118 protein-coding genes (2 of these 118 running past the window's edge) are annotated in these 110709 nt (G+C 62.3%); 60 read left to right on the forward strand and 58 right to left on the reverse strand.

What is annotated here, in order from left to right; translation table 11 throughout:
• The 15 genes from K3557_RS14155 to K3557_RS14225 form a co-directional block, all read left to right on the forward strand.
• Positions 1-809 carry the 3' portion of a 2Fe-2S iron-sulfur cluster-binding protein gene (locus tag K3557_RS14155; protein ID WP_259994638.1) on the forward strand. The gene continues 265 nt to the left of window position 1, outside the view, so the window shows 809 of its 1074 coding nt (coding positions 266-1074); its start codon lies beyond the left edge, outside the window; it ends in the stop codon at positions 807-809.
• A gap of 24 nt (positions 810-833) precedes the next feature.
• A complete protein-coding gene (locus tag K3557_RS14160; protein WP_259994639.1) occupies positions 834-1595 on the forward strand; it encodes a Phenylacetic acid catabolic protein in 762 nt (253 codons plus the stop codon).
• Between the two features lie 342 nt (positions 1596-1937).
• The gene (locus tag K3557_RS14165) at positions 1938-2801 is read left to right on the forward strand and encodes a branched-chain amino acid aminotransferase (RefSeq protein WP_259994640.1); all 864 of its coding nucleotides are present in this window, start codon (positions 1938-1940) and stop codon (positions 2799-2801) included.
• Positions 2802-3117: 316 nt separating this feature from the next.
• On the forward strand, positions 3118-3573 hold the full coding sequence (locus K3557_RS14170; RefSeq protein WP_259990268.1) for a universal stress protein: 456 nt from the start codon (positions 3118-3120) through the stop codon (positions 3571-3573).
• Between the two features lie 23 nt (positions 3574-3596).
• On the forward strand, positions 3597-4196 hold the full coding sequence (locus K3557_RS14175) for a 2-hydroxychromene-2-carboxylate isomerase (protein ID WP_259994641.1): 600 nt from the start codon (positions 3597-3599) through the stop codon (positions 4194-4196).
• A 69-nt stretch (positions 4197-4265) separates the two neighbouring features.
• Positions 4266-4832, forward strand: coding sequence for a NifU family protein (locus K3557_RS14180; protein ID WP_259990264.1), 567 nt, complete (start codon positions 4266-4268; stop codon positions 4830-4832).
• 21 nt (positions 4833-4853) lie between these two features.
• Positions 4854-5450: a tRNA (adenosine(37)-N6)-threonylcarbamoyltransferase complex dimerization subunit type 1 TsaB gene (tsaB, locus tag K3557_RS14185; protein ID WP_259994642.1), complete on the forward strand. Its 597-nt coding sequence runs from the start codon at positions 4854-4856 to the stop codon at positions 5448-5450.
• Positions 5443-5868: a ribosomal protein S18-alanine N-acetyltransferase gene (rimI, locus tag K3557_RS14190; RefSeq protein WP_259994643.1), complete on the forward strand. Its 426-nt coding sequence runs from the start codon at positions 5443-5445 to the stop codon at positions 5866-5868. The genes tsaB and rimI overlap by 8 nt, the downstream gene beginning before the upstream one ends.
• Positions 5869-6023: 155 nt before the next feature.
• Positions 6024-7019, forward strand: coding sequence for a BMP family protein (locus K3557_RS14195; RefSeq protein ID WP_259990258.1), 996 nt, complete (start codon positions 6024-6026; stop codon positions 7017-7019).
• 17 nt (positions 7020-7036) lie between these two features.
• Positions 7037-7390 (forward strand): nuclear transport factor 2 family protein, encoded by a 354-nt coding sequence (locus K3557_RS14200; RefSeq protein WP_259990256.1) that lies wholly within the window; start codon positions 7037-7039, stop codon positions 7388-7390.
• A complete protein-coding gene (locus K3557_RS14205; protein WP_259994644.1) occupies positions 7387-8916 on the forward strand; it encodes an ABC transporter ATP-binding protein in 1530 nt (509 codons plus the stop codon). The genes K3557_RS14200 and K3557_RS14205 overlap by 4 nt, the downstream gene beginning before the upstream one ends.
• The gene (locus tag K3557_RS14210) at positions 8917-10011 is read left to right on the forward strand and encodes an ABC transporter permease (protein WP_259990252.1); all 1095 of its coding nucleotides are present in this window, start codon (positions 8917-8919) and stop codon (positions 10009-10011) included.
• Positions 10011-10976: an ABC transporter permease gene (locus tag K3557_RS14215; RefSeq protein WP_259994645.1), complete on the forward strand. Its 966-nt coding sequence runs from the start codon at positions 10011-10013 to the stop codon at positions 10974-10976. Before K3557_RS14210 ends, K3557_RS14215 begins: the two co-directional genes overlap by 1 nt.
• Before the next feature lie 286 nt (positions 10977-11262).
• Positions 11263-12186, forward strand: a complete 924-nt coding sequence (locus tag K3557_RS14220; RefSeq protein WP_259994646.1) for a sulfite exporter TauE/SafE family protein — start codon at positions 11263-11265, stop codon at positions 12184-12186.
• A gap of 2 nt (positions 12187-12188) precedes the next feature.
• Positions 12189-12974, forward strand: a complete 786-nt coding sequence (locus K3557_RS14225) for a TIGR02186 family protein (RefSeq protein ID WP_259994647.1) — start codon at positions 12189-12191, stop codon at positions 12972-12974.
• A gap of 178 nt (positions 12975-13152) precedes the next feature.
• Here the strand turns inward: K3557_RS14225 and K3557_RS14230 are convergent, their stop codons facing one another.
• The 7 genes from K3557_RS14230 to K3557_RS14260 form a co-directional block, all read right to left on the reverse strand.
• Positions 13153-13890: an SDR family oxidoreductase gene (locus K3557_RS14230; RefSeq protein ID WP_259994648.1), complete on the reverse strand. Its 738-nt coding sequence runs from the start codon at positions 13888-13890 to the stop codon at positions 13153-13155.
• Positions 13887-15425, reverse strand: coding sequence for an ATP-dependent RecD-like DNA helicase (locus K3557_RS14235; protein WP_259994649.1), 1539 nt, complete (start codon positions 15423-15425; stop codon positions 13887-13889). The genes K3557_RS14230 and K3557_RS14235 overlap by 4 nt, the downstream gene beginning before the upstream one ends.
• Before the next feature lie 63 nt (positions 15426-15488).
• Positions 15489-16130: an acyl-homoserine-lactone synthase gene (locus K3557_RS14240; RefSeq protein ID WP_259994650.1), complete on the reverse strand. Its 642-nt coding sequence runs from the start codon at positions 16128-16130 to the stop codon at positions 15489-15491.
• A gap of 93 nt (positions 16131-16223) precedes the next feature.
• Positions 16224-16943, reverse strand: a complete 720-nt coding sequence (locus K3557_RS14245; RefSeq protein ID WP_259990241.1) for a LuxR family transcriptional regulator — start codon at positions 16941-16943, stop codon at positions 16224-16226.
• Positions 16944-17297: 354 nt separating this feature from the next.
• Positions 17298-18584 (reverse strand): crotonyl-CoA carboxylase/reductase, encoded by a 1287-nt coding sequence (gene ccrA / locus K3557_RS14250; protein WP_027256384.1) that lies wholly within the window; start codon positions 18582-18584, stop codon positions 17298-17300.
• Positions 18585-18696: 112 nt separating this feature from the next.
• Complete coding sequence (locus K3557_RS14255) at positions 18697-20127, reverse strand: 1-acyl-sn-glycerol-3-phosphate acyltransferase (RefSeq protein WP_259994651.1); 1431 nt, start codon at positions 20125-20127, stop codon at positions 18697-18699.
• Between the two features lie 81 nt (positions 20128-20208).
• On the reverse strand, positions 20209-21297 hold the full coding sequence (locus K3557_RS14260; RefSeq protein WP_259994652.1) for an acyltransferase: 1089 nt from the start codon (positions 21295-21297) through the stop codon (positions 20209-20211).
• A 205-nt stretch (positions 21298-21502) separates the two neighbouring features.
• Here K3557_RS14260 and K3557_RS14265 point away from each other — a divergent pair, with 205 nt between their 5' ends.
• From K3557_RS14265 to deoD, 3 genes are all read left to right on the forward strand, one after another.
• Positions 21503-23470 carry a protein meaA gene (locus K3557_RS14265; protein ID WP_259990234.1) on the forward strand — a complete coding sequence of 656 codons (1968 nt, stop codon included), beginning with the start codon at positions 21503-21505 and terminating at the stop codon, positions 23468-23470.
• Between the two features lie 117 nt (positions 23471-23587).
• A complete protein-coding gene (locus tag K3557_RS14270; protein WP_259990232.1) occupies positions 23588-23905 on the forward strand; it encodes an H-NS histone family protein in 318 nt (105 codons plus the stop codon).
• A gap of 21 nt (positions 23906-23926) precedes the next feature.
• Entirely contained in the window at positions 23927-24631 is a 705-nt protein-coding gene (gene deoD, locus K3557_RS14275; RefSeq protein ID WP_259994653.1) for a purine-nucleoside phosphorylase, read from the forward strand.
• A gap of 243 nt (positions 24632-24874) precedes the next feature.
• On the opposite strand, the gene K3557_RS14280 is transcribed toward deoD, so the two are convergent.
• The 11 genes from K3557_RS14280 to K3557_RS14330 all read right to left on the reverse strand — a co-directional run bounded on the left by K3557_RS14280 (position 24875) and on the right by K3557_RS14330 (position 33512).
• Positions 24875-25729 (reverse strand): DUF1989 domain-containing protein, encoded by an 855-nt coding sequence (locus tag K3557_RS14280; protein WP_259994654.1) that lies wholly within the window; start codon positions 25727-25729, stop codon positions 24875-24877.
• Positions 25730-25828: 99 nt separating this feature from the next.
• Positions 25829-27004: a type III PLP-dependent enzyme gene (locus K3557_RS14285; RefSeq protein ID WP_409201183.1), complete on the reverse strand. Its 1176-nt coding sequence runs from the start codon at positions 27002-27004 to the stop codon at positions 25829-25831.
• A gap of 488 nt (positions 27005-27492) precedes the next feature.
• The gene (locus K3557_RS14290) at positions 27493-27669 is read right to left on the reverse strand and encodes a hypothetical protein (protein WP_259994656.1); all 177 of its coding nucleotides are present in this window, start codon (positions 27667-27669) and stop codon (positions 27493-27495) included.
• Positions 27670-27774: 105 nt separating this feature from the next.
• The gene (locus K3557_RS14295) at positions 27775-28485 is read right to left on the reverse strand and encodes a ZIP family metal transporter (protein WP_259994657.1); all 711 of its coding nucleotides are present in this window, start codon (positions 28483-28485) and stop codon (positions 27775-27777) included.
• Positions 28486-28530: 45 nt separating this feature from the next.
• Entirely contained in the window at positions 28531-28800 is a 270-nt protein-coding gene (locus tag K3557_RS14300) for a hypothetical protein (protein WP_237455276.1), read from the reverse strand.
• A 119-nt stretch (positions 28801-28919) separates the two neighbouring features.
• Positions 28920-29699: a succinate dehydrogenase iron-sulfur subunit gene (locus K3557_RS14305; protein WP_129369894.1), complete on the reverse strand. Its 780-nt coding sequence runs from the start codon at positions 29697-29699 to the stop codon at positions 28920-28922.
• A 27-nt stretch (positions 29700-29726) separates the two neighbouring features.
• Positions 29727-30020, reverse strand: coding sequence for a hypothetical protein (locus K3557_RS14310; protein ID WP_259994658.1), 294 nt, complete (start codon positions 30018-30020; stop codon positions 29727-29729).
• Positions 30020-31825, reverse strand: coding sequence for a succinate dehydrogenase flavoprotein subunit (gene sdhA / locus K3557_RS14315; protein ID WP_259990213.1), 1806 nt, complete (start codon positions 31823-31825; stop codon positions 30020-30022). The genes K3557_RS14310 and sdhA overlap by 1 nt, the downstream gene beginning before the upstream one ends.
• 18 nt (positions 31826-31843) lie before the next feature.
• Complete coding sequence (sdhD, locus tag K3557_RS14320; RefSeq protein WP_259994659.1) at positions 31844-32215, reverse strand: succinate dehydrogenase, hydrophobic membrane anchor protein; 372 nt, start codon at positions 32213-32215, stop codon at positions 31844-31846.
• A 17-nt stretch (positions 32216-32232) separates the two neighbouring features.
• Positions 32233-32616 carry a succinate dehydrogenase, cytochrome b556 subunit gene (sdhC, locus tag K3557_RS14325; protein ID WP_259994660.1) on the reverse strand — a complete coding sequence of 128 codons (384 nt, stop codon included), beginning with the start codon at positions 32614-32616 and terminating at the stop codon, positions 32233-32235.
• Positions 32617-32810: 194 nt separating this feature from the next.
• Positions 32811-33512 (reverse strand): DUF1194 domain-containing protein, encoded by a 702-nt coding sequence (locus K3557_RS14330; RefSeq protein WP_259990208.1) that lies wholly within the window; start codon positions 33510-33512, stop codon positions 32811-32813.
• 126 nt (positions 33513-33638) lie between these two features.
• On the opposite strand from K3557_RS14330, the gene K3557_RS14335 reads away from it, so the two are divergent.
• Complete coding sequence (locus tag K3557_RS14335; RefSeq protein WP_259994662.1) at positions 33639-33794, forward strand: hypothetical protein; 156 nt, start codon at positions 33639-33641, stop codon at positions 33792-33794.
• A 22-nt stretch (positions 33795-33816) separates the two neighbouring features.
• On the opposite strand, the gene K3557_RS14340 is transcribed toward K3557_RS14335, so the two are convergent.
• The 3 genes from K3557_RS14340 to K3557_RS14350 are packed head-to-tail and all read right to left on the reverse strand — an operon-like array spanning position 33817 to position 36856.
• Positions 33817-35331, reverse strand: coding sequence for a tripartite tricarboxylate transporter permease (locus tag K3557_RS14340; protein WP_259994663.1), 1515 nt, complete (start codon positions 35329-35331; stop codon positions 33817-33819).
• Position 35332: 1 nt separating this feature from the next.
• A complete protein-coding gene (locus K3557_RS14345; RefSeq protein WP_259994664.1) occupies positions 35333-35815 on the reverse strand; it encodes a tripartite tricarboxylate transporter TctB family protein in 483 nt (160 codons plus the stop codon).
• 54 nt (positions 35816-35869) lie between these two features.
• Positions 35870-36856 (reverse strand): tripartite tricarboxylate transporter substrate binding protein, encoded by a 987-nt coding sequence (locus tag K3557_RS14350; RefSeq protein WP_259994665.1) that lies wholly within the window; start codon positions 36854-36856, stop codon positions 35870-35872.
• Positions 36857-36962: 106 nt separating this feature from the next.
• Between K3557_RS14350 and K3557_RS14355 the strand changes: the two genes are divergently transcribed.
• The 3 genes from K3557_RS14355 to K3557_RS14365 are packed head-to-tail and all read left to right on the forward strand — an operon-like array spanning position 36963 to position 39974.
• The gene (locus K3557_RS14355; RefSeq protein WP_259990201.1) at positions 36963-37628 is read left to right on the forward strand and encodes a response regulator transcription factor; all 666 of its coding nucleotides are present in this window, start codon (positions 36963-36965) and stop codon (positions 37626-37628) included.
• Positions 37621-38988 carry a sensor histidine kinase gene (locus tag K3557_RS14360; protein WP_259994666.1) on the forward strand — a complete coding sequence of 456 codons (1368 nt, stop codon included), beginning with the start codon at positions 37621-37623 and terminating at the stop codon, positions 38986-38988. The genes K3557_RS14355 and K3557_RS14360 overlap by 8 nt, the downstream gene beginning before the upstream one ends.
• Positions 38967-39974, forward strand: a complete 1008-nt coding sequence (locus K3557_RS14365) for an ABC transporter substrate-binding protein (protein ID WP_259994667.1) — start codon at positions 38967-38969, stop codon at positions 39972-39974. The genes K3557_RS14360 and K3557_RS14365 overlap by 22 nt, the downstream gene beginning before the upstream one ends.
• A gap of 747 nt (positions 39975-40721) precedes the next feature.
• On the opposite strand, the gene K3557_RS14370 is transcribed toward K3557_RS14365, so the two are convergent.
• From K3557_RS14370 to K3557_RS14385, 4 genes are read right to left on the reverse strand one after another with little or no spacing between them, the layout of a single operon-like run.
• Positions 40722-41768, reverse strand: coding sequence for a MaoC family dehydratase (locus tag K3557_RS14370; protein WP_259994668.1), 1047 nt, complete (start codon positions 41766-41768; stop codon positions 40722-40724).
• On the reverse strand, positions 41768-41971 hold the full coding sequence (locus tag K3557_RS14375; protein WP_259994669.1) for a DUF1737 domain-containing protein: 204 nt from the start codon (positions 41969-41971) through the stop codon (positions 41768-41770). Before K3557_RS14375 ends, K3557_RS14370 begins: the two co-directional genes overlap by 1 nt.
• A gap of 22 nt (positions 41972-41993) precedes the next feature.
• The gene (locus K3557_RS14380; RefSeq protein WP_259994670.1) at positions 41994-42542 is read right to left on the reverse strand and encodes an NnrU family protein; all 549 of its coding nucleotides are present in this window, start codon (positions 42540-42542) and stop codon (positions 41994-41996) included.
• Positions 42543-42576: 34 nt separating this feature from the next.
• Positions 42577-43431, reverse strand: coding sequence for a CoA ester lyase (locus tag K3557_RS14385; RefSeq protein WP_259990190.1), 855 nt, complete (start codon positions 43429-43431; stop codon positions 42577-42579).
• Between the two features lie 349 nt (positions 43432-43780).
• Between K3557_RS14385 and K3557_RS14390 the strand changes: the two genes are divergently transcribed.
• On the forward strand, positions 43781-44095 hold the full coding sequence (locus K3557_RS14390) for a hypothetical protein (protein WP_259994671.1): 315 nt from the start codon (positions 43781-43783) through the stop codon (positions 44093-44095).
• A gap of 80 nt (positions 44096-44175) precedes the next feature.
• On the opposite strand, the gene K3557_RS14395 is transcribed toward K3557_RS14390, so the two are convergent.
• Positions 44176-44931: a sulfite exporter TauE/SafE family protein gene (locus tag K3557_RS14395; RefSeq protein WP_259994672.1), complete on the reverse strand. Its 756-nt coding sequence runs from the start codon at positions 44929-44931 to the stop codon at positions 44176-44178.
• 157 nt (positions 44932-45088) lie between these two features.
• Here K3557_RS14395 and mdh point away from each other — a divergent pair, with 157 nt between their 5' ends.
• The 13 genes from mdh (at position 45089) to K3557_RS14460 (ending at position 58442) form a co-directional block, all read left to right on the forward strand.
• Positions 45089-46051 (forward strand): malate dehydrogenase, encoded by a 963-nt coding sequence (mdh, locus tag K3557_RS14400; RefSeq protein WP_129369877.1) that lies wholly within the window; start codon positions 45089-45091, stop codon positions 46049-46051.
• Positions 46052-46353: 302 nt separating this feature from the next.
• Complete coding sequence (sucC, locus tag K3557_RS14405) at positions 46354-47547, forward strand: ADP-forming succinate--CoA ligase subunit beta (RefSeq protein WP_259990182.1); 1194 nt, start codon at positions 46354-46356, stop codon at positions 47545-47547.
• Positions 47548-47551: 4 nt separating this feature from the next.
• Positions 47552-48103, forward strand: coding sequence for a hypothetical protein (locus K3557_RS14410; RefSeq protein WP_259994673.1), 552 nt, complete (start codon positions 47552-47554; stop codon positions 48101-48103).
• A 77-nt stretch (positions 48104-48180) separates the two neighbouring features.
• The gene (locus tag K3557_RS14415; protein WP_259994674.1) at positions 48181-49008 is read left to right on the forward strand and encodes a glycosyltransferase family 25 protein; all 828 of its coding nucleotides are present in this window, start codon (positions 48181-48183) and stop codon (positions 49006-49008) included.
• A gap of 13 nt (positions 49009-49021) precedes the next feature.
• On the forward strand, positions 49022-49906 hold the full coding sequence (gene sucD, locus K3557_RS14420; RefSeq protein ID WP_259990176.1) for a succinate--CoA ligase subunit alpha: 885 nt from the start codon (positions 49022-49024) through the stop codon (positions 49904-49906).
• 109 nt (positions 49907-50015) lie between these two features.
• Positions 50016-50477: a DUF805 domain-containing protein gene (locus K3557_RS14425; RefSeq protein WP_259994675.1), complete on the forward strand. Its 462-nt coding sequence runs from the start codon at positions 50016-50018 to the stop codon at positions 50475-50477.
• Entirely contained in the window at positions 50474-53425 is a 2952-nt protein-coding gene (locus K3557_RS14430) for a 2-oxoglutarate dehydrogenase E1 component (RefSeq protein ID WP_259994676.1), read from the forward strand. The genes K3557_RS14425 and K3557_RS14430 overlap by 4 nt, the downstream gene beginning before the upstream one ends.
• 12 nt (positions 53426-53437) lie before the next feature.
• On the forward strand, positions 53438-54961 hold the full coding sequence (gene odhB / locus K3557_RS14435; RefSeq protein ID WP_259994677.1) for a 2-oxoglutarate dehydrogenase complex dihydrolipoyllysine-residue succinyltransferase: 1524 nt from the start codon (positions 53438-53440) through the stop codon (positions 54959-54961).
• Positions 54962-55021: 60 nt separating this feature from the next.
• Positions 55022-55651: a hypothetical protein gene (locus K3557_RS14440; protein WP_259994678.1), complete on the forward strand. Its 630-nt coding sequence runs from the start codon at positions 55022-55024 to the stop codon at positions 55649-55651.
• A gap of 72 nt (positions 55652-55723) precedes the next feature.
• The gene (locus tag K3557_RS14445; protein ID WP_259994679.1) at positions 55724-56116 is read left to right on the forward strand and encodes an MAPEG family protein; all 393 of its coding nucleotides are present in this window, start codon (positions 55724-55726) and stop codon (positions 56114-56116) included.
• Between the two features lie 166 nt (positions 56117-56282).
• Positions 56283-56552: a hypothetical protein gene (locus tag K3557_RS14450; RefSeq protein ID WP_259990166.1), complete on the forward strand. Its 270-nt coding sequence runs from the start codon at positions 56283-56285 to the stop codon at positions 56550-56552.
• 70 nt (positions 56553-56622) lie between these two features.
• Positions 56623-58014: a dihydrolipoyl dehydrogenase gene (gene lpdA / locus K3557_RS14455; RefSeq protein WP_259994680.1), complete on the forward strand. Its 1392-nt coding sequence runs from the start codon at positions 56623-56625 to the stop codon at positions 58012-58014.
• Between the two features lie 119 nt (positions 58015-58133).
• Positions 58134-58442 carry an EthD family reductase gene (locus K3557_RS14460; protein WP_259994681.1) on the forward strand — a complete coding sequence of 103 codons (309 nt, stop codon included), beginning with the start codon at positions 58134-58136 and terminating at the stop codon, positions 58440-58442.
• 100 nt (positions 58443-58542) lie between these two features.
• Here the strand turns inward: K3557_RS14460 and K3557_RS14465 are convergent, their stop codons facing one another.
• From K3557_RS14465 to K3557_RS14475, 3 genes are read right to left on the reverse strand one after another with little or no spacing between them, the layout of a single operon-like run.
• The gene (locus K3557_RS14465) at positions 58543-59292 is read right to left on the reverse strand and encodes a 1-acyl-sn-glycerol-3-phosphate acyltransferase (RefSeq protein ID WP_259994682.1); all 750 of its coding nucleotides are present in this window, start codon (positions 59290-59292) and stop codon (positions 58543-58545) included.
• Positions 59289-60188 carry an ABC transporter permease gene (locus K3557_RS14470; protein WP_259994683.1) on the reverse strand — a complete coding sequence of 300 codons (900 nt, stop codon included), beginning with the start codon at positions 60186-60188 and terminating at the stop codon, positions 59289-59291. Before K3557_RS14470 ends, K3557_RS14465 begins: the two co-directional genes overlap by 4 nt.
• On the reverse strand, positions 60185-60862 hold the full coding sequence (locus tag K3557_RS14475) for a cell division ATP-binding protein FtsE (protein WP_259990158.1): 678 nt from the start codon (positions 60860-60862) through the stop codon (positions 60185-60187). Before K3557_RS14475 ends, K3557_RS14470 begins: the two co-directional genes overlap by 4 nt.
• A 217-nt stretch (positions 60863-61079) precedes the next feature.
• Here K3557_RS14475 and K3557_RS14480 point away from each other — a divergent pair, with 217 nt between their 5' ends.
• The gene (locus K3557_RS14480; RefSeq protein ID WP_259994684.1) at positions 61080-62057 is read left to right on the forward strand and encodes a zinc-ribbon domain-containing protein; all 978 of its coding nucleotides are present in this window, start codon (positions 61080-61082) and stop codon (positions 62055-62057) included.
• A 77-nt stretch (positions 62058-62134) separates the two neighbouring features.
• Here K3557_RS14480 and K3557_RS14485 read toward each other — a convergent pair whose 3' ends face one another.
• The 4 genes from K3557_RS14485 to argH all read right to left on the reverse strand — a co-directional run bounded on the left by K3557_RS14485 (position 62135) and on the right by argH (position 68491).
• On the reverse strand, positions 62135-64753 hold the full coding sequence (locus K3557_RS14485) for a TIGR02302 family protein (RefSeq protein WP_259994685.1): 2619 nt from the start codon (positions 64751-64753) through the stop codon (positions 62135-62137).
• 37 nt (positions 64754-64790) lie between these two features.
• Complete coding sequence (lysA, locus tag K3557_RS14490) at positions 64791-66056, reverse strand: diaminopimelate decarboxylase (RefSeq protein ID WP_259994686.1); 1266 nt, start codon at positions 66054-66056, stop codon at positions 64791-64793.
• Between the two features lie 827 nt (positions 66057-66883).
• Positions 66884-67060 carry a hypothetical protein gene (locus K3557_RS14495; RefSeq protein WP_259990152.1) on the reverse strand — a complete coding sequence of 59 codons (177 nt, stop codon included), beginning with the start codon at positions 67058-67060 and terminating at the stop codon, positions 66884-66886.
• A gap of 36 nt (positions 67061-67096) precedes the next feature.
• Entirely contained in the window at positions 67097-68491 is a 1395-nt protein-coding gene (argH, locus tag K3557_RS14500) for an argininosuccinate lyase (RefSeq protein WP_259994687.1), read from the reverse strand.
• Positions 68492-68513: 22 nt separating this feature from the next.
• On the opposite strand from argH, the gene K3557_RS14505 reads away from it, so the two are divergent.
• The 8 genes from K3557_RS14505 to phbB all read left to right on the forward strand — a co-directional run bounded on the left by K3557_RS14505 (position 68514) and on the right by phbB (position 75215).
• Positions 68514-69077, forward strand: a complete 564-nt coding sequence (locus K3557_RS14505; RefSeq protein ID WP_259994688.1) for a TlpA disulfide reductase family protein — start codon at positions 68514-68516, stop codon at positions 69075-69077.
• 60 nt (positions 69078-69137) lie between these two features.
• Positions 69138-69767, forward strand: a complete 630-nt coding sequence (locus tag K3557_RS14510) for a hypothetical protein (RefSeq protein WP_259994689.1) — start codon at positions 69138-69140, stop codon at positions 69765-69767.
• 89 nt (positions 69768-69856) lie between these two features.
• Positions 69857-70198 (forward strand): hypothetical protein, encoded by a 342-nt coding sequence (locus K3557_RS14515; RefSeq protein ID WP_259994690.1) that lies wholly within the window; start codon positions 69857-69859, stop codon positions 70196-70198.
• Between the two features lie 120 nt (positions 70199-70318).
• Entirely contained in the window at positions 70319-70717 is a 399-nt protein-coding gene (locus K3557_RS14520) for a hypothetical protein (protein WP_259994691.1), read from the forward strand.
• The gene (locus K3557_RS14525) at positions 70714-71646 is read left to right on the forward strand and encodes a sterol desaturase family protein (protein ID WP_259994692.1); all 933 of its coding nucleotides are present in this window, start codon (positions 70714-70716) and stop codon (positions 71644-71646) included. Before K3557_RS14520 ends, K3557_RS14525 begins: the two co-directional genes overlap by 4 nt.
• Positions 71647-71774: 128 nt before the next feature.
• On the forward strand, positions 71775-72614 hold the full coding sequence (locus K3557_RS14530; RefSeq protein WP_259990138.1) for an EAL domain-containing protein: 840 nt from the start codon (positions 71775-71777) through the stop codon (positions 72612-72614).
• 514 nt (positions 72615-73128) lie between these two features.
• Positions 73129-74304 carry an acetyl-CoA C-acetyltransferase gene (locus K3557_RS14535; RefSeq protein ID WP_129369853.1) on the forward strand — a complete coding sequence of 392 codons (1176 nt, stop codon included), beginning with the start codon at positions 73129-73131 and terminating at the stop codon, positions 74302-74304.
• 188 nt (positions 74305-74492) lie between these two features.
• Positions 74493-75215, forward strand: coding sequence for an acetoacetyl-CoA reductase (gene phbB / locus K3557_RS14540; RefSeq protein ID WP_259990136.1), 723 nt, complete (start codon positions 74493-74495; stop codon positions 75213-75215).
• A gap of 91 nt (positions 75216-75306) precedes the next feature.
• Here phbB and K3557_RS14545 read toward each other — a convergent pair whose 3' ends face one another.
• Entirely contained in the window at positions 75307-75468 is a 162-nt protein-coding gene (locus K3557_RS14545) for a hypothetical protein (protein WP_259990134.1), read from the reverse strand.
• Between the two features lie 112 nt (positions 75469-75580).
• Here K3557_RS14545 and K3557_RS14550 point away from each other — a divergent pair, with 112 nt between their 5' ends.
• Complete coding sequence (locus K3557_RS14550; RefSeq protein ID WP_259994693.1) at positions 75581-76528, forward strand: transcriptional regulator GcvA; 948 nt, start codon at positions 75581-75583, stop codon at positions 76526-76528.
• Positions 76525-77388: a DMT family transporter gene (locus tag K3557_RS14555; RefSeq protein ID WP_259994694.1), complete on the forward strand. Its 864-nt coding sequence runs from the start codon at positions 76525-76527 to the stop codon at positions 77386-77388. The genes K3557_RS14550 and K3557_RS14555 overlap by 4 nt, the downstream gene beginning before the upstream one ends.
• 94 nt (positions 77389-77482) lie before the next feature.
• On the opposite strand, the gene K3557_RS14560 is transcribed toward K3557_RS14555, so the two are convergent.
• From K3557_RS14560 to K3557_RS14570, 3 genes are all read right to left on the reverse strand, one after another.
• Positions 77483-77656, reverse strand: a complete 174-nt coding sequence (locus K3557_RS14560) for a YdcH family protein (RefSeq protein WP_259990128.1) — start codon at positions 77654-77656, stop codon at positions 77483-77485.
• Positions 77657-77891: 235 nt separating this feature from the next.
• Positions 77892-78659, reverse strand: coding sequence for a tRNA1(Val) (adenine(37)-N6)-methyltransferase (locus K3557_RS14565; protein WP_259994695.1), 768 nt, complete (start codon positions 78657-78659; stop codon positions 77892-77894).
• The gene (locus K3557_RS14570) at positions 78656-78871 is read right to left on the reverse strand and encodes a DUF2007 domain-containing protein (RefSeq protein WP_134830625.1); all 216 of its coding nucleotides are present in this window, start codon (positions 78869-78871) and stop codon (positions 78656-78658) included. Before K3557_RS14570 ends, K3557_RS14565 begins: the two co-directional genes overlap by 4 nt.
• A gap of 57 nt (positions 78872-78928) precedes the next feature.
• On the opposite strand from K3557_RS14570, the gene K3557_RS14575 reads away from it, so the two are divergent.
• Positions 78929-79927 (forward strand): polyprenyl synthetase family protein, encoded by a 999-nt coding sequence (locus K3557_RS14575; protein ID WP_259994696.1) that lies wholly within the window; start codon positions 78929-78931, stop codon positions 79925-79927.
• A gap of 184 nt (positions 79928-80111) precedes the next feature.
• Here the strand turns inward: K3557_RS14575 and K3557_RS14580 are convergent, their stop codons facing one another.
• From K3557_RS14580 to soxR, 4 genes are all read right to left on the reverse strand, one after another.
• Entirely contained in the window at positions 80112-80933 is an 822-nt protein-coding gene (locus K3557_RS14580; RefSeq protein WP_259994697.1) for a 4-(cytidine 5'-diphospho)-2-C-methyl-D-erythritol kinase, read from the reverse strand.
• Positions 80923-82635, reverse strand: a complete 1713-nt coding sequence (locus tag K3557_RS14585) for a tetratricopeptide repeat protein (protein ID WP_259994698.1) — start codon at positions 82633-82635, stop codon at positions 80923-80925. Before K3557_RS14585 ends, K3557_RS14580 begins: the two co-directional genes overlap by 11 nt.
• A 136-nt stretch (positions 82636-82771) precedes the next feature.
• A complete protein-coding gene (locus K3557_RS14590; RefSeq protein ID WP_259994699.1) occupies positions 82772-84421 on the reverse strand; it encodes an electron transfer flavoprotein-ubiquinone oxidoreductase in 1650 nt (549 codons plus the stop codon).
• Positions 84422-84614: 193 nt separating this feature from the next.
• Positions 84615-85070 carry a redox-sensitive transcriptional activator SoxR gene (gene soxR, locus K3557_RS14595; RefSeq protein WP_259990117.1) on the reverse strand — a complete coding sequence of 152 codons (456 nt, stop codon included), beginning with the start codon at positions 85068-85070 and terminating at the stop codon, positions 84615-84617.
• 96 nt (positions 85071-85166) lie between these two features.
• Between soxR and K3557_RS14600 the strand changes: the two genes are divergently transcribed.
• The 3 genes from K3557_RS14600 to K3557_RS14610 all read left to right on the forward strand — a co-directional run bounded on the left by K3557_RS14600 (position 85167) and on the right by K3557_RS14610 (position 87320).
• The gene (locus tag K3557_RS14600; protein ID WP_259990114.1) at positions 85167-85547 is read left to right on the forward strand and encodes a VOC family protein; all 381 of its coding nucleotides are present in this window, start codon (positions 85167-85169) and stop codon (positions 85545-85547) included.
• Between the two features lie 249 nt (positions 85548-85796).
• Positions 85797-86267: a transcription elongation factor GreA gene (gene greA / locus K3557_RS14605; protein WP_134830630.1), complete on the forward strand. Its 471-nt coding sequence runs from the start codon at positions 85797-85799 to the stop codon at positions 86265-86267.
• A 21-nt stretch (positions 86268-86288) separates the two neighbouring features.
• Complete coding sequence (locus K3557_RS14610) at positions 86289-87320, forward strand: hypothetical protein (protein ID WP_259990112.1); 1032 nt, start codon at positions 86289-86291, stop codon at positions 87318-87320.
• Positions 87321-87471: 151 nt separating this feature from the next.
• Here the strand turns inward: K3557_RS14610 and glp are convergent, their stop codons facing one another.
• From glp to K3557_RS14635, 5 genes are read right to left on the reverse strand one after another with little or no spacing between them, the layout of a single operon-like run.
• Positions 87472-89604 (reverse strand): gephyrin-like molybdotransferase Glp, encoded by a 2133-nt coding sequence (gene glp, locus K3557_RS14615; protein WP_259994700.1) that lies wholly within the window; start codon positions 89602-89604, stop codon positions 87472-87474.
• Positions 89601-90092, reverse strand: coding sequence for a molybdopterin-guanine dinucleotide biosynthesis protein B (gene mobB, locus K3557_RS14620; RefSeq protein WP_259994701.1), 492 nt, complete (start codon positions 90090-90092; stop codon positions 89601-89603). The genes glp and mobB overlap by 4 nt, the downstream gene beginning before the upstream one ends.
• Positions 90089-90727: a molybdenum cofactor guanylyltransferase MobA gene (mobA, locus tag K3557_RS14625; RefSeq protein WP_259994702.1), complete on the reverse strand. Its 639-nt coding sequence runs from the start codon at positions 90725-90727 to the stop codon at positions 90089-90091. The genes mobB and mobA overlap by 4 nt, the downstream gene beginning before the upstream one ends.
• Positions 90724-91224: a hypothetical protein gene (locus K3557_RS14630; protein ID WP_259994703.1), complete on the reverse strand. Its 501-nt coding sequence runs from the start codon at positions 91222-91224 to the stop codon at positions 90724-90726. The genes mobA and K3557_RS14630 overlap by 4 nt, the downstream gene beginning before the upstream one ends.
• Positions 91225-91258: 34 nt before the next feature.
• The gene (locus K3557_RS14635; RefSeq protein WP_259999645.1) at positions 91259-92134 is read right to left on the reverse strand and encodes a formate dehydrogenase accessory sulfurtransferase FdhD; all 876 of its coding nucleotides are present in this window, start codon (positions 92132-92134) and stop codon (positions 91259-91261) included.
• Between the two features lie 64 nt (positions 92135-92198).
• On the opposite strand from K3557_RS14635, the gene K3557_RS14640 reads away from it, so the two are divergent.
• Positions 92199-92927 (forward strand): AzlC family ABC transporter permease, encoded by a 729-nt coding sequence (locus K3557_RS14640; RefSeq protein WP_259994704.1) that lies wholly within the window; start codon positions 92199-92201, stop codon positions 92925-92927.
• Positions 92924-93253: an AzlD domain-containing protein gene (locus tag K3557_RS14645; RefSeq protein ID WP_259994705.1), complete on the forward strand. Its 330-nt coding sequence runs from the start codon at positions 92924-92926 to the stop codon at positions 93251-93253. The genes K3557_RS14640 and K3557_RS14645 overlap by 4 nt, the downstream gene beginning before the upstream one ends.
• Positions 93254-93292: 39 nt before the next feature.
• Here K3557_RS14645 and K3557_RS14650 read toward each other — a convergent pair whose 3' ends face one another.
• The 5 genes from K3557_RS14650 to K3557_RS14670 all read right to left on the reverse strand — a co-directional run bounded on the left by K3557_RS14650 (position 93293) and on the right by K3557_RS14670 (position 97489).
• The gene (locus tag K3557_RS14650; RefSeq protein ID WP_259994706.1) at positions 93293-93910 is read right to left on the reverse strand and encodes a hypothetical protein; all 618 of its coding nucleotides are present in this window, start codon (positions 93908-93910) and stop codon (positions 93293-93295) included.
• Between the two features lie 23 nt (positions 93911-93933).
• The gene (locus tag K3557_RS14655) at positions 93934-94068 is read right to left on the reverse strand and encodes an aa3-type cytochrome c oxidase subunit IV (RefSeq protein WP_129369833.1); all 135 of its coding nucleotides are present in this window, start codon (positions 94066-94068) and stop codon (positions 93934-93936) included.
• Between the two features lie 187 nt (positions 94069-94255).
• Positions 94256-94708 carry a DUF6173 family protein gene (locus tag K3557_RS14660; protein WP_259990095.1) on the reverse strand — a complete coding sequence of 151 codons (453 nt, stop codon included), beginning with the start codon at positions 94706-94708 and terminating at the stop codon, positions 94256-94258.
• A gap of 27 nt (positions 94709-94735) precedes the next feature.
• Positions 94736-95782: an MBL fold metallo-hydrolase gene (locus tag K3557_RS14665; RefSeq protein WP_259994707.1), complete on the reverse strand. Its 1047-nt coding sequence runs from the start codon at positions 95780-95782 to the stop codon at positions 94736-94738.
• Positions 95783-95785: 3 nt separating this feature from the next.
• The gene (locus K3557_RS14670) at positions 95786-97489 is read right to left on the reverse strand and encodes an acyl-CoA dehydrogenase (protein ID WP_259994708.1); all 1704 of its coding nucleotides are present in this window, start codon (positions 97487-97489) and stop codon (positions 95786-95788) included.
• 142 nt (positions 97490-97631) lie between these two features.
• On the opposite strand from K3557_RS14670, the gene K3557_RS14675 reads away from it, so the two are divergent.
• Positions 97632-98582, forward strand: a complete 951-nt coding sequence (locus tag K3557_RS14675; protein ID WP_259994709.1) for an L-threonylcarbamoyladenylate synthase — start codon at positions 97632-97634, stop codon at positions 98580-98582.
• A 369-nt stretch (positions 98583-98951) separates the two neighbouring features.
• On the opposite strand, the gene K3557_RS14680 is transcribed toward K3557_RS14675, so the two are convergent.
• Positions 98952-99509, reverse strand: coding sequence for a YqgE/AlgH family protein (locus K3557_RS14680; protein ID WP_237455318.1), 558 nt, complete (start codon positions 99507-99509; stop codon positions 98952-98954).
• A gap of 188 nt (positions 99510-99697) precedes the next feature.
• Between K3557_RS14680 and K3557_RS14685 the strand changes: the two genes are divergently transcribed.
• Both K3557_RS14685 and K3557_RS14690 read left to right on the forward strand, forming a co-directional pair.
• Positions 99698-100510, forward strand: a complete 813-nt coding sequence (locus tag K3557_RS14685; RefSeq protein WP_259994711.1) for a protein-disulfide reductase DsbD domain-containing protein — start codon at positions 99698-99700, stop codon at positions 100508-100510.
• Positions 100507-100968 carry an NUDIX hydrolase gene (locus K3557_RS14690; protein WP_259990083.1) on the forward strand — a complete coding sequence of 154 codons (462 nt, stop codon included), beginning with the start codon at positions 100507-100509 and terminating at the stop codon, positions 100966-100968. The genes K3557_RS14685 and K3557_RS14690 overlap by 4 nt, the downstream gene beginning before the upstream one ends.
• On the opposite strand, the gene K3557_RS14695 is transcribed toward K3557_RS14690, so the two are convergent.
• The 6 genes from K3557_RS14695 to K3557_RS14720 all read right to left on the reverse strand — a co-directional run bounded on the left by K3557_RS14695 (position 100938) and on the right by K3557_RS14720 (position 108461).
• Entirely contained in the window at positions 100938-104333 is a 3396-nt protein-coding gene (locus K3557_RS14695) for an efflux RND transporter permease subunit (protein WP_259994712.1), read from the reverse strand. The genes K3557_RS14690 and K3557_RS14695 overlap by 31 nt on opposite strands.
• A 5-nt stretch (positions 104334-104338) precedes the next feature.
• On the reverse strand, positions 104339-105793 hold the full coding sequence (locus K3557_RS14700; RefSeq protein ID WP_259994713.1) for an efflux RND transporter periplasmic adaptor subunit: 1455 nt from the start codon (positions 105791-105793) through the stop codon (positions 104339-104341).
• Positions 105794-105920: 127 nt separating this feature from the next.
• A complete protein-coding gene (gene moaB / locus K3557_RS14705) occupies positions 105921-106463 on the reverse strand; it encodes a molybdenum cofactor biosynthesis protein B (RefSeq protein WP_259990077.1) in 543 nt (180 codons plus the stop codon).
• A 1-nt stretch (position 106464) separates the two neighbouring features.
• A complete protein-coding gene (locus K3557_RS14710; protein ID WP_259994714.1) occupies positions 106465-107085 on the reverse strand; it encodes a LysE family translocator in 621 nt (206 codons plus the stop codon).
• The gene (locus tag K3557_RS14715; RefSeq protein ID WP_259994715.1) at positions 107082-107681 is read right to left on the reverse strand and encodes a metallophosphoesterase family protein; all 600 of its coding nucleotides are present in this window, start codon (positions 107679-107681) and stop codon (positions 107082-107084) included. Before K3557_RS14715 ends, K3557_RS14710 begins: the two co-directional genes overlap by 4 nt.
• 15 nt (positions 107682-107696) lie before the next feature.
• Positions 107697-108461: a uracil-DNA glycosylase family protein gene (locus K3557_RS14720; protein ID WP_259994716.1), complete on the reverse strand. Its 765-nt coding sequence runs from the start codon at positions 108459-108461 to the stop codon at positions 107697-107699.
• A gap of 206 nt (positions 108462-108667) precedes the next feature.
• Between K3557_RS14720 and K3557_RS14725 the strand changes: the two genes are divergently transcribed.
• The 4 genes in view from K3557_RS14725 to pyrC are tightly spaced (at most 4 nt apart) and all read left to right on the forward strand, a layout consistent with a single transcriptional unit that may run on beyond the window.
• Entirely contained in the window at positions 108668-109618 is a 951-nt protein-coding gene (locus K3557_RS14725) for an aspartate carbamoyltransferase catalytic subunit (RefSeq protein WP_259990069.1), read from the forward strand.
• Between the two features lie 4 nt (positions 109619-109622).
• Positions 109623-110156, forward strand: a complete 534-nt coding sequence (locus K3557_RS14730) for a hypothetical protein (protein ID WP_259994717.1) — start codon at positions 109623-109625, stop codon at positions 110154-110156.
• Positions 110156-110539 (forward strand): hypothetical protein, encoded by a 384-nt coding sequence (locus K3557_RS14735; protein WP_259994718.1) that lies wholly within the window; start codon positions 110156-110158, stop codon positions 110537-110539. The genes K3557_RS14730 and K3557_RS14735 overlap by 1 nt, the downstream gene beginning before the upstream one ends.
• A protein-coding gene (pyrC, locus tag K3557_RS14740) for a dihydroorotase (RefSeq protein ID WP_259990064.1) crosses the window boundary here: on the forward strand, positions 110536-110709 show its beginning. The gene runs 1137 nt beyond the window's last position; 174 of the gene's 1311 nt are visible here — the first part of the coding sequence; the start codon lies at positions 110536-110538; its stop codon lies beyond the right edge, outside the window. Before K3557_RS14735 ends, pyrC begins: the two co-directional genes overlap by 4 nt.

The raw sequence follows: 110709 nt of genomic DNA on the forward strand, positions 1-110709 counted from the left end.
AGGCCGGCGACACCCTGCAGGCGATGGCGCCGATGGGCAGTTTCTTCACCCCGCTTAATGAGGCGGCCGAGAAGCACTACCTGGGCTTTGCCGGCGGTTCCGGCATTACCCCGGTACTGTCGATCCTCAAGACCACGCTGGCGGCAGAGCCGAACGCCTCCTTCACACTGGTCTACGCCAACAAGGGCGTGAACACGATCATGTTCCGCGAGGAGCTGGAGGATCTCAAGAACCTCTACATGGGCCGCTTCAACGTGATCCATGTGCTGGAATCGGACGCGCAGGAAATCGACCTGTTCACCGGTCTGGTGACCGAGGAGAAATGCGCCCAGCTGTTTGAGCGTTGGATAGATATCAAATCGGTCGGCACCGCCTTCATCTGCGGCCCGGAACCGATGATGCTGGGCATCGCCGCCGCGCTGCGCACTGCCGGTCTGGACGACAGCCAGATCAAGTTTGAGCTGTTCGCTTCTGCCCAGCCGGGCCGCGCCAAACGCAAGGCCGCCGCAAGTGATGCTGCCAGCAGCGCCAATCAGACCAAGGCTGCGATCACCTTGGACGGCGCCACCCAGACCATCGAGATGGGCAAGGACATGACCCTGCTGGATGCAGCGTTGGAGAACGCAATGGATGCGCCCTATGCCTGCAAGGCCGGCGTTTGCTCCACCTGCCGCTGCAAGGTGCTGGAGGGTGAAGTCGAGATGGTCGCCAACCATGCGTTGGAGGATTACGAGGTAGAGAAGGGCTATGTGCTGTCCTGCCAGGCCTACCCGGTCACTGACAACGTCGTGGTCGATTACGACCAGTAACGCCTGCCCAAGGGAGAACGGATCATGACTGATGACATGAGTATTGAGAACTACTTGGCTCAGGGCGGCGTGCTCAGCAACCCTTCCAACGTGCCGCCGCGCTACCGCGCCGAACTGATGAAGATGATGGCAACCTTTGTTGACAGCGAATTGGCGGGCGCTGCCGGCTTTGCCGACATCATCAACGAAGGTCCGGGCATCAAGGCGCGCATCGCCGCGGCCAAGATCGTGCTGGAGAAAAGCGACAGCGCCGAAAAAGTCCTGCGCATCATGGGTGACTTCGGCGCGGATATTGAGCGTTATGCCGACCACCACCCCTGGACCGCCCGGCTGGAACGCGGCGCGGATATCGGCCAGAGCCGGACCAAGCACGATATGCGGCTGGCCGTGTTCAACTACCCGCTGGAAGGCTGGGCGGATGCGGTGATGATGAACCTCTTGATGGGCCGTGCGGTGGCACTGCAGCTGGAGGAGATGTCCCATGTCTCCTACCAGCCGCTGGCCGAAGCCTTCCGCGCTATTCTGCCCGTCGAGGCACACCATGCTGAACTGGCCGAAGAGGGCCTGATGGTGCTGGTGGAGGCGCAAGGTACTGATGCCCTGCAGGAGCTGGCAGATTACTGGTGGCCGCGGGTCGCCGCAAGCTTTGGCCAGGAAGCGTCGGAGAAGTTCGAAGGGCTCAAGGCCATGGGTTTGCGCCGCACCCCGAATGCCGGGCTGAAAGCCCGATGGCAGCAGGACGCTGGGGCCATTCTTGGCAAGACCGGGCTGAAACCGGCTGCGTAGCAAACCGGAGCCAGGCACTGCCGTCCAGGCCTGCGCGCATCAAGATGCGCTTGCCCGGTTGGGCCGGGCGCGCCTTGCGGCGCGCAGGACCCTGCCGCCAGCACACGCAAGAGTTGATCAGGTCAGCATTACTGTCCGAATGTTTCGCGCGCGAAACAAATGGGCAGCAATACTGACCTACAAGACGCCACGTCAGATCCGCGACGCCCGCCGCATAAAGCACTGAAAAACATGATACTTGCGCATCTCAAGGCCGCTTTTCCACCCGTCTGGAACGCAAGCCCGTCTGGACGGCCGCAGCAACTCTGCCTAGGTTTCGCCACGTAAAGCGAGGGCAATGAAATGGCAGCGGGCAGCACTATCCGGACCTATTTTGACGGCAAATGGCATGACGGCAACCTGGCGGTGATGCGGGCCGCGGATCATGCGATGTGGCTGGGATCTTCGGTGTTTGACGGCGCCCGGTTCTTTGACGGGGTGACCCCGGATCTGGACCTGCACTGTGCCCGCACCAATGCTTCGGCCCAAGCGCTGATGATGACGCCTACGCTTTCGGCAGAGCAGATGGTGGAGGTAGTCCGCGAAGGGTTGGAGGGGTTTGCAGCTGGTGCTGCGGTCTATATCCGGCCCATGTACTGGGCGGCCGACGGGGATGAAACCCTGATCGCCCCCAAGGCGGACAGCACCTGCTTTGCGGTCAGTCTGGAGGAAATCCCGATGGCGCCGGAAGCTGCTGCGGCAACGCTCACCCGCACCCGCTTCCGCCGTCCCGTCCTGGAAAACGCGGTGGTGAATGCCAAGGCCGGCTGCCTGTACCCCAACAACGCCCGGATGCTGCGGGAGGCACGCAGCAAAGGGTTCTCCAATGCGCTGGCGCTGGATGCGATGGGCAATGTGGCGGAAACCGCGACCAGCAATGTCTTCATGGTGCGCGATGGCGAGGTGTTCACTCCGATCCCAAACGGTACGTTTCTGGCCGGCATCACCCGCGCCCGCCACATCGGCCACATGCGCGCAGACGGTATCAAGGTACATGAGTGCGTGCTAGGCTATCAGGACTTCGAAGAGGCCGACGAGGTCTTTCTCTCCGGCAATATGAGCAAGATCACCCCAGTCACCGCCTTTGACGCGTGCCAGTATCAGGCCGGTCCCGTAGCCAAGCTGGTGCGCGATATGTACTGGGACTGGGCGTCCGGCCAGCGGTAACGTTCTGCGCGCACAGCGCTGCCGGCCAAGGCTCCTGTCCGCCTGCGGCCTTTTTTTGCAAAAGCCCGCGATGCGGTTGGGCATTGCACCGTGCCTGCGCACGGTGCCGCGCCGCGCATCTGCGCGGCGCCCGGCCCAATGCCGCCAAGGGGGTTCCGGCACAGCCGGAAACTCCTGCGGGAGCGGGAGCGCCCCCTCAAGCCTGACTGGCGGCATGCCTAGAGCCAGATGAACGCAACGGCCAGGCAGCTGTGGCTCTATTGCCTGATGCGCCCGCTTGGTTCATGATCCGCGGCGGAACAACGAGAGAGCGAAGATGCGCAAATTCCTAGTGGTCCTGGATGACAGCCGCGAATGCCTGAACGCGATGCGCTTTGCCGCGATGCGGGCGGCGCATACCGGTGCGGGCGTGACCATCCTGTCAGTCATCCCGCCCGACGAGTTTAACCACTGGATCGGTGTCGGCGAAGTGATGCGGGAAGAGGCGCGCGAGCGGATCCACGCCCATTTTGAGGTCTTTGCCAAATGGATGCGCGACCGCCAAGGCGTCGACCCCGATCTGGTGATCCGCGAAGGCGAACCGGTGCCCGAAATTCTGAAGTACATTGAGGACGACGCGGAAATCGGCGTGCTGGTACTGGGTGCCGGCACCGGGCGCAAAGGACCGGGACCGCTGGTCACTCAGCTGACAAAAACATCCGGCGCGCTGCCGGTGCCGATCACCATCGTGCCCGGCGATCTGTCGAAAGAAAAGCTGGAAGCCATTACCTAACAGTTTTTTGGGGGGCAAAGCCAATGGAACGCAGTGTCACTTTCTGGTTCGAATTTGCCTCCACCTACTCCTATCTCAGCGCGATGAGGATCAGCAGCGCCGCCAAAGCGCGCGGCATTGCTGTTATCTGGAAGCCGTTTCTGCTGGGTCCTATCTTCGCCGCCCAGGGCTGGGACACGTCGCCGTTCAACCTCTACCCGGCCAAAGGGCGCTATATGTGGCGCGACATGCAGCGGATCTGCGCAGCCCGCGGTCTGCCTTTTTGCCGCCCCGATCCCTTTCCGCAAAACGGGCTGATGGCCGCACGGCTGGCGCTGGCCGCATCGGAGCAAGACCGGACCGAAGCTTTTGCACAGGCCGTGTATCTGGCCCAGTTCGGCGACGGGGCCGATATCTCCGCTGAACCCGTTCTGCTGGACTGTTTGCACAAAGCTGGACTGGATGCGGACCTGCTGGACCGCGCGCAATCGCCTGAAATCAAATCGGCACTGCGCGCACAGACCGAGGCGGCCAGCTCCGCAGGCATTTTCGGCGCGCCCAGCTTCACCAGCGGCACAGAACTGTTCTGGGGCGACGACCGGCTGGAACAGGCTTTGGATCACGCCGCAGCCCGAACGATTTAGAATAGTTCCAAATCTTGACTTGGCGGGCCGCAGGGCGCATATCGGGGGCACGCTTAACGGAGACCCGACATGTTCATTCAGACTGAATCCACGCCCAACCCGGCGACGCTGAAATTCCTGCCGGGCCAGACCGTTCTGGAAGCAGGCACCGCTGATTTCCCCAGTGCTGATGCCGCAGGCAAATCGCCGCTGGCCTCGCGTATCTTTGCGGTAGACGGCGTGACCGGTGTGTTTTTCGGTAATGACTTTGTGACCGTGACCAAGGCGGACAGCGTTGAGTGGGACCACATCAAGCCCGCCATCCTGGGCGCGGTGATGGAGCATTTCCAATCCGGCCAGCCGGTGATGGCGGACGGCTCTGCCGATCCGGCCTCGGGCCATGCCGAACATTCCGGCGAAGACGCAGAGATCGTCAACCAGATCAAGGAGCTGCTGGACAGCCGCGTGCGCCCGGCGGTGGCCCAGGACGGCGGCGACATCACCTTCCACGGCTTTGACCGCGGTGTGGTCTATCTGCATATGCAGGGCGCCTGCGCCGGCTGCCCGTCTTCGACCCTGACCCTGAAGATGGGTATCGAGAACCTGCTGCGCCATTACATCCCGGAAGTCACCGAGGTGCGCCCGGTTGCTGTCTGACTGGCTGCGAAAGGACAAACCATGACGTCCGAACCGCTGGTTCTGGGATTTGACACATCGGCCGCGCATTGTGCGGCCGCTTTGCTGCGCGGCGACGCGGTGCTGGCCTCCCGGCTTGAGGAAATGACCCGCGGCCAGGCTGAGCGGCTGATGCTGCTGCTGGAGGAGGTGCTGGCCGAAGGCGGTGCCACCTGGCAGGATCTGGATGCGATTGGTGTTGGCATCGGCCCCGGCAATTTCACCGGCATCCGCATCGCCGTTTCCGCCGCCCGCGGGCTGGCGCTGGGACTGGAGGTGCCGGCGGTGGGCGTCGACGGGTTTGAGGCCCGCAACGTCGAGGGCACCCTGCCCGCCGTGCCCGCCCCGCGCGATCAGGTCTATGCCGCCTTGCCCGGCGAGGCACCGCGTCTGATGCCGCGCCATGAGGCCGAGAAAGCCGCCCGCGGTGCCGGGCTGACCTTTGCGCCCGAGGCAAGCCCGGCGGGGATTGCCGAAGCTGTTGCACATATTGCCGCTGCACGGTTCCGCACCGTGACTGAGCCGCCTGCACCGCTGTACCTGCGCGCTGCAGATGCGGCGCCTTCCAGTGATGTTCCGCCTGCGCTGATTGATGAGTGAACCGCTGACACCAAAGAAGATGGCCGCGACCCATGCCGCGGCCTTTACCCGGTCCCGCCCCTGGAACGCGGCAGAGTTTGCCGCACTGCTGGACAGCCCGCTGGTTTTCGCCGCCGGCGATGCCCGCTGTTTTGCCCTGGTGCGGGTAATTGCCGATGAGGCGGAACTGCTGACAATTGCCACCGATCCTGCGCATCAGCGCCAGGGATTGGCGCGACGCTGCATGGCCGAGTGGGAAACAGCCGTCCGGGATCGCGGTACCGCCGAAGCCTTCCTGGAGGTGGCCGAGGACAATGCCCCAGCGCAGGCACTGTACCGGGCCGGCGGATTCGCGGAGTGCGGCCGCCGGAAGGGCTACTACCCCCGCCAGGGTGCCGCCGCAGCGGACGCGATCCTGATGCGGAAAGCGTTACCTTAGGCCAGTTGCGCGGATTCCGCACCATTTGGTCAAAAAGCGGTTGACCCCCTCCCCGACCTGCAGGCTAAATTGCCGCACCCTTTAAGGCCTGAACGGGGCCGGGCAGCGGAAAACCCCCGCTGCATCCAACAATAATGACAGTGGGAGTTAACCTGATGACCCTGATGAAATCGCTGATGGGCGCAGCCGCGTCGCTGGCCCTGACCGCAGGCGCCGCGCTGGCCGAGCCTGCGCTGATCTTCGACCTGGGCGGCAAGTTCGACAAAAGCTTTAACGAGGCGGCCCATGGCGGCGCCCAGCGCTGGGCCGATGAGACCGGCGGAAACTACCGCGAGATCGAGCTGCAGTCCGAAGCCCAGCGCGAGCAGGCGCTGCGCCGCTTTGCCGAGGCCGGCGCCAACCCGATTGTGATGGTCGGCTTTGCCTTTGCCGATGCCCTGGGCCAGGTGGCTGCGGATTATCCTGACACCAAATTCACCATCATCGACATGGTGGTTGAAGGCGACAACGTGCGCTCGGTTGTTTTCAACGAGCACGAAGGCTCCTATCTGGTTGGCATGATGGCGGCGATGGCGTCGAAATCGAACACGGTCGGCTTTATCGGCGGCATGGACATTCCGCTGATCCGCAAATTCGCCTGCGGCTATGCCGAAGGGGTCAAGGCGGCCAATCCGGACGCCAACGTGATCTCCAACATGACGGGTACCACGCCGGCGGCCTGGAACGACCCGGTGAAGGGATCCGAGCTGACCAAGGCGCAGATCAGCCAGGGCGCTGACGTGGTCTATGCCGCGGCAGGCGGCACTGGCGTCGGCGTGCTGCAGACCGCAGCTGACGAAGGTATCCTGTCGATCGGCGTGGACAGCAACCAGAACCACCTGCATCCGGGCAAGGTGCTGACCTCGATGACCAAAAAGGTCGGTAACGCCGTGTTTGAAGCCTTCACTGATGGCACGGACATGGAGACCGGCTTCTCTGTCATGGGCCTGGCCAACGGCGGTGTCGGCTATGCCATGGACGAGCACAACGCCTCCCTGGTCTCTGCCGAGATGCAGTCCGCCGTGGATGAAGCTGCCGCCAAAATCGCCTCGGGCGAGATCAAGGTGCACGATTACATGTCGGATGACAGCTGCCCCGCGCTGAGCTTCTAAAGAGAAAGCCCCAGGCCATGACGGATTCACTTCACACTCTGTTTGCGGCCTGGGGCGACCCAACGCCTGAAGGCCGCGCTGCAAAAACGGACGCGGCCATCGGGCCTCGTTTTTACTACTCCGATCCCAACTCTCCCGCCCCCATCGAAGGCCGTGATGCCTATCTGGAATATGTCGCGCAGTTCAGCGCGATGATGCCCGGTGGCGCGGCCAAGGTAGTTGCCGTCTCGGAACACCATGGCCACGTGCGCGCCACGGTGGATTTCGAAAAGGACGGCCAGCGCATGGTGCGCGGCCAGTATTTTGCCGATCTTGAAGACGGCAAGGTGGTGCGGCTGATCGGATTTACAGGCATGGGAGAGCCCGATTGACCGCCCCCGCCATTGAACTCAAAGGTATCTCCAAGGCCTTTGGCCCGGTCCAGGCGAACAAGGACATCTCGATCAGCGTCGCCCCCGGCACCATTCACGGGATCATCGGGGAAAACGGTGCGGGAAAATCAACGCTGATGTCGATCCTCTATGGTTTCTACAAGGCCGACAAAGGCGAGGTCTGGATCAAGGGCCAGCGCACTGCAATTCCCGACAGCCAGGCGGCGATTGCTGCCGGCATCGGCATGGTGTTCCAGCATTTCAAACTGGTGGAGAACTTCACCGTGCTGGAAAACATCGTGCTGGGCGCCGAGGACAGCGGCATGCTGATGCCTTCGCTGCGCCGCGCCCGCAAGGAGCTGAAGGCGCTGGAGGCAGAGTATGAGCTGTTTGTGGACCCCGACGCCCGCATTGACGAGATCGGTGTCGGCATGCAGCAGCGGGTTGAGATACTCAAGGCACTGTACCGCAAGGCCGAGATCCTGATCCTGGACGAACCGACCGGCGTGCTGACGCCCTCCGAGGCCGACCAGCTGTTCCGTATCCTCGACCGGCTGCGCGCCGAAGGCAAAACCATCATCCTGATCACCCACAAGCTGCGGGAGATCATGGAGTATACCGACACCGTTTCGGTGATGCGGCGCGGCCAGATGACCGCCACCGTCAAAACGGCGGAGACCAGCCCCGAACATCTGGCCGAGCTGATGGTCGGCCGCAAGGTGCTGTTGCGGGTGGACAAGGTGCCGGCCCAACCGGGTGCGCCGATCCTGGAGATTGAAAACCTGCGGGTGGTGGATGAGGCCGGCGTTGAACGCGTCAAGGGGATTAACCTGACCGTGCGCGCAGGCGAGATTGTCGGCATCGCAGGCGTGGCTGGCAATGGCCAGTCAGAGCTGCTGGAGGTTCTGGGCGGCATGCGCGCAGGCAGCGGCAGCATCAAACTGCATGGCAGCCCCTTGCCGCTGCGCGGCCAGGGCGCGGATGCCCGTGCGCGGCGGGACGCCCATATCGGTCATGTGCCGGAGGACCGCCAGCGCGAGGGCCTCATCATGGACTTCCACGCCTGGGAGAACGTGGCCTTTGGCTATCACCGCGATCCGGCTTACAGGAACGGTTTGCTGATGGATAACACCGCCCTGCGGGCGGATACCGAAGCCAAGATGGAGAAGTTCGACGTGCGCCCGCCGGATCCCTGGCTGGCCGCCAAAAGCTTTTCCGGCGGCAACCAGCAGAAAATCGTCGTCGCGCGCGAGATTGAGCGCAACCCCGAGCTGTTGCTGATCGGCCAGCCGACCCGCGGCGTCGATATCGGCGCCATCGAGTTCATTCACAAACAGATCGTCGAGCTGCGCGATCAAGGCAAGGCGATCCTGCTGGTCTCGGTCGAGCTGGAGGAAATCCTGTCGCTGGCGGACCGGGTTGCGGTGATGTTCGACGGCGTGATCATGGGGGAACGCCCCGCCGATCAGACCGACGAGAAAGAGCTGGGCCTGTTGATGGCCGGTGTCGCGGGGGAGGCCGCGTAAATGGAAAAGATGCCGAAATGGGCCGATGTGGTCCTGATCCCGCTGATCAGTCTTTTGCTGGCCGCGATCCTGTCAGCCCTGGTGATCCTCGGGATCGGCGAAGACCCGGTCGCCGCGGTCAAGCTGATGGTCGATGGCGCCCTGGGCTCGACCTATGGCTGGGGCTACACACTGTATTATGCCACAAATTTCATGTTCACAGGCCTTGCCGTGGCGGTTGCTGCCCATGCGGGCCTGTTCAACATCGGCGGCGAGGGCCAGGCGATGCTGGGCGGGCTTGGCGTGGCGCTGGTCTGCCTGCTGATCCCCTGGCCGCATTGGTCGCTGGCGCTGGTTTTTGCCGCCTTGGGCGCCGGGATTTTCGGCGCTGCCTGGGCTGCAATCCCTGCCTACCTGCAGGCCAAACGCGGCAGCCATATCGTAATCACCACCATCATGTTCAACTTCATCGCCGCGGCGGTGCTGAACTATGTGCTGGTCAACGTGCTGCGCCCCCAAGGCTCGATGGACCCGGCCACCGCGCGGTTTCCCGAAGCTGTGCATCTGCCCTCATTACATGAGCTGCTGGCCCCGGTCGGCATCAGTTTTTCCAAATCGGCGCCGGCCAATGTCAGCCTGCTGGTTGCTGTCGGCGCCTGCCTGTTTATCTGGCTGCTGATCTGGCGCACTCCGTTGGGCTATGAAATCCGCTCGCTTGGCAAATCAGAACCCGGTGCGCGTTATGCCGGCATCTCCTCGGTCCGGACTGTCATGATCGCGATGCTGATCTCCGGCGCAATGGCCGGCATGATGGCGGTCAACAACGTGATGGGCGAGGCCGAACGGCTGGTGCTGAACGCCACCGAAGGCGCCGGTTTCATCGGCATTGCGGTGGCACTGATGGGCCGCAACCATCCGTTCGGCGTATTCCTGGCGGCGATCCTGTTCGGGTTCCTGTATCAGGGCGGCGCCGAGCTGGCGCTCTGGACCTCAATCCCGCGCGAGCTGATTGTGGTGATCCAGGCCTTGGTGATCCTGTTCACCGGCGCGCTGGACAACATGGTGCGGATGCCGCTTGAAAAGATCTTTCTGGCGGTGCGGAAGGGGCGGAGCTGATGGATTTCCTGACGATCATCCAACTGCTGGACTCCACCGTCCGTCTGGCGACGCCGCTGCTGCTGGCCTGTCTCGCGGGCCTCTTTTCCGAACGCGCGGGCATCTTCGACATCGGCCTGGAAGGCAAGATGCTGATGGCGGCCTTCTTTTCCGCCGCTGTCGCTGCCGTCACCGGCAATGTCTGGATGGGACTGCTCGCCGGGATCGGATCTTCGCTGGTGCTGGCGGGCCTGCACGGGGTGGCGTCGATCACCTTCCGCGGCAATCAGCTGATTTCCGGCGTGGCGATCAACTTTCTCGCGGCAGGCATGACCGTGCTGATCGCGCAGGACTGGTTCCAGCAAGGCGGCCGCACACCTTCGCTGATCAGCGGCGGCCGGTTTGGCCCGGTCTCCTTGCCGTTTGCCGACAGCCTGTCCGGCGTGCCGGGACTGGGGCCGGTTTATTCCGAGCTGCTGTCTGGCCATTCGATCCTGGTCTACATCGCCTTTCTGGCGGTGCCTGCCACTTGGTGGGTGCTGTTCCGCACCCGCTTTGGCCTGCGCTTGCGTGCGGTGGGGGAAAACCCGGCGGCGGTGGATACTGCCGGCGTCTCGGTTGTCGGCCTGCGTTACGCGGCAGTAATGATCTGCGGCCTGTTGTGCGGCATTGCCGGTGCTTATCTGGCCACCGCGTTGCAGGCAGGCTTTGTCAAGGACATGACAGCGGGCCGCGGGTTCATCGCGCTGGCGGCGCTGATCTTTGCCAAGTGGCGGCCCTGGCACGCGATGGGCGCCTGCCTGCTATTCGGCCTTTTGCAGGCCGTCGCGCTGCGGTTCCAGAACATCGAACTGGGCGGCATCACCATTCCGGTGCAGGCGATGGACGCACTGCCTTACGTGCTGACGGTGGTGATTCTTGCAGGTTTTGTCGGCAAGGCCATTCCGCCCCGCGCTGGCGGCGAGCCTTACGTCAAAGAGCGTTAAGCCCTGCGTCTGCCCTGCTGAAACACCTGGCCCCGCGCCGGGTGTTTCCCTTTCTGCCCATCAGAGGCGTCACAGCAGACCCCTGTTGCAGCGCACGCAGTGCGGTGCCCGGCCCAAGGCCGCCAAGGGGATGGCGCAGCCATCTCCTGCGGGCGCGGGAGCGTCCCGCCTGTCCCCGTGCCGCAAACCCAGCGATAAGTCCAGTTTGATGCGTCAAATCAGTCCTGCACGCTGCAGAGCGGCATAGATCATTGATTTCTGAACGAACTGCGGTTTAACAAGGACCATGCAGATATACCTTCCCATAGCTGAGGTCTCGGTCAATGCCTTCCTTCTCCTGGGCCTCGGGGGAATGGTCGGGGTTCTCTCGGGCATGTTCGGAGTCGGCGGCGGCTTTCTGATGACGCCGCTGTTGTTTTTCATCGGCATCCCGCCGGCCGTGGCGGTGGCTACGGAAGCAAACCAGATTGTCGCCTCGTCCTTTTCCGGCGTGCTGGCGCATTTCCGAAGGCGCACGGTCGATATCAAGATGGGACTTGTGCTGCAGGCCGGCGGCCTGATGGGCGCGGCGCTTGGGGTGGTGGTGTTCAACTACCTCAAGGCGCTTGGCCAAGTTGATCTGCTGGTCAAGCTTTGTTATGTCGTCTTCCTGGGTGTGGTCGGCGGGTTGATGTTCATCGAAAGCCTGAACGCCATCCGCAAATCCAAGAAAGCGGGCGGCGCGGCCCCTGCAGCACGGCGCCAGCGCAGCTGGGTGCATGCCCTGCCGTTCAAGATGCGGTTCCGCACCTCGGGCCTGTACATTTCAGTGATCCCGCCGGTGCTGGTCGGCATTTGCGTCGGTATTCTGGCCGCCATCATGGGTGTCGGCGGCGGTTTCATCATGGTGCCTGCGATGATCTACATCCTTGGCATGCCGACCAAAGTGGTCGTCGGAACCTCGCTGTTCCAGATCATCACGGTCACCGCTTTCACTACCATGCTGCATGCCACCACCAACTATACGGTGGACATCGTTCTGGCAGTGCTGCTGCTGGTCGGCGGCGTGATCGGCGCCCAGATCGGCACCCGCATCGGTGTCTATCTCAAGGCCGAACAGCTGCGGATCCTGCTGGCGCTGATGGTGATCATCGTCTGCGCCAAGCTGGGGCTTGAGCTGCTGCTGCAACCGGCTGAGTTGTACTCGCTCGGCGCTGCGGGAGGCCACTGATCATGCGCAAACTGATCATCTCCACCCTCACAGCTGCCGCCCTGCTACTGCTGCCGCAGTCAGCGGCCCAGGCCGCCAAGGAAGAAGTTGTTCTGGGCCTCAGCCAGGACCGGGTGGCGATCACCGCCACTTTCGATGGTTCGGAGATTCTGATCTTCGGCGCGGTGAAACGCGAAACCCCGATCCCGTCGGAGGATCCGCTGGAAGTGATCGTCACAGTGTCCGGCCCTGCCCCGGCGGTGATGGTGCGCCGCAAGGAAAAGAAGCTGGGCATCTGGGTCAATGTGGACAGCGTGCTGGTCGACTCGGCCCCGGCGTTTTATGCGGTGGCCACCAGCGCACCGTTTGACCAGGTTCTGACGGATACCGAAGATCTGCGTTTCCGGGTGTCCATCGAACGGGCTATCCGTTCGGTCGGTGCGGCGATGCACATCCGCGGCGCCCAATCCTTTGCTGACGCGGTGGTGCGCATCCGCGAGGACAACGGGCTCTACTCGCTGCGGGAAAACACTGTCGCAGTGGATGAGCAGACCCTGTTCCGCACCGCTATCGAGATGCCGGCGGACCTGACTGAGGGCGACTACCAGACCCGCATCTTTCTGACCCGCGGCGGCGAGGTTGTCTCCAGTTACGAGACCACAATCGATGTGCGCAAAGTGGGGCTGGAACGGTTCCTGTTTTCGATGTCCCGCGAGCAGCCGTTTCTTTATGGCCTGATGGCACTGGCCATTGCAATTGCCTCCGGCTGGGGCGCCTCAGCCGCTTTCAGCCTGCTTCGGAACCGGTAAAAGGGGCGCTGCCCCTCTTGGCCTCGCGGCCAATTCACCCCGGAGTACTTGGGAAAGATGAAACCCCCTGTTTCTCCTTTGCGAAAATACTCCCGCCGGAGGCACGCTGCGCGCCAGCGCAGCGCCACGCCCAACGGGAGCGGCGCATATCTAATGCGCCGGTGACGGGCGGGAGAGTTCAGCCGCGGCCGATATAGGGCATCTTGGTCGCCATCACCGTCATGAACTGAACATTTGCCTCTAGCGGCAAATTCGCCATATGCAGCACTGAGTTTGCTGCATCCTTCACCGCAAATGTATGCATCGGTTCTGCACCAGGGTTGGCGTCGGCATGACGCTGGCTCAGGTCTTCGACCATCGGGGTCCGGGTGTTGCCGATGTCGATCTGTCCGCAGGCAATATCAAAAGGGCGCCCATCCAGCGACAGGCTTTTGGTGAGGCCGGTGATCGCTGCCTTGGTGGCCGCATAAGGGGCCGAATGGGGCCGCGGCACATGGGCGGCGATTGAGCCGTTGTTGATGATCCGGCCGCCCTGCGGCGATTGCTGCCGCATCTGGCGGAAGGCCGCACGGGCCGTCAGGTACATGCCGGTGAGGTTCACATTGACGGAGGCAAACCAATCTTCCAACGGGATTTCATCAATGGTGCCGGACGGGGTGAAAATGCCTGCGTTGTTGAACAGAACATCCAGCCGCCCCGCCGCCATGGCAAAGCTGTTCACCGCCTGATCCACAGCCGCCGGGTCAGTGACATCGGCAGGCAGCACATGGGCGCCTGAGTGGCCCTGCGCCACCTCCTGCAGCTTGTCCGCCCGCCGTGCAATCAGACCAGCCTGCCAGCCTTCGGCGAGGAACAATTCTGCCACGGCGCGGCCGATGCCTGAGCTGGCGCCGGTGATCAGGATGGATTTGCTCATGCCGGGGTATTCTCCTGCGTTTCCAGCGTCAGCGCGGCGGCTGGCACCGCCTTCAGGTCATCCACCTGCAATGGGCCCGACGGTTTGGCCAATCGGTTGCGCACCACCCAGATCAGCCGCTCCTGCGCCCGGGTGATCGCCACATAGGCGAGGCGCTTCCACAGCGGCTGGCCTGCTTCGACCCGGCCCATGCGGGCGGCGGCATAGATATCCGGAGCAAACACCTGAGTGGTGTCCCATTGCGAGCCTTGCGCCTTGTGTATGGTCACCGCCGCCCCATGCAGGAAAGTGGCGCCCATGCGGGCGGCGTAGGGAATGAACGGCTCTTCCTCATCCGGCATTTCGATTTTCACGATAGAGGCCGCAGAGACCTGCGGATCCTCGGCCCCCATCACATGCAAGCGGGAGAATCCGGGTTTACGGCCGGCGCCGAGAAAGATCACCTGGGCGCCCTTGATCAGCCCGCGTGCCTCCAGGTCCAAGCGTTTCTTGCGGTGTTTCATCGGCAGTTCGATACCGTCGCAGATCAATGGCTCTCCGGCGATCAGCGCATCCTCCGGAGCGCCGTGGACATTCCGGAAGGCATTGATCAGCCGGATTCTTGTATTGTTGCGCCAAACCAGCACCGGTGAGCGCGCCATCAGGTCAACCTCAACCCGCTGGCCCCAAACCACACGGTCGTCGCGCTGGGCGGTGTCTTCGATCATCCGCTCAAAATCCTCGAACCGCAGCTCCGGGTCGGCCAATGCGTGGGCAAGATCCAGGATCGGATTGCCAGCCTCTTGCCGGTGGATGCGGTTCAGGATCAGGCGCTGCGGCTCCGGCAGGGTATCAAACACCATTGAGCCTGACTGATTGACCGGGGCCAGCTGCGCCGGGTCGCCAAACAGCACCAGATTGGGGAAAATCTCCTTCAGGTCCTCGAACTGGCGGTCGTCCAGCATCGAGGCTTCGTCAACAAAGCCGATGTCCAGCGGCTCTTCACGCCGTTTCCAGCCGGTGATGAAGTCCGAACCGCGCAGGCCCGCGGCGGCCAGGGCGCCGGGGATTGATTTATTTTTCTCAAAGAACGCAGCCGCGCGGGCCAGGGCTTCCTCGGTCAGCCCTTCAATCTCGGGCTTGTCCCCCTGCCCCGCCAGCCATTCGGCGATGCGTTCGTATTCCGGGTCATAGACCGGTGTGTAAAGAATGCGGTGAATTGTGGTGGCCGGCACGCCGCGCAGGCGCAGCACGCTGGCAGCCTTGTTGGTTGGCGCCAGAATCGCCAGGGTGCGGCGGTCGTCGCTCTTCTTGCGGCTTTCATAGTCGCCCGAGACAACCTCGACCCCGGCCTGCTCCAGCGCCTTGTACAATTCGGCCAGCAGCAGCGTCTTGCCCGAACCTGCCTTGCCGATCACTGCCATCACCCCGGCGTCGCCGCGGGGCGGGTGCAGCAACCCGTCATCAAGATCCACCCCTGCCTTGCGCAGGAGCTCGGTCACGCTGTCAAAAGCGGTGGCCTGGTCGTCGGAGAACTGTACGGGCAGAGCTGTCATTGCGCGACCCTACAGCCGCGGGACCGGGTCCGCCAGAGGATCCGGCCCCGGATTTCGACTCAATCAGCCGGTGAGAGCCATGGGCACTGCCGCACCGGCACTGCCAAAGGACCGATCGAACCAGAGCTGCGACAGATCGGGGGCAATCCCGGCCTTGGAGGCAACGTTCAGATAGACCTCAGGCGTGTATTCCCACAAGCCGAGGCAGATCCGTTCACGGCCTTCGCCCTGGGTGCCGATGATGTCCGGGCTGAAGCCGAGGCTGCGGTAGATCCGCACCATGCGCCGGTCAAAGACCCCGGCGAAATGCGCGACGGAAAAATTGCGCATGATCTCGACCCCGCCCAGGGTCAGCGCCCCCGCCACATTGCCGCCCGCGTCGCGGGACAGGCAGAAACGGGTGCATTCCCAGATCAGCGGGCTGCAGATCGGCACCCCGCCGGCCAGGTCAAGAAAGACGTCATTGACCATCACCGGGCCAGTGGTCGGAAGAAACCGCATCGAGCCGCCATGGCTGCCATCCGGCATTTCCCAGATCACATAGAGCGGATCCAGCTGGTCGTAGCGGTCGCGCTCCTCACCCTTGCAGTCCACCTGCACCTCCCAGCCCAGCCGGGCCTGGAATTGATCCGCACGGTCGCGGAACATAGAGTGTGCAAGGTCTGCATGGTTGTGAAGATCATGGCCGTAGATATAGCGAAGCATTGATTAGTCCCCTTCTGGTAGATCAGTGGGGACAGATTACGCCTGCATAATGCAATTTCAGAGTGTATTTACAATGGCCGTCACACTCTGACGTTAAACCACAATAAAACCGAGTGTCATGGCCCGGGCAATGGCGTGCGTCGTATTGATTGCACCAAGCTTGAACCGGGCACTTTCAATATAAACACGCAGCGTGTGCTCAGAGATTGACAGGGTTTTTGCCACCTGTGCACGGCTGTAACCGATGGCCAGCAATGTCAGTGCGTCCACTTCACGCGGCGACAGCGGCTGAGCCTGCTCCGGGCTGCGGCTCGGCTCGAACTCAAGCGCCTTCCGGTTGAAATAATGTGCCATCAGGATCATATCGCGGCTGCAGCGTTCTGTGAGCTTTTCCCAGGTCTCGTCGTCGCAATTATGGCTGACGGTAAACACCGCAAATTGCCCGTTCGGCCCGCGGATCGGAATGGAGTAACCCTGATTGCCGACCCCATGCTCCAGCGCGTCTTTCAGGAATTCGCGAGCCGGTTTCGGCGACCAGTCCAGCCGCTTCCAGTCAACCGGGTGGAACCGCTGATAGCAGCCGGCCACCACCGGATCGACCCGCACATAGGCCATTTCCTGGTAGCGCTCGACCCAAGCCTGCGGATAGGTGCCGAAATGGTAGTGGTCACCGGCGCTGTCGACCCAATGATACATGGCATGATCAACCCCGAACACGCCGCGCACCTGGTCAATAATCGATTGCAGCCCGTCAAGGGTCTTGGTGGCGTCAAGCGCCTCCAGAATGCGGTCCAACTCTGCCTTATGTGCCATTGCCGTATACCAGTTCAGTCCAGAGCCTGCCCGATCCGGCTTTTCACAACCAGCAAGGCTGTCTCGGGGTTCGTTGCAGACAACTGTTGTTCTTTTGCAGTGCGGGGCTTTGTGCGGTCAATGACAACCTCAAGGGTTTGGGCAGTTTACTGCTGCAAGGCATCCGATTGCGCGGGAATTGCGCCGGGAGCGCAACACCAACAACTTAATTACGCGGCCGCCGAACCGCGCCTCCCCAGAAATAGGGAGGGCGCAGCGGTTAACTTCCTGAAAAAGATAAAATTACAAAAAAACCCGCGAAGCACAGATGTGATTCGCGGGGAGATTTCAGTCCATCTTGGACGCGCCGGCAAATCAGCCTTTGGCGTCGAGCACATCCTGAAGGGTGCGCAGGCCGGTCTTTGGCGCCTGAACCAGTACCGACATGTTGCCGGGCAGATGCTCGTTGCGCCGCATCTTCATATGCGCCTCCGGCAGATCGTTCCAGGTAAAGACTTCGGACATGCAGGGATCCAGGCGGCGCTCGACCATCAGTTTGTTTGCAGACGCGGCCTGCTTGAGATGGGCAAAATGCGAGCCCTGCAAACGTTTCTGATGCATCCACATGTAGCGCACGTCAAAGGTCAGGTTATAGCCGGTGGTGCCCGCGCAGATCACAACCATGCCACCCTTTTTGCAGACGAAAGTCGAGACAGGAAAAGTGCTCTCGCCGGGATGTTCGAACACCATGTCGACGTTTACGCCTTTGCCGGTGATGTCCCAGATCGCTTTGCCGAATTTACGCGCTTCCTTGAACCAGGCAGCGTATTCGGGGGTGTTCACCGTGGGCATTTGGCCCCAGCAGTTGAAGTCCTTGCGGTTCAGAACGCCCTTGGCGCCCAGGCCCATGACAAAGTCGCGCTTGCTTTCATCCGAGATCACACCGATGGCGTTGGCGCCGGCCGTGTTGATCAGCTGGATCGCATAGGACCCCAGGCCGCCCGAAGCGCCCCAGACCAGCACGTTCTGACCCGGCTTCAGGTCATGCGGCTCGTGGCCGAACAGCATCCGGTAGGCGGTGGCCAGCGTCAGCGTGTAGCAGGCGCTTTCTTCCCAGGTCAGGTGCTTGGGGCGCGGCATCAGCTGCTGGGCCTGCACGTTGGTGAACTGAGCAAACGAACCATCCGGGGTCTCATAACCCCAGATCCGCTGGCTGGTCGAGAACATCGGATCGCCGCCGTTGCATTCCTCGTCGTCGCCGTCGTCCTGGTTGCAGTGGATCACCACCTCGTCGCCGACTTTCCAGCGGGTGACTTTGGAACCAACGGCCCAAACGATGCCGGCAGCATCGGAGCCGGCAATGTGATAAGGCGCCTTGTGGCCGTCAAAGGGCGAGATCGGCGTGCCGAGGGAGGCCCAGACGCCATTGTAGTTCACGCCCGCCGCCATCACCAGAACCAGCACTTCGTTGCTGTCCAGCTCGGGCACGTCGACCACTTCCTGCTCCATCGCAGTGTTCGGCTCGCCGTGGCGCTCCTTGCGGATCGCCCATGCGTACATCTTCTTGGGCACATATCCCATCGGGGGCATTTCGCCCATCTCATAGAGATCTTTCTCGGGCGCCTCGTACGACATGACGTCAGTCTGGGTATCCAATGCCATGATGGCCTCCTTTGCATCCTATCAATTGCCGCGGTGCAGAATCGCAGCGGTTACCTGAGGGATAGGATTGAGAAGGTAATATTGCAACCTCTTTTGGCAAGTATGGGTAATTTTATGACCCTGCAGATGCAGCATTGTCCTTGGCAGGTGCAGAAAAACCATCGCCGCCATCCGCGTTCGAGCCGTTTCGAGGCAACAGGTGGCGGATGGAATTGGCATAGAAGGCCAGCAGATCGCGCCGCGCCGCAACCGGGCTGAACCGCCCGTTGTCCTCGGTGACAAGACCGCGCCGCACCAGCTGCCGCAGCCCTGCGTCCGCGGCATAGCCCAGGTTTTCCCGCGGCATGTGGACATGGGCCAGCGGCATCGCCGCAATCAGATCCGCCAGCTGATGCTCAACGGCGGCACGGCTGAGGGGGCCGTGCCGCTGCAGGATGGCGGCAATCAGCGGAACCGGCAGAACCGGAACAATGGCGCTGATCCGTGCCATCAGCTCACGACCCAGCGGCTTGGTCATGTCCCCTTGCCGCCCGGCGCCAAACGCGGCCAGGCTGAGGGGGCGGCCAAAGTTCACTCCGGCATAGCCCGAACGGTGGTAACGCCCGGTCATCCACAGCCACAACAGCCGCAGCAGCCGCAGCGCCACCAGGCCGATCCGGGCCCGGAACCTGCGGTCGCCATCCTTGGCAGCAGAGGTCAGGATCCTGTCTTCCAGCACCCGGTCGTAATTCAACGCCACCGGCACAAAGACCACATCGCGCCCCTCCGGGTCATAGCCTTCGACAATATACTTCAGCAGGCCCAGCTTGGGCGCAGCAATGGCACCGTCCAGGCTAAGGCCCCCTTCGGGGAACATCGCCTGGGTGGATCCGCCGCGGGTTGCCAGCCGCACATAGGAGGCCAGCACCTTGCGGTAGAGATCATTGCGCGAACGGCGGCGGATGAAATAGGCGCCCATCGCCCGGATCAGACGTGACAGCGGCCAGACCCGCGCCCATTCCCCCACCGCATAAGACAGCGCCGTGCGATCCGCCGCCAGATAAGTGACCAGCACATAGTCCATGTTCGAACGGTGGTTCATCACAAAGACCACCGTTGCATTCGGGTCGATGGCGCGCAGCGCCGCCTCGTCCTGATGGCCCAGCCGCACCCTGTAGACCGCATTGGACAACAGCCGCGCCGCGCGGATGGCGAGGCCGAAATAGGCAAAAGCGGAAAATCCGGGCACGATCTCGCGGGCATAGCGGCGCACCTGTTCAAACGCCACGTTTTCGGGGATGCCTTCTGCGGCCGCGTGATCCGCTGCTGCCTGGGCCACCTGCGGATCATGGATCAGCCGCTGGATCATGTCGTGGCGCCGGGCCAGCTTGAATGGCTCAATCGGGCGTTCAAGCCGCTGGTTCAGCCGCTCCACGGCACGCTCCAGACGCCGCCGGAAAAACCAGCGCACCGAGGGAAACAGAAAATGCGAGGCAAAAGTCACCGCAGCGAAGCCCACGATCAGCATGAATAACCACAGCGGAATTTCCACGGTTTGCGTCATATCAGGACAGTTGCTCAGGCCGCAGGGCGTTACAAGGGAAATTGAGGGCGCGCGCCGGACCTGGCGCAATGCTATCGCGCATTACTCCTGTTGCAGGCCGTCCGGCAGATCTGCCGGTCTGGGCTCCCGGAACCACGCGCCCAATCGCCTGGCAAGAGATTGCAAGGGCTTCTCGACCCAGGTGAAGACACCCCAGGAAAGCAGCACTATCCCGCCCAGCACCCCCGCAGCGCTGGCAAAATACACCGCGCCGGGCAGGCCCGGGGGTAACAGGGACAACAGCGTGATGCCGATATTGTTGTGCAGCAGATAAACCGAATAACTGACCAGCCCGATCCAGGACAAGGGCCGCCATCCCAGCAGCCGCGCCGCAGGCAGGCGCCAGGCGCAGGCGGCAACGATCAGGTAGATCAGCGTCAGAATTGCGGCCTCTCCTGCGTCCTGCGCCATGCCCAGCGCCACCGCAAAACTTGCCCCCAGCAGCGCAAGGGTACGGGTGCAGGCGCCATGGCTGTATACCCGGGCAAAAAGGACACCGGCCGCAAATAAATGCGCGTAGCCCACGAGCATCAGCATGTTCAGCTGTGAAGGCACAAGACCCGGAAAAACGACTTCTGCCGCTAACAAGACAGATTGTCCGGCCAAAAGCACCAGGGCTGCACGTTCGGCAAACCGGCGGGGCCCGAAGACTGCAAACAAAACCGCCGCCCAGAGGTAAAACAGCACTTCACAGGTCAATGTCCAGTATACCCCGTCAATGTAGCCGTCGAAACCGAAATTGAACCGCCAAAAGGCTGGGGGGATAAAGCTTAGCGATGCCGCAAAGCCGCTGAATCCGGTCTGCACAAAGTTGCTGTATGCGCTGTCGATGAGGTGCATGGCCATAAACGTGATGACCGCGCAGACCGCCAGAGGCGGCCACAGCCGCAGCAGGCGCTTGAGCAGAAACACGTGCAAGCCGCTTCCGGACCTGAGCGAGACCGAAATGACGAAACCGGAAATGACAAAGAACAGGTGAACACCAAGGTAGCCGTAACCCGCCACGGGCAGAAGACTGTCTCCGTAGGGGTAGAATTCTGGAAACCGCTGAAAGTAGTGGAACAGAACGACAGACAGCAAGGCAATGGCGCGCAACCCGTCAAATTCGCTCAGCCTGCTGGTTTCAGCCATAATACCCTCAATGAAAATTAAATATAAATACCGCGGACCCTATGCGGGAGGCGGCTTTGCCGCAATCTACCTTTTGGAGAAATTGGGAAAAGTGGTACCGCTAAGGGCAATGCCGCAACGCAGCGAATTGACACGGGTCGAAAATTGCAGTTTACATCTGCGTGACGAAATAAAATTACCATCACACTGACTCGCGAGGCCCGACATGCCGCAGATGCAAAAAGACCGCCCCTGGCTGATCCGCACCTATGCCGGCCATTCCACGGCATCGGCGTCCAACGCGCTGTACCGCGCCAACCTGGCCAAGGGACAGACCGGCCTGTCGGTGGCCTTCGACCTGCCGACACAGACCGGGTATGACAGCGACCACGTGCTGGCGCGCGGCGAAGTGGGCAAGGTCGGGGTGCCGGTCGGTCATCTGGGCGACATGCGGGCGCTGTTCGATCAGATCCCGCTGGAGCAGATGAATACCTCGATGACCATCAATGCGACGGCGCCCTGGCTGCTGTCGCTTTACATCGCGGTGGCCGAGGAACAGGGCGCGGATGTCGCCAAACTGCAAGGCACGGTGCAGAACGATCTGATCAAGGAATACCTGAGCCGCGGCACCTATGTCTGCCCGCCCAAGCCAAGCCTGAAAATGATCGCGGATGTGGCCGAGTACTGCTATACCAACGTGCCCAAGTGGAACCCGATGAACGTGTGTTCCTACCACCTGCAGGAGGCCGGTGCGACGCCGGAGCAGGAGCTGGCCTTTGCGCTGGCCACCGCCCAGGCGGTGCTGGATGAGCTGAAGCCGCGCATTGCGCCGGAGGACTTCCCGGCGATGGTCGGGCGGATTTCCTTCTTTGTGAATGCGGGCATCCGCTTTGTCACCGAGATGTGCAAGATGCGCGCCTTTGTCGATCTGTGGGATGAGATTTGCCGCGACCGCTACGGCGTGGGCGATCCGAAATTCCGCCGCTTCCGTTACGGCGTGCAGGTGAACTCGCTGGGTCTGACCGAACAGCAGCCGGAAAACAACGTCTACCGTATCCTGATCGAGATGCTGGCGGTGACCCTGTCGAAAAAGGCCCGCGCCCGCGCGGTGCAGCTGCCCGCCTGGAACGAGGCGCTTGGCCTGCCCCGCCCCTGGGACCAGCAGTGGTCGATGCGGATGCAGCAGATTCTGGCCTATGAGACCGACCTGCTGGAATACGGCGACCTGTTCGATGGCAACCCGGCGGTGGATGCCAAGGTCGAAGAGCTGAAGGACGGCGCCCGGGCCGAGCTGGCCAACCTGGAATCGATGGGCGGCGCTGTGGCCTCCATTGAGTATATGAAGGGCCGCTTGGTCGATTCCAACGCCGAGCGTCTGAACCGGATTGAGAAGAACGAGACCGTTGTGGTCGGTGTCAACAAATGGACCGAGGGCGAACCCTCGCCGCTGCAGACCGAGGACGGCGGCATCATGGTTGTGGACCCGGCGGTGGAGCAGGAGCAGATCAACCGCCTGAACGCCTGGCGCGCTGAACGCGACACTGCGGCGGTCGAAGCTGCACTAGCCGCCCTGCGGGCTGCGGCGCAAAGCGGCGCCAATATTATGGAGCCGTCCATCGCCGCCGCCAAGGCTGGCGTCACCACCGGCGAATGGGCCGAGGAGATGCGCAAGGTCCACGGCACCTACCGCGGCCCGACCGGCGTGTCGGCGTCCGTTTCCAACAAGACCGAAGGACTGGATGACCTGCGCGATGCGGTGAATGCAGTCAGCGACGTCCTGGGCCGCCGCATCAAATTCGTGGTCGGCAAGCCGGGGCTGGACGGCCATTCCAACGGCGCCGAGCAAATCGCCTTCCGCGCCCGCGATTGCGGTATGGACATCACCTATGACGGCATCCGCATGACCCCGGCAGAGCTGGTTGAAGCCGCGCAAAAGGACGACGCCCATGTGGTTGGCCTGTCGATTCTGTCGGGCAGCCACCTGCCGCTGGTCGAGGAAATGATGAGCCGGATGCAGGAGGCCGGCCTTGGCCATATCCCGGTGATTGTCGGCGGGATTATCCCCGATGACGATGCGGAACGGCTGAAATCCATGGGCGTGGCGCGCGTTTACACCCCCAAAGATTTTGAGCTCAATTCAATTATGAGCGACATTGTGAACTTGGCAAAGCCACCGGAAATTGCAGTGAATTGACCGTTCTTGGGCAATTTTCCGCGAATTTCCAAAAAGATGCTGAAACGCGTCTGGCATTTGCGCCATAAAGAGTGACATACCGGGGCTTCCGGTATGTCATTTAATGTGGAGTGCAGAATGACCCTCGATCTTTCGGCAATGACCAGAAAAGAACTTCTTCAGCTGCAAAGCGATGTGGAAGAAGCGCTGCGTACAGCAGAACTGCGCGAACGCCAGGAAGCTTTGAAAGCGGCTGAAGAAGCGGCTGCGAAATACGGCTTTTCCTTGGAAGAAATCGCCGGTGCCTCGCGTCAAGGCGTAAAGAAAAACAAAGCGGCCCCAAAATACCGCAACCCCAGCAACCATGACGAAACCTGGACCGGCCGCGGCCGCAAACCGCATTGGGTGCATGCTGCGCTGACCGCAGGCATGGATATTTCCGACCTGGAAATCTGAACCTGACGGCGGAGCAAAACCATGACCATTCATATTGGTGCCGCAAAAGACGATATTGCGGAAACTGTTTTGATGCCCGGCGACCCCTACCGGGCGAAATGGGCTGCAGAGACATTTTTGAAAGACGCCAAGCTGGTCAACGAGGTGCGCGGGATGCTGGGATTCACCGGCAGCTGGAACGGGCATCCGGTGACCATTCAAGGCAGCGGCATGGGGATGCCCTCGCTGTCGATCTACGCCAATGAGCTGATCCGCGATTTCGGCGCCAAGACGCTGATCCGCATCGGCTCCTGCGGCGGGATGCAGGACGGGGTCAAGGTCCGCGACGTGATTCTGGCGATGACTGCCAGCACTCTGAACAGCCCCTCCAGCGGTATCTTCCAGGAGCTGAACTTTGCCCCATGCGCTGATTGGGGCCTGCTGCAGGCGGCGGCGCAAGCTGCGGCGAAACGTGATGCCGCAACACATATCGGCGGCATCTACTCGTCAGATGTGTTTTATGACGAACGCCCCGACCTGAATGAGCAGATGGTGCGCCACGGCATTCTCGGCGTGGAGATGGAAGCCGCAGAGCTTTACACGCTTGCGGCCCGGCATGGCTGCCGGGCTCTGGCAGTGCTGACGGTGTCTGACCATCTGGGCACTGGCGAAGCCTTGCCGTCCGATCAGCGGGAACGCAGCTTTGGCGACATGGTGGAAATTGCGTTGGAAGCCGCATTTTCCTGATATCGCGTTAATTCATTAAAAAGTAAGGGCAGCGGTTTTCCACTGCCCTTTTTATTGCCAACCTGAGCTTTTGACCAATGCGGCCAAGAGGCACCTTGAATGCATTCTCTGCCTGCATTGCCTCATGGTGCCCTTAAGGCTGAACGCATGTGACGCCGCTGCATTCCAGAAAATCCCTATCTCTCCAGAATTCACGCCAATATTGGCGCCCCCGGCGAAACTGCAGCTTTCCTTTTCTGACCGCTACCGGCCATGGCTGCGGTCATAACCATTGCGGGGCGGGCTTTGCCAGCCCTTCAGCGCGCCTGCTGCGGGTGCAAAGATCTCGATCAGCAGCGGATAGCAGGCGGCGGTATCGCTGGAATGCTCAGCCGAGCAATCGCCGCCGGGACAGGCGCTGAGGGCGCCGAGAAGATCAATTTCGGCAAAGAATTCCAGATAGTCACCGGGCCGCACCGGGCTGGCCTTCATGAAATACTGGCCGGTATCCCGGGTAAAGCCGGTGCACATGAAGACGTTAAGCACGTCATGCACATGCGGTTCCGCCTCCGCCAGGGAAAGGCCGAGGTGTTCCGCCAGTGCGCGCGTCAGGTTTGAATGGCAGCAGTGGTGGTACTGGCTGCCGGCCAGCAGGTTGCCGGTGTAAGGATCGCAGCGGGTGCCGATCACGTCATGCACCGAGCCGCCGAAATCATCGATCCCGTACCAGCCCAAGGTATCTGCGGTAATCGTGGCCATGGGGCGCAGATGCGGGAAACTGGTCCACATCCGTTCGCCGGTGGTGATATGGGTGCCATGCAAGGCGCGGGTCTTGCCGGAATAGAACCGCTCGCTCAGGTCGTTCCTGCTCCACAGGTTGAGGTCGCCGACCTGCGGCCCCTGCACTGAGCTGATCCGGAAGAAATGCCCGGCCGGCACCTCAAAACAGGCGGCTTCGCGGGGCTGCGCCAGCACCTCGCTGGTCTTCACTGCGCTCAGCCGGGCCTGCTGATACAGCGCCAGATCGGGCGCCGGCAGGGTTTCGTTGGGATAGCAGACCACTGGCTGGACAGCGCGGCGGGCCTCCGCATCGGCGGGGGCTGCGGGAATGTCGGTCATGGGGCAAACTTTCCTGTCTGTTTGCCCCATCAAGACCGCATCGCCGCAGGTTTGCAAGCCCCGCAGCCGCGGCTGGGCTGCACCATCGGATCACAACGATCAGATCACTACCAAGTCCAGCGGCGGGAAGCCGTTGAAGCCGACCGACGCATAGGTCGAGGTATAGGCCCCGCAAGAATGGATCACCACGCGGTCGCCGCCCCTCAGCCCCAGCGGCAGCTGATAGGGCTTGCGCTCGTACAGCACATCCGCGCTGTCGCAGGAAGGTCCGGCCAGAATGCAGGGGCCGGTGGTCTCGTGGTCGCGGTCCGTGGTGATCCGGTAGCGGATCGCCTCGCCCATGGTTTCGGCAAGGCCCGAGAACATGCCGATATCGAGGTAGGCCCAGCGGTGCAGATCATCGTCATGCTTACGCGAGACCAGCAGCACCTCGGCGGCAATGGCGCCTGCCTCGGCCACCAGTCCGCGGCCCGGTTCAGCCATGATCTCCGGCACATCGCCGAAATGCGCGCCGACCAGTTCCATCACTGCGCGGGCGTAATCTTCGGCCGGCATCATATCCGAGCCATAAGAGGCCGGAAAACCGCCGCCGATGTTCAGCAGGTTCAGATTATGGCCTGCCTCATGCGCCTGGCGCCAGACCCGCGCCACCTGCTCCAGCGTGCCCTGCCACATCTGCGGCTCGCGGGTTTGCGAGCCGACATGGAAAGACAGGCCTTCAACCAGCAAGCCGCGGGCGGCAGCATAATCCATCAGCTTCAGCGCCTTGTCCGGCGTGCAGCCGAATTTGCGGCTGAGCGGCCAATCGGCCTCGCTGGCCTCAACGATCAGCCGCAGGCAAATCCTGGCGCCCGGCGCATGGGCGGCCAGCTTGTCCAGCTCCTCACGCGCATCAGCGGCGAAATGGGTGATGCCGATACTGTGGGCAAAGGCAATGTCGGCAGGGCGTTTAATGGTATTGCCAAAGGTGATCCGGCTGGCCGCAGCGCCTGCCGCAAGGCACATTTCGATCTCCGCCCGGCTGGCCGCGTCGAAATTGGATCCCTCCTGCACCAGCCGCTCAAGAATGCCCGCTGCCGGGTTGGCCTTGACCGCATAGTGAATGCGAGCCCGGCCCAGCCCGCGGGCCAGCGCCTGGTACTTGGCGGCAACCGCTTCGGCGTCCACCACCAATGTCGGCCGCTCAAACCGGTTTGCGGCGATGAAGCTCAGAGTGCGGGATACAGTGTCGCAATCACGGGCAGACAGCCCGGCTACGTTTGCGTTCATGGTCATCTCCAAAAGACCCGGCCATATATGACCGCTCAGTTCTGTCAGAGACGTTACCGTCGCTACGTAACCGTAGGGGCGTAACCCCTTTCGCCAGAGGCGCGTGCGTTGGCGTCTTGGGCGTCCATATCGGGCATGTGCCTGAGTCGTTCAAGTGTTTTCTTTGCCATCCCTGCAGCAGACCGGCAGACCGGTGCGCTCCCGCCTGCTTCAGCGGCTTTGCCAAGCCCCGCCGCAGTTGGGCCCGGCACCGCGCCTTGGCGCGGTGCCGGGCCCAAGGCCGCACGGAAGGCGCTCCGGCGCAACCGCACCGCAATAGCTGCAGCGCCATTGACTTTTGGCACGCTGCTGGCGCCAGCGGCAATCGCGGGTCAGGCCGGAAGCGCTGCGGCGCCACAGGAAATAGCCGAACACACCGGCGAGGAGAAGCAGCAGCAATAGGGGCATGGCCCCTGTCTATGCGGCGGCAGCATCAGGCTCAACCACTATGGCACTCAGGCCGCCTGATAGTATTCGATCACCCATTCGCCGGGGTCAGCCTGCTCAACCGCCGGCAGCGGTTCCGGGGTGTAATAGGCGAAGGCTTGCTCCAGCGCCTCCAGCGCGTCTTGTGCAGCCTGCTTCTTTTGCGGTTTCACGGGGTCCATCGGGTTGCCTCCATAGTCTGGCACGGTCCTCCCTTACGCAGGAGGATAGGCGCAGGCCAAACCCGCTGCAGCAGATGATTGTGCAAAGGCGTCATGCAAGCACCGCATTGCAAACCCGGCAGGCAAGTCTCAGCCGGTCAGAAGCTCCCCGGCCAGCCCAAGCGCAAAACCGGCAACCGCACCCAGTGCCGGCACGCTGCTGCGGCTGGAATGGGCCTTGGGCGCAATATCCTGGAACAGCAGATAGAGAATGCCGCCAGCCGCAAAGATCATGATCGCCCCCAGCGCAGCACGGGCGTCCGCCAGCCAAAAAAGCCCAACCAGCGCACAGGCGGGCCCGAGCGCGGCCAGCCCAAGAAAGGCCAGCAACACATGCCAGGCCGGGCTGCTGCCATTCCAGACTTCGCGGAAGGCGGCAAAGCCTTCGGGCAGGTTCTGCAGGAAGATCATCAGCGCCAGCAGCTTGGCGGTGGCCGCATCCGCCACCAGCATAGCCCCCAGCGCCATCGCCTCCGGCAGGTAGTCCAGCAGCATCGCCAATAGCAAGGCGCCGCTGCCGCCGTGGCGCTGCAACAGCGTATCGACCGCATAAAACACCGCTCCGCCAGCGGCAAACAGGCCAACCGCCCAAGCGGGCGGCAGCACCTCGGCCGCTTCCGGCACCAGCACCAGCGCCACCGCCGAGGCCAGCGCCCCGCCGCCAAAGGCCCCGATGGTGTGCAGCACCTCGTCCCGGAGCATCGGGTTGCGGATATGCTCGCACCAGGCAAGGAAGCCGCCCAACGGCATGGCGAGACCGGCAAGCCCGGCTAAAAGAATGGCAAAAACATGCGGTTGCATACCAGCAGCCTAGGGGCGGCTCAACCGAACCTCAACCCGATTGCGTCAGGCGTTAATGCAGGAGGTTGCCTGCGCCGCCTGCCCGTCCGTCACATTTTGCCCAGACTGCACGGTCCGCAAGACAATCGCCCCGGCCCCATGGCCCAGAAACTCGGTCCGCACCCGGTACTGGCCGGTGATGCCTGCCGCGTCGATACAACCGGGGATGCGGGCGTCGGTGGCAGCAAGCTGCGCGCCCAAGCGGTCATTGTCTGCCGCCGACAAGCAGCCTGAAAGAATGCTTAAGGCCGCAATGGCCGGAAAGATGGATTTCATTTCTGTGCCTGCCGTCTGCCTGGGAAAAAACAATACCCCCGGTTTCGCAGGAAACCGGGGGTGGTGCAATTTTCATCGCTGCCGGACAGCGGATCCTTGCGGATCAGTCTTGTTGCAAATCAAACGCTGCGTTCGACCATCATCTGCTTGATATGTGAAATCGCCTTGGCCGGGTTCAGACCCTTGGGGCAGGTCTTGGCACAGTTCATGATGGTATGGCAGCGGTAGAGCTTGAACGGGTCTTCCAGCTGATCCAGACGTTCCGGCGTGGCCTCATCGCGGCTGTCGATGATCCAGCGGTAGGCATGCAGGAGGGCTGCGGGTCCAAGGTAACGGTCGCCGTTCCACCAGTAGCTTGGGCAGGACGTTGAGCAGCTGGCGCACATCACGCATTCATAAAGCCCATCCAGCTTCTTGCGGTCCTCAATCGACTGCTTCCACTCTTTGGCGGGGCGGTTGGTCTTGGTCTCCAGCCACGGCATGATCGAGGCATGCTGGGCATAGAAATGCGTCAGGTCCGGGATCAGGTCCTTGACCACCGGCATATGCGGCAGCGGGTAGATCGCCACATCGCCCTTGATCTCATCCATGCCGTAGATACAGGCCAGCGTGTTGATGCCGTCGATGTTCATCGCACACGACCCGCAGATCCCCTCGCGGCAGGAGCGGCGGAAAGTCAGCGTCGGGTCGATCTCGTTCTTGATCTTGATCAGCGCGTCCAGCACCATCGGGCCGCAGCTGTCCATGTCCAGGAAATAGGTATCGACACGCGGGTTCTGGCCGTCATCCGGGTTCCAGCGGTAGATCTTGAACTTGCGCACATTGCTGGCGCCGTCCGGCTTGGGCCAGGTCTTGCCGGTGGTGATCTTGGAGTTCTTGGGAAGGCTGAATTGAACCATGGTCTGTCTCCTTCGGGTCCCTGGCGATTACTCGACCGTTACGGAATGGGCTTCGAGTCTGCGCGCCATACAGGCCGTGAAGGCCGCTCTTGCGGTTCGGAAGTCTTTGGCCTTGGCCTCGACCCTCTTGCTCTGCTTGATCGTCATGCGGACACCGCTGTTGCCAACACGCTTAAGGCCTTTGACATGAAGGACCTCCGAATTAGCGACCTCTTCCAAACAATAAGGCTGTTCGTTCATCGCATAGAGGATCGGGTTAGCCGAGGCCGGCATGGTAAAGCAGGCCATTGCCAGGCCAACAGAAAGTGTAAGCTTTTTCATCAGAACGTCCTCGCCTTCGGCGCGATCTTCTTGAGGCTGATACCGCCTTCGGCTTCGGTCGACAGCGGGTCGGTGATCACCGGACGGTAGCTGAGTTCTACCTTGTTGCCCGCCACGCGCGACACAGTGTGGACACGCCAGTTTTCATCGTCGCGGGTCGAGAAATCCTCATGCGCATGCGCGCCGCGGCTTTCCTTGCGGGCTTCGGCGCCGACGATGGTGGCCAATGCACTGGGCATAAGGTTTGTCAGCTCCAGCGTTTCCATCAGGTCGGAGTTCCAGACCAGCGACCGGTCGGTCACCTGCAGGTCGTCCAGCTTGGCGGCGATCGCGGTCATCTTTTCTACGCCTTCGGCCATGGTTTCCGCAGTGCGGAACACGGCAGCGTCGGCCTGCATGCATTTCTGCATCTCCAGCCGCAGATCCGCGGTCGGGATGCCGCCCTTGGCATTGCGCAGTGCATCAAAACGGTCGAATGCCTTATCAACAGAAGCCGTGTTCAGCACCGGATTTGCCGCCTCGGGGTCCACAACCTTGCCCGCACGGATGGCGGACGCGCGGCCAAAGACTACCAGGTCAATCAGCGAGTTGGAGCCAAGCCGGTTGGCGCCATGCACCGAGGCGCAGCCCGCCTCGCCCACGGCCATCAGGCCTGGCACCACACCGGTCGGATCGTCAGCCGTCGGGTTCAGAACCTCACCCCAATAGTTGGTCGGGATGCCGCCCATGTTGTAATGCACGGTGGGCAGAACCGGGATCGGCTCCTTGGTGACATCCACACCGGCAAAGATCTTGGCGCTTTCAGAAATGCCCGGCAGCCGCTCCGCCAGCGCCTCGGCCGGAAGGTGGGAGAGATTCAGGTGGATATGGTCGCCTTCGGCGCCCACGCCGCGGCCTTCGCGGATTTCCATGGTCATGGAGCGGCTGACATAGTCGCGCGGCGCCAGATCCTTGTACTGGGGCGCATAGCGCTCCATGAACCGTTCGCCTTCGGAGTTGGTCAGATAGCCGCCCTCGCCCCGCGCGCCCTCGGTGATCAGGCAGCCGGAGCCGTAGATGCCGGTCGGGTGGAATTGCACGAACTCCATGTCCTGCAGCGCCAGACCGGCGCGCGCCACCATGCCGCCGCCGTCGCCGGTACAGGTATGCGCCGAAGTGGCGGAGAAATAGGCGCGGCCATAACCGCCGGTCGCCAGCACCACCATCTTGGCGTTGAAGATATGCATGGTGCCATCATCGAGCTTCCAGCACACCACGCCCTGGCACTGCCCGTCGTCGGACATGATCAGGTCGATGGCGAAATACTCGATATAGAATTCGGCGTTGTTCTTGAGCGACTGGCCATACAGCGTGTGCAGGATCGCGTGGCCGGTCCGGTCAGCCGCCGCACAGGTGCGCTGCACCGCGGGGCCTTCACCGAATTCGGTGGTGTGGCCGCCGAACGGGCGCTGGTAGATCTTGCCTTCCTCAGTACGCGAGAACGGCACGCCATAATGTTCCAGCTCGTAAACCGCCTTGGGGGCTTCGCGCGCCAGGTATTCCATCGCGTCGGTATCGCCCAGCCAGTCGGAGCCCTTGACGGTGTCATACATATGCCACTGCCAGCTGTCGGGGCCCATGTTGCCCAGGCTGGCGGCAATACCGCCCTGCGCCGCCACGGTGTGGGAGCGGGTCGGGAACACCTTGGTCACGCATGCAGTGCGCAGCCCCTGTTCCGCCATGCCCAGCGTCGCGCGGAGGCCAGCCCCGCCGGCGCCAACCACGACCACGTCATATTCATGTGTTTCGTATTCGTAAGCAGCCATTGATGGAAACCTCGGAGATTACAGGGCCAGGCGGATCAGCGCATAGGCGCTGGTCGCGGCGACGGCATAAGACAGGCAGTTGACCAGAATGATCGTCAGGCGGCCTTTGACACCGTGAACATAGTCTTCGATCATGATCTGGGCGCCGGACTTGAAGTGCATCATGCCGACCCAGATGGTCAGCGCCGCCACAAGCGCCGGGAACGGGCGCGAATAATAGGCGGTGATCTCCTCGTAAGATCCGCCCAGCGCGGAGCCGAAGGTGAAGACAAACAGCGGCACCAGGATCAAGAGAGCAACCGAGCTCACCTGCATCGCCCAATGATGGCTGGTTCCGGATTTTGCAGCGCCCATGCCAACGGCGCGCTTGCGGTCAGTCAGAAATCGCATCGCGTGTGTCCTTCAGCTTAGACGATAAAAATGGTCAGAACGGTCAGGATCACTGATCCTGTGATCACAAACCAGCCCAGCTTCTCGGCCTGGTCCAGGTCCAGCATATAGCCGTTGTCCCAGATCAGGTGCCGGATGCCCGCCAGCGTGTGATACCAAAGGCCCAGTGCCGACAAGGTCATCACCAGATCGCCGAACCAGCTGGTCAGCACGCCATTGGCGATGGCGAAGTATTCGGGCGAGGTTGCGGCGGCCAGGAACCACCAGGCAATCAGCAGCGCCGAGACGATCAGCGCGTTGCCGGTGATCCGGGTCAGGATCGACGTCAGGGAGGTCAGCTGCGGCCGGTAGACCTGCAAATGCGGCGAAAGCGGGCGGTTGCCCCGATTGACATCGGCCATGTTGGCTCCTTTTCAGGTTGGCTGACGACGTTTTAGCCGATTTTTACGGCGTGTCACCCGAAGGAAGTGTTAAAAAACACGGGAAATTGCTCTGTTGGCGCTAAAAGGCCACGACTTGTGATCACAGCAAATAATTAGTGATCACAAATTTACAAATTGGAAAATTTTTGCAGAATCACAAGACAATCTGCAAATCACTGCAAAGCCAGCGCCCTCCTGTCTGCCTCGGGCGGCAGCGCAGCTGTCTGCTTTGCAACCTCCCGCACCAGCTTCTTGCGGATCCGCGCAGGGTAGTCGTCAAAGCTGGAGGCGGTGACCACAAATGCCCCGTCGCCGCGGATCACATTTTCAAAAAAATAGGCTGTCAGATCCGGTTCGCTCTGCTCGATGGCGATGGCGTTCACTGTCACCCCAAGGGCAGACAGCGCCCCATGCGCCTCGCGCGGCTCAACACCTTCGTTGGAAAATCCGTCGCCGGAAATGTCGATCACCCTGCGCCTGCAATCCGGCACTGCGGAAAACTGATCCAGCGCCAGAAACAGCGCCTCCCCCACTGCAGTGGAGTAATTGCGCCAGGGCCGCGGCGCCTGTTCGATCTGCCGGGCCAATGCCTCGACATCGGCAAAACTGCGCACCGGAGCCCAAGGCAACGTCACCTCCTGCCGTGACTCGCCGGACCATTGCACCAACAGCACCTGCGCACGCGCCTTGACCAGCGCCTCTGACACCACCCCGTCGCGCAGCCCCGCCGCCAGCCCGTCCATCTGAATGCGGTACTCCTCGGCATCCACCGACCCGGAGACATCCACCGCCAGCACCAATGCCAGATCGCAGGCCGCTGCCCGCAACGGCCAGAGGGAGAGCGTCGAGATAACCAGAAGCTGCAAAACCCGCATGCAGCCAGCTTAAGCGGCAATCGCGCCAAGGGTCATCACATTTCTGCCAGCCTCCCCAGTTCATCCGGCTGAAAACATCTGCCGTGTTGCTTTGATCTACACCTGTTCGCGCTGTAAGCATGGGCAATGAGCGTGCTGACGCCAAATACCGGAACGCTCGTTGCCCATGCGATTTCAGTAGAGCAGCCGCTCGTCTTCTGCGCAGAGAAAACCGGAAAGATCCCCAACTACGTTTTCTGCGGCATACTCGAACTGGTACAAAGCGCTGAACGGCGGGCGTAGACCAGGTTCCAAATTTCGCCGCCTAATCACCATCAGCTGTGCCTGAGGCACGCAGTGCGGCCCGCCTGGCCCGATAACCGGGAAGAACGACAAGCAGGCCCGCGACCACGAGAAGGCCGACTGTAATCGGGCGTTCCCAAATGAACGAAACACCATCGTAGAGCTGCATCGAACGGGCGAAATTATCTTCGAGCATGCCGCCAAGAATGAACCCGATAAGCAGGGGGGCAAGTGGATAGTCGGCAAACCTCAGTGCCGTGGCGCAGATGCCGAACCCCACCAGGATCAGCAATTCGGTCGCGTTGTTTTGACCAATATACGCCCCCATCAGCGTGAAAAAGAGAATGAAGGGGATCAAGTAGTTGCGCGGAACCAAAAGCACCTTGGCGATGTAGGGGATCAACGGCAGGTTCAGTACGAGCAACACCAGATTGCCAATAAACATCGACATAATGACTGCCCAGAACACCTGCGGTTCGTCAATCATCAAACGCGGGCCGGGTGTTACGTTCAGTGCGATGAGCGCGCCCAGCAGAATCGCGGTTGTGCCCGAACCGGGAATGCCCAAGGTCAGCAAAGGCACAAATGAACCGGTGCAGGCGGCGTTATTGGCTGTTTCCGGGGCGGCAAGACCCTTGATCGAGCCTTTGCCAAATTCAGCCTGCTCGTCCTTGGTTGCGATGTTACGTTCGACCGCATATCCTAGAAAGCTGGCGATCGTGGCGCCGGCGCCTGGCAGAACTCCGATGAAGAAACCTTGTAGCGACTGCCTGCCAATCACTGGTGCGATGGCCCTGGCCTCGGCACGGTTGATCCGCAAATCCTTGATCTCGTCACCGCTGCCGTCATGTGTCTCCTTCGGCTTCAACACCAGAAAGAGCGCTTCGGGCAGGGCGAACATCGCCATGGCCAGAGTGATGAAACCGAAGCCGGATTGCAGATCCATGATCCCCATCGTGAAACGCGGCAGGTTGAACAATGCGCCCTCCCCAACTGTCGCCATGATCAGGCCAAGCACAGTCATCAACAGAGCCTTGGCAACCTGCCCGGTGCCAGCAAAGGCCGCAATCGCCGACAGGCCGACGACCATCAGTGCAAAATACTCAGCCGAGTGAAAGAGAAGCGCGACCGAGGACAGGGCGGGGGCAAAAACCATCAACAGCAGCGCCCCCACGGTGCCGCCGCAAAAGCTGGCAATGGCGGCAATGGTCAGGGCCTTGCCGGCCTTGCCCTGCTTGGCCATCGGATATCCGTCAAAACTCGAAGCTACCGTTCCTGCGACGCCTGGAGCGTTCAGCAGGATCGATGAGGTTGAGCCGCCAAAAATGGCCCCGTAATAGACACCGGCCAGCAAAATCAGTGCCGCCGATGGATCGCCCATTGAAATCGCCACCGGAATCATGATGGCGATGATCGACATTGGCCCAAGACCGGGAAGCATGCCGATAAAAGTACCGATCAGGCAACCGCCGATCACCATCAAAAGGTTTTGGATTGAGAACGCCGTTTGCAGACCGATGAGAAGTCCTTCAAGCATATCAGCCTCCGAAAAAGCCCGGCAGCGGGCGCATGTAAATGCCAAGGACCTGTTGCACCAGGTACCAGACAACCAATGTGGCGATCAGCGCAACGATGATCATGATATGCCACTTGCGCTCTCCCAGAACGAACGAGCCGAGGATCAGAAAGGCAGCGGTTGAAAGGATGAAGCCCAGCGGGCGCAGGCACAGCGCATAGGCAACCATCAGCGCCAGCAGCAGGATGGCCTGCCCTAGCTTGTATTCGCCCAGCCGCCGGTAATCGATTTCACCAATCGTCACGTCGCCCTTTTCGAGCCCCAGAAGAACAACCAGCGAGGCGAGCACGCCCAGGATTGAAAGCACTTTGGGAAAGGTGCTTGGCCAGATCGGGTTGCGTTGCATGAACGGTGCAAGCCCCGTATCCATCGTGAACCAGGCGGTAAAGCCATAAGTCAGGCAAATACCTAGCAATATCAGTGCAATCCAACGATCAAGTGCCATTTTTCCCTCCCGTTGCAACGAGCAGAGCGATCACCCGCTCTGCCAGTCCAGGCTTCACAGGAAGCCCAGCTTTTTCATCAAATCGCCGATGACTTGTTCCTGCTCTTCCAGGAAGGTTTTGAACGCATCGCCCGAGTTGTGGATGTTGACCCAGCCGTTGCGGCCTCGGACATCCTCCCACTCCGGCGTGTCATACATCTTTGAAAGTGCCGCCTGGTACATGGCGACCTTGTCCGCCGGCAGCCCCGGCGCGCCGAAGAAACCGCGCCAATTCACAAATGTCGTACCGATGCCCTGTTCTTTCATCGTCATCGCATCCGGTGCTGCCGCAACGCGCTCCTCGGATGTCACCCCGATGATTTTGATCTCGCCCGCAGCCGCCAGGTCCACTGCTTCCGAAAAACCGGTCGACAGGGCTGCAATTTCACCCGACAAAAGCGCGGCCATGGCTTTGCCGCCCGCATCGTACGGAATGTATTTGACGTCCAGCGGATCCTTGCCCGCTGCTTCCATCACCATCGCGGCGACCAGATGGTCCATGCCGCCGGGAACCGAACCACCGCCAATCGCAGTTGCGCGCGGATCGGCGTCGAAGGCGGCCAAAAGGTCTTCCATCGAGTCGATAGGGCTGTCCTTGCCAACAACCAGCGCGGCATAATCACCGATTGTACCGGCAACCAAGGTCAGATCGCGGAAGTTATGCGGAAACACACCTGTCAGTGACCGGATCACGATGGGTGTCGAGTTGACCATTAAGGTGCCGTGGTTGCTTTCAGAGTTTTCGATGAGATAGCCGATGGCCTTGCCACCGCCGCCCCCGGACATGTTTTCGTACGATGCATTGCCGACAAGCCCAGCCTTGGTCAGGGCCTCGCCAGTGCCACGGGCTGTGCCGTCCCATCCGCCGCCGGCACCGCCTGGAATCAGAAAGTGAATACTGTCGAGGACTGGTTCTTCGGCGGCAAATGCCGGCGCTCCAAGACCAAGCGCCGCAACAGCGGCCGCCATAAGGACGCGACGGCCGATTTTGAATGTCGTCATTTTTTCCTCCCATTTGACAACTGTCCGCAAGACGGCTCAGTTGAGACATTCAAACACGCCAACCTGACACAGACCTGTCACGCCGCAAAAAGCCGGGTAAATCCTGATGAAGTTTCTCTTGATCGAAGATAATGCCGACCTGGCAAATGCGATTTGTTCGCGGTTGAAATTTGATGGTCATGTGGTTGATCATGCGTGTAAAATCCGGGATGCTATCACTTATTCCGAAGTTGGCGATTATGATCTGATTCTGCTGGATATCATGCTGCCGGATGGGGATGGCCGGACGTTTCTCAAACAGCACCGGGCCCGGGAGAAGGACACACCTGTCATCGTTCTGACCGCGCGTTCCCAGGTTTCCGACAGAATCAGCCTGCTGGATCTCGGAGCGGATGATTATCTCACCAAACCTTTTGATCACGCCGAACTTCAGGCGCGTTGCCGCGCCGTGCTGCGCCGCAAGACCGGTACTGCGCAAACTGTATTGCGCATCGGCGGCGTGACCTTTGATCCGGTGGCAGGCCGCCTCGCGGTTGGCGGCGAGACCGTCAACCTGCGAAATCGTGAACTGCGGCTGCTTGAGCTTCTGATCAATGCTCCTGGCCGGATTTTCCCGAAACAGAAGCTGGCCGACAGCCTCTTTTCCTACGATGAGGATGTGTCGGAAAACGCGATTGAAGTGTATATAGGCAGGCTTCGCAAGCACCTTGAGAACTCCAGCCTCAAGATCACCACCCATCGCGGTCTTGGATACCGGTTGGACCATGAGTGATGCGTTTCGTGTTTCAGGATCGCTGCGGAACCGCCTGGCGATCACCCTGATCGGCGGCGCAGCTCTGCTAGCCATTCTCTTATATTTTGTGGCGCGGAGCTATGCGGCGCAAATTGCACAGCGAGGCCAGGACAACATCATAAACGCCTCGGTGACATCAATACTGGACGCGGCCATCCTGCGTGACGGTGCCGTTGAAATCGACTTTCCCTATGCGTCTTTCGCCATGCTGGCGACGGCATCCGATGACCGAATTTTTTATGCGATCTATCAGGATGACACCGTGTTATCGGGATATGAAGACCTGCCGCGTCTGCAAATGCCGCCCGGAAAGAAGGCCGGCTTTCAGACAGTTGCTTTCCGCGGTGCCGAAATGCGCCTGGCCACGGCATCGCGTGTCTTGATCGGGGCAGATGCCAAAACCCGGATTACGGTCTCAATTGCCCAGACCCAGGATGCTCTGGCCGGAACGCTGAACCTGATTTCCCGCAACGTCGCAATTTTTGGCCTGGGGTTCTTTCTGCTGGCCACACTGCTGTCGTTCTGGGCAACCTCCACAACCATTGGACAGCTCAGGCGGCTTGCCCTGTCAGTGACCCGCCGCGGGCCGCAGGACCTGAGGCCGGTCTCGCAGCCGGTGCCGTCGGAAATGGCCCCGCTGGTGTCATCTCTGAACAGGTTTATGACACGCCTCGACTACTCCCTGCAGCAATCCGAAGATTTCATCGCCGAAGCCGCCCATCGGGTGCGCACGCCACTGGCCACGGTCCGGTCCCATGCCGAGGCAACTTTGCAGCGCGTCAGCAAGGAGGAAAACCGCCAGGCATTAAGGGCCATGGTGCGCGCAATCGACGAAAGTTCGCGCGCTGCCGGGCAGCTTCTGGATCATGCGATGATTACTTTTCGCGCCGATCATCTGGAACGCCAGAACCTTGATCTGGTTGATCTGACAAAGGAACTTGTGCAGCGCCTGTCACCGGTGGCTGAGATGAAAGATGTAGAGCTGCGGTTAGATACCGAAGCTACTGTGCCGATTTCGGGCGACCCGATCCTGCTTCAGAACGCCCTCCGCAACATCATCGACAATGCGCTCAAATATGCGCCAAGCGAAACTGTCATTCATATCCGCATCAGGTCGAGGCCCCGGGCGCAGGTTGAAGTCCGCGACCAGGGGCAAGGTTTCCCTGCGGACGAGATCGGCACCCTGGCGTCACGTTTTACCCGGGGTGCAAACGCCAAAAACATCATCGGTTCCGGGCTTGGCTTGACGATCGCACGGGATGTTGCGGTTGCGCATGGCGGGACATTGGATCTTTCAAATAAACCGGAAGGCGGCGCATGCGTTATCTTTTCGCTGTGATCATCTGTCTTTGGCCGTTTCTGGCGGCCGCGCAAGACTGGGAAGACCGGCAAGTCTTTGAAGGGCAATCCGCGACCCGGACCCTGCGGGTGCTCTCAAGCACCGACACCTCGTTCATCGCCCCGATCATTACCAGCTTTCTAGCGGTGAACCCGAATGTCTCGGTGGAATATCTGGTCACCGGAACCATTGAAGTAGACAGGTTGATCCGGCAGGCGCCGCAGGCGTTCGATCTGGCGATCTCCAGCGCGATGGATCTTCAGCTCAAACTTGCTAATGATGGCTACGCCCGTGCCGTTCCGGCGCTGGAGGTCCCTGATTGGGCACAATGGCGGCACAGTCTTTTTGCCTTCACCACCGAACCTGCTGCCATTGTGATAAACCGCGCGGCTTTTTCCGGACATGAAATTCCAAAAACCAGGCAGGCCTTGATCCAGGCCATGCGCGATCGGCCGGATTTCTTCCGCAACCGGATCGGCACCTATGATGTTCGTAAGTCCGGCGTCGGATATCTGTTTGCCACCCAGGATGCTCGCGCCTCCGAGACCTACTGGAGGTTGACGGAGGTGATGGGAAGCCTGGGCGTGCGTCTCTATTGCTGTTCGGGCGAGATGATTGATGACCTCGCCAACGGTACCATCGCAGTTGCCTATAATGTGCTTGGCAGCTATGCCGCGGCGCGCCCCAATCCGGATGATGGTCTGCAGATCATCCTGCCGTCCGATTTTCCGACAACAATAATGCGGACCGTCTTCGTTTCAAAAGACGCACCAAACCCCCAAATTGCAGCCGCTTTCATCCACCATCTGATTTTCCTGCAATCCAGCAAAGCTGGTGAAAAGCACATCAAGCTGCCGCCTCTTGTTTCAGCGCAAGACAGTGTTCGCCAGTCGACCATTGCTCTGGAACCCGCGCTGCTTACCTATTTGGACAAACTGAAGCGGCGGACATTTCTCGAAGAGTGGGAAAGCGCCGTTTTCCAGTAGTCTTGCCGGCGACTTGGACGCGTTGGTGCCGCCTGCGCGCATCTCCCTAGCTCATTCGGCTATTTGGGCAGGGTTGGGCAGAACCATATTGGTAGTGCGATAGATCAATGTCATAGCGCTGGCTCCCCATGGCGCTTCGCTCAGATAGCTGCCATTGGCCCCTCCGCAGCGAATGGTGGCTCTGTCCGGCACCTTTCGGGTTCAAACACCGCGCACCGAAAGGACGGGATGGCTTCGGCATCTCATTACGGGGTTCAATGGCGGCTTCGGTGACGTGGGCTGCAACGCAGCAGAAAACCTGCTGGACGGTCGCGTTCGCCTTGGGTCTCTCCACAAGGCTCACTGGTGAACCGCATTGTCCGCCCGCGCCCTCTCGGCAGATTTGCTATGCAAATCGCCTGCCGGGTAATACATGGCCTGCGCCGATTGCGGCCGGATCGTTCAATCCGCGCTGCCGTCACGCCCCATCGGACGCGGCGTCACGGTCCTGGCAATTTGGCACATGCCCTGGTCAGCAAGTTCGAAGGGGACCGCCGCCCATGTGGGGCGGCGGATGGCAGGATATTTTACGACCGCAATGCCACCAGATTCAGGTCTTTCCAGGGGACGTCCGCCCGCCGCCAGTCCCCCGGATGGCCCCGGAAAACCGGCCGCCCTCAATCTGGCACAGGCCGCATCAACGGCAATAACAAACACATAATCCTGAGGATGAGCACCCAAGGCGCGCGGGGGCAAAGCCCCCTTGCGTTACTTCGGCATCAAGGCCCAGTAATCGAGATCCAGCAGCACGTCCGGCAGGTATTTGCCATCCTCGCCCTTCAGCTCAAACGGCGCGCCGCCCTTGGTCGCCACCAGCCGCAGCCGGATTGCACCAACGCCAGGCGCGCTTGTATCGGCCTTGTCCAGCACCTCGGACCAAGCCCGCACGGTCAGACCCGACAGGCACGGATTGGCATGCGCGCCGCCGTTCAGACCCGCAATCATCTGCGCATTGGCAAGCCCGTTGAACGACAGCGCGCGCGCCATTGAAATCACATGACCGCCATAGATCAGACGGGTGCCATCGGGACGGGCAGTATTGTCGAAATGCACCTTGGCGGTGTTCTGCCACAGGCGGGTCGCCATCATATGTTCGGCTTCCTCGATGGTGACGCCATCCACATGGTCGATGGTCTCGCCCACCGCGTAGTCGCCCCAGCGGTGCGGCTCGCCGGCCAGGGTGAAATCGTAGTTGCTGAAATCCAGCCCGGCCGGGATCACCAGCTGGTCCGCCGGGATCACCTTGTTCAATTCCGGGATCACCGTCTCCGGCGCCGGCGCAACCGGATCGCCCTTGCGGACCATTACCCAGCGCACATACTCCATCACGCAGTCATCGCGCTGGTTCAACCCGCGGGTGCGCACATAGACCACACCGGATTTGCCATTGGAGTTCTGCTTGAGGCCGATCACTTCGGATTCTGAGCGCAGGGTGTCGCCAGGATAGACCGGCAGCAGCCAGCGTCCCTCGGCATAACCAAGGTTCGCCAGCGCATTCAGCGAAATGTCCGGCACCGTCTTGCCGAACACCACATGGAAGGCCGCCAGATCATCCAGCGGCGCCGACGGCAGACCAGAGTCCCGGGCAAATTCATCCGAAGAATACAGCGCATGGCGCGCCGGATAAAGCGCGTGATACAGCGCCCGCTCGCCGCCCGACACCGTGCGCGGCACCGCATGGCGGATCACCTCGCCAACGGTATAGTCTTCGAAAAAGCGTCCCGGATTGGTTTTGGCCGGACTGGTCTTGGCCATCAGTGTTCTCCCAGTTTGGTCTCGGGGGTGTAGGTCCCGTCCGCCTCTTTCACCACCGCCTGGCCGCAGCGCATGATCCCCTTCACGGGATCAAAGGTCTGGGTCGGGCTGCCATGCAGCTCCCAGCCCTTGTTCAGCGCTTGCGTGACCTTGTGGCAAAAGGCAGAGGTGTCGTCCTCGGACAAAAATCGGTAAAGTTTCATAGCATCCTACCCAGCAAAGCCCCTATCCCGGAAATGGCGACGGCCCGACCATTGCGTGGACGTAGCCGATCACCCCCATCAGAACAATCGAAGCGGCAAAGAACATCCCGTCCTTGGCGATGGAGCCCTTGGGGCCCGGCTGCCAGTCCGGTTCGGAACGGTTGATCACGATCACCTCAGCCACTGCCCAGGCCAGCAGACCGCCGAACAGGATGATCGACGCCAGGTCGCCATTGACCAGCAGATGCGCTGCAGCCCAAAGCTTGAAGCCCGCCAGCATCGGGTGGCGCATGCCGTTCAGCAGCGCGCCTTTCTTTGGCGCCGGACTCATCATCCAGATGGCGATCAAGACCAGCAGGTTGTTGATATGAACCATGAAGGACGGCGGCGCCCAGACGTGGATGAACTCCATGCTGCGGTAGCCCAGCACCATCAGCACCACGCCGGCAACCAGCACCAGCGCAACTACACCGCGGCCGCCGTTGCCCATGGACGCGCGCGCCTCCGGTGCCAGCCGTTTGAACAGGTGGCCGCCCCACCACAACAGGATGCCAAGGATCAGTAACGCCATATCAGTCTCCAAATGCTGTCAGCCGGGACAACAGCTAGGCCGAAAGCGCGGCGATTGCATCCGCTTTTGCCAGGATTTCGCGCGCCGTAACCACATGCAGGTTCTCGACTATCCTGCCATCGACCACGGCAACACCCTGGCCTGCGGCTTGTGCCTCATCAAAAGCGGCGATCTGGCGGCGGGCGGTCTCGGCCTCGCGCTCGGTCGGGGCAAAGGCAGCATTGGCAACCTCCACCTGCGCCGGATGGATCAGGGTCTTGCCGTCAAATCCCATGTCGCGGCCCTGGGCACATTCCGCCGACAGTCCCTCAACATCCTTAAAAGCGTTATAAACACCATCGACGATCACCAGCCCCTCGGCCTTGGCGGCCAGCAGGCACAGGCCCAGCCCCGCCATCATCGGCAGCCGGTCGGGGCGGAAACGGGTCTGCAATTCCTTGGCCAGATCATTGGTGCCCATCACCATGCCCTGCAGCTTGGGGTGCGCCGCGATGGCGGCAGCATTCAGCATGCCGCGCGGGGTTTCCATCATCGCCCACAGCGGAATATCCCCGGTGATCTCCGCCAGCGCATCCAGATCCGCCGGCGCATTCACCTTGGGCAGCAGAATCGCGTCGCAATCCATCTGTGCCGCCGCCTTCGCATCCTCACGCCCCCACGGCGTATCCAGCCCGTTGATCCGCACGATCTTCATCCGGGCGCCAAAGCCGCCCGTCTCCAGCGCCTGGGTCAAGGTCGCGCGGGCATTGGGTTTTTCATCCACCGACACCGCGTCTTCCAGATCAAAGATCACCGCGTCCACCGGCAGGGTTCTGGCCTTCTCCAGTGCACGCGGCTTGGAGCCGGGAATGTACAAAACCGAACGGTACGGGCGCGTGCGCGGGTCCATCAAGGCTCTCCAAAGTTATTTTGTTGCGTAAAGCGGTACAGATTCGACTGTATACTTTCAAGTACAATTCCGCCGCAGCGCAGCGTAACCCTCCCCGCGCATGCAGCAAGATGCTGATATATTTAGTGATTTTTAAGCGCCCGCAGGGTTAACCACTTATCAGCACCTGATTGCCAAACTGATAGATACCAAGGCACAGGACCCCTGCCGCCGCCCCAGGCCGCACCTGTTGCCCGCAGGCATGGGGCCTGCATTTCGAATTGCGTTACACACCGGCCCGCACAGGGATACCGGGGGCTGCCGTCAGGCACCCGGCTCTGTCCGGCCGTTCCGGAAAGGGTAAAACGAGATGAAAATATCAATCTTCGCACTGCCGGCAGCCTTTGCCGCACTGACCCTGGCAGCGGTACCTGCCACCGCGCAAAGCCGCAACTGCGCCCCGCGCGATACGGTGATCAAACGGCTGGCCGAAAAATACGGCGAAAGCCGTCAAAGCATCGGCGTTGGCCAGAAGGGCATGGTGATGGAAACCTTTGCCTCCGGCAAGACCGGCAGCTGGACCATCACAGTCACGACCCCCAACGGAATGACCTGCCTGGTGGCATCAGGCCAGTCTTACGAAGTGCTCGCAGAAGCACTGCCGGACACCGACAGCGACGCCTGAGCAGAAGTTATTGAGGCAGGTTTCCAGGCTGCGGTTACAATGGCCGCAAACGACGCGGCGGGCTGCTCCTGACACAGGTATCAGGTCAGCCCGTCCCAAATCAGCTTGACTCCGGTGACGGTCAGCAGCACATAGGTCAGCGCAAAGAACCCGCGCTCCGGGATACTGTGATGCAGCCTCACCCCCAGCCACGCCCCCAGCAACGCAAAGGGCGCCAGGATCAGATCCAGCAGCAACGTTGAACGTGTAAACAGCCCCAGCCCGGCATAGGGCACCGCCTTAGCAAGATTGATAACCCAGAAGATCAGCACCGTACTCGCCTGATACTCGGTCTTCCGCAACTTCAGGCTGAGGAGGTAAACCGCAGCCGGAGGCCCGCCCGCATGGCTGACAAAACTGGTGAAGCCCACCGCCAGCCCGGCCAGCGCCCCTGCCCCGGAAGAAAGCGGCGCTCCGGCGAACACGTTTACTCCAAAACGGCTGCGCAGCTGCCACAGTACAAATCCGACTGAAACGGCACCGATCAGCACCCGCATCGCTTCGTCATTCACTGCCGCATACAGCCAGGCCCCCAGCGCCACTCCGGGCACCCCTCCGGCAATCAGCAGCAGCGAGGCGCGCAGGTTCCAACGCCCCCAATAGGGCTTCAGAGCTGCCAGATCGATCAGCATCAACAACGGCAGCATCAGTGCCAATGCAGCGCCCGGCTCAATCACCAGCGCCAGAATCGCCGCGGATGCAAAGGCCGCGCCGGAACCGAAACCGCCCTTGGACACGCCCGCAAAAACGACCGCGGGGATGGCAAAAACGAAAAACATAGCGTCAAATGCCGCCATTGCCCGCCTCCGAAAGCCCTGAATTACACGCCCTTTAGCGATATCAACGCAGCATACATAAGTATACCGAACCCTTTGCCGCAGCGTGGAACCCTTGCACGGCGGGCCGTTACGCCGTAGGCATCAGGAAATTTCAACCGGACCGGAGACATTCCCAATGGCACGACCCAAAATCGCCCTCATCGGCGCAGGTCAGATCGGCGGCACCCTTGCACATCTCGCAGCCCTCAAGGAACTCGGCGACGTCGTGCTCTTTGACATCGCCGAAGGCACCCCCGAAGGCAAGGCGCTGGACATCGCACAATCCGGTCCTTCCGAAGGCTTTGACGCCAGCCTCAAAGGCACCCAGTCTTACGAGGACATCGCAGGCGCCGACGTCTGCATCGTCACCGCAGGTGTGCCGCGCAAGCCGGGCATGAGCCGCGACGACCTTCTGGGCATCAACCTGAAGGTGATGAAATCCGTTGGCGAAGGCATCCGCGACCACGCACCGGACGCATTTGTGATCTGCATCACCAACCCGCTGGACGCGATGGTCTGGGCGCTGCAGCAATTCTCGGGCCTGCCCGCGAACAAGGTCTGCGGCATGGCCGGGGTGCTGGATTCCGCACGCTTCCGCCACTTCCTGGCCGAAGAATTCAACGTCTCCATGAAAGACGTCACTGCATTTGTGCTGGGCGGCCATGGCGACACCATGGTGCCGTCGGTGCGCTACTCCACCGTCGCAGGCATTCCGCTGCCCGATCTGGTCAAGATGGGCTGGACCACCCAGGAGCGCCTGGACGCGATCCTGCAGCGCACCCGTGACGGCGGCGCAGAAATCGTGGGCCTTTTGAAAACCGGCTCTGCTTTCTATGCGCCGGCCACCAGCGCCATCGAAATGGCCGAAGCTTTCCTGAAAGACCAGAAACGCGTGCTGCCCTGCGCGGCCTATTGCGACGGCGAGCTGGGCGTAAAAGGCATGTATGTGGGCGTACCCACCGTGATCGGCGCCGGCGGCATCGAGAAGGTCGTGAACATCCAGCTGAACGAGGAAGAGCAAGTCATGTTCGACAACTCGGTCAATGCCGTTAAAGGCCTGGTAGAGGCTTGCAAAGGCATCGACGGTTCGCTGGCCTGAGCCTTTTAGCCTTACACAGATCAGAGGGTCCGCTTTGGCGGGCCCTTTTCTTTTGCTTCGGCACAACCGGACCGGCGACTGACGCTTTTGGCCTACGATGCGGCGGTGGCGGCGCATGGCGGCCGGCTTCGAATCACCGCCGTTAAGCTTCCGATAATTTGTGATCACACCCCCAAAAACCGTGATCACAAAACTCGAAAATCTTCATCATTTCCCCGCACCCTGTCAAAAAAGCCTTTAACACTTGGCTTTAAGACGGCCTATTGAAGCCAGACAATTGCAGCCAGACGGGACAGTTTCAGATGAACATCCACGAATATCAGGCCAAAGCCCTCCTTCGCAGCTACGGTGCTCCGGTGTCAGACGGCAAAGTGGTGCTGAAAGCCGAAGACGCCAAAACCGCCGCAGGTGAACTTGACGGCCCGCTCTGGGTGGTGAAGGCGCAGATCCACGCAGGCGGCCGCGGCAAGGGCTCCTTCAAGGAAGCCGATGCCGGTGAAAAGGGCGGCGTGCGCCTGACCAAATCGGTTGAGGAAGCCGCCGAGGAAGCCAAGAAGATGCTGGGCCGCACCCTGGTGACCCATCAGACCGGCCCGGCGGGCAAGCAGGTGAACCGCATCTATATCGAGGCCGGCTCCGGCATCCAGACCGAGCTGTACCTGGCGCTGCTGGTTGACCGCCAGACCTCGCGTATCTCCTTTGTCTGCTCCACCGAGGGCGGCATGGACATCGAGGAAGTGGCCGCCGCCACCCCGGAAAAGATCCTGTCCTTCTCCGTCGACCCGGCCACCGGCTACCAAGCTTACCACGGCCGCCGCATCGCCTTCTCGCTCGGCCTGGAAGGCGCGCAGGTCAAGCAATGCGTCAAACTGATGGGCCAGCTCTACAAAGCCTTCGTCGATAAAGACATGGAGATGCTGGAGATCAACCCGCTGATCGTGGCGGACGATGGCAGTCTCAAGGTGCTGGACGCCAAGGTCGGCTTTGACGGCAACGCGGTCTACCGCCACGCCGACGTGGCCGAGCTGCGCGACACCACCGAAGAAGACCCGAAAGAGCTGGAAGCCTCGAAATACGACCTGAACTATATCGCGCTGGATGGCGAGATCGGCTGCATGGTGAACGGCGCCGGCCTGGCGATGGCCACCATGGACATCATCAAGCTCTATGGTGCCGAGCCTGCCAACTTCCTTGATGTGGGCGGCGGTGCAACCAAGGAGAAGGTGACCGAGGCGTTCAAGATCATCACCTCGGACCCGCAGGTCAAAGGCATCCTGGTCAACATCTTCGGAGGCATCATGCGCTGCGACGTCATCGCCGAGGGCGTGGTTGCCGCAGTCAAGGAAGTCGGCCTGAAAGTGCCGCTGGTGGTCCGCCTGGAAGGCACCAACGTCGAAAAAGGCAAGGAGATCATCAACACCTCCGGCCTCGACGTGATCGCCGCCGACAACCTGAAAGACGGCGCCGAGAAAATCGTAAAGGCCGTGAAGGGCTAAGGCCGTGAAGCCGGCCCAGATTCTTGCGGTGCTTGCGGTAGTTTTGACCGCCGGTTGTGCCAGCCTGAACCTGGGACCGGATGCCTACGAGCTTGCCAACATCAAGGACAGTAACATCGTGCCGAAAAGCAGCCCAACAGCCTTTGTCAAAACCTTTGACAAATTCTGCACCAAAGGACCGCGTGACCCGCAGGCCGCAGAACGGCTGTTGCGCGCGTCCAGCTATGTGCCCCTGCGGCGCAGAGCGCGGAACGGCGGGCGCGTTTATGTTGTTGATGACCGGCGGCCGGCAGTGGCTGTGTCCAGCCGTGGATGCATGGTTCAGGCGTACTCCAGGACCGGGCAGACCGAGCGGGTCCGCCGCTATGTGGCGGCCGCCTTCCCGTCAGCCGTCCGGGTTCCGGCAGACCGGCTCAAGCAACACAGGTTTGAGGAAGCTTGGGTCCTCTCCGGCGACCAGCATGGCATTGTTGCAACCCGGCGTACGGTGGAAAGCGGCAATCACAGCAACTACGCCCTGGTGCTTTACCGGACCAACGGCCCCGTGAGGTACTAAAACGTGTCACACGCCAAGAAGATCAACAGGCAACGGCTCAGCCTCATCCAGCCATCCATGCCGGAAAGGGCCACCTCGTGAAAGCCGCCGTCTACCTCATAGGCTTGCAGCAGGCCACAGGCCGGGCCGAGCTGATGCAGCGGGAGCTGGATCAGGCCGGGCTGTCTGCTGTGCGCATCGATGCGGTGGACAGTACCCAGGTCAGCCGTGAGGAAATGCTGAACCAATGCGCACCAGAAGGTAACTGGGGCTACTTCCAGACCAAGGACATGGCCTGCACCCTCAGCCATGCCAAGGCCTGGGAGGCGTTTTTGGCCTCAGACGCCGATGTGGCGCTGATCCTGGAGGATGACGTCTTCCTGTCGCCCGACACCGGCGCCTGGCTGAACGACCTGTCCTGGTGGCCGCAGGATGCCGGTATCGTCAAATTCGAACGCTGGCGGGCCAAAAAGCTGCAGGTGGCGCTTGGCAAGGATGGCTTTACCCACATGGGCCGCGAGGTGCGCCAGATGCTGTCGCGCCACGCGGGCGGTGCAGCCTATGCGGTTTCCCGCCGGGCGGCGCAGCATCTCTTGGACAGCCGTCCGTTTGAAATCACGCTCGACAATCTTCTGTTTAACTTTGACGCCTCAAAGCCTGCGCGCAGCATCAAGGTTTATCAGGTCCAGCCCGCATTGGCCGAACAGGGCAACGAGGCCCCCGGCGAACATGCCATCGGCCCGGCGCGCCACCGCCCCAAGGGCTGGCCGCTGCTCCGCCAGAAACTCCGGCGCGGGATCTATGAATTCCGCGGCGGCTTCAGAGTATTTCCCAGTGTGGTCCTGGGGCGGGCCACCCTCGAAAAAATCCGCTTCGACGGCCGCTCCCTGGCCACCCCGCAGAACCAACAGACACATACCGCTTGAAGGAACCGACATCATGGCAGTCCTCATCGACGAAAACACCAAAGTTATCTGTCAGGGCTTCACCGGCTCGCAGGGTACTTTCCACTCTGAACAGGCCATCGCCTATGGCACCAAAATGGTCGGCGGCGTCACCCCCGGCAAAGGCGGCCAGACGCATCTGAACCTGCCGGTCTTCAATTCCGTGCATGAAGCCAAGCATGTGACCGAAGCCAATGCCTCGGTGATCTACGTGCCGCCGCCGTTTGCCGCCGATTCCATCCTCGAGGCGATCGACGCCGAAATGGAAGTCATCGTCTGCATCACCGAAGGCATTCCGGTGCTGGACATGATGCGGGTGAAGCGGGCGCTGGAAACCTCCAAATCGCGCCTGATCGGCCCCAACTGCCCCGGCGTGATCACCCCGGACGCCTGCAAGATCGGCATCATGCCCGGCCACATCCACCGCCGCGGCTCGGTTGGCGTGGTGTCCCGCTCCGGCACCCTGACCTATGAGGCGGTGAAGCAGACCACCGACGTGGGCCTGGGCCAGTCGACCTGTGTCGGCATCGGCGGCGACCCGATCAAAGGCACCGAGCATATCGACGTGCTGGAATGGTTCCTGGCGGATGACGAGACCGAAAGCATCATCATGATCGGCGAAATCGGCGGCTCCGCCGAGGAAGAGGCCGCGCAGTTCCTGGCGGATGAAGCCAAGAAGGGCCGTTCCAAGCCGGTTGCGGGCTTCATCGCCGGCCGCACCGCCCCTCCGGGCCGCCGCATGGGCCACGCGGGCGCTATTGTTGCCGGCGGCAAAGGCGGCGCCGAGGACAAGATTGAAGCGATGAAAGCCGCAGGCATCGTGGTCGCCGAAAGCCCGGCCGGCCTGGGTGAAGCAGTGCTGAAAGCGATCGGCAAATAAGCCAAAGAAACACGGTTTTCCGCGCTAGCTTTGTTTTGAGCGAGCGCGGAAAACCCACAAGATAAAGTATGGTGCAGCAATGGGCTTTTGGGCCTCAGTCAAAACTTGCATGGGCAATTATGCACAATTCGGCGGGCGCGCGGCCCGAAGCGAGTTCTGGTTTTTTGTTTTGTTTTTGGCACTTGTCCAGTTCGTTGGATTAAACCTGACTGCGGAACAGCCCGAAGGTAGTTTCAAAATTCACTTTGGCGTCTATTTCCATCTCGGGCCTCAATACCCCTGGTTCTTTAATCTTTATACTGGATTGTTCGCCATACCGTTTTTCGCTGCACTTTCGCGGCGTCTGCACGATGTAGGCATAGCAGCCAGTACAATATTTGTTGTGCCATTTGCACTCTTCGCAATCCTGATGTTCGCACTGAAAGCTCTACCCAATCTGCAGCAGCTCCAAAGTGGAGTAGGTTTCGCAGCAGCAATGATCCCGCTCGTTTTGTTCCTTTTCTTTACCTCAAAGAAATCCCAGCCAGGTGAGAACAAATACGGTCCCAACCCGCAAGAGGCACCACTATGACCGAACAAAGCCCCAACGACCTCTTCCGCGCCTCCTCTTTCATGCAGGGGCACAATGCGGAGTATCTGGAGCAGCTCTATGCCCAATACGCCAATGACCCCAACGCGGTGGATGCCGCCTGGGGCGAGTTCTTCCGCCAGATGGGCGACGCAGAACTGGACGTGAAGGCAGAGGCCAAGGGCCCGTCCTGGGCGCGCGACGACTGGCCGCCGGCGCTGGATGATGATCTCACCGGCGCGCTGACCGGTGAATGGCCGGCCCCGGCCGAGACCAAGGGTGCAGGCAAGAAGATCAGGGACAAGGCTTCCGCCAAGGGCGTTGAGGTCACCGACGATCAGGTGCAACGCGCCGTTCTTGACTCGATCCGCGCCCTGATGCTGATCCGTGCCTACCGGATCCGGGGCCATCTGGCCGCCGACCTTGACCCGCTGGGCATGCGCGCCGCCGCGGCGCATCCGGAGCTGGACCCCAAGACCTACGGCTTTACCGACGGCGACATGGACCGGCCGATCTTCATCGACAATGTACTGGGGCTGCAGGTTGCCACCATGCGGCAAATTGTCGATATTGTGAAGCGCACCTACTGCGGCACCTTTGCGCTGCAGTACATGCACATCTCCGACCCCGAGCAATCCGCCTGGCTGAAAGAGCGGATCGAGGGTTACAATAAGGAAATCACCTTTACCCGCGAAGGCCGCAAGGCGATCCTCAACAAGATGGTCGAGGCCGAAGGATTCGAGAAATTCCTGCACGTCAAATACACCGGCACCAAGCGGTTCGGCTTGGACGGCGGCGAGAGCCTCATTCCGGCGATGGAACAGATCATCAAACGCGGCGGTGCGCTGGGGGTGTGCGACATCGTGATCGGCATGCCGCACCGCGGCCGTCTGTCGGTTCTGGCCAATGTGATGCAGAAACCTTACCGCGCCATCTTCAACGAATTCCAGGGCGGCAGCTTTAAGCCCGAAGACGTGGATGGCTCCGGCGATGTGAAATACCACCTTGGCGCGTCGTCCGACCGCGCGTTCGATGGCAACAATGTGCATCTCAGCCTGACGGCCAACCCCTCGCATCTTGAGGCGGTGAACCCGGTGGTGATCGGCAAGGTCCGTGCCAAGCAGGACCAGCTTGGCGACACCGACCGCAGCAAGGTGCTGCCGATCCTGCTGCATGGCGACGCGGCTTTTGCCGGTCAGGGCGTGGTGGCGGAGTGCTTTGCGCTGTCGGGCCTCAAGGGCCACAAGGCGGGCGGCACCATGCATATTGTGGTGAACAATCAGATCGGTTTCACCACCGCGCCGCATTTTTCACGTTCCTCCCCCTACCCCACCGACAATGCGCTGGTGGTTGAGGCGCCGATTTTCCACGTCAACGGCGACGACCCGGAGGCCGTTGTGCATGCCGCCCGCGTCGCCACCGAGTTCCGCCAGAAGTTCCACAAGGATGTGGTGCTCGACATCTTCTGCTACCGCCGGTTCGGTCACAACGAAGGCGACGAGCCGATGTTCACCAACCCGTTGATGTACAAAAAGATCAAGGGCCACAAAACCACGCTGACGCTCTACACTGACCGGCTGGTCAAGGATGGTCTGATCCCCGAGGGCGAGATCGAGGACATGAAGGCCGCCTTCCAGGCGCATCTGAACGAAGAGTTTGAGACCGGCAAGAATTACAAACCCAACAAGGCCGACTGGCTGGACGGGCGCTGGTCGCATCTGGACAAGAAAGACGCCGACTACCAGCGCGGCCGCACCGCGATCGCGCCGGAAACCCTGTCTGAGATCGGCGTCTCGCTCAGCCGGGTGCCCGATGGTTTCCCGATGCACCGCACCGTGGGCCGGTTCCTGGATGCCCGCGGCAAGATGTTTGAAACCGGCCAGGGCTTTGACTGGGCGACGGGCGAAGCGCTGGCCTTTGGCTCGCTGCTGCTGGAAGGCTACCCGGTGCGCCTTGCCGGCCAGGACGCCACCCGCGGCACCTTTTCGCAGCGCCATTCCGGCATCGTCAACCAGGAGACCGAGGAGCGCTACTATCCGCTCAACAACATCCGCGCGGGCCAGTCGCAATACGACGTGATCGACTCCGCCCTGTCGGAATATGCGGTGCTGGGCTTTGAGTACGGCTACTCGCTGGCGGAACCCAACGCGCTGACCCTGTGGGAAGCCCAGTTCGGCGATTTTGCCAACGGCGCCCAGATCATGTTCGACCAGTTCATTTCCTCGGGCGAGAGCAAATGGCTGCGGATGTCCGGCCTCGTCTGCCTGCTGCCGCACGGGTTCGAGGGCCAGGGTCCTGAGCACTCCTCAGCCCGGCTGGAACGCTTCCTGCAGATGTGCGGTCAGGACAACTGGATTGTGGCCAACTGCACCACGCCTGCAAACTATTTCCACATCCTGCGCCGCCAGCTGCACCGCACCTTCCGCAAGCCGCTGATCATGATGACTCCGAAGTCGCTGCTGCGCCACAAGCTGGCGGTGAGCAAGGCGGAAGAGTTCACCACCGGCTCCAGCTTCCACCGGGTGCTGTGGGATGATGCCCAGCACGGAAACTCCGACACCCAGCTGGTGGCGGACGACAAGATCAAGCGTGTCGTCATGTGCTCGGGCAAGGTCTACTATGATCTGCTGGAGGAACGCGACGCCCGCGGCATCACCGATGTTTATCTGATGCGGGTCGAGCAGTTCTATCCGTTCCCGGCCATTTCCATGGTCAAGGAGCTGGAACGCTTCAAACAGGCGGAAATGGTCTGGTGCCAGGAAGAGCCCAAGAACCAGGGCGCCTGGAGCTTCATTGAGCCCAACATCGAATGGGTGCTGACCCGCATCAAGGCCAAGCACACCCGGCCGGTCTATACAGGCCGCGCCACCTCGGCCTCGCCCGCAACCGGTCTGGCCAGCCAGCACAAAGCCCAACAAGCAGCCCTCGTGAACGAAGCGCTGAGCATCTGAGGATAAAGAGACATGACAACCGAAGTCCGCGTACCCACCCTGGGCGAATCCGTGACCGAGGCCACCGTGGCCACCTGGTTCAAGAAACCCGGCGACTCCGTCAATGCCGATGAAATGCTCTGCGAGTTGGAGACTGACAAGGTGACGGTCGAAGTGCCCTCGCCTGCCGCAGGCACCCTGGGCGAGATCGTCGCAGGTGAAGGCCAGACTGTCGGCGTCGACGCGCTGCTGGCCACCCTGTCCGAGGCCAATGGTGCTGCCGCTGCCCCTGCCGCCGCAGCACCGGCTCCTGCTGCTGCGCCCTCCGGCGGCGATAGCGCACCGGTGCCGGTCATGGTTCCCGCGCTTGGCGAGTCAGTTTCCGAGGCCACCGTATCTTCGTGGTTCAAGAAAGTCGGCGACAGCGTCGCGCAGGACGAAATGCTGTGCGAATTGGAAACCGACAAAGTGTCGGTAGAGGTGCCCGCCCCGGCTGCCGGCGTGCTGACCGAGATCATCGCCGCAGAGGGTGCCACCGTCCAGGCTGCCGCACAGCTGGGCGTGATCGCTGGCGGCGCAGCCGGGTCTTCCGCGGCCCCTTCCGCACCTGCCGCCGCCCAGAACCCGGCTGCCGCCACCGCGTCGGCGCCCAAGGATATTGCCAACGCCCCCTCCGCGGAAAAGGCGATGGCCGAGGCAGGCCTCAATGCGGCGCAAGTCAGCGGCAGCGGCCGTGACGGGCGCATCATGAAGGAAGACGTTGCTGCTGCGGTGGCCGCCGCCAAAGCTGCACCGCCCGCCGCTCCGGCAACGCCGGCACCGGCCCAGGTGCGCGGCCCGGTCACCGCAGATGATGCGGCGCGCGAGGAACGGGTGAAGATGACCCGCCTGCGCCAGACTATCGCCAAGCGCCTGAAGGACAGCCAGAACACCGCCGCCATGCTCACCACCTATAACGAGGTCGACATGACCGAGGTGATGGCCCTGCGCAACGAGTACAAGGACCTGTTCCTCAAGAAGCACGGTGTGAAACTGGGCTTCATGTCCTTCTTCACCAAAGCCTGCTGCCATGCGCTGAAGGAGGTTCCTGAGGTCAACGCCGAGATCGACGGCACCGACATCGTCTATAAGAACTTCGTGCACATGGGTGTTGCCGCCGGCACCCCGACCGGCCTGGTTGTGCCGGTGATCCGCGATGCGGATGCGATGTCCTTTGCCGCGATCGAAAAGGCGATTGCCGAGAAAGGCGCCCGCGCCCGCGATGGCAAGCTGTCGATGGCGGAAATGCAGGGCGGCACCTTCACCATCTCCAACGGCGGCGTCTACGGCTCGCTGATGTCCTCGCCGATCCTGAACCCGCCGCAGTCCGGCATCCTGGGCATGCACAAGATCCAGGACCGCCCGATGGCCATGGGCGGCAAGGTGGAAATCCGCCCGATGATGTATCTGGCGCTGAGCTATGACCACCGCATCGTTGACGGCAAAGGCGCCGTGACCTTCCTGGTCCGCGTCAAGGAAGCCCTCGAGGATCCGCGGCGTTTGCTGATGGATCTGTAAAGAAGACAAATTGCGCCCCGGACATATTCCCGGGGCGCTTTTCGCGATTGGAGATATTCGTTGTTCGCGACAAAATACGAGAAAGCCATTGAAGGGCTGGAGCTGGATTCCTCCCCGGTGCTGTTTCCACAAGACATTGAACGCCAAGATCTTGTGAACCGCATGTACCTTAGCGACGAGACTTCGATTTCGGAAAATGAAGCAAGACAGTATATCCTGATGCGCTTGCTCATCTGGCTTGTTTTCTTTGCCGGGACTGCAGCCTACGCTATAGGCTTACTAAGCGCTTCCCGTCTGCTAGAAACCGCTGTTTTGGCCGTCGTGTTCATAGGGGGTATGGCGATTACCGAAAACTCCCCTGTAGTGAAGAAAATGTCATGGTCTTGGGACAATCGCATCCAGATCAAACTGCTAGGTGCGGCCGCAGGTCTTCTGGCACTGGCGCTTCTGGAGCCTGAGCTACGGAAATTTGTAGGCACGTTTAATCCTTGGCTAGCGGTTGTGATCGTCGCCACCAGCGGTGACGGTTTGTTCCGCGCTTACTGGAAACTCACCGTTTTCCGGAAGGGCTACGCGGTGGCAGCATTTCTAAAAGGCAAGTCGCAAGCCGAACGACAAAAGGTCTTAGAAACTCTGGCGTCGCCTGCTGTGTCTTCCGTTCTGTGGCGAAACAAAGGGAAACTTAAGTGATTTTGGAAGCCCGCGTTTCACATTGGCCGCAGCCCGATCAGAGGATGAGAACTCAGTAATGGCTTCCGTCCAATGACCCTCCCACTCTGGGGCCTTGTCTGCCTCTCGATCCTCGCCCTGATCCACGTGAGCTGCGACAGCTTCCTGCTGAAGCTCTCGGTGGGCAATGCCTGGACCGCAGGCCCGCGCGACAGCTCCGTCAGCCGCAGCGCACTCGCAGGCCGGGCACGGCGGGCCTTCACCAACTTCCTGGAAACCGCCCCGGTCTTCATCAGCCTCGCGCTGGTCGCGGAACTGAGTGGCCTCAAAAGCGCTCTGATCACCGGCGGGATTTATACCTACCTCAGCGGCCGCGCCCTCTACCTGCCTGCCTACCTCAGCGGCGTGCCCTACCTGCGCACCGCGATCTGGCTCATCGCCACCAGCGGCCTTGCCGCGATGCTTGCGGGAGTGCTTACGGCATGATTATTCACCTTTGCCGAAATACTCCGGGGGAGGCCCGTCAGGGCCGGGGGCAGCGCCCCCTTTCTGCACATCTGACCACAGAACATGCCTTAATTGAGTGGAATCAAAGCGCTCCCTTGCCAATGCAGTGCACTCTGCCTGCAGAAAACACAAAGGAGTAACTCCAATGGCAACCCATGTTCTCTGGCAGGCCGATGTGGCCGATTTCACCGCTTGGCTGACCGTGTTCCGGCAAGACAAGGCCAACCGCCAGGCCGCAGGCATCACCGACATGAACGTCTGGAGCGATCCGGACCGCAACAACCACGCCGTGGCGCTGTTCGCGATCACTGATCTGGAGAAGGCGCGCGCTTTCTTCGGCTCGGAAGAGCTCGCTATGCACCTTGAACGCGACGGGGTCACCAATATCTCGATCAAGATGTTGACCCCCGTCTGATCCTAAGACCACTATCCCCTCATGCGTGTTCCGCCAAACGGAACCGGGGAGAACAGAGGAAAACCAACCCATGTCCCAATATGACGTCATCGTAATCGGCGCCGGCCCCGGCGGCTATGTCTGCGCCATCCGCTGCGCCCAGCTGGGACTGAAGACTGCTGTGGTCGAGGGCCGCGAAACCCTTGGCGGCACCTGTCTCAATGTGGGCTGCATTCCGTCCAAGGCATTGCTGCATTCGACCCATCTGCTGCATGAGGCAGAGCACAACTTTGCCCATATGGGCCTCAAGGGCAAATCGCCGTCGGTCGATTGGGACCAGATGAAGACCTACAAGGATGAGGTCATCACCCAGAATACCGGCGGCATCGAATTCCTGTTCAAGAAGAACAAGATCGACTGGATCAAGGGCTGGGCCTCGGTCCCCGCGGCGGGCAAGGTGCAGGTCGGCGACGCGGTGCATGAGGCCAAGAACATCGTGATCGCCTCCGGCTCGGTGCCGTCCTCCATTCCGGGAGTCGAAATCGACGAGAAGATCGTGGTCTCCTCCACCGGCGCGCTGGAGCTGCCGAAGATCCCCAAGAAACTGGCCGTCATCGGCGCAGGTGTGATCGGGCTGGAGCTGGGCTCGGTCTATGCCCGTCTGGGTTCGGAAGTGACCGTGGTAGAGTACATGGACGCGGTCTGTCCGGGGATGGACAAGGACGTGCAGCGCAGCTTCAAGCGGATCCTGGAAAAGCAGGGGCTGAACATCATCCTGGGCGCTGCGGTGCAGGGGGTGGAGACCACCAAGACCAAGGCAAAGGTCAAATTCCAGTCCAAGAAAGGCGGCGATGAGGTGACACTGGACGCCGATGTGGTGCTGGTTGCCACCGGGCGCAAGCCCTACAGCGAAGGCTTGGGGCTGGACGCGCTGGGTGTCAAACTGACTGAACGCGGCCAGATCGCCACGGACGATCACTGGCGCACCAATGTGCCCGGCGTCTATGCCATCGGCGACGTGATCGAAGGCCCGATGCTGGCGCATAAGGCCGAGGACGAGGGCATGGCAGTTGCCAGTGTGATTGCGGGCAAGCATGGCCATGTGAATTACGGCGTCATTCCGGGCGTCGTCTACACCACGCCGGAAGTGGCCACCGTGGGCGCCACCGAGGACGCGCTGAAGGCCGCAGGGCACAAGATCAAGACCGGCAAATTCATGTTCATGGGCAATGCGCGGGCCAAGGCCGTCGGCCAGGCCGAGGGCGGCTTTGTCAAGATCATCGCCGACAAGGAGACCGATCGCATCCTGGGCGCGGCGATCATCGGTCCGGCCGCGGGCGACATGATCCACGAGCTGTGCGTGGCGATGGAATTCGGCGCCTCGGCCGAGGATGTGGCGCTGACCTGCCACGCGCATCCGACTTATTCCGAGGCGGTGCGCGAGGCCGCCCTGGCCTGCGGCGACGGGCCGATTCACAGCTGAACCTGGCAAGTCACCGAACATATCAAAGGGCAGCTCGCCGCAGCTGCCCTTTTTTGATTGGCACGGCTGGCGATCCGCTCTTTACTGAGCCTCGATTTCACTCCGCAGGAGGCACCGCCATGGCCGTTTCTTTACAAGTCATCTACCCCGTCAGTGACGGAAGAAAATTCGACTATGCCTATTACGCGGACACCCACATGAAGGTTGTCGACCAGCACATCGGGCCGCATCTGCAGTCAATTGTGGTGACCAAGGGGCTGGCGGGCGGGCCGGATGTCCCGGCGCCGTTTTTTGCCATCGCCACGATGACCTTTGCCAATCAGGCGGCCATGGATACCGCGATGCAGGCAGCAGGACCGGCTCTGGACGACATTCCAAACTTTACGGACGTCCAGCCGCAGGTTCTGATAGGCGAAGTCCTCCGCTGATACAGCCCTCCCGGCACCCGCCGGGCAAAAAATTCTTCAAAGAATTTTGCCAAGAAAATTCGAATTTTCTTGGCCCAGGCGAGCGTCCCGATCCGGCGGGTCAGGCCCGTTGCTCAGCTGCTCCCGGATCAAACCCGGCTTCCCGCATCAGTTCATCCGACCGGCTTTCTACCCGCATCTCCAGCTGCGCCATAAATTCGTCCCGGCTGCTCCCCGGTTGCATCGGTTCCAGGAACTCCACCACTGCAAGGCCCGGCTTGCGGTAAATACCGCTGCGCGGCCAGAACACGCCGACATTGGTGGCGGCCGGAACGCAGGGCTGACTCAGCCCCTCATACAGCACTGCAGTACCTATCTTATAGGGCTTGCGGTCGCCCGGGGCCACGCGGGTGCCTTGGGAATAGATGATCAGCTGGCCCGGCTCGCGGCTTTGCGCGGCGACATCCTTGACCATCTTGGCAATGGCCGACCCGCGCCGGCCGCGGTTGACAGGCACGCAGCCCAGACGCTTGGCATAAACACCGATCACCGGGGTCCACATCAATTCGCGCTTCATGATGAAGCGGGCCGAGGGTACAGCGTTGAATATGATCAGGATATCCAGGAAACTTTGATGCTTGGCGGCGACAATCACTTCATCAGAGGGCACCTGGCCACGGACTTCGGTCTGAATGCCAACCATCCAGCGCGCGGTCCACAGGACCCAGCGCGCATAAGACTTACAGGCCGTGCGCGCACCCTTGGGGGATACCGCGGCCCAGGGAGCAAACAACAGCCCCAGCACCAGCATTGCCAGATACATCTGCAGCAGAAAGACAGCTGAACGCAGCCATTGAACCGGGTTTTTCACGACAGTGCTCCCAAACGTTTGGTGGCGGCTCGGGTGGTGGCGGCAAAGGCCACCAGCGCGCCCAGTACCGGGATCACCAGCGGTACCAGCCAGCCCCAGCCCTGAAAGCCGAGACCGGTCAGGAAGCCGCCTTCATCCGAGGCTTCCGGCATCAGCCAGACGCCAATCATGCCAAGGGCCACCCCCGCTGCAGCGCCGCTTAAGGCGCGCAGAGTAAAGCGGCGTATAAAAGCCTGGGCGATATAGCTGTCCAGCGCCCCGACCAGCCGCAGAACCTCAATCACCTGCGCATTGGCGGCAAGGGCCGCATTGGCGGCCAGGGTGATCATTGCCGCCGTTGCGCTGCCGATCAGCAGGATCGACACCCAGGCCAGCCTGCGCAGCGACCGGGCGGCATCGACCAGCGGGGCACGCCAGCGGGTATGGTCATCCAGAACCGCGCCCGGCACTTCGGCCTGCAGCCGCAGGCGCAGCCCGGCAGCGTCATATCCGGGATCCTCGCCGGTGACTTCGATCAGCTGCGGCAGCGGCAGGCTGCCAACCGGCAGGCTGGAGCCGAACCAGGGCGCCAGCAGGGCTGCCTGTTCCTCTCCCGACAGCGCGCGTGCGGTGGCCACACCCGGTGTCTGGCGCAGAATCTCCAGTGCCGCCTCGGTCTGTGCTGCGCGCTGCTCTGCCGGCGCGTTGATGCGCAGGGTTGCAGCCCGCGCCAGTTCTGAGGCCCATTGGTCTGCCAGCCGCCCGGAGGCCATCGACAGCGCCAGCGCAAAGACAGCGAGAAAGGCCATCGCGCCGGAAACAAACAATGTCAAATGGGCGGTAAAGCCGCTTGGCGGCACCACCCGGTTGGCCTGGGTATCACCCAGGATCAGCCTGCGCAGTTTGCCCTCGGTCATAGGTCCGCCCCCGCCAGCTGCAATTGCCGGTTGGAGATCCGCAGCACCCGGGCCTGCACCTGGTTCTTGGCCGCCCGGATCAGCGACAGATCATGGGTCGCCACCAGAATGGTCTTGCCCATCCGGTTCAGCTCGACCAGCAGTTGCAGCAGCCGCTGCGACATTTCCCAGTCCACGTTACCCGTCGGTTCATCCGCGATAATCACATCCGGCGACAGGATGACTGACCGGGCCAGCGCCGCCCGCTGCCGCTCACCGCCCGACAGTTCCGGCGGCAGCGCATGGGCACGTTCAGACAGGCCGACCCAATTCAGCAGCTCGCGCAAGTTGGGTTCCTCATGCGTCAGTTCCCGCCCGGAAACCAGCAGCGGCAGGGCGATGTTCTCGATCACCGGCAAATGGTCCAGGAACCGGCAATCCTGGTGCACAACCCCGACGCGGCGGCGCAGATGGGCCATCTGATCGCGGTCCAGCCCCTTTACATCCATATTAAAGGCCCGCACCCGGCCCGAGGTCGGCATCAGCGCGCCATAGCAAAGTTTCAGCAGCGTCGTCTTGCCCGCCCCGGACGGGCCGGTCAGGAAATGAAAAGAGCCTGGCGCCAGCTGCACTGACACCCCGTCCAGCAGCTCGCCGCCGCCGTAATTATAGCCCACATTCTCCAGCTCGATCACTGCTGCCCCCCGATTGCGTCGCAGATTGCGCGCTTTGGTGTTTTGCCCCAAGGGACCAGCAGTTTCAATGGGGCTCTGTTGCCGGGAAACCCCCGCCGCCGCCAGGCTGGGGCGGCAACGGCAATTGACCCTTTCACCGGGCCGCCGGCCTGCATATAATCCCTTGAAAAACAACCTGCCGCCTGCTGGCCGGCAGGATGGTGCCGAGGAGAGCATGATGCGCCTGACCTGCCCGAATTGTGCAGCCCAGTACGAAGTTCCCGAGGACGTGATCCCCGACGAAGGCCGGGATGTGCAGTGCTCCAATTGCGGCCAGACCTGGTTTCAGGCGGCAGCGGGGGCTGTTGCAGCACGCACCGCTGAGGAAGACGCGCCGGACACGGGCGCAAAAGGCGAAGCACTTTCGCAAGCAGCAGAAGAACACCCTGAGCCGGACATGCCCGGGGACGTCCCAGACCAGACCACAGGTAAAATCCCGGACAAATCCACAGGCGAAATCCCGGACGCCCCCCCTGCACCTGTTCCGGAGCTGCAGGTTCCGGCGGAACCCGCAGCCGGCGCACCGGAGACCCGCGTAGAGGATGATCCGGACGGCCAGCCGGACGCGGATGAAACGGAGGCCGCAGACGAGGAGCCCGCGGCGCCGCCAGCGCCGCAGCGGACCCGTGCTCTGGATCCTGCCTTGTCCGATATCCTGCGCGAGGAGGCCGAGCGCGAAGTCTCGCTGCGGGCGGCAGAGGGCCACGGCCTGGAAACGCAGCCTGATCTGGGTCTCGAGGAAGCCGCAACGCCGGAAGACGAGGCCGCCCGCCGCAGCCGCCAGGCCCGCGACCGGATGGCCCGCATCCGCGGTGAAGACCCGCGCCAGCTGGCCGCAGCTGAAACCGGCTCGCGCAAGGAATTGCTGCCGGATATAGAAGAAATCAATTCAACTTTGCGCTCTGCAGGCAGTGCGGCCCCTGCACCGCAGGCCGCCTCGGAAGAATTGCCGGTGCGGCGCAAAAGCGGCTTTGCCCGCGGGTTTTCACTGTCGGTGATTGCCGCATTGATGCTGGTCATGGTCTATGACAACGCGCCGCTGATCTCGGAAAAACTGCCGCAAGCGGATCCGGCGCTCAGCAGTTATGTCGGCTGGGTGGATCAGATGCGGCTGTGGCTGGATGGCCAGGTCAGATCCCTGACCAGCACCCAGTAACGCCACCCCCGTAACACCGTTCGGTCAGCGTCCTTTTCCTGGCGTTTAAGACACCGGTTGCCGCTGGCGGCCGGATTTCAGAACCTGTCCAGCAGCCGTTGCAGGTAATTGCGCTCCCGCTCGCTGCGCTCACGCTCTCCTGCCCGGCGGCGGATGTCCTCCAGCAAATTCCAGGCGCGGCGGTAGGCATTGCCCTCTCCCACCTTGCCGCCATCATCCACCGATCCGTTGCCGCGGCCCAGCGGGTCCAGCCGCTCGCCCTCAGCCGTGGCCGAAGGTTGCCCCTGGCCATTGCGCTGGCCGTCTTCGCGCTGCGCCAGCGCTTCGCCCAGGTTGCGCATGCCTTCGCGCAGCGCTTCCATCGCCTCGGACTGCTGGTCAATCGCCTCGGCCATATCACCGCCGCGCAGTGCATCTTCTGCGCCCTCCATCGCACGGCCCGCCCGGTCCAGGGCTTCGCGGGCGGCATCGCCGGCCTCACCGTCCAGATAGGGCAATCCCTCCTGCTGGCGCTGCAATTGCCGGCGCAGGGACTGCTGGCGGTCTGCAAGCGAGCCGCCCGCGCCCGGCTGCTCGCGGCCATCAGGGCCGGAGCCTTCGGGATTGCGGCTGTCCGCACCATCACTGCCTTGTCCGTCCTGGCCGCTGTCACCGCCCTGCCCGCCCTGATGGCTCTGGCCGCGGCCCAGACCGCCGTCGCGGCCTTCGTTACCCTGGCTCTCGCCGCTGCGGGCGCCGGGGTTGAACTGCTCCTGCAGGTCGCGGAAGGCCTGATCGGAAAGCCCCTGCTGCTCCCGCAGGGTTTCACCAAGCCCCTCCATCGCCTGGCGGCCCTCGTCGCCCTGGCCCTGCCCCTGCTGCGCGCGGGTCATCCGCATGTTTTCCATCATTTCCTGAAACTCGCGCAGCGCCTGCTCGGCTTCGGCCATGCGGCCCTGCTCCATCAGCTCCTGGATGCGGTCCATCATCGCTTGCAGGTCATCCTGGCTGAGAGTCATCATGTCCTCGGGCATCTCACCCGGCTCCATTACCTCGCCGTTCGCCTCTGCCTGCCGGCTCAGCTGGCGCATATAGTCCTGGGTCGCCTCGCGCAGCTCCTGCATCAATTGGGCGATCTCCTGATCGCTGGCGCCATCGCGCATGGCCTGGCTCAGCCGTTCCTGCGCCCGCTGCATCCGTTCCAGCGCGTCGCCCACGTCGCCCTCTTCCAGCTGGATCGCAAGATCCCACAGCGCAGCGGTGATTTCCGCCTGCTGTGGCTCGGAAATGCTGCCCTGCACGGTATAACTTTCCAGCCGCCGCAGGATGGTGCGCAGCCGCAGGTAACCGCCATAGTCGCGGAACAGGCCTTCGGGGCGGTGCGACAGGGTGCGCAGGATCTGCGCCACCCGCGGCGCATTGGTGCGCGCCCACAATAAATCCCGGCGCTGTTCGATCACCGCAGCCGCCAGCGGGTCAAAGAAACGGCGGGTGACAAGCTCGGTGCCAAAGCCGGCAGCCGCCGCGGACTGCCCGGCCTCGTCCACTGCCGAGAACGTGAACACCACCGGCAGGTTGGCCCAAGGGTGCCGGGCAAAATCCTCGATCAGCTTTTCGGTAAATTCCTTGCGCGAGCCTGACAGCGGCAACGGCAGATCCAGCACAAGCGCCTCGCGCGGGTCGGGGTCTGCCGCCAGCCCGTGACGGCGCTCCACCGCAGCCAGATCCAGTGCAATCCGGACCTGACCCGCGGCGACGCCATAGTCATCGCGAGCCGCAAAGGCCAGCGTTGTGTAGCCGTCATTTTCCAGCTCCGGCTGGCCCGCAACCGCGACTTTGGGCGGATGATCCGGGATCACCTCCACCTGCCAGCTGCGCCCGCCGGAGCCATCGATTGAAACTGAGCCGCTGCGGGTGACGTCGAATTCGATCGCACCGTCCAAGTCCGGCGGCTGTTCTGCGCTTTGGCCTGTGACGCTCTGCGACAGGTTAAGCGCCCCCGCCTCGCCATAGAACCGCAGGGTGACGCGGCTGCCTTCCGGCAGCTTCAAGATACCCCCGGCTTGGTCGTTCAAATACAGAACCGGCAAGCGGGTATAGGCGGGCGGCTCTGCCCAGCCTTCCCAGGCCGGTCCGCTGAGGACGGTTGCGCCCTCCGCTCCCAGCTCCTTGATCGACACTGCTTGCCAGATCGACCCGAACAGCAGCGCCACCACCAGAAACAACCCCGCAACGTATCGCAACGCGTAAGGGTCCGCTGCGGCAACGTTCAGATCCGGTGCAGGCGCCCGCGCCTGTGCCGCGGCCTCAGCCATCCGGCGCTGATGCGCGTTCCACAAGGCGATCGAGGCGGCGTCCTCTGCCCCGATAGCCTGGGTGTCCAGCATCGCTGCAACCGGCCGCCCCGGCAGGGTTTCGTCCAGACGCGCCAAAGCCTCGCCCCGGGCAGGCCAGCGGAACCTCCAGGCACCCCAGCCCGCGGCAGCTGCGGCACTCACAACAATAGCAATTGAAGCGGCCCAAACCGCTGTTTCCGGCAGCAGCAGATGCAGGCCCAGCATCAGCGCCGCCAGCGCCGTCATCAGCACCGAGGCCAGCGGCCAGAAGCCCCGCATCGCCCGTTCGGCCACAAGTCCGGCCTGCGTCAGCAGCACAGGCCAGCGCAGGCGTTTCAGGACCGGATCGGCCTGCCGGTCATCTCGGCGGAACAAGGACATACGGGCCTCACGTTCTGATGGCCCGCGCCGGATCGCGTCAGAGCCACTCCGGGATGGTATCGCGGTTTATCATCTCTTCATAGTCCGGCCGCCGGCGAATAACCGCAAATTGATCCCCATGCACAAGCACTTCGGGGATCAGCGGGCGCGAATTATACTCGCTTGCCATCACCGCGCCGTAAGCACCGGCACTGCGGAAAGACACCAGATCGCCCGCTGCCAAGGGCGGCAGATCGCGCTGTTTGGCAAAGGTATCGCCGGTTTCGCAAACAGGGCCGACAATGTCATAAGGCTGGCTCTCGGCACCTGGCGCAGGCTCCTGCACCGGCACGATATCGTGATGCGCCTCATACATCGCCGGGCGGATCAGGTCGTTCATCGCCGCATCCAGGATCAGGAAATCACGGCCCTCGCCCGATTTCACATAGATCACCTTGGACACCAGCTGGCCCGCGTTGCCGGCAATCAGCCGCCCCGGCTCAATCTCGATCTCGCAGCCCAGATGGCCCAGCGTCTCCTTGACCATCCTGCCGTATTCCACCGGCAGGGGCGGCGCGGTGTTGGAACGCTCGTAAGGAATGCCCAGACCGCCGCCCAGATCAAGGCGGCGGATATCGTGGCCGTCGGCGCGCAGGGTTTCCGTCAGCTCCGCCACCTTTTGATAGGCAAGCCGGAACGGTTCCAAATCGGTCAGCTGCGAGCCGATGTGAACGTCAATCCCGACCACGTCCAACCCCGGCAGGGCGGCGGCGCGGGCATAGACGTCCCGCGCGCGGGCAATCGGAATGCCGAATTTATTCTCGGATTTACCGGTGGCAATCTTGGCATGGGTCTTGGCGTCCACATCCGGATTGACCCGGATAGTGATGGGGGCCACAGCGCCCAGCTCCAGCGCCACGGCGCTGATCACTTCCATTTCCGGCTCGGATTCGACGTTGAACTGGCGGATGCCGCCGGTCAGGGCCACCCGGATTTCCTCTGCCGTCTTGCCGACGCCGGAAAAAACAATCCTGTCCCCCGGAACCCCCGCGGCCTTGGCCCGCAGGTATTCGCCCTGGCTGACCACATCCATGCCCGCCCCGGCCTCGGCCAGAGTTTTAAGGATCGCCTGATTGCTGGCGGCCTTCATCGCATAGCAGACCAGGTGCTCAGTGCCCTTCAGCGCCTCGTCAAACAGGCGGAAGTGGCGCAGCAGAGTTGCGGTGGAATAGACGTAGAACGGAGTGCCCACCGCCGCGGCGATCTCGGAGATGGAAACGTCTTCGGCGAAAAGCGCGCCGTCGCGGTAGAGAAAATGATCCATGGCCCCGCGTTTAGGGCAAAAGGGGCAGATGGATCAAATGATTCCGCCTCTGCCCTCTGCAGGAGACAAGGCGCTCTCCCGCCCCCCGCAGATGTATCGAACATGCGCCCGCCGTGACGTATAAACTTTGAATACCCTTTGCAAAGGGCGGGAGTATTGCGGAAAGCGCCTCGCGGTTGGCCGTCTTTGAGTTTTTGAGTATTTGGAAAAAGGTGAAAAGGCACGGGCTGGTGCTTCATCTTTTCAGAAATACTCACTGCGCAACAGCCGCATCCGCACGCTGCATCAAAGCGTTGCGCCCCCGGCGCGCGCGCCTGTCACTGCATCTTAAACCCAATAGGCCATTCTCGCTTTGATCGCGGTCACCGCTGGGTCTGACATCCCCGGCACATTGGAACAGGGCCCTTTGGCAAGGGCACGCAGAGACAAGTTTCAGCGTGCGGGAGGAACCTCCCGTCCCGCCTCCGCCTCCATGGCCGCGCCGCCATTCCTTACTGTTGAAGCTCAGCACTTAATTGCAGAACGGACAGCAGAAGCCAGCAACCGGGCGGGCCGAAAGCCCGAACGGCAAGAAAGCTTGCGCTTAAAACGTATGAGAAACCCCGACCCGGCCATATCCGGAAACCGACACCCCGGTTGCCGCGGGTTCTTGCTTTTGCGGCGGTTTGGATGCCCGCGGTCCGGTATCGCAGGCTGCAAGCCCAATCAGGCACAGAAGTACAACTGCAGCTTTCATCACAAAATCCCCAAATGAAAACCGTCCCAGCGGTCGGCAGGGACGGTTCAGAGGTGGTGTGTCAACGGCACCGCGTCAAGTGCGCGGGCCGCTAGAACCCCAGGAAAACACTGACTGGCCCCTTGTGCAGCCCGACCGCGCCGCCCACGTGGACACCGCTGTCCCCGACGCCGACACCGGCGTTCAGTGTCGGCTGCACCGGTTCGCCATCGACGCCGCAGGCGGCCAGAACCGCCAGACCAAGCAATGCAAAGATCATGTTGCGCATTTTCTGCCTCCTTGCCGCGGGCCGAGCCTCGCGGCCTCAGCTTGCCAGAATCTCTGTCCAGCGGGCGATCTGCGCGCGCACTTGCGCCGGCGCAGTGCCGCCATAAGACATACGCGAGTTTACCGAATTCTCAACGCCAAGCACAGTGAAGATATCTTGGGTGATCTCTGCATGCACACCCTGCATGTCTGCCAGCGACAGATCCGGCAGGTCGCAGCCGCGGCTTTCGGCCATGGCCACAAGTGTTCCGGTCACATGGTGGGCATCGCGGAACGGCACCTTCAGCACTCTGACCATCCAGTCGGCCAGGTCGGTCGCGGTGGAAAATCCGGACCCGGCCGCCGCCGCCAGCTCAACGCGGTTGCCGGTCATGTCCTTGACCATGCCTTCCATCGCCGCTAGCGCCAGCATCCAGTTGTCAGCGGCATCAAAGACCTGTTCCTTGTCTTCCTGCATGTCCTTGGAATAGGCCAGCGGCAACCCCTTCATCACCATCATCAGCGCGGTATTTGCACCGAAAATGCGGCCCACCTTGGCGCGGATCAGCTCGGCTGCGTCCGGGTTCTTTTTCTGCGGCATGATCGACGAGCCGGTGGAGAACCGGTCGCTAAGGGTCACAAACCGGAACTGGGCCGAGGACCAGATCACCAGCTCTTCGGCGAAACGCGACAGATGCACGGCGCTGATCGAGGCCACAGACAGGAACTCCAGCGCAAAATCGCGGTCGCTGACCGCATCCAGCGAGTTGGCTGCAGGGCGGTCAAAGCCCAGCGCGCTTGCCGTCATCTCCCGGTCTATGGGGAAAGAGGTGCCTGCCAGCGCCGCCGCGCCCAGAGGCGATTCGTTCATACGTTTGCGCGCATCGCGCACACGAGACAGATCGCGGCCGAACATTTCCACATAAGCCATCATATGATGGCCCCAGGTCACCGGCTGCGCAGTCTGCAGGTGGGTAAAGCCCGGCATCACCCAATCGGCGCCCGCCTCGGCCTGCGACAGAAGCGCGCGGATCAGCGCCAAGAGACCTGATTCCGCCGCGTCCAGCTGGTCGCGCACCCAGAGTTTGAAATCGGTCGCCACCTGGTCATTGCGCGACCGGCCCGTGTGCAGGCGGCCTGCCGGCTCGCCGATGATGTCTTTCAGCCGGGCCTCCACATTCATGTGGATGTCTTCCAGGGCGGTGGAAAACTGAAAAGTTCCGCCCTCGATCTCTGACAAAACGGTGAGCAGCCCTTCCCGAATGGCCTTAGCATCATTATCCGTAATAACGCCTGCTGCGGCCAACATTGCCGCATGGGCCCTGGAGCCTGCGATGTCCTGTGCTGCCATCCGCTTGTCGAACCCGATCGAGGCATTGATCGCCTCCATGATCGCGTCGGGACCTGCGGCAAAGCGGCCGCCCCACATCTGGTTCGAGGATTGATCTGTCATGGTGTGGAACCCCGGAGATAATATGCGTCTGTTTCGTCAGCTTTCCCTTTATATGGCCCTGACCTTGGGTGCAAATGCCGCTGGTGCGGCGGATCAGGCGCAGCTGGAGGGCTTGCGTGAAGACAGCCTCCGCCGCCTGGTCGTGCATTCCGAGCCGCGGGATGTGTCCGCCACCGCGTTTGAGCTGGCCGACGGCGCCGGTACCGCCAGCCTGGAGGACTACCAGGGCAAGGTGGTTCTGCTGAACTTCTGGGCCACCTGGTGCGCCCCCTGCCGCAAGGAAATGCCGCAACTGGCTGAGCTGCAAGAGGAACTGGGCGGCGAGGATTTCGAGGTCCTGACCATCGCAACGGGCCGTAACTCGCCCGCAGGCATTCAGAAGTTTTTTGATGAGAACGGCATCACCAACCTGCCGCGCCACCAGGATCCGAAGCAGGCGCTGGCGCGCGAGATGGCAGTGATCGGGTTGCCGATCACAGTGCTGCTGGACCGCGAAGGCAAGGAAGTGGCCCGGCTCTTGGGCGATGCCGAGTGGAACTCGGGCAGCGCCAAGGATATCGTGAAGGCGATGATCGCGTCAAAGTAGCTTGCGCGTGAAATTCAATTGAGTAGCTTGGGGCCGGAATACTGGCCCCAGGAGACCACATTGAAAACATACCTTTTCAGCGCGGCAGTGGCCGCAACAGCGCTTTTTTCTAATAGCACCGATGTCCAGGCTGATGAGATTTTACTCGAAGGACATAGACCCAAACTCGCTCTTCATTCAGATCTGAGGTTGCGGGGCGATGTAAAAAAACGGTTCGCCTACTTTAGGAAGAACGCAGATTACTATGGCGCTCTCTACGTCAATAGCCAGGAGGACATCTCTGGCGAGTTCTGGGACACAAGAAACCTCGCGCTAGCAAAGCAAAGCGCCCTAGAATCTTGCCGCCTCAAATCTGAGAACCCGTCACATTGCGCACTTTATGCTACAGTCGGCCCCAAAAAACCGTCCTCAGGCGAAGGCATCAGACTAAGCCAAACCGGAAACCGCCTCTTCAAGGAATACCAAAGAAGGCAGAAAGACGGAAAATTTGGTGCGTTCGCGACGACTAAATACGGGCACCCTGGATATAGCAGAAATTTAAGCTCCGAAGTTGAGGCAAGAGCCACCGCTCTCCGATATTGTGAAAAAAGTGTGAATGGAATCAATGCAAACACGTCGGCTCACCTAGTTCAAAATGTTATGGCGGGAAAAGGACAAGAATGCCATGTCATTCATGTAACAAAGCCCTAGCGGCCGTCACCTGACCCGGCGGAACTTCACACTACTTTAGTCATGAGGGACGTCCCAGCAGGACGCCCGTGTATAGGGTGGAGAGTGAAATGAAACCTGTTGTGTTACTGATCGGCAAGCTGCCGCATGTGATTGGCAATGTCGCAGAGGAGCTGGACCATCTGCCGATCCATTGGCTCGGCGCGCATGACCAGCCCGAGGTGGTGCGCCAGCTGGAAAGTGAGCCGCGTATAGAATGCGTAATCATGGGCGCGGGCCTGGACGACCAGATCCGCGGCGATCTCATTGGTATCATTGCAGCGCTGCGCCCGGACGTCTGCATCCATCTGAAGGACCGGTCTTCAGGATCCGAAGGGCTGGTGCCCTTTGTTGAACAAGTGGTGCAGATGCAGGTTCTGGCAAAGCCGCAGCGCGCCGCTGCCACGGTTTAAGCCAGAAACGCCGGCGCGCGGTTTGCCTACCCGTCCCTGCCGGTAGGGCGGACTTGCTTGACCCCACGCTACCTTTGACAGCTTCCCGGCGGGCCGGCAATCTGCCCGCGGGAGGACGTAATGCCGCTTGAACTGCTGCTGGCCCTGGTTGCGGGCGGGATATCCGCCATTGCGGTGCTGCTGCACCTGACAGGACGGTCCCGGCAGGCCGTGTTGACGCACGAAAACAGCCGCGCCGCCTGGCTCCGCCAGTTTCCTGCCGATTCCATCACACAGGTGACGCCTGCCTCCAGCGGGCAAGCCGCGCTGGTGATAACCAAGGCTGGCCCCGGGCTCCTTTGGGCCTTCGGTGCTGACACGGTTGGCCGCCACCTGACCGCAGCTCAAGTCCGCGAGACTGGGGCCGGGTTGCGCTTTGATTTCAACGACGTCACGGCTCCCGGCGTTTCCCTTTCCCTGTCAGAGTACGAGCGCCGGGAATGGCTGGCGCAGGTCGCAACCGCAGCGGAGACCGCATGACCACCCCCATCCATTACCCCGATGTGACTCAGCTTGCAGTGCCGTTCTTCATCGCTGCCATCCTCGCAGAACTGCTGTGGATCGCGCTGAAGAAACGCGGCGGCCGGTACGAGACGCGCGATGCCGTCACCTCGCTGATCATGGGCGCGGGCAGCGTCGCCGAAGGGCTGCTGCTGGGCTTTGCCGCCTGGGGCTTGCTGATGCTGCTGTGGCAGATCACACCGCTGGACATGGGCACGTCCCTGTGGGCGGTGCTGCTGTGTTTTGTGCTGGACGATCTGCGCTATTACTGGGTGCATCGCTTCGGTCACCGGGTCCGCTGGGTCTGGGCGTCTCACGTGAATCATCACTCCAGCCAGCACTACAACCTGACAACCGCGCTGCGGCAGACCTGGACCGGGACCTTCACATTCATGATGGTGGTGAAGGCGCCGATGGTGCTGCTGGGGTTCCATCCGGCGCTGGTGCTGTTTTGCGGCGGGCTGAACCTGATATACCAGTTCTGGATTCACACCGAGACGATAAGCCGCCTGCCGCGCTGGTTCGAGGCGGTGATGAACACCCCCAGCCACCACCGCGCCCATCACGGCCGCAATGCACGGTATCTGGATTGCAACTATGCCGGCGTTTTCATCATCTGGGACAGGATTTTCGGCACCTTTGTGCCCGAGCAGGATCACGACCGCCCCGATTTCGGCCTGGTCCACAACATCGCCACTTTCAATCCGCTGCGCGTCGCCTTTCATGAATGGGCGGGCATTTTCAAGGACATGGCCCAACCCGGCCTCAGCTGGAAACAGCGGTTTCTTTATGCTTTTGCGCCGCCGGGTTACAGCCACGATGGCAGCCGCAGCACCTCAGCCGGGATCAAGGCAGACCACCTCGCCCGCCACCCCGAAGATGCAGGCACTCCCGGCTTTGACGGCTAAGCCTACCGCGGTGGCATCAGGCAGATCATTCAAATTCGAACTTTAATTCCACTTCAACCCTTTTGCGTGAAACTGCCGGGAGCACCATACTGTGCCACACCTTTGCCGGAACAGGGCCCCAGCAGCACATGACCATACTCAACGCCAATGCAGATTTACCCGAAGGCTCTGAAAATCCGCTGAACGCAGCGGTGACCGGGCGGGACCGCTCCACCCTGGACATGGTTGCAGATGCGGTGCGCCACAATCAGACCGTGCTGGCCTATCAGCCCGTCATGCAGGCAATGGCGCCGCATGGGGTGGCGTTTTACGAGGGCTACATCCGGGTTCTGGACCCGACAGGCCGGGTGATTCCCGCCCGTGAATTCATGCATGTGGTCGAAGACAAGGAAATTGGCCGCGAGATGGACTGCCTGGCCCTGCAGCATGGATTGCGGGCGCTGGATAAATACCCGCGGATCCGCCTGTCCGTGAACATGTCGGCCCGCTCCATCGGCTATCAGCGCTGGGTAAACGTATTGGACCGGTTCCTGAAACGCGACGCAACGCTGGGTGAGCGGCTGGTGCTGGAGATATCCGAGGCTTCGGCGATGGCGGCACCGGAACTGGTGACAGATTTCATGGGGCGGATGCAACAGCACGGGATCGCCTTTGCGCTGGACAATTTCGGTGCCAGCACCACCGCGATCGGCCATTTCCGCCAGTTCTTCTTTGATGCGGTCAAGATCGACGGCCAATTCGTTCGCGGTATCCACACCAGTCATGACAACCAGTCCGTTGTCCGCGCCCTGGTCGGCATTGCCAAGCAATTTGACATGTTCACCGTCGCGGAATCGGTGGAAAGCCAGGAGGATGCGGAATTCCTGGTCGAAAACGGCGTTGATTGCCTGCAGGGCTACCTGTTTGGCGCACCTTCCGTCTCGCCGCCCTGGATTGAGGACATGAAGCAGCGCCGGGAGGCAAGCTGAGCACGCCAGGGGAGCTGACACCGCGGACGGTCGCGGAAACCTCCCTGGTCAGAAGGTTCACATGGCCCCATTCACGGGGTGAGGACGTTCAGGACGCAGTTGAGATCAGGACACCTGCCGGCCCGGCCCTGCTCCGATCAAGGCGCCGCAAAAGCGCCCTGCGAAGGGCAAGGGTTTCCTTGCGCTGCCTCTATCCTATTCACATCAGTGCCCCTGTCCTGCCAGCCCTGCAATTCCAGCGCATTCAAAGACCAGGCTGCTGACGCAGTTTGCGTGTTGTTTCGCTGCTTTGCGGAAGGTTCTCCTCCGGCTGACGGGAATCCTGTGCCGCGAGGCGTTTCTGGCGGTTGACTCTGCTGCCCCCCCTGAGACACCCTGTCAATTGCTGCACATGCAGCAATAGATTATGTCGACACCCGGAGGATACGGGAAAGATTATTGCGCGTCCGATTTCACATCCCGCGCGCAAAGATCCCCCGGAAGACCTGAATTGATGGCAGAGGACCAGAAATCAATGACCAATGTTGTAATTGCATCCGCCGCGCGCACCGCCGTCGGCTCCTTTGGCGGCTCGTTCGCCAACACCCCTGCCCACGATCTGGGCGCAGCCGTGCTGGAAGCCGTGGTGGAGCGGGCCGGCGTGGACAAATCCGAAGTCTCGGAAACCATCCTTGGCCAGGTTCTGACCGCCGCACAGGGCCAGAACCCGGCCCGTCAGGCCCACATCAACGCCGGTCTGCCGCAGGAAAGCGCCGCCTGGGGCCTTAACCAGGTGTGCGGCTCGGGTCTGCGCGCCGTGGCACTGGGCGCACAGCACATCATGCTGGGCGATGCCTCGATCGTGGCCGCCGGCGGCCAGGAGAACATGACCCTCAGCCCCCATGCAGCACATCTGCGGGCCGGCCAGAAGATGGGCGATATGAAATATATCGACACCATGATCCGCGATGGTCTGTGGGACGCTTTCAACGGCTACCATATGGGCCAGACCGCTGAAAACGTGGCCGAGCAGTGGCAGATCTCCCGCGAGATGCAGGACGAGTTTGCCGTTGCTTCGCAGAACAAGGCGGAAGCGGCGCAGAAAGCCGGCAAGTTCGCCGATGAGATCGCCGCCTTTACCGTCAAGCACCGCAAGGGCGACATTGTGGTGGACCAGGACGAATACATCCGTCACGGCGCCACCATGGAAGCGATGCAGAAACTGCGTCCGGCCTTTGCCAAGGACGGGTCTGTCACCGCTGCCAATGCCTCGGGCCTGAACGACGGTGCTGCCGCCACCCTGCTGATGAGCGCCGATGAAGCCGAAAAGCGCGGCATCGAACCGCTGGCCCGTATTGCATCTTATGCCACGGCCGGCCTGGATCCGTCGATCATGGGCGTCGGCCCGATCTATGCGTCGCGCAAGGCGCTGGAAAAGGCCGGCTGGTCGGTCGGCGACCTGGATCTGGTCGAAGCCAACGAAGCCTTTGCAGCCCAGGCCTGTGCCGTGAACAAGGACATGGGCTGGGATCCGTCGATTGTGAACGTGAACGGCGGCGCCATTGCCATCGGCCACCCGATCGGCGCCTCGGGCTGCCGGGTGCTGAACACACTGCTGTTCGAAATGAAACGCCGCGGCGCAAAAAAAGGCCTGGCCACCCTGTGCATCGGCGGCGGCATGGGCGTTGCCTTGTGCGTTGAACGCCCGTAACCGGCACAAAACCGCAAAAAGTGAAGGACGCCCCTGCGGCGTCCTTTTTCTTTTACAAAACAAGTATATACTGTGGGTGCGACAATTTTCTTGCGGCACCGCAGAAAAATCATCACGCAATATTGTTGCGCCCGCAAAATGAAAACTGTAGCAAGATTACCAAGAGACTAATACTGGAGGATTCTTGAATGGCACGTACTGCACTCGTCACCGGCGGCTCCCGCGGCATCGGCGCAGCAATTTCCCAAGCGCTGAAGGCGCAGGGCTGCAATGTCGCCGCCACTTATGCCGGCAATGACGAAGCCGCGGCAAAATTCACCGACGAAACCGGCATCAAGACCTATAAGTGGAATGTTGGCAACTACGAAGACAGCGCCGCCGGCATTGCCAAGGTCGAAGCGGATTTGGGTCCAATCGACATCGTGGTCGCCAATGCCGGCATCACCCGCGACGCGCCGTTCCACAAGATGACGCCGCAGCAATGGCAGGAAGTGATCGACACCAACCTGACCGGCGTGTTCAACACCGTTCACCCGATCTGGCCCGGCATGCGCGAGCGCAAGTTCGGCCGCGTTGTCGTGATCTCCTCGATCAACGGCCAGAAGGGCCAGTTCGCCCAGGTGAACTATGCCGCGACCAAAGCGGGCGATCTGGGCATCGTGAAATCGCTGGCCCAGGAAGGCGCGCGCGCAGGCATCACCGCCAATGCGATCTGCCCTGGCTATATCGCGACTGAGATGGTGATGGCGGTCCCGGAAAAGGTACGCGAGTCGATCATCGGCCAAATCCCGGCCGGCCGTCTGGGTGAACCGGAAGAGATCGCCCGCTGCGTCGCCTTCCTGGCGTCTGACGAATCGGGCTTCATCAATGGCTCGACCATCTCCGCCAACGGCGCGCAGTTCTTCGTCTAAACTGTTCCGGCAGTTGAAACGGCAAGGGCCGGTCCTGGTGGACCGGCCCTTTTCCTATCCCGTAAGTGCCTTTTCTCGAAACAGAGCGCGCTCAGGCCCAGCGGGAAATCTTGGGGCGGAGGGCTGGTACAGACCGTGCGCCAAACAGCCGGGTCCAGGCCAGTTTCAGCCCATTTTTCAGCACCTGACCGCGCTCGGTATGGGCACGGGCCATGGCAGACTTCACGGCGGCATCAGCAGAGTATTCCAGCATCTTCGGCCTCCTTTTCGGATCAGTATCCTTTACCTGCACCCAATATGAAGACGTTCCGTCAATCGCACAAACGAGACTTTGCAGAGGTTCAGTTAAGTTGTACTTGTGTGAGATGTCTGACCGCCTGCCGCCCCTCACCGCCCTGCGCGCCTTTGATGCCGCGGCCCGCCACATGTCCTTTGCCAAGGCGGCGGAGGAGCTGAACGTGACCCCAGCGGCGCTGTCGTTTCAGATCAAATCACTGGAAGAGCATCTGGGCCAGCCGCTGTTCCGCCGCCTGAACCGCGCGGTAGAGCTGACTGAGGCGGGAAAGACACTGGCCCCCGGAGCGGCGGAAGGATTCGAGGCTCTGACCGCCGCCTGGCGCACCGTGCGCCGCCTGCAGGACAACACCACGCTGACGGTGACCGCCGGGCCGGGGCTGACGGCAAAATGGCTGGCACCGCGGCTGTATGAATTTGCCCGTGCTCATCCCGAGATCGACCTGCGGTTTTCGGCCACGTTGCGGATGCTGGATTTTGTCCGCGATGACGTCGATGTGGCAATCCGGTTCGGCTATGGCCCGGATGAGGGGTACTACGTACTGCGAGTGCCGCCGGAATGGGTGACGCCGGTGATGTCGCCGGAGCTGGCGGAGCGCTATACCACGCCTGAAAGCCTGATGGAGGCGCCGCTGATCTTTGACGAATCCATCGATTTTCTGGACCCGCCCTGCGATTGGCCGGCCTGGTTCCGCACCCAAGGCATCGACTTTAAACCAACCCATGGCTCGCATTTCTCGCAAGCCGACCATGCAATCGACGCCGCTGCCGCGGGGGCCGGCGTGGCCCTGGGCCGGCGCGGCATGGCAGTCACCGATCTGCATGCCGGCCGGCTGGTGGCGCCTTTCAAGACCGCAATTGAGACCAAGGCGCATTTCCGCTTTCTTTGTGCGCCCGGCACCGAGACGCGGCCGCAGATCGCAGCGTTCCGCGACTGGTTTGTTGCCGAGATTGAAAAAACCGCCTACGTCTCGGAGGCTTTTGAGATCATTCCTGTCGAGGACATCCCGCCGCCATGACCAGACCCCGCGCGACCGCCATCGGCTTCATCGCTGTTTTGCTGTGGTCGCTTCTGGCGTTACTGACCGTCGGAACCGAGCCCGTCCCGCCCTTGCTGCTGAATGCGCTGTGCTTTACCATCGGCGGCACGCTGGGGATGATCTGGACCGCGGCCACCGGCAAGCTGGGTCAGCTGCGGCAGGTGCCGCTGAAGGTCTATGCCTTTGGCACCCTCGGTCTCTTTGGCTATCACTTGCTTTACTTTTCGGCGTTGCGGCTGGCCCCTGCGGCGGAGGCCGGGTTGATCGCCTATTTATGGCCGCTTCTGATTGTGCTGTTTTCCGGCCTGCTGCCCGGCGAACATCTGAAGGCAGGGCATCTGGCCGGGGCCGGCTTGGGCTTTGCCGGGGCTGCCACCATCATCTCAGGCGGTGGCGAGGGGTTTCAGGCGCAGTATCTGCCCGGCTATGGGCTGGCGCTGCTCTGTGCGCTGACCTGGTCCGGGTATTCGGTGCTGTCGCGGCTGCTGGGCAAGGCGCCGACCAGTTCGGTTGCGGTATTCTGTCTGGTCACCGCAGCCGCCTCCTGGGGGCTGCATTTCGCGCTGGAGGAGACGGTTTGGCCTGCGGGCGCGCTGGGCTGGGTCTCAACCCTGCTGCTGGGCCTTGGTCCTGTTGGGCTGGCGTTTTATGTCTGGGACATCGGCGTCAAACAGGGCGACATTCAGATGCTTGGCACCAGCAGCTACGCTGCGCCGCTCTTGTCGACGCTGATCCTGGTGCTGGCGGGCATTGCCGCCGCCTCCTGGGGGCTGGCGCTGGCGGCTGCGCTGATCACAGGCGGGGCGCTGATTGCGGCCAGGGCCGGTTCGGCAAGCTGACCGCAGGGGACTGACGCCCAAAATGAAAAGAGGGCCGCCACTCCGGGCAGGCCCTCCTAACCGTGTTGCCGGGATCTGTCCCGGCGGGAACTCTTCAGGCTACTTCAGCAGCCAACCGCTCAATCTCTTCCTTCAGCTTGAGCTTTTGCTTTTTCATTGATGCGATTTCCAGACCATCGGTACTGGGCGATCGTTGGGCCTGTTCCACTTCCATGCTCAGATGCTCGTGCTTCTTCTTAAGTTCGGTCAGATGCGAGCTAAGGCTCATGGCAACCCTCCTTCATTGAGCTAGATGTGTTTGACACCCAGGAGTGGACCATAAGTTTTTACGTCTGTCACGCCGCAGCCGCAGTATTTTTGTCATGAAATTTTCATATCGGCCATGCGCCGCGCATTTTGCCGCAGGCAAAGGCGCACTATGGCAGAAACCCGCCTGCCAAAAAGCCGCATAAGTTGAATGAGAGCCGCCCGGCCCCTATATTCGCAGCGCCGGAAACCCCCCGTTAAACCGGCCAGGGCAAGGCCGCCGCCTCGCGCAGAACGGCCCGGATTTGCGGCTGATAACTGTCTCCGTCCCGCTCATGCCGGGTGCCTTCATGCAGAATCAGCGGCGCATGCAGCCGGAACTCCGCCCGGCCGCCCTTGCGCGCGCGCAGGATCACCAGCTCGGCTCCACGTCCCTCGCGCGGGGCCAGCGGCAGCACCTCGACCGAGCCAAGGCCGCCGCTGCAGGCCGCCAGCATATCCGGCAGCCGGTCGGCGCGCTGGATCATGTGCAGGTATCCCTTCGGCGCCAAACGGCGGGCGGCGGTTGTGATCCAGTCTGCCAGCGGCGTGCCCTCTCCCAGCGCGACCTGCCTGCCGGCATCGCGCGCCAGACTATGGGCACCCGGTTTGTAATAAGGCGGATTAGCAAAGACGTGATGGAACTGGCGCTGTTTCAGAACCTCCGGCAACGCTGATAAATCAGCCTCGAACACCTCGATCTCCTGACCGTTTTCCGCAGCATTGCACCGGGCCAGTTCCGCATAAGGCGGCTGCAGCTCAATCCCCGCCAGCTGCAGATCCGGCACCCGCGCTGCAAGACACAGCAAAGCCTGACCGGCACCGCAGCCCAGTTCCAGAACCGCCTCGCCTGGCCTTGCCGGGACTGCCGCTGCCAACAGCACAGGATCCACCCCCGCACGGTATCCCTTGACGGGTTGCCACAGCTGCACCCTGCCGCCAAGAAAGCCGTTGCAGCTCAGCGCGTCTTCCGCAAATGCGGTCATCGGCCCAGCGGGATTTCATTATCGCGCATCACCACCAACGCATCGTCGTAATCATCCGCGCGCACCATCAGGCGGCGCGGGAAAATTCCGATCCCGCCTTCCAGGATGCTCATATTTACGTCCATTTGAAAGCAGTCTATATCCTCACCCTCAAGAAGGGCGGAGGCAAAGGCCATGATCGTCGGATCGGTGCTGCGCAGAAGCTCTTTCATAGGATTGGATCTAAGGGCAAGGCCCCACCCTTGTCGAGCCTTGCGAGCGGGAAAGTGATGGACCAAGTGATGACCAGGAAGCCGCATGAAATGCTGGCCGCCACGCTAAGCCAGGAACTGGACGCAGTGAATGTGCTGATCCGCAAGCGGATGGCCTCGCAACATGCGCCACGCATCCCCGAGGTGACCGCGCATCTGGTTGAGGCCGGCGGCAAGCGCCTGCGGCCGATGCTGACACTGGCGGCGGCAAAGATGTGCGGCTATCAGGGCGATCACCATCTGAAACTGGCCGCCACGGTGGAATTCATCCACACCGCCACTCTGCTGCACGACGACGTGGTTGATGAAAGCGCCCAACGGCGCGGGCGGCCTACAGCGAACCTGCTCTGGGACAACAAAAGCTCGGTTCTGGTCGGCGACTACCTGTTTGCCCGCAGCTTCCAGCTGATGGTTGAGACCGGCTCCTTGCGGGTACTGGATATCCTGGCCAATGCCTCGGCCACCATTGCCGAGGGCGAAGTGCTTCAGATGACAGCAGCCTCGAACCTGAAAACCGGTGAAGACATCTATCTGCAGGTGGTGCGCGGCAAGACCGCTGCGCTGTTCTCGGCGGCGACGGAAGTGGGCGGCGTTATCGCCGGGGCATCCGAGGCGCAGGTGAAGGCGCTGTTTGACTATGGCGACGCCCTGGGGATTGCTTTCCAGATCGCGGATGACCTTTTGGACTATCAGGGCGACAGCAAGGCTACCGGCAAGAATGTCGGCGACGACTTCCGCGAACGCAAGCTGACACTGCCGGTGATCAAAGCGGTGGCGCAGGCGACAGACGAAGAACGCGCGTTCTGGACCCGCACCATCGAGAAGGGCAAGCAGGAAGACGGCGACCTGGAGCAAGCGCTGGCGCTGATGGCGAAGTACCAGACGCTGGAGGCCACCCGCGAAGACGCCAATGCCTGGGCGGCAAAAGCGAAGGCGGCACTTGACGCCCTGCCCGATCACGAGATCCGCAGCATGCTGCGCGATCTGGCCGATTACGTGGTTTCGCGGTTGAACTGACGGGGCAAAGGGGGCGCTGCCCCCTCGGCCTTACGGCCTCACCCCCGGGGTATTTTGACCAGAAAGAAGCTGTTCAGCGCTGCAGCGCCGTGCGTGAGCGCGGCGCCCGGCCCAACGGCGGACAAGCATCTTTGATGCGCCGGCCCGCTGGCGGGAGTGCCCGTGTTCCGCCGCGCGCAGTGCTTCAGGTCAAAGTGACTGCACTGCACCACCACGCGGGATGCTCCGCCCCGATTTCATAGGCCGCAAAATGAGCGGCTTTCCTTGATGGGTAGAGCGCAAAACAGGTGGCGCCGGAACCGGACATGCGGGCCAGCAGCGCGTTGCGGGAGCAGCGCAGGTCCGCGAGCACCCGTTCAATTTCCGGCGCAACACTGATGGCTGGGGCCTCCAGGTCGTTGCGCTGTTCGCCAAGCCACGCGGCGCAATCTTCGACAGAGGCGAAAGCCGGAATGTCCTGCGGCATCGGCGGATTGTTGCGGGAGGCAAGTTCGGAAAACACCGGCCCGGTCGGGACATGTGCGCCGGAATTGACCAGCAGCGCGTGCAGCTCTGGCAGCTCCACCGGCGCGACTTGTTCGCCGATCCCTTGCATCCGGGCCGCTCGGGCCGCCATGCAGACCGGCACATCAGCACCAAGCGACAGCGGCAATTCATCGGGAATACCGCAGCCCTGCCTGGTAAGTGCCCGCAGAACCGCAGCGGCGTCTGAGGAGCCGCCTCCGATGCCTGCGCCATGGGGCAGATGCTTGTCGAGGCTGATCCGGCCGGTCCAGCCTGCCCCTGCGGCGGCTTTCCAAACAAGGTTGCGCTCATCCGCAGGCACGCCTTCCGCAAACAGGCCGGAGACCTCCAGCGCCAGCTCAGGTCCTGGATCAAGCTGCAGCAGATCCCCGGTGTCCGCAAAGACCACCAGCGAGTCCAACAGGTGATAGCCGTCGGCGCGGCGGCCGGTCACATGCAGGGTCAGGTTGATCTTGGCAGGCGCAAAGACCTCAGCCGCCATTGGCGACCTTCAGGGGCTCAGCGCCTTCTTCGGCCAGCACCGCGTCCAGGCCTACCTCCAGCTTGCGGCGGATGCGTTCGGGGTCGGCTTCGCCATCGGTGTCTTCCGGATCAATAAAAGACAGCGCCCGCTTCCACTGGAATTCTGCTTCACGCTCCCGGCCCACAGCCCAATAGACGTCGCCCAGGTGGTCATTGACCACCGGGTCCACCGGCATCAGCTCAACCGCGCGTTCCATATGGGCAACCGCATCGTCAAACTGGCCCATGCGGTAAAGCACCCAGCCCAGGGAGTCGACGATGAAGCCGGAATCTGGGCGTGCCGCGACGGCGCGTTCGATCATATCCAGCGCCTCGTCCAGCTTGCTGCTTTTTTCGACAAGCGAATAGCCCAGGTAGTTCAGCACCTGCGGCCGGTTCGGGTCCAGTTCCAGCGAGGCGCGGAAATCGGCCTCGGCCTGGTCCCATTGGTCCAGACGCTCATGACAGATACCGCGGGCATAATAGAGGAACCAGCGGGTGCCGGACTCTTCGGATGTGTTGGCCAGCGCCTTGTCATAAGCGCCGGCAGCGCCCGCGTAGTCTTCCTGCTGGCGCAGCAGATCGCCGAGACTGACATAGACGCTGGGCTGTTCCGGGAAGTCCCGCGCCAGCTGTTCCAGAACTTCGATTGCCGCGTCCGGTTTGGCGGCGCGGCGCAGGGCCTCGGCGCGGCCCATTTCAGCGGCGTGATAGTCGGGATGGCTGCTGGGCACCTGTTTGTAGGTCGCAACCGACAGCTCGTAGCGGCCCAGCTGGTCCAGCAGCCCAGCGCTCAGCAGGATTGCGTCCACATGACCGGGGCGCAGTGAGGCCGCCATGCGGGCATACATCAGCACATAATCGTTGGCTGTATCGCCATTCAGCGCCGCACCAAGGGTATAAAACACCTCAGCCACCCCCTCCCGCGGGCTGGGGGCGATGGTGTAGGCAAGCGTTTCCCCGGCGGCGAGCTGCGCATTCATGGCTTCCAGCCCGGGGTCCAGGCGGCTGCCGAAGGCTGTATTCAGCGCTTCACGAGCGTCATCGCTGCGGCCCAGCTGCGACAGGATCTGCACCCTTGCAACTGCCGCCCGGCGGCTGAGAGTGGCCAGGCGGCCATCCTCGGCGGCAAACAGCGCCTCGGCCCCGCCGTAATCGCCGGCCGAGGCCAGTGCCAGTGCCCGGTGGTAAAGCACAAAGGGCCGCAGGCTGCCATCTTCGGCCAGCCGTTCAAAGGTCTTGAGCGCGTTGGAGATGGAGCCGTTGCCGATATGCGCCCAGCCTTCCAGCAAGCCGTCCACCAGCGGATGGATTGCTTCCTGTTCGGCGTCGCGGTCCAGGATCGCCTGGAAATCACCATCTGCGGCATGGCCGCCTGCAATTATGATGTTGGCCACCTGGCTGCGGGCGCCAGCCTGTAGCAGCCTTGCGGCGACCGGCACCGCCAGTTCAGCCTTGCCCATGGCGAGCTGCGCAAACACCACGTTTTCCATCAGCAGCGGGTTCTGCGGGTCGCGGGCCAGGGCCTGCGTATAATACAGAGCCGCGGCAGCAAAATCGCTGTCATAGGTTGCGGCCCGTCCGGCCAGATAGGACCCGGCCAGCCCTTCCGCCTGCGCGGCAGGCACGGAAGCGGCCACCAGGGCCGCACAGGACAGGGTGCGAAGAATGGATACGGGCACGCGGGACCCCTTTACGATTTACTGCTCTTTGCTCTTCTAAGAAAGCGTAGTGCGCCGCCCGTCAACACGCAATGGGGCGGCCCAAGGGCCGCCCCATAAATTCCGGCAAAACCGCGCCGAAAAGCTGAAATTCCGATCACATGTTCGGGTAGTTCGGCCCGTCACCGCCCTGGGGCGTGGTCCAGGTGATGTTCTGGCTTGGATCCTTGATGTCGCAGGTCTTGCAGTGAACGCAGTTCTGGAAGTTGACCACGAACTCCGGCTGGCCGTCTTTTTCCACCACCTCGTAGACGCCGGCGGGGCAGTAGCGCTGCGCCGGTTCGGCGAATTTCGGCAGGTTGACCTGGATCGGAGTGTCGGCGTTGCCCAGCTGCAGGTGGCAGGGCTGGCTTTCCTCGTGATTGGTCATCGCAAAAGACACGTTGGTCAGCCGGTCGAAGGACAGCACGCCATCGGGCTTGGGGTAATCAATGGGCTTGTGCTTGGAGGCCTCCTCGGTCGCTTCGGCGTCGTTCTTGCCGTGGCCCAGGGTGCCAAAGAAGGAGAAGCCCAGCAGGTTGTTGGTCCACATGTCCAGCCCGCCAAAAGCGAGCGAGGCGGTGAGACCCCATTTGGACCACATCGGTTTGACGTTGCGGACCATCTTCAGGTCCTTGCCGATGGCGCCGTCGCGCACGTCGGTTTCATAAGCGGTCAGCTCGTCGCCCGAACGCTCGGCCTTGATCGCGTCAAAGGCAGCTTCGGCCGCAGCCTTGCCCGACAGCATCGCATTATGGTTGCCCTTGATGCGCGGCACGTTGACCATGCCGGCCGAACAGCCCAGCAGCGCCACACCGGGGGCAACCAGTTTCGGCATCGACTGCCAGCCGCCTTCGGTGATTGCACGGGCGCCATATGCCACGCGCTTGCCGCCCTTCAGCAGCTCGGCCACCACCGGGTGGTGCTTGAAGCGCTGGAATTCCATGTAGGGGAACAGATGCGGGTTCTTGTAGTTCAGGTGAACCACAAAACCGACGTATACCTGATTGTTGTCCAGGTGATAGATGAACGACCCGCCGCCTGCATTTTTGCCCAGCGGCCAGCCCATGGTGTGGGTGACGGTGCCTTCGCTATGCTTGGCGGGGTCGATCTCCCAGATCTCTTTCATGCCGACGCCGTATTTCTGCACTTCTTTGCCGGCGGCGAGGTCGTATTTATTGATCACTTCCTTGGCAAGCGAGCCGCGCACGCCTTCGCAGATGAAGACATATTTGCCGTGCAGTTCCATGCCCGGCTCATATGACGGGCCCGGGGTGCCGTCGGGGTTCTTGCCGAATTCGCCGGCAACAACGCCCTTCACTTCGCCGTTTTCGCCGTACACCAGTTCCGAGCACGCCATGCCTGGGAAGATCTCAACGCCCATTTCCTCGGCTTGCTCGGCCATCCAGCGGCAGACGTTGCCCATCGAGACGATATAGTTGCCGTGGTTGTTCATCAGCGGCGGCATCGGGAAGTTCGGGATACGGACATGGCCGGCTTCGCCCAGCATCAGGAAGTTGTCTTCCTTGACTTCGACGTTCAGCGGTGCGCCCTTTTCCTTCCAGTCGGGGATCAGCGCGTTCAGGCCGCAGGGGTCCAGCACCGCGCCCGACAGGATATGCGCGCCCACTTCCGAGCCCTTTTCCAGGACCACGACCTGCAGGTCGGCGTCCAGCTGTTTCAGGCGGATGGCCGCAGACAGACCGGCAGGGCCGGCCCCGACGATCACCACGTCGTATTCCATCGCTTCGCGTTCAATCTCGGCCATTTTGCGGCGCTCCTTGGCTTTTATTCGCTACCGGCCCCACAATGGTGCGTGGGCGCAATATTATTTCGCGGTTGCTTAGCGTTTGGCAGACCTGCCGGTCAATCCAAACTCCGCGTCAAACACCTGTAAAACAGGCAACTGAGACAAAAAGTGCGTCCAATTTCGTCATTCAAGGATCATTTTCCGCCGCAGCTCATGTCTCGGGCCGGTCTCCCATCAGGTATCGGGGTCCCTGCCCCTTCTGTGCAGCCTTGTCTTCGGGGTTGTACAGTTTGCAATTCGGAAGCGAAAGGCAGCCGCAGCCTATGCAGCCGTCCAAATTGTCGCGCAACCGCACCAAGGTTTCGATTCGCTGGTCCAGATGGCTGCGGAAGCTGTCCGAGATGCAGGCCCAGTCTTCTTTGGTGGGGGTGCGGCTGCCCGGCAGGCTTTGCAGGAAACCGCGGATCTCCGGCAGCGAAAAGCCGAACTGCTGGGCAATCATGATGAAACTCATCCGCCGGATGTCGGCGCGGTGGAACCGCCGCTGCCCGCCCGCATTGCGCCAGGGCTCCACCAGCCCCTGCGCCTCGTAATAGCGGATCGCGGACACGGCAAGACCTGTGCGGCCGGCCAGATAACCAATGGAAATCCCGGCGGATGACGGCATGGTGCACTCCCTGAAAAACTGCTTGAGCTAAAGTTAGGTTTAGGAATTAGAGTGAGTCGTATCAACAGATTTGCTCAGGCGAGAAGGAGATTTCCAATGAGCGCAGTTCTTGAACATGCAAACGTCACCGTGGCCGACCCCAATGCCACTGCGAAATGGATGAAAGAGGTTTTCGGCTGGCATGTGCGCTGGGAAGGCGAAGCCAAGAATGGCGGCTACACCGTGCATACCGGCGGCGAGACCAGCTATCTTGCGCTTTACACGCCGCGCACCCCCGCAGGCAAAGCGCCGGAGAGCTATGGCATTGTCGGCGGCCTGAACCATCTGGCGGTGATCGTCGAGGATTTGGACGCAACCGAAGCTGCAGTGAAGGCCGCGGGTTTCACGCCGATCAACCACGGCGACTATGAACCGGGCCGCCGGTTTTACTTTCATGACGACAACGGCATCGAATACGAGGCGGTGCAATATGATTGATATTCTATTGCAGGCGGGGCTTGCGAAGCTGCCCCTGCGCGGCATTTTTTCGCGCAATTCTGTGGAAAAGTCCCGCAATCCGCCCGCTTAGGCGGAATTGCGTGCCGGCAAGCCCCGCGCGCACTTGAAATCAGGTGCAGGATTGGGTCAGGTAATTGTCAACCGGACCGGAGGCCCCGCGGCTTATGCTGCGGGGCTGCGGTTTTCATACTGACAAGAAAAACCATAATAGCGACCTGGACCAATCTCATGGAAAAGATCCCGATGACCCCCACGGGTCACGCCGCGCTGGAAAGCGAACTGAAGAACCTGAAATCCGTCGAACGCCCGGCGATCATTCAGGCAATTGCCGAAGCCCGCGAGCTGGGCGATTTGTCGGAGAACGCCGAGTATCATTCGGCGCGCGAGAAGCAGTCCTTTATCGAGGGCCGCATCAAGGAGCTGGAAGGCATCCTGTCGCTGGCCGACGTGATCAACCCGGCCAAGCTGACAGGCGCCATCAAATTCGGCGCCAAGGTGACCGTGGTGGACGAGGACACCGATGAAGAAAAAACCTGGCAGATCGTTGGCGAACACGAGGCCAACATTGAGGCAGGCCTGTTGAACATCAAATCGCCGATTGCGCGTGCCTTGATCGGCAAGGACGAAAGCGACAGTGTGGAAGTGCGCACCCCCGGCGGCATCCGCGCTTATGAAATTCTCAAGATCGTCTATTCCTGATCCGCAAAGCAGCGAGTGTTCATGACAGGCTCCAGCAGCAGTCCCGGCTCCAACCCAAACCCCGCTGGCAATCGCCCGTTGCGGCGCCTTGACGGGCCTGCGGGCAATGGGCTGGGCGGTGCCGAGCTGGCGGCCATTGCCCTGGGCGCTTTGTGGCTTCTGGCGGCAGTCGGGTTCTTTGTCTTTGCGCCGCCGGATTCCGGGCTTTCGCAATGGGCCGACCTGATCACCGGCGTTCTGGCACTGGTGCTGCCGCTGGCGATGCTGTGGGTTGCCGCCTCTGCCGCGCGCTCGGCCCGGGTGATGCGGGAGGAAAGCGAACAGCTGCAGGCCGCCATTGACGGCTTGCGCCAGACCTATCTGGCACAGTCCCAGCAGCATGCCGCGGTGGCTGAGCCGTCGATGGCCAAGCGGTTGGAGGAGATCGCCGAGGCGACCCGCAAGACCGAAACCGCGCTGGCCACCTTCCACACCAGCCGCCGCGATCCGGTGCGCCCGGCAATCCCCGCCGAAGCGGCCGAGCTGGCGGCGGCCGAACAAGGATCATTGGCTTTGGGCACCCAGGCCGAAGATGCCGCGCCGCCGCTGCCAGCCGAACATTTCATCCGGGCACTGAACTTCCCGGAGACGGCGGAGGATCAGGACGGTTTCGCCGCCCTGCGCGCAGCCTTGCAGGACCGCAAGGCCGCCCAGGTGATTCAGGCTGCGCAGGATGTGCTGACCCTGCTCAGCCAAGACGGCATCTATATGGATGACTTGCGCCCTGACATGGCCCGCCCTGAGATCTGGCGCCAGTTTGCCCAAGGCGCGCGCGGCCGTGCCGTGGCCCCCCTTGGCGGCGTGCGCGACCGCACCTCGCTGGCGCTGACGGCGGCACGGATGAAACAGGACCCGATTTTCCGCGATGCCGCGCATCATTTCCTGCGCCGCTTTGATCAGATGTTCGCGGAGTTTGAGGCTGAAGCGACCGACGGCGAGATTTCCGCCCTCGGCAACACCCGCACCGCCCGCGCTTTTATGCTGCTGGGCCGGGTGGCCGGGACCTTCGACTGAGAGGCGGCCCTTCGGGCCACTGCCTGCAGCGCGGGTATTTTTGACCAGAAAGAAGCGGCGGGGAGGTGGCGCGCCGGGCCGCAGCACGGCGCCATGCCCAACGGCGGGCAAGCATCTGCGATGCGCCGGGCCGCGGGCGGGAGCGCCCGGTCTACATGCCGAAACTGCTGTAAGGAATGAACCGCACAGGATCGCCGGGATTGATCTCTGCAGCGCCGTCTCCAAGTTCCACCAGCCCCTCGGCCCAGCTAAGGCCGCTGATGCGGCCGGAGCCTTCGGATTTGAACACCTCAATGCAGCCGTTCCGCATCCGCGCCCGCAGGTATTCGCGGCGGCCCGGCTTCTTGCGCTTTTCAAAGGCCGCCGGCACTTCAAATGCCTGCGGCACCTGCCAGCCCGCGCCCGCCATCAGCCCCATCGCCGGGCGGGCAAAAATCAGGGTGCAGACCAGAGCCGCCACCGGGTTGCCCGGCAGTCCGAAGACCGGCGTGCCCTGCCACATGCCCAGCGCCAAAGGGCGGCCGGGTTTCAGCGCGATGCGCCATTCCTGCATCGCGCCCGCTTCGCGCAGCAGTGCCGACATATGGTCCTCGTCCCCGGCGGAGGCACCGCCCGAGGTCAGGATAACGTCAGCCTGTTTGGCAGCGCTGTCCAGATCCGCCCGCAAGGCTTCGCGGTCATCCGCGGCCTTGCCCAGGTCAACCGGTACAAACCCGAGCTGGCGGATCAGCGCCAGCAGCATCGGACGGTTAGCATCAAAGATCTGCCCTTTGCCTGCGGGTTCTCCTGCCTCGACCAGCTCATCGCCGGTGGAGAGCACACCGACCCGCAACGGCAGACGGACCGCGAGTTCCGCCAGACCTGTGGCCGAGACCAGAGCCAGATCAGCGGGCGATATGACCCGGCCTGCGGGCAGGATGACGTCACCCGCGCAGACGTCCTCACCAGCCTTTCGGGTGTTTGTGCCCTGTTTCAGCGGGCCGTTGAAGGCGATCCGGGCGCCGTCGGTGTTCACGTCTTCCTCGAGGATCACCGTATCCACGCCATCCGGCAATGCGGCGCCTGTCAATATGCGGATGGCGCTGCCTGCGGGCACAGCACCGTCGTAGGGAACGCCGGCTGCGGCACGTCCCGGCATAAGCGGCAGCACATGCGGGCCTTCCGCCTTGCCGCCGGTAAAGCCGTAGCCATCTACTGCTGTATTGGGCAGCGGCGGGTTGGAGCGTTTGGCCACTGCGCTCTCTGCCAGCACCCGGCCAAGGGCGTCTGCCAGCGGCAGTGTTTCCACTCCGGTGACCGGCCCCAGCCTGTCCCGCAGCAGGGTCAGCGCGTCATCCACCGGGGTCCAATCCACGCCTGCAGGCAGGGCAAAGCAATCATTGCTGAGCGGCGGCGGTGTCAGCCGGCCCGGTTCATCCGCTGCCAGCGCGTTCAAGCGGTCTTCGTATCCCGTGCCCAATATCCAAGCTTCCTCTTGTGCTTCGTCAGGTACTGCCGCCAGCATTCCGGCAAGCTCCCCGGCCGGCAGACGGCTGAGCGCCTGCGACAATAGCCGCATTTGCACCCGGTCGCGTATTTCGTCCCGGCCCGCAAAAGCCATTGCAGCCTTAACGGCAGGTTCGATCAAACCTGGCCATATTTCTGCAAAAACAGTTTGTGCTGTCTCAACCTTTTCGAAAGGCCAGACAGCGGCCCGGTGCCGGAGCCGCAACCGCTGCAGAACCGGCACCCCCATGAGGACCTGACTGCCAACAGTCGGGTTGAAGAACAGCTGAAAACAGGAGGAAGCTGCCTTGGCCGCCAGATCCGCGCTGCGCCGTTCTGCCACGTTTTTATAGATTATACCGGCTTTGCGGTAGGGAATGTCCGGCCAGGTCTTCTCATCGGGTTTGCCCCAGAACGGGCCGGGGCCGGTAAACATCCGGTTCATTTCAGAGGCTATTTCAAACCGGTTGTTGGTTCCGTCCTCAGAGTCTTCGATCCGTTCTTCCAGCCAGGCCCATAAAGCAAACGGGTCATCGGACCCGGTGATCCGGCGCGCAAATCCGCGCGGATAGCCGAAGGGAAAATCAAATGCGGCTAGAACCCGCCGTCCCGCGGCCTGTTCCGCGTCGAGGAAGCTGCTGATCCAAACCTCTGCCTCCTGCCGGCTGCGGCAGTAGATTTGCCTTTCCGCGGTTCCGCCGCGCGCCACACCAAGCCAGATCGCATCCTTGCTTTGGCGCCGGGGCTTGCGCTTGGCAGCAGACCAATCGACGGTGAGAACAGTATCAAAACGGGTCACAGCCCCAGTTCTATCTGGATGAAATCCGCAATCGCTGCCGTATCGTTCAGATCAAAAACCGGGCGGTCCAGCGCCATCGCGGTGTTGCTGGCAACGGCCCGGATATTCGGGTCTTCCGGGGCGATCAGTTCGGTGCCTGCTTCCTGCCGGAAAGCCTCAACCTTGGGGTGGGGTTCGCGCTTGTAGCCCTCGACCAGCACCAGATCGACGGGACGCAGGCGGGCCAGCAGCTCTGCCAGCGGCGGTTCTGCCGCATCGCGCAGCTCCTGCATGATTGCGATGCGGCCAGCCGAGGCCAGCACCACCTCCGACGCGCCGGCCTGGCGGTGGCGGTGGCTGTCGGTGCCGGGCTGGTCCACATCGGTGGCGTGATGGGCGTGCTTGATGGTGGAAACGGTAAGGCCGCGCTCACAGAATTCGGCCACCAGCCGCTCCATCAGTCCGGTCTTGCCATTGTTCTTCCAGCCGGTGACGCCGTAGATCTTCATTTCAGCAACGCCTCTGCCTTGGCCAGATCTTCCGGCGTGTTGATGTTGAAGAACGGATCGAAAGGATCGGCCTCGAACAGCGCTTCGCGGCCGTTGTGCTGATCTGTCCACAGCACCACCTTTCGCAAGCCGTCAGTCAAAGCCGCGCGCAGGTCATCGCGCAGAGCAACGGGCCAGAGGCCAAAGGCCGGGTGCCGGTTGATGCGCTTGCCGCCGCCGGATTTCAGCGCCTCATCCCCGGTGCGCGGGGTGGTGGCCAGCACCAGCGGATGCTCCATGCCTTCGGACGCTGCGGTCAGCCGGCCCACCAGATCCTGCGGGAAGAAAGGTGTGTCTGCGGCGGCGGTGACGATAGTCTCCGCCCCCTGCTCTGCCGCCCAGTCGAGGCCAGCCAGGACGCCAGCCAGCGGGCCGGCGAAACCTTCGATCGAGTCGGCAATCACCGGCAAGCCCAGGTCGGCGAACCGCTCCGGGTCGCCATTGGCATTGAGCGCAAGCCCCGAGACCTGCGGCGACAGCCGGGCCACCACGCGGGACAGCAGGCTCTGGCCGCCGACCTGCAGCCGCCCCTTATCGCCGCCGCCCATCCGGGTGGCAAGGCCGCCTGCGAGGATTACGCCGAGGGGCTGAGTCATGGTATCTCCTGCGGCCAAGGGGCCGGTCTAAGAACGATCAACGGCAGTACCGCCGAAAACACAATTATCAAGAAGAACACTGGGCTGAGCAACACAGCCAAGGCGGAAAGCAACAGCCAGGAAAACACCCGGGCCGCCCAGTGCAAAACCCGGAACATCCGCAATGCCTTTAACGCAGCCTTGGAATGCGGCAATTGCGGTGGCGGCCCCCAGAGAGCCAACCGGTAGAACAGCCTCTGGCGCGCAAGGTCCCGGCGGGCCCGCAGCATTGGTGGAGTTGGGTTCTCCGATGGCCAGCCCAAGGCGGATCTGACGGCCCAGGGCGTTTTCTCCATTTCGGTAAAATACTGCCCGATTACGTGCCAGGTTCTCCAGAAAAGAATCAGCCCGCCAAAGCCAAGTGTGATCCAAAGCAGCGCTCCGCCCATGATCCAAGCAGCCGGATCATTTGCGATGCTCTCCACCAGAGTGGTCCCTATTGAGTTCTGCTCTGCCATGCGTTTTCCGGGCCGGATTTCACGTGAAGTCCGGTTATCCCTCCGCACTCTTGCGCCGGTGCTTCTTCTCTTCTACCGGTGCGTCTTTCGGATCCATGTCGCGCACCAGCCGCTCCTCGCCCGAGAGGCAAATAAACCGCTGGCCGCGCATCCGGCCGATGAGAGTGAGGCCAACCTCGCGGGCGATTTCAACGCCCCAGGCGGTGAAACCCGAGCGCGAGGCCAGCACCGGGATGCCCATCATCGCGGTTTTGATCACCATCTCCGAGGTCAGCCGTCCGGTGGTATAAAGGATCTTGTCCGCCGCCGCGGCCTGCTCGGACAGCATCCAGCCGGCGATCTTGTCCACCGCGTTGTGACGGCCGACGTCCTCCATATAGACCAGCGGGCGGTCCTGTCGGCAGAGCACTGTGCCGTGGATAGCGCCGGCCTCAAGGTACAGCGAGGGCGTGCGGTTGATCTTGTGCGCCAGCGTGTAAAGCCAGGAAGTCTTCACCTGCACCTTGGGCAGGCGCACATCCTCCAGCCCCTCCATCATGTCGCCAAAGACGGTGCCGACTGCGCAGCCGGAGGTGCGGGTCTTCTTCTTCAGCTTTTCCTCGTGGCTGGTTTCCACCGCGGTGCGGACAACCACGGTTTCCAGATCCTCGTCATAATCGACGCGGGTGACCTCATCCCCGTCCAGCAGCATGCGCTGATTGCGCAGGAAGCCAAGCGCCAGGTATTCCGGGTAGTCGCCGATGGTCATCGCGGTGACGATTTCCTGGGAATTCAGGAAGATGGTCAGCGGGCGCTCCTCAACCACGGAGATATCGCTGGCCTCGCCGTTCTGGTCCACGCCGGTGACAGCGCGGGTCAGCCGCGGGTCGGCGACGCCGGGCGCGACCAGATATTCTGACGTGATATCCATACTCACCAATTGCATTCCTTCTGCCACCGCCGTAGGCCGGTTGAACGCAATCTAGGACGCGCTGATGGCAATCACCACCACCAAATCGGCCTTCTGGAAGGGGTTTCGCGACAGCGCGCCCTTCCTGTTCATGGCGTCGCCCTTTGGCTTCCTGTTCGGAGTGCTGGCGGCAGAGGCCGGGCTGATCGTGCCCGAGGCCTTTGCATTTTCATTGGCGGTCTTTGCCGGGGCGGCCCAGTTCACCGCGCTGCAGCTGATGCAGGAGAACGCGCCGCTGATTATCATTCTGATCTCGGCGCTCGCGGTGAACCTGCGGATGGCGATGTATTCGGCCTCGCTGACGCCCTACCTTGGCGGTGCGTCGATGTGGCAGCGCGCACTGGCGGCCTATTTCATGGTCGATCAGTCTTATGCGCTGTCCATCGTCAAGTTTGAGAGCGAGCCGGAGATGCCGCTGCCGCAGCGCATGGCGTACTTCTTTGGCACCAATGGTATCATTGCCCCGGTTTGGGTGGTTGCCACCGCAGTGGGGGCACTGGTCGGCACCCGGATCCCGGAAAGCTGGGGTGTGGATTTTGTGCTGCCGCTGGCGTTTCTGGCGATGATCGGGCCCATGCTGCGCACGCCTGCCCATGTGGCCGCCTGTTTCGTGGCGGTGGCCACCTCGCTGCCGGCTGCGGCCCTGCCCTATAACCTCGGCCTGATCGTGGCCGGGATTGCGGGCATGATCGCAGGCGCCCAGGCAGAGCTGTGGCTGGAACGGCAAAAGGCCAAGGCGGAGGGCGCGAAATGAGCAGTATTCCTGCATCAATCCTGTGGGCAGTGATCATCGGGCTGGCGGTTGGCAGCTATGCCCTGCGGTTTGCCTTTATCGGGTTCATGGGCGGCAAGCCCATTCCGGAATGGCTGATGCGGCATCTGCGCTACACGGCGGTGGCGATCATCCCGGCACTGGTGGCGCCGCTGGTGATCTGGCCTTCTCCAACTGGCGGAGATCCCAGCCTGATGCATCTTGCCGCCGCGGCCGCCACCTTTGCAGCCGGATACCTGACCCGCAACGTGCTGATTGGCCTGGGCACCGGCGGGTTGTGCCTGCTGCTGTTGTACCTCACCGCCTAGCGTCCGCCCGGCGCCTTCGGCTTTATCCGAACGGGAAGATTACTCAGCAGCGCTCAGCGCGGCGTCGCTTTTGACGAGGCCCGTCTGCAGATCGGCGCTGTCGGTCTCATAGTAGCGGTCCGTCACCACGCCGGGCAGCTGGCCGAACTGCGCTGACAGTTTTTCCGGGTAGAAGGTGCGGTTCAGGCTCTCGAACCCGGGGATCTGCTGCAGGATGCCGATGGTGGCCTGAGCGCAATAGGCGCCCGGCACACGGCCATTGGCCACCGCCAGCTGATAGGCTTTCTGGGCCTGCTCGGGCGTTACCTCGACCTGCTGCACCACTACGTGAAAGGTGCTGCGGGCATGCGCGCCGCGATAGGCCTTTTCAACCGCAGGGGTGATGCCATAAAGCACGTCATTCCGCTCTGGCACCACCGAGGCATAGAACGAACCTGCCGGATCGAAAATCACCCGTTCTGACGCGTTGATCATCAGCGACGCATGGCCGCCCCGCCCGGTGCGGTTGTTGATCATCGTGTAAAGAGTCAGCGTCGCCGGGCCGGGCTGGCGGTAGGCCACCCGGGCCAGCGTTTCAGCATCCGCATTGGGTTGCTGAGGCGCCGCGCAGCCCGCAAGCGCCAGCAGAACCGCGCCAAGACACAGCAGATTACGCAAGGCGCGCGCTCCTTGGACTGGGATCAGGTGGCGAAAACCGCCAGGAACAGAGCAAAGAAAACCAGCGCAATGCAGGAGCGTGTGATAAAGGTCAGAAAGCCGTTATAGACTTTTTCCTGAACCGCGGTGTCCATGGTGCCGTGCTGATGTTCAGCCATGTGAGTTATCCCTCGAATTCACGTGCATTTTTCCCGTGATTACTGGATTTGCGATCCTCTGTCACCACGTCAATCGCGCGCATCTGTCAGAAATACGCGGTGTGTTCCTTAGCATCGCCAGCAAACCAGCCCCCCGTCCGGGCCGGCACCGGAGCTGAATCGAATCGCCCGGCGCCCGGTCCGGGGTTTATTCCTGCTCCAGATCCGACGCGAGCCGGAAGCCGATCCGGTTGGCCGGGGCTTCTTCCTGCGCCTTGGGCACCGCCCGCAGCATCACATTCAGCTGGCTGACATGCTGCACCAGCTGGGTACGCGCACCGGGACCTTCGCTGCCATAAAAGGTGATGATATCGGGATCGTAATAGCCCATGCCTTCGATCCGCAGCACCCCGGCATTGCCGCCGGCAAATCCCATCGCAACCTCGTGCTCGCTGTCCAGCTGCTGTTCGAAATTCTGGATATAAAGGATCAGACGTTCATAGGCCCAGCGCGCGGGGCTTTTGGCGGCATCCTGCTTTTGCAGTTTTTCCGGAATCTTGCGCAGGCCCGCGCAGGCCTCGGGGTCGGCATGGACCTCGTGCACGCAGGGCAGCACCGCCGCCTCTGCCGCCTCGGCGCTGGTCGAAATCTCGTCGCTCATGGTGTCTCCCCCAAAATGCGGGGTGCGTCACCCCTTGCGCTGATAAAGCCAGGCGCCGTCTTCACGTTTCCAGCGGTTCACCTGGCCGATGTGGTACAGATGATTTACATGGGCCACCGCCTCGACCAGCGCAAGCCCGTACTCGCCTTCGCCGATTGTGCGCTTGAACAGCGGCGCAAAGCAATCGGCAGCAGTCTGCGGCGCGGACAAGTGATCCATCAGCCGTTCCAGCGCACCGTGGTGATTGCCGATCAGCTGCTGCATCCGCAACGGCAGCCGGGTGAACGGCAGCTTGTGCCCACCCAAGGCCAGATGATCGGGCCGCGCCAGTTTGGACAGGCGCTCACAGGCTTCCAGCCATTCGCCCAAAGGATCCGCCATCGGTTCGGTCGCGTAGACGCCGATGTTGGGGCTGATGGTTGACAGGATCTGATCGCCGGTGATCACCAGATTGTCATCACGGCTCCAGAAGGTCGCGTGTTCAGGCGCGTGGCCGTTGCCGGTGTGCACGTCCCAATCGCGTCCGCCCATGCGGATCGCATCCCCCTGTTTGATGCGGGTGAAGCCCAGCGGCATCGGGTACACGGTGTCGGCAAAATTGAATGGCCGGTCGTTGGCGCGTTTGTCATAAAACGCCTGATCCATGCCCGCACTGCGGTAATAGGCCAGCGTTTCCTCGGGCCAGGTCTCCTGCACGTCGAGGGTCAGCATCCGGGCAAACAGCCAGGCGGTGCGGGTGGTGATCAGCTCGGCGCCGTGTTCGCTCTGGAACCAGCCCGCCAGACCGATGTGATCCGGATGGTGATGGGTGCCGACAACGCGGGTGACCGGTTTGCCCTTCAAAGGCCCCGCCATCAGGCTTTCCCAGATCGCGCGGCTTTTGCGGGTGTTGAACCCGGTGTCGATCACCGTCCAGCCATCGCCGTCATCCAGCGCGTAGATGTTGACGTGATCCAGCTTCATCGGCAGCGGCTGACGCATCCAAAGGACGCCCTCGGCCACCTCGATCGCTTCGCCCTGGGCAGGCGGTTCTTCCCACGGGGTGCGCGGCGAGACGTCGGGAATATCAGTCACAGATCAACCTGCCAGTTCTTCGAGGCTGAGGGCAAAGGTGCCCGCAGCACCAGCCTGCGCATGGGCCAGCAGGCTGGCATGTTCGGGCAGCATCCGGGTGATGTAGAACCGCGCCAGTTTTTCGCGCGGGCCGCCCTGGTCCGCCATCGCTGCCGCCAGATGGTAATGGCCGCCCAGCACCCGGGCAAAGGCCCGCAGGTAGGGAACGGAGCCGGCAAAGCGGTCCTGCATATCTTGCTGGGCAACCAGCCATTCGGTGGCCTCGCGCAAGGACTCGCAAGCCTGCCAGACAGATTCCGCCATATTCGGATGGGTGGCGCGGGCCCGTTCGGCCTGCTCCTCAATCTCGTCAATCAGACCAAAAGCCATCTCGCCGCCGTCCATCATCTTGCGCGCGACCAAATCCATCGACTGGATGCCATTGGTGCCCTCGTAGATCGCGGTCACCCGCACGTCGCGGCAGTACTGCGCGGCACCGCTCTCCTCGATAAAGCCCATGCCGCCATGCACCTGCACCCCGGTCTCAGACACCCGGATGCCGGTGTCGGCTCCAAAGGCCTTGGCAATCGGCGTCAGGAACGCCGCGCGCGCCGCCCAGCCGCTGTCACCCGTGGCAGTCTGCATGTCGATCGCCTGCGCGCAGGCCAATAGGATCGCACGGGCGGCAAAAAGATCCGCCTTCATCTCCATCAGCATCCGGCGCACATCGGCGTGGTCGGCAATGAAACCGCTGGCGGTGCGGCCCTGCTTGCGCTCCAGCGCATAGGCCAGCGCGTGCTGATAGGCGCCTTCGCCAGCACCTACGCCCTGCCCGCCCACGCCCAAACGCGCGTTGTTCATCATGGTGAACATCGCCGCCATGCCGCCATGCTCCGCGCCGACCAGCCAGCCGGTGGCGCCGTCATATTGCATCACGCAAGTGGGAGAGCCGTGCAGGCCCATCTTGTGCTCAAGGCTGACGACCTTAAGGTCATTTGCCTTGCCCGGGTTGCCGTCGGAATCCGGCAGGTATTTCGGCACCAGGAACAGCGAAATGCCCTTGGTCCCCGGCGCGCCGTCCGGCAGCCGCGCCAGCACCAGATGGCAAATGTTGCCGCAGAAATCATTGTCGCCCCAAGAGATAAAGATCTTCTGACCGCTGACCGCATAAGTGCCATCGCCATTCGGCACCGCCTTGGAGCTGAGCGCCCCCACGTCAGACCCAGCCTGCGGCTCGGTCAGGTTCATGGTGCCGGACCATTCGCCGGAGATCAGCTTGGGCAGGTACAATTCCTTAATCGCATCCGAGGCATGATGCTCCAGCGCCTCGATCTGGCCCTGGCTCATCAGGGGTGCCAGCTGCAGCGACAGGCAGGCGCCTGCCATCATCTCGTTCACCGCAGTTGCCACGGTCAGCGGCAGCCCCATGCCGCCGTGTTCCTCCGGCGCGCTCATGCCGATCCAGCCGCCCTCTGCGATGGCTTTGAACCCGTCACCGAAACCGGGCGAGGTCCGCAGGACGCCGTTTTCCAAAAAAGCCGGGGTCAGATCGCCGTTGCGCTGCAAAGGGGCCATCACCTCGCCGCACATCTTGCCAGCCTCGTTGAGGATGGCGCTCACTATGTCTGGCGTTGCCTCGGCAAAACGGTCTGTGGCCGGGATGGCATCATAGCCGACAACATGGTTCAACAGAAACTCATACTCGGAAACGGGGGCACGGAAGGTCATGGGCGTCCTCTGACGGTCATTTAAGGGGCGTCCTGGCGCGGGCAGCCTTGGCTTCCCGGCACGGGCCTATTATGGTTGTTGGCTTGACCGATTACCTAATCGGACGCTCATTTCAATCAACCAAAACGCCGCGTCACCCGGAATGCCCCTGCACAGCACAGAAATCCTTGCCGCCACGGCAACCGGTATCGCCCGGGCCGCCCAACTGCTTCGGGAGGGTAAACTTGTCTCCTTTCCCACCGAAACCGTCTATGGTCTCGGCGCCGATGCCCGGCAGGGCGCGGCGGTGGCGGCAATCTATGAGGCCAAGGGGCGGCCCTCCTTCAACCCATTGATCGCGCATGTGCATTCGGCCGAGGCGGCACAGCGCTATGTTCAATGGAGTGATACGGCAGAGCAGCTGGCCCAGGCTTTCTGGCCCGGCCCGCTGACCCTGGTGCTGCCGCTGCGCGCTGGCCACGGGATTTCACCGCTGGTCACTGCCGGGCTGGAAACTTTGGGGGTGCGTGTTCCGGCCCACCCCGCTGGACAGGCCTTGCTGCAGGCATTGGACGGCCCGGTTGCCGCCCCTTCCGCCAACCCGTCCGGCAAGATCAGCCCGACCACGGCGGCCCATGTGCAGGCAGGCCTGGACGGGCGCATTGCCGCGATCCTTGATGATGGCGCCTGCGGGGTCGGACTGGAATCGACCATTGTCGGACTTGCAGGCCCCGCGCCGATGCTGCTGCGTCCCGGCGGGCTGGCAGCAGAAGAGATCGAAGCAGTGCTAGGCCGCAAACTGGCAGTGCGCGATGTGCACGACCCGCTGACCGCCCCCGGCCAGTTGCTGTCGCATTACGCCCCCGGCGCGCCTGTCCGGCTGAACGCCAGCGCGCCAGACGAAGGCGGGCTTTTTCTCGGCTTCGGACCGGGGGCGTGCGACCTGAACCTTTCCGAAAGCCGGGATCTGGCTGAGGCCGCCGCCAATCTCTTTGGCCATCTGCACCAACTGGACGCCCTTGGCAGACCCATCGCGGTGGCGCCGGTTCCGGATCACGGGTTGGGTGAAGCCATCAACGACCGTCTCCGCCGCGCCGCCGCGCCAAGGGATTGAGCCGTCCCAGCACCCGACCAACAGGGCAGAACACTCCTGTCCGTTTGAAACCCATCCAAGATGGGTGCCAAACAGTTGGGCATGGCGCCGCGCAAGCGCGGCGCGGCGCAGCCATGCACCCAAGCCGCTGATTTACGTCCGCAAAGGAAGCGCAACCACCGCCGCTGCAACAATTTCAATTGATGAAAGCCTCCGCCCCTCCGGCCTGGAAACCAGCCCCGGCATGAGATCCGGGACGGGCCTCGCCTCAGCGGGAGGCGCGCCGTGCTTGCGCGGCGCCACGCCCAACCTTTTTCCGGTCATCTATGATGAATGGAACAAAGGGCGGGAGCACCCGGTTGAGACGGCGCAGCGCTTCTTATCTGCCGTTCAGGCGTGGCCTGCGCTGGCTGACAGTGTCAGCGGATCGACGCCAAGGGTTTTCAGCGATGCTTCCCATTTGCTGTCATCCGCCAGGCTGAAAACAAGATCCGGGCTGGCGTCGGCCGTCAGCCAGCCGTTCATGGCAATCTCTGATTCCAGCTGCCCCGGCCCCCAGCCCGCATAGCCCAGCAGCACCAGCAGTTGCTCCGGCCCCTGCCCCAATGCGATGTCTTCCAGAATATCCAGCGTCGCTGTCATCGAGAACCCGCCCGGCACCTTCAGCGAGCTTACGTCCGATTCGTAATCCGGTGTGTGCAGCACAAAGCCGCGCTGGGTTTCCACCGGGCCGCCGAACCGCACCGGCAATGCCGCGGCCGCGCTGCCGTCTTCGCCCAGGTCCAGCTGCTCCAGAAGATCGCCCAGCGCCACCCCTTCCGCGCGTTTGTTGACGATGAGACCCATCGCCCCTTCCTCGCCGTAGGAGCACAGGAAAACCACCGAATGCTCAAACCTTGGGTCACCGATTCCGGGCATTGCAATCAAGAGCTTGCCAGTCAGATCCATGAAATTCCATCTTTCCTGCTGCTGCCTCCACCATGACGCCCCCCTGCCTGTCACGCAAGAGGTGCAAAGGCCATGTCCGGTGAAGCCTCCGGCAAAATTGCCGCAAACCTGCCCTTACTCCAAGACAATGACCCGAACGTGACTTGGCAAACCCTGCCGCCAAGCGCATGTATCAGGGCATGAAACCGATGCAAAACAGACACGCTGCCGCCCTGGCGGCCTTGCTTGCCATGACAGCAGGCGCCCCGGCCTTTGCTGGCGCCGCTGAAAGCGGAATTGTGCAGATTGAGGTGCTGGACGGCGGCATGACCCCGCGCGGCACCTATATGGGGGCGCTGCGGATCAAGCTGCAGCCGGGCTGGAAGACCTATTGGCGCGCGCCCGGCGACGCCGGCATTCCGCCCAGTTTTTCCTGGCGCGGTGCGCGCAATGTGGGCGGGCTGTCGATCACCTGGCCCGCGCCCGAGGTTTTTGAAACCTCCGGCTACCGCACCATCGGCTATCACGATCAGCTGGTGCTGCCGGTGGAGATCACCCCGGAGAAGCCCGGCAAGCCGGTGCGCCTGAAAGGCCGGATGCAGCTGGGTGTCTGCAAGGATGTCTGCGTGCCGGCCGAGCTGAGCTTTGACCAGCAGCTGGACAGTACCGCAGGCCGTAACCCGGCAATTGCCGCTGCGATGGCCAGCCGCCCCTGGTCGGCCAAAGAAGCCGGTGTGCGCCATGCCGCCTGCAGCTTGCGCCCGTCTGAATACGGGATGAAAGTCACCGCCCGCATCGCAATGCCGTCCGCCGGCGGCAAGGAGGTTGCGGTGATCGAGCCCGGCAATCCGAAACTCTACGCCGGCGAGACAACCACCCGCCGCGAAGGCGGCTTACTGGTGGCTGAGACTGAATTCCTGCCCGCTGACGGCAACGCTTATGCCATTGACCGCTCGCAATTGCGGATCACGGTGCTGGGGCAAAACCACGCGGTGGACATCCAGGGCTGCAGCGCCGGATGAGCACGCCCGGCAGCCCGCAGCGTCCGGTCCTCGGCACCATTGCCGTGGTCTGCCGCCATTTTGGCGGACGGGACCAGGTCATCCTGGTGCAGCGCGGCAAAGAACCGAATGCGGGCTGGTGGGGCTTTCCCGGCGGCCATGTGGAGATGGGAGAGACCGCCCTGCAGGCCGCCGCGCGCGAGTTGCAGGAGGAAACCGGGGTTATTGCCAAGCCGTTGGAATATCTCACCAATGTGGATGTGATTTCCCGTGATGCGGCAGGCACGGCACAGCGCCAGTATCTGCTGACCGTGGTCTTGTGCGAATACATCAGCGGCGAGCCGGTGCCGGATGATGATGCCGAACAGGCCGAATGGATCCCGATTGCTGAGATCGAAACCCGCGGCCTGCAATTGCTGGAACAGGTGGCGGATGTGGCCCGGCTGGCTCAGGCCCGCTGGCGGGCGCTGAACCGGTAGGCAATGCCTCCGGCCAGATAGGCCAGCAGCGCCAGAACCAGCGCCCCCGCAATGCAGGCCAGCAATCCGGCGCGCACCGGATCCATTGCCGCCAGCGCAGGAAACGCCCGTAGCGCCGGATGCAGCGCACCGGTGGCCATCGCCCAGCCCAGCGTCAGCACCAGCCAGCCAAGCTGTGCCAGCGCGGTGCCCAGCACCAGCCAGCGCAGCCCCCCGGCGCCGCGCCGCAACGCCCGGCGCAGCGAGGTCATCGGGCGTGACAGGTCCCGCTGCATGGCGACCAGTGCAGGCACCACCAGCAGGACCAGGAACATGCCAAATCCAAGGCCATAGACCAATGTGATCACCGTCGGCTTCAGGAACTGAGCCTGCTGCGAGCGCTCAAACAGCAGGGGCGCCAGCCCCAGAACAGTTGTCATCGTGGTCAGCATCACCGGCCGCAGCCGGTCAGCCGCCGCATCGATGATCGACGGCACCAAGCCGCGGTCTTGTGCATATTGGTCGATGGTCGTCACCAGCACGATGGAATCATTGATGATGATCCCGGTCATTCCCAGCAGCCCAACCACGGTGAACATGCTCAGCGGCACCTCCCACATGTAATGCCCCCAGATCGTGCCGACCAGGCCAAAGGGAATGATCGCCATCACCACCAATGGCCGGGTCCAGCTAGCAAAGATCCAGGACAGCACCAGGTAAATACCGGTGAGGCACAGGATCAGCCCGGTGCCTGCCTCCTGCAGGAAGGTTTGCTCCTGCTCGGCGAGGCCCGACAGGGTCCATTCAACTTGCCGCTCGCTGGCGATCTTCGGCAGGATTTCCTGCTGCAACGCTTGCATCACAGCTTCAGCCCGGGCGGGGTCGTCCTCGGAGATGTCGCCCGAGACACTGATCACCCGGATGCCGTTTTCCCGCCGCACGGTCGAAAAACCTGTGCGCCGGGTGACCGAGACGATATCGGCCAGCGGCACGTAGGTCCCGCTGGGCGCCCGCATCAGCGTGCGCTCCAGAAAATCGGCAGTCAGCTCATTTTCGGGCAGCTCCACCCGGATCTTGGCGCTGCGCGGCCCGTCCGGGTATGTCGCGGCCTCAATTCCATTCAGCCGCGCCCGCAGCGCCTGTCCCAGGCTGCCAATGGTGAAGTTCAATGCCTGGCCTTGCGGGGTGAGGTCAAGGATCACCTCCTCCTTGTCGTAGGCCAGATTGTCCTCGACGGCTGAGACCTCGGGGAAACGCAGCAGCGCGGTTTTCAGGTCTTCCGCGGCATCCTTCAGCACTTGCACGCCGGGGCCGGAGAATTGCACGTCCAGCGCGTCGCCGCCCGGACCCGACCGCCAGCCGCGGAAAGAGACCGTCTCAACCAGCGGATGCCGTGCCACCCGTTCCTGCAGCTCAGCGACAAAGGCAAAGCTGGAATAGGGGCGCAGGTCGGCGTCGATCAATTCAATCGCGATACCGCCCAGCAGATCTGTATCCTTGGCCTCAACCCCGCCCAGGCCGCGGCCCGCATTGCCGCCCACCTCGGCTATGACAAAATCCAGCGGGTTGCGGCCATAGCGGGCGGCATATTCTGCGCCCAGCGCCTCGGTGGTTCGCTGCACTTCCTGCATCATCGCAAGGGTATCACTGCGGCTGGCGCCCTCTACCATGGCGAAATTGCCGGTCACGGAGCCGCGCTCCGGCGCATTGAAGAAACGCCACTTCACGTCGCCGTTGATGAACAGCGCCGCCTGGCTGGCCAGGACCACCAACGCCCCGGCCAGCACCGCATAGCGGGCCTGAACCACAAGCCCCATGAACGGGCGGAACGCATGGTCGCGCAGCCAGCGGAAGCCGCGGTTCACCATCCGGTTCGGCCAGTCATACCAATGCCGCGCCTGGGCATGGGTCAGGGCATGGGACAGATGGTTGGGCAGGATCAGAAAACATTCCACAAGCGAGGCCGCCAGCACCGCAATCACGGTGAAAGGAATATCGCGGATCAGCTCGCCAAAGCGCCCGCCCACCAAGGTCAGGCCAAAGAAGGCGATGATAGTGGTCAGCGTTGCCGCAAAAACCGGCATCGCCATCCGCCGGGCCGCATTTTCGGCGGCCTGCACCGGGTTTTCACCCAGCCGCCGCACCCTGAAATCGGCGTGCTCGCCCACCACGATGGCATCATCCACCACGATCCCCAAGGTGATGATCAGGCCAAACAGGCTGACCATATTGATGGTGATCCCGGCGGCATACATCAGCGCCACGGCGGCAAACATCGAGGCGGGGATGCCCATGGCCACCCAGAAGGCGATACGGGTGTTGAGGAACAGGAACAACAGGCACAGCACCAGGGCAAGCCCCATCAGGCCATTGTCGATCAGAATGTCCAAACGGTCGGTGATCGACTGTGCCCGGGTCCGGATCAACTCGGCCGTCACCCCCTGCGGCAGGCTCGCCTGCATCTGATCCACCACCTCCTGCACCTGGCCCTGCAAGCGGATGGCATTGCCCTGGTCCGAGCGGTCCACCCGGATCGACATTGCCGGGTTGCCGTCCACAAAATACGAGCGGTTGCGGTCCACACCCTCGACCCGCACCTGCGCCACGTCGGCAATGGTCAGCACCGAGCCGTCGGCATTGGTGCGCAGGACAATGGCTTCCAGCTCGTCGGGTTTGCGTTTTTCGCTGCCGGTGCGCACCCGCGCGTTGGCACCGCTGACATCGCCTGCCGGATCTGCATCAACCTCTGCCGCAATGGCCTCGGCGACTTCGCGCATGGTGATGTCATGGGTCATCAGCTTGGCGGTGGGCACCTCGACGATGGTCTCGGGCGCTGCCACGCCGCGGATGGTGGTGCGGGTGACGCCGGCCTCAAACAGGCGGGTGACCAGCTCATCCGCAAACAGACCCAGCTGGCCTGCGGCCACAGGCCCGGATATCACCACATCGGTCACCCGGTCGCGCCAGGCGCCGCGGCGCACTTCCGGCTCCTCTGCCTCTTCCGGCAGGGTGGTGATGCCGTCGACCGCCGCCTGCACATCGTCGGTGGCCTGGCCCATGTCCGTGCCAGGCTCAAACTCCAGCGTCAGCGTTGCCCGCCCTTCGCGCGAGCTGGAGGATGTTTCCTCCACCCCGTCCACGGCCAGGAGTGCCGGCTCCAGAACCTGCACGATGGCGCTGTCCACATCCTCGGGGCCTGCGCCCTCCCATTCTACCGTGACCGTGACGCGTTCGACAATCACATCCGGGAAGAACTGCGTCCGCATGTTGGGCATCGCTGCGGCGCCCAGCACCAGCATGATCACCAGCAGCAGGTTTGCGGCAGTGCGGTGGCGGGTGAAGTAACTGAACAGCCCGCGGGCCGGCCGGGGGAGCTTGCGGACCATGACCCTCAGCCCCCCATCCGGGATTCAATCCGGGTCACCAGCCTGACGGGCACCCTGGCCTCGGCCAGTTGCTGCAGCATCTGTTCTTTCATTGCGGAAGGCATCACGCTGCTGCCCTCGACAAACGCCACAAGCCTGGCCCGGCGTTCGTCGGTCAGCTCGATTAATTGCGGAAGCGCCTGCACCCCGGCACCCTGGCGCAACGGGCGCACTTTAATGCCAGCGCCCAAAAGCGGCGTGCGCCCGGTCACGATCTCGCGGCCTTCTAGTCCCGAACCGCGGATCAGCACGTCATCGCCCTGACGGCGGACCAGTTCGACGGCCAGTGTCTCCAGCCGGTCCTCAGCCCCCAGCACAAGGACCGAGCCATCCGCGCCCAGCGCCGAGGCCGGAACACGGGCCACCGCCGCGACCTCAGGCTCGGTCACTTTTACGGTGACAAAATCGCCAGGTTCAAACCCCGGCGCAGCCTGCAGCCGGGCATAAACCAACCGCCCGGTCTGCCCGTCACCGGCAGCCCCGCTGGCGCGGGAAATCTGCCCGGCGGCACTTAACCCTGCACCGGCGGCATCCAGCGACACCCGCACCGGCGCGCGCAGCAGATGGCCGCCGGCATCAAGCAGCCGGGCATATTGCGCAGTGGAAACCCGGAACGCTGCCTCGAGCAGATCCGGATCAACCAAGTCCGCCAGTTTTTCATTGGCCGAGACCAGCCGCCCCTGCACCAGGTTAACCGCCTGCAAAGTCCCGTCAAAACCCGCCATGATCGTGGTGTCGTCCAGCTCGCGCTGCGCTTCGTCCAGCGCGATCTGCGCCCGGGCCACGCGGGTGGCAGCCTGATCCACACGCGCCTCTGCCTGGCTGACGGCCTGGCGGCGCGAGATCACCGCCTGGCGCGCCTGCACCGCCGCAAGCTCGGCTGTTTCCACCGTTGCGGCGGTGCCAACACCGCGCTGCTGCAGATCCACTTGCCGCTGAAAGGCCCGTTCGCGCAGCTGCGCCTGGTCCTGGGTGGCCTGCAATTCGTCCTGTGCAAGGATCAGCGCCCGGGTGGCATCACGTTCCTCGGCGCGGGCATCCATCATGTCGGCCTCGGCCCGGTCCAGTGCGGCCTGCGCATCCGCCGGATCGATTTGCACCAGCACTTCACCTGCGCGGACCGCGCCGCCGTCCTCGAAATCCTCAGAGAGGTGCACAACCCGGCCCGCCACTGCTGTGCGCAGCTCCAGTGCGCGGCGGCTTTCCACCCGGCCAAAGGCCGTCAGCTCCGGCGCCACGGTCTGCAGATCCGCTGTCACCACATTGACCGCAAACACCCGCTCACGCACTGGCGGTGTTTTTTTCTCCGCATTCAGCTGTGCGTCAATCGCACTGAAAACCAGCTGCCCGGCATAAAGCAGCAACGCTGCCGTTAAGGCCGCCAGGAACACCCCAGTCACACTCTGACGCAAAAAGCGCATGTCTCTCCCTTCCGGTGCGGATGCTGCCGGGACCGCCGATGCGGCCAGCCAAAGCGCAAATGCTTTGTGCCCGCTTGGAAATATACGATTTTCCGCACAGGTTTACGAGGTTACACGCCGTGCGGGATTACTTCCGGCGCAGATGTTCTTCCAATCTGGGCATGATTTCCACGAAATTGCAGGGCCGGTGACGGTAATCAAGCTGTTTTGACAGGATTTCATCCCAGCCGTCCTTGCAGGCGCCAGGGCTGCCGGGCAGTGCAAACAGATATGTGCCGCCCGCAACGCCGCCGGTGGCGCGCGACTGCACCGCGCTGGTACCGATTTTCTGCATCGAGACATGGGTGAAGACGGTGCCAAAGGCCTCGATCTCCTTTTCATAGACATCCCGGTGCGCTTCCACCGTCACGTCGCGGCCCGTCAGGCCGGTACCGCCGGTGGAGATCACCACATCCACTTCCCGGTCGGCGATCCAGGCGCGCAGCTGCGCGGCAATTTCGGCGCGCTCGTCAGGAATGATCTTGCGCCCGGCAAGGGTATGGCCCGCGTCCCGCAACCGGTCCACCAGAACCTGGCCAGAGCGGTCATCCTCCATTTTGCGGCTATCCGACACCGTCAGCACCGCAATGCGGACCGGGATGAAATCCATGCTTTCGTCAATCCGGGACATTTCACGCCCTCTCCATAATCGCCAGCCGCACGGCCAGCCCTGCAAAAATTCCGGCCGAAACCCGGCTCAGCCAGCGCGCGAACACCGGCGAACCGGTCAGCCGCTGCCCGGCCTGGCCGGCAAAAACGCCAATCAGCCCGTTGATAAAGAAACCACCCACGGCCAGGATCAACCCGAAGACCAGGAACTGCACCAGCACCGGGCCGGCCTCGGGTTTCACAAATTGCGGCACAAAGGCCAGCACGAACAGGATCACCTTGGGATTGGTCAGATTGACCAGCAGCCCGCTGCGAAAAGCGCCGTCCCCGCGCTGCTGCGGCAGCGCATCCGGCGCCGGTCCGCGGCGCAAAGCATCCCAGGCCAGATACAGCAGATAGACCACACCCGCCCAGCGGATCAGATCAAACAGCGCAGGTATCGCGGAAACCACCGCCCCCAGCCCCAGCCCCGCCAAGGACACATGCACCATGCTGCCCGCGGATATCCCGGCACTTGCCGCCACCGCCGCCCCGCGCCCCGAGCGCAGCCCCTGGCCAAGGCAGAACATCATGTCCGCGCCCGGTGTCAGATTCAGCGCCAGCGCTGCCGGGATGAACGCGAGCAAAGTTACCGCATCAATCAAGGCTGCACCTCAAACCAGCTCACCAAAGGGCCCAGATTGGCCACCTGCGTCCTGCCTATGCTGCCGCGAAAGCCCCAGCAATCATGCACATGGCCGCAGAGCAGCAATTGCGGCTGGATCCGCTCCGCCGCTGCCCGGACCGCCATGGAGCCGACGGACAGCCCGCCCGAGGTCACGTCCCCCAGCCCCTTGGGCGGTGAATGGGAGACCAGAATATCCGCGTGATCACAGGCAGCCAGCATCGCTGCCGCCTGAACTTCGCTCAGGTCGCAGGACCAGCTGCCAAAGGGTGTTTCAGGCACGCCATAGCCGAGGCCGAACAGACGCAGCCCCTCAAAATCAATTCCCTCGCCATGCAGCACTGTTGTGCCGGGAAACCCCGCAGCACGCAACTCACCAGCGCTTTCACCATTGCCGGGCACCGCCACCATCGGCGCCTTCAACCCAGCCAGCATCGCCACGGCCCGGTCCAGTCCCTGGCGCATATTGCAAAAATCACCTGCACCAATCACCAGATCAGCACCTGCGCTGGCCGCCACGATTTCCACCGCGTGGCTGCTTGAAAGATGCAGATCTGAAAACGCGAGAATCTTCATGAGGCTCCTCCTCCGTCAGGACAGGGCGCCCAGCCGTGCCTTCAGCTCAAGAAGATCACCCCAGGCCTGCCGCTTCTGCTGCGGCTTGCGCAGCAGATAGGCTGGGTGGAACATCGGCAGCACCGGCTTGCCCCAGGCCTGATCCCATTGCCCGCGCAGCCGGGTAATGCCGCGTTTGCCCAGCACTGCCTGACAGCTGATATTGCCCATCAAGACCAGAATATCCGGCTCTGCCAGCGCCACATGCCGCTCCAGGAACGGGGTCAGCATTGCGATTTCCACTGGCAGCGGATCGCGGTTCTGCGGCGGCCGCCAGGGCAGCACATTGGTGATATAGACGCTCTCGGCACGTGACAGGCCGATGGCCTCCAGCATCTTGTCCAGAAGCTGACCGGCACGGCCCGCAAACGGTTTGCCCTGCAGATCCTCATCCCGGTCCGGTGCCTCTCCGATGATCATCACCCGCGCGCCGGCCTGCCCGTCCGAGAACACCAGATTACGCGCGCCGCGTTTCAGGTCGCAATGGCTGAAACCCTCCAAGGCATCGCGCAAGGCCGGCAGGGATGCCACCCTCTTGGCGGCCTTCTGTGCCACATCAACAGGGTCCGCGTCCTTAGGCTTGGGCGGCGGCGCAGGGGCTGCACCCGGTTTCGGCTTCGGCGCAGCCTGCTCCAGCGCATAGCGGTCCACTGGCGCGTCGCAAAGCGCCTCGGTTGCGCCAAGCTCCGCCTGCCACTCCAACAGCGCCCGGGCGCTCCAGTAATCCAATGCCGATTCCATTCGCTCAAGCTACTCTGCCCGCAGCCCAAGCGGAACACCTCTCCGCGGCCATCTTGCAAATTCAAGTGTTTCATCTTTTCAGAAACACTCCGGGGAGCGCGACGGGCCGGCCCCTCGCCTGCGCACCGCCTGCCGCCGCCGCAACGCCTTGCCGCACGCGTGCACCCCGCCTATAAGAACCCGCAAATCAAGCGGAGCTGCCCCATATGTCCTTCGAACACCGCCACCTGCTTGGCATCGAACCGCTGACACCGCATGAGATCACCGCGATTCTTGATCTTGCCGATGAATATGTTGCCCTGAACCGCCGGCCGGAGAAGCATTCCGACGTGCTGGCGGGGCTTACTCAGATCAACATGTTCTTCGAGAATTCCACCCGTACCCAAGCGAGTTTCGAGCTGGCAGGCAAGCGCCTTGGCGCTGATGTTATGAATATGGCGATGCAGGCCTCCTCGATCAAAAAGGGCGAGACCCTGATCGACACCGCGATGACGCTGAACGCCATGCATCCGGACCTTCTGGTGGTGCGTCATCCGCATTCCGGCGCGGTGGATCTCTTGGCGCAGAAGGTGAATTGCGCGGTGCTGAATGCCGGCGACGGCAAACACGAGCATCCAACCCAGGCGCTGCTGGACGCGCTGACCATCCGCCGTTCCAAAGGCCGGCTGCACCGGCTGAACATCGCGATCTGCGGCGACATTGCCCATTCCCGCGTCGCCCGCTCGAACCTGATCCTGCTGGGCAAGATGGAAAACCGCATCCGCCTCATTGGCCCGCCGACTCTGGTGCCCGGCCAGTTCGCCGAATTCGGCGCCGAGATCTATGACGACATGCGCGAAGGCCTGAAGGACGTAGACGTGGTGATGATGCTGCGGCTGCAGAAAGAGCGCATGGACGGCGGCTTTATCCCGTCGGAGCGCGAATATTATCACCGCTACGGCCTTGACGCCGACAAGCTGGCGCAGGCCAAACCCGACGCCATCATCATGCATCCCGGCCCGATGAACCGCGGAGTTGAGATCGACGGCACTCTGGCCGACGACATCAACCGCTCGGTCATTCAGGAGCAGGTCGAGATGGGGGTCGCGGTGCGGATGGCGGCGATGGACCTGCTGGCCCGCAACCTGCGCGCCGAACGCCAGGCGAAGGCAGGCTGAACAGGTGGAGGGCGTGATCCATATCCCCGCCGGAGAGCGCGGCGTGATCCGGCTGTTTACACTCGATATGCGGCCTGAGCAGGCGGCATTCCTGATGGAACCCGGCGCGCTGGCGCAGGTGCTGGGGATCGAGGCGCTGGACATGGATCAGGTGGAGATCTTCCCGGTCACCGACCTGGAAGACATCGGCCTGACCGGTTACCTGACCGAAGGCTGCGGTGTACCGCGGGCGCAGGTCGAGAAAGCCCGCGGGATACTGGACGCGCTGGATGGCCATGTGCTGCTGATCCGCTCGCGCGCCTTTGACGGCGTCGAAACCCGGCTGACCCCGGCAGAGCAGATCACCCTGGTGGACACATACGGCGAGCGGCAGACCAATTGGAGCGCGCCGCCCGCAACCGCCGAAAGCGCCAAGCCCTATTCCGCCCCCAAACTTTCCCCGCGGCAGGCGCGCACCCAGGCCCGCCGCATTGGCGCTGCTCTGTTTGCCGTGGTGATGCTGCTGACTGCACTGCTTGTCTGGGCATTGATGGGTTGATGGCAGAGACCGATTTCAAACCGGACCGCAGCGCCTATGTCCGCGCTCACGCCTGGATGGCAGCGATTGGCATGGGCGGCGCAATGGCGGTTCTGTGGTTCCTGGACAGCCCGCATATCTGGACCGGCGCTGTTGGCGGGCTGGCCGCCATCGCCCTGCGCGGCTGGTATATGGCCAGCGAAGAGCTGGCGGTGGTCTGGACCCTGACGGATACGGCCCTCACCGGCCCAGCAGAACGCAACATCCCGCTGACCCAAATCGAAGCTGTCAAAACCATGGGCAGCTATGTGCAGGTGATCACCAGGACCGGCGACAAACACCTGATCAAATACCAGGCCAACCCGGCTGCAACGCTTCACGCAATTGAAAGAGCCAAGGCATGACCACTCTCTTCACCAACGCCCGCCTGATTGATCCTGAGGCAGGCACCGATGCGCCTGGCGCGGTACTGGTGCAGAACGGGCGGATCGCGGCAATTGAAAAGAACGCCGGAGATCCTGACCGGTTGCTGCGCGCGCACAACATCAGGCCGGAGGATGCGGTCCGTCAGGAC

It is taken from the genome of Leisingera sp. M523 (assembly GCF_025141335.1).
Classification (GTDB): Bacteria; Pseudomonadota; Alphaproteobacteria; order Rhodobacterales; family Rhodobacteraceae; genus Leisingera.

Excerpts from the sequence above, each read along its gene's own strand:
- K3557_RS14160 (WP_259994639.1), top strand. The coding sequence starts at position 834 with ATGACTGATGACATGAGTATTGAGAACTACTTGGCTCAGGGCGGCGTG.
- K3557_RS14165 (WP_259994640.1), top strand. The coding sequence starts at position 1,938 with ATGGCAGCGGGCAGCACTATCCGGACCTATTTTGACGGCAAATGGCAT.
- K3557_RS14170 (WP_259990268.1), top strand. The coding sequence starts at position 3,118 with ATGCGCAAATTCCTAGTGGTCCTGGATGACAGCCGCGAATGCCTGAAC.
- K3557_RS14175 (WP_259994641.1), top strand. The coding sequence starts at position 3,597 with ATGGAACGCAGTGTCACTTTCTGGTTCGAATTTGCCTCCACCTACTCC.
- K3557_RS14180 (WP_259990264.1), top strand. The coding sequence starts at position 4,266 with ATGTTCATTCAGACTGAATCCACGCCCAACCCGGCGACGCTGAAATTC.
- tsaB (WP_259994642.1), top strand. The coding sequence starts at position 4,854 with ATGACGTCCGAACCGCTGGTTCTGGGATTTGACACATCGGCCGCGCAT.
- rimI (WP_259994643.1), top strand. The coding sequence starts at position 5,443 with ATGAGTGAACCGCTGACACCAAAGAAGATGGCCGCGACCCATGCCGCG.
- K3557_RS14195 (WP_259990258.1), top strand. The coding sequence starts at position 6,024 with ATGACCCTGATGAAATCGCTGATGGGCGCAGCCGCGTCGCTGGCCCTG.
- K3557_RS14200 (WP_259990256.1), top strand. The coding sequence starts at position 7,037 with ATGACGGATTCACTTCACACTCTGTTTGCGGCCTGGGGCGACCCAACG.
- K3557_RS14210 (WP_259990252.1), top strand. The coding sequence starts at position 8,917 with ATGGAAAAGATGCCGAAATGGGCCGATGTGGTCCTGATCCCGCTGATC.
- K3557_RS14215 (WP_259994645.1), top strand. The coding sequence starts at position 10,011 with ATGGATTTCCTGACGATCATCCAACTGCTGGACTCCACCGTCCGTCTG.
- K3557_RS14220 (WP_259994646.1), top strand. The coding sequence starts at position 11,263 with ATGCAGATATACCTTCCCATAGCTGAGGTCTCGGTCAATGCCTTCCTT.
- K3557_RS14225 (WP_259994647.1), top strand. The coding sequence starts at position 12,189 with ATGCGCAAACTGATCATCTCCACCCTCACAGCTGCCGCCCTGCTACTG.
- K3557_RS14230 (WP_259994648.1), bottom strand. The coding sequence starts at position 13,890 with ATGAGCAAATCCATCCTGATCACCGGCGCCAGCTCAGGCATCGGCCGC.
- K3557_RS14235 (WP_259994649.1), bottom strand. The coding sequence starts at position 15,425 with ATGACAGCTCTGCCCGTACAGTTCTCCGACGACCAGGCCACCGCTTTT.
- K3557_RS14240 (WP_259994650.1), bottom strand. The coding sequence starts at position 16,130 with ATGCTTCGCTATATCTACGGCCATGATCTTCACAACCATGCAGACCTT.
- K3557_RS14245 (WP_259990241.1), bottom strand. The coding sequence starts at position 16,943 with ATGGCACATAAGGCAGAGTTGGACCGCATTCTGGAGGCGCTTGACGCC.
- ccrA (WP_027256384.1), bottom strand. The coding sequence starts at position 18,584 with ATGGCATTGGATACCCAGACTGACGTCATGTCGTACGAGGCGCCCGAG.
- K3557_RS14255 (WP_259994651.1), bottom strand. The coding sequence starts at position 20,127 with ATGACGCAAACCGTGGAAATTCCGCTGTGGTTATTCATGCTGATCGTG.
- K3557_RS14260 (WP_259994652.1), bottom strand. The coding sequence starts at position 21,297 with ATGGCTGAAACCAGCAGGCTGAGCGAATTTGACGGGTTGCGCGCCATT.
- K3557_RS14265 (WP_259990234.1), top strand. The coding sequence starts at position 21,503 with ATGCCGCAGATGCAAAAAGACCGCCCCTGGCTGATCCGCACCTATGCC.
- K3557_RS14270 (WP_259990232.1), top strand. The coding sequence starts at position 23,588 with ATGACCCTCGATCTTTCGGCAATGACCAGAAAAGAACTTCTTCAGCTG.
- deoD (WP_259994653.1), top strand. The coding sequence starts at position 23,927 with ATGACCATTCATATTGGTGCCGCAAAAGACGATATTGCGGAAACTGTT.
- K3557_RS14280 (WP_259994654.1), bottom strand. The coding sequence starts at position 25,729 with ATGACCGACATTCCCGCAGCCCCCGCCGATGCGGAGGCCCGCCGCGCT.
- K3557_RS14285 (WP_409201183.1), bottom strand. The coding sequence starts at position 27,004 with ATGACCATGAACGCAAACGTAGCCGGGCTGTCTGCCCGTGATTGCGAC.
- K3557_RS14295 (WP_259994657.1), bottom strand. The coding sequence starts at position 28,485 with ATGCAACCGCATGTTTTTGCCATTCTTTTAGCCGGGCTTGCCGGTCTC.
- K3557_RS14300 (WP_237455276.1), bottom strand. The coding sequence starts at position 28,800 with ATGAAATCCATCTTTCCGGCCATTGCGGCCTTAAGCATTCTTTCAGGC.
- K3557_RS14305 (WP_129369894.1), bottom strand. The coding sequence starts at position 29,699 with ATGGTTCAATTCAGCCTTCCCAAGAACTCCAAGATCACCACCGGCAAG.
- K3557_RS14310 (WP_259994658.1), bottom strand. The coding sequence starts at position 30,020 with ATGAAAAAGCTTACACTTTCTGTTGGCCTGGCAATGGCCTGCTTTACC.
- sdhA (WP_259990213.1), bottom strand. The coding sequence starts at position 31,825 with ATGGCTGCTTACGAATACGAAACACATGAATATGACGTGGTCGTGGTT.
- sdhD (WP_259994659.1), bottom strand. The coding sequence starts at position 32,215 with ATGCGATTTCTGACTGACCGCAAGCGCGCCGTTGGCATGGGCGCTGCA.
- sdhC (WP_259994660.1), bottom strand. The coding sequence starts at position 32,616 with ATGGCCGATGTCAATCGGGGCAACCGCCCGCTTTCGCCGCATTTGCAG.
- K3557_RS14330 (WP_259990208.1), bottom strand. The coding sequence starts at position 33,512 with ATGCGGGTTTTGCAGCTTCTGGTTATCTCGACGCTCTCCCTCTGGCCG.
- K3557_RS14335 (WP_259994662.1), top strand. The coding sequence starts at position 33,639 with ATGAGCGTGCTGACGCCAAATACCGGAACGCTCGTTGCCCATGCGATT.
- K3557_RS14340 (WP_259994663.1), bottom strand. The coding sequence starts at position 35,331 with ATGCTTGAAGGACTTCTCATCGGTCTGCAAACGGCGTTCTCAATCCAA.
- K3557_RS14345 (WP_259994664.1), bottom strand. The coding sequence starts at position 35,815 with ATGGCACTTGATCGTTGGATTGCACTGATATTGCTAGGTATTTGCCTG.
- K3557_RS14350 (WP_259994665.1), bottom strand. The coding sequence starts at position 36,856 with ATGACGACATTCAAAATCGGCCGTCGCGTCCTTATGGCGGCCGCTGTT.
- K3557_RS14355 (WP_259990201.1), top strand. The coding sequence starts at position 36,963 with ATGAAGTTTCTCTTGATCGAAGATAATGCCGACCTGGCAAATGCGATT.
- K3557_RS14360 (WP_259994666.1), top strand. The coding sequence starts at position 37,621 with ATGAGTGATGCGTTTCGTGTTTCAGGATCGCTGCGGAACCGCCTGGCG.
- K3557_RS14365 (WP_259994667.1), top strand. The coding sequence starts at position 38,967 with ATGCGTTATCTTTTCGCTGTGATCATCTGTCTTTGGCCGTTTCTGGCG.
- K3557_RS14370 (WP_259994668.1), bottom strand. The coding sequence starts at position 41,768 with ATGGCCAAGACCAGTCCGGCCAAAACCAATCCGGGACGCTTTTTCGAA.
- K3557_RS14375 (WP_259994669.1), bottom strand. The coding sequence starts at position 41,971 with ATGAAACTTTACCGATTTTTGTCCGAGGACGACACCTCTGCCTTTTGC.
- K3557_RS14380 (WP_259994670.1), bottom strand. The coding sequence starts at position 42,542 with ATGGCGTTACTGATCCTTGGCATCCTGTTGTGGTGGGGCGGCCACCTG.
- K3557_RS14385 (WP_259990190.1), bottom strand. The coding sequence starts at position 43,431 with ATGGACCCGCGCACGCGCCCGTACCGTTCGGTTTTGTACATTCCCGGC.
- K3557_RS14390 (WP_259994671.1), top strand. The coding sequence starts at position 43,781 with ATGAAAATATCAATCTTCGCACTGCCGGCAGCCTTTGCCGCACTGACC.
- K3557_RS14395 (WP_259994672.1), bottom strand. The coding sequence starts at position 44,931 with ATGGCGGCATTTGACGCTATGTTTTTCGTTTTTGCCATCCCCGCGGTC.
- mdh (WP_129369877.1), top strand. The coding sequence starts at position 45,089 with ATGGCACGACCCAAAATCGCCCTCATCGGCGCAGGTCAGATCGGCGGC.
- sucC (WP_259990182.1), top strand. The coding sequence starts at position 46,354 with ATGAACATCCACGAATATCAGGCCAAAGCCCTCCTTCGCAGCTACGGT.
- sucD (WP_259990176.1), top strand. The coding sequence starts at position 49,022 with ATGGCAGTCCTCATCGACGAAAACACCAAAGTTATCTGTCAGGGCTTC.
- K3557_RS14425 (WP_259994675.1), top strand. The coding sequence starts at position 50,016 with ATGGGCAATTATGCACAATTCGGCGGGCGCGCGGCCCGAAGCGAGTTC.
- K3557_RS14430 (WP_259994676.1), top strand. The coding sequence starts at position 50,474 with ATGACCGAACAAAGCCCCAACGACCTCTTCCGCGCCTCCTCTTTCATG.
- odhB (WP_259994677.1), top strand. The coding sequence starts at position 53,438 with ATGACAACCGAAGTCCGCGTACCCACCCTGGGCGAATCCGTGACCGAG.
- K3557_RS14445 (WP_259994679.1), top strand. The coding sequence starts at position 55,724 with ATGACCCTCCCACTCTGGGGCCTTGTCTGCCTCTCGATCCTCGCCCTG.
- K3557_RS14450 (WP_259990166.1), top strand. The coding sequence starts at position 56,283 with ATGGCAACCCATGTTCTCTGGCAGGCCGATGTGGCCGATTTCACCGCT.
- lpdA (WP_259994680.1), top strand. The coding sequence starts at position 56,623 with ATGTCCCAATATGACGTCATCGTAATCGGCGCCGGCCCCGGCGGCTAT.
- K3557_RS14460 (WP_259994681.1), top strand. The coding sequence starts at position 58,134 with ATGGCCGTTTCTTTACAAGTCATCTACCCCGTCAGTGACGGAAGAAAA.
- K3557_RS14470 (WP_259994683.1), bottom strand. The coding sequence starts at position 60,188 with ATGACCGAGGGCAAACTGCGCAGGCTGATCCTGGGTGATACCCAGGCC.
- K3557_RS14480 (WP_259994684.1), top strand. The coding sequence starts at position 61,080 with ATGCGCCTGACCTGCCCGAATTGTGCAGCCCAGTACGAAGTTCCCGAG.
- K3557_RS14485 (WP_259994685.1), bottom strand. The coding sequence starts at position 64,753 with ATGTCCTTGTTCCGCCGAGATGACCGGCAGGCCGATCCGGTCCTGAAA.
- lysA (WP_259994686.1), bottom strand. The coding sequence starts at position 66,056 with ATGGATCATTTTCTCTACCGCGACGGCGCGCTTTTCGCCGAAGACGTT.
- K3557_RS14495 (WP_259990152.1), bottom strand. The coding sequence starts at position 67,060 with ATGCGCAACATGATCTTTGCATTGCTTGGTCTGGCGGTTCTGGCCGCC.
- argH (WP_259994687.1), bottom strand. The coding sequence starts at position 68,491 with ATGACAGATCAATCCTCGAACCAGATGTGGGGCGGCCGCTTTGCCGCA.
- K3557_RS14505 (WP_259994688.1), top strand. The coding sequence starts at position 68,514 with ATGCGTCTGTTTCGTCAGCTTTCCCTTTATATGGCCCTGACCTTGGGT.
- K3557_RS14515 (WP_259994690.1), top strand. The coding sequence starts at position 69,857 with ATGAAACCTGTTGTGTTACTGATCGGCAAGCTGCCGCATGTGATTGGC.
- K3557_RS14520 (WP_259994691.1), top strand. The coding sequence starts at position 70,319 with ATGCCGCTTGAACTGCTGCTGGCCCTGGTTGCGGGCGGGATATCCGCC.
- K3557_RS14525 (WP_259994692.1), top strand. The coding sequence starts at position 70,714 with ATGACCACCCCCATCCATTACCCCGATGTGACTCAGCTTGCAGTGCCG.
- K3557_RS14530 (WP_259990138.1), top strand. The coding sequence starts at position 71,775 with ATGACCATACTCAACGCCAATGCAGATTTACCCGAAGGCTCTGAAAAT.
- K3557_RS14535 (WP_129369853.1), top strand. The coding sequence starts at position 73,129 with ATGACCAATGTTGTAATTGCATCCGCCGCGCGCACCGCCGTCGGCTCC.
- phbB (WP_259990136.1), top strand. The coding sequence starts at position 74,493 with ATGGCACGTACTGCACTCGTCACCGGCGGCTCCCGCGGCATCGGCGCA.
- K3557_RS14545 (WP_259990134.1), bottom strand. The coding sequence starts at position 75,468 with ATGCTGGAATACTCTGCTGATGCCGCCGTGAAGTCTGCCATGGCCCGT.
- K3557_RS14550 (WP_259994693.1), top strand. The coding sequence starts at position 75,581 with ATGTCTGACCGCCTGCCGCCCCTCACCGCCCTGCGCGCCTTTGATGCC.
- K3557_RS14555 (WP_259994694.1), top strand. The coding sequence starts at position 76,525 with ATGACCAGACCCCGCGCGACCGCCATCGGCTTCATCGCTGTTTTGCTG.
- K3557_RS14560 (WP_259990128.1), bottom strand. The coding sequence starts at position 77,656 with ATGAGCCTTAGCTCGCATCTGACCGAACTTAAGAAGAAGCACGAGCAT.
- K3557_RS14565 (WP_259994695.1), bottom strand. The coding sequence starts at position 78,659 with ATGACCGCATTTGCGGAAGACGCGCTGAGCTGCAACGGCTTTCTTGGC.
- K3557_RS14570 (WP_134830625.1), bottom strand. The coding sequence starts at position 78,871 with ATGAAAGAGCTTCTGCGCAGCACCGATCCGACGATCATGGCCTTTGCC.
- K3557_RS14575 (WP_259994696.1), top strand. The coding sequence starts at position 78,929 with ATGGACCAAGTGATGACCAGGAAGCCGCATGAAATGCTGGCCGCCACG.
- K3557_RS14580 (WP_259994697.1), bottom strand. The coding sequence starts at position 80,933 with ATGGCGGCTGAGGTCTTTGCGCCTGCCAAGATCAACCTGACCCTGCAT.
- K3557_RS14590 (WP_259994699.1), bottom strand. The coding sequence starts at position 84,421 with ATGGCCGAGATTGAACGCGAAGCGATGGAATACGACGTGGTGATCGTC.
- soxR (WP_259990117.1), bottom strand. The coding sequence starts at position 85,070 with ATGCCGTCATCCGCCGGGATTTCCATTGGTTATCTGGCCGGCCGCACA.
- K3557_RS14600 (WP_259990114.1), top strand. The coding sequence starts at position 85,167 with ATGAGCGCAGTTCTTGAACATGCAAACGTCACCGTGGCCGACCCCAAT.
- greA (WP_134830630.1), top strand. The coding sequence starts at position 85,797 with ATGGAAAAGATCCCGATGACCCCCACGGGTCACGCCGCGCTGGAAAGC.
- K3557_RS14610 (WP_259990112.1), top strand. The coding sequence starts at position 86,289 with ATGACAGGCTCCAGCAGCAGTCCCGGCTCCAACCCAAACCCCGCTGGC.
- mobB (WP_259994701.1), bottom strand. The coding sequence starts at position 90,092 with ATGAAGATCTACGGCGTCACCGGCTGGAAGAACAATGGCAAGACCGGA.
- mobA (WP_259994702.1), bottom strand. The coding sequence starts at position 90,727 with ATGACTCAGCCCCTCGGCGTAATCCTCGCAGGCGGCCTTGCCACCCGG.
- K3557_RS14630 (WP_259994703.1), bottom strand. The coding sequence starts at position 91,224 with ATGGCAGAGCAGAACTCAATAGGGACCACTCTGGTGGAGAGCATCGCA.
- K3557_RS14635 (WP_259999645.1), bottom strand. The coding sequence starts at position 92,134 with ATGGATATCACGTCAGAATATCTGGTCGCGCCCGGCGTCGCCGACCCG.
- K3557_RS14640 (WP_259994704.1), top strand. The coding sequence starts at position 92,199 with ATGGCAATCACCACCACCAAATCGGCCTTCTGGAAGGGGTTTCGCGAC.
- K3557_RS14645 (WP_259994705.1), top strand. The coding sequence starts at position 92,924 with ATGAGCAGTATTCCTGCATCAATCCTGTGGGCAGTGATCATCGGGCTG.
- K3557_RS14655 (WP_129369833.1), bottom strand. The coding sequence starts at position 94,068 with ATGGCTGAACATCAGCACGGCACCATGGACACCGCGGTTCAGGAAAAA.
- K3557_RS14660 (WP_259990095.1), bottom strand. The coding sequence starts at position 94,708 with ATGAGCGACGAGATTTCGACCAGCGCCGAGGCGGCAGAGGCGGCGGTG.
- K3557_RS14670 (WP_259994708.1), bottom strand. The coding sequence starts at position 97,489 with ATGACCTTCCGTGCCCCCGTTTCCGAGTATGAGTTTCTGTTGAACCAT.
- K3557_RS14675 (WP_259994709.1), top strand. The coding sequence starts at position 97,632 with ATGCCCCTGCACAGCACAGAAATCCTTGCCGCCACGGCAACCGGTATC.
- K3557_RS14680 (WP_237455318.1), bottom strand. The coding sequence starts at position 99,509 with ATGGATCTGACTGGCAAGCTCTTGATTGCAATGCCCGGAATCGGTGAC.
- K3557_RS14685 (WP_259994711.1), top strand. The coding sequence starts at position 99,698 with ATGCAAAACAGACACGCTGCCGCCCTGGCGGCCTTGCTTGCCATGACA.
- K3557_RS14690 (WP_259990083.1), top strand. The coding sequence starts at position 100,507 with ATGAGCACGCCCGGCAGCCCGCAGCGTCCGGTCCTCGGCACCATTGCC.
- K3557_RS14695 (WP_259994712.1), bottom strand. The coding sequence starts at position 104,333 with ATGGTCCGCAAGCTCCCCCGGCCGGCCCGCGGGCTGTTCAGTTACTTC.
- K3557_RS14700 (WP_259994713.1), bottom strand. The coding sequence starts at position 105,793 with ATGCGCTTTTTGCGTCAGAGTGTGACTGGGGTGTTCCTGGCGGCCTTA.
- moaB (WP_259990077.1), bottom strand. The coding sequence starts at position 106,463 with ATGTCCCGGATTGACGAAAGCATGGATTTCATCCCGGTCCGCATTGCG.
- K3557_RS14715 (WP_259994715.1), bottom strand. The coding sequence starts at position 107,681 with ATGAAGATTCTCGCGTTTTCAGATCTGCATCTTTCAAGCAGCCACGCG.
- K3557_RS14720 (WP_259994716.1), bottom strand. The coding sequence starts at position 108,461 with ATGGAATCGGCATTGGATTACTGGAGCGCCCGGGCGCTGTTGGAGTGG.
- K3557_RS14725 (WP_259990069.1), top strand. The coding sequence starts at position 108,668 with ATGTCCTTCGAACACCGCCACCTGCTTGGCATCGAACCGCTGACACCG.
- K3557_RS14735 (WP_259994718.1), top strand. The coding sequence starts at position 110,156 with ATGGCAGAGACCGATTTCAAACCGGACCGCAGCGCCTATGTCCGCGCT.